Annotated in this window: 105 protein-coding genes, 4 tRNA genes and 1 other RNA gene (2 of these 110 only partly in view); 31 read left to right on the top strand and 79 right to left on the bottom strand. The window is 60.5% G+C overall.

Features of this window, described 5'->3' with window-relative positions:
* Both fadB and fadA read left to right on the top strand, forming a co-directional pair.
* Positions 1-1,651 carry the 3' portion of a fatty acid oxidation complex subunit alpha FadB gene (fadB, locus tag ACJ8M3_RS20785; protein WP_442514727.1) on the top strand. Its footprint begins 539 nt before the window's first position, so 1,651 of the gene's 2,190 nt are visible here — the last part of the coding sequence; the start codon falls outside the window, past its left edge; it ends in the stop codon at positions 1,649-1,651.
* Between the two features lie 10 nt (positions 1,652-1,661).
* A complete protein-coding gene (gene fadA, locus ACJ8M3_RS20780; protein WP_089197587.1) occupies positions 1,662-2,825 on the top strand; it encodes an acetyl-CoA C-acyltransferase FadA in 1,164 nt (387 codons plus the stop codon).
* A gap of 172 nt (positions 2,826-2,997) precedes the next feature.
* On the opposite strand, the gene fre is transcribed toward fadA, so the two are convergent.
* The 3 genes from fre to pepE form a co-directional block, all read right to left on the bottom strand.
* Positions 2,998-3,699: an NAD(P)H-flavin reductase gene (gene fre, locus ACJ8M3_RS20775; RefSeq protein ID WP_442514726.1), complete on the bottom strand. Its 702-nt coding sequence runs from the start codon at positions 3,697-3,699 to the stop codon at positions 2,998-3,000.
* 50 nt (positions 3,700-3,749) lie between these two features.
* Positions 3,750-5,270 (bottom strand): 4-hydroxy-3-polyprenylbenzoate decarboxylase, encoded by a 1,521-nt coding sequence (gene ubiD / locus ACJ8M3_RS20770; protein WP_033644963.1) that lies wholly within the window; start codon positions 5,268-5,270, stop codon positions 3,750-3,752.
* 62 nt (positions 5,271-5,332) lie between these two features.
* Positions 5,333-6,058: a dipeptidase PepE gene (pepE, locus tag ACJ8M3_RS20765; protein ID WP_033644964.1), complete on the bottom strand. Its 726-nt coding sequence runs from the start codon at positions 6,056-6,058 to the stop codon at positions 5,333-5,335.
* A 245-nt stretch (positions 6,059-6,303) separates the two neighbouring features.
* On the opposite strand from pepE, the gene rfaH reads away from it, so the two are divergent.
* Positions 6,304-6,792 (top strand): transcription/translation regulatory transformer protein RfaH, encoded by a 489-nt coding sequence (gene rfaH, locus ACJ8M3_RS20760; RefSeq protein ID WP_089197586.1) that lies wholly within the window; start codon positions 6,304-6,306, stop codon positions 6,790-6,792.
* 42 nt (positions 6,793-6,834) lie between these two features.
* Here rfaH and hemB read toward each other — a convergent pair whose 3' ends face one another.
* From hemB to udp, 12 genes are all read right to left on the bottom strand, one after another.
* The gene (gene hemB / locus ACJ8M3_RS20755) at positions 6,835-7,857 is read right to left on the bottom strand and encodes a porphobilinogen synthase (protein WP_042783470.1); all 1,023 of its coding nucleotides are present in this window, start codon (positions 7,855-7,857) and stop codon (positions 6,835-6,837) included.
* Positions 7,858-7,871: 14 nt separating this feature from the next.
* Complete coding sequence (tatD, locus tag ACJ8M3_RS20750; RefSeq protein WP_047575426.1) at positions 7,872-8,654, bottom strand: 3'-5' ssDNA/RNA exonuclease TatD; 783 nt, start codon at positions 8,652-8,654, stop codon at positions 7,872-7,874.
* 53 nt (positions 8,655-8,707) lie between these two features.
* Positions 8,708-9,478: a Sec-independent protein translocase subunit TatC gene (gene tatC, locus ACJ8M3_RS20745; protein WP_033644968.1), complete on the bottom strand. Its 771-nt coding sequence runs from the start codon at positions 9,476-9,478 to the stop codon at positions 8,708-8,710.
* 3 nt (positions 9,479-9,481) lie between these two features.
* Positions 9,482-10,039, bottom strand: a complete 558-nt coding sequence (gene tatB, locus ACJ8M3_RS20740) for a Sec-independent protein translocase protein TatB (RefSeq protein WP_033644970.1) — start codon at positions 10,037-10,039, stop codon at positions 9,482-9,484.
* 3 nt (positions 10,040-10,042) lie between these two features.
* The gene (gene tatA / locus ACJ8M3_RS20735) at positions 10,043-10,306 is read right to left on the bottom strand and encodes a Sec-independent protein translocase subunit TatA (protein WP_004934452.1); all 264 of its coding nucleotides are present in this window, start codon (positions 10,304-10,306) and stop codon (positions 10,043-10,045) included.
* Positions 10,307-10,386: 80 nt separating this feature from the next.
* Positions 10,387-12,018, bottom strand: coding sequence for a ubiquinone biosynthesis regulatory protein kinase UbiB (ubiB, locus tag ACJ8M3_RS20730; protein WP_033644971.1), 1,632 nt, complete (start codon positions 12,016-12,018; stop codon positions 10,387-10,389).
* Positions 12,015-12,623: a ubiquinone biosynthesis protein UbiJ gene (ubiJ, locus tag ACJ8M3_RS20725; RefSeq protein WP_033644973.1), complete on the bottom strand. Its 609-nt coding sequence runs from the start codon at positions 12,621-12,623 to the stop codon at positions 12,015-12,017. The genes ubiB and ubiJ overlap by 4 nt, the downstream gene beginning before the upstream one ends.
* A gap of 13 nt (positions 12,624-12,636) precedes the next feature.
* On the bottom strand, positions 12,637-13,392 hold the full coding sequence (gene ubiE / locus ACJ8M3_RS20720; RefSeq protein WP_004934443.1) for a bifunctional demethylmenaquinone methyltransferase/2-methoxy-6-polyprenyl-1,4-benzoquinol methylase UbiE: 756 nt from the start codon (positions 13,390-13,392) through the stop codon (positions 12,637-12,639).
* Positions 13,393-13,470: 78 nt separating this feature from the next.
* Positions 13,471-15,018 (bottom strand): DNA recombination protein RmuC, encoded by a 1,548-nt coding sequence (rmuC, locus tag ACJ8M3_RS20715; protein WP_089197585.1) that lies wholly within the window; start codon positions 15,016-15,018, stop codon positions 13,471-13,473.
* A gap of 140 nt (positions 15,019-15,158) precedes the next feature.
* On the bottom strand, positions 15,159-15,689 hold the full coding sequence (locus ACJ8M3_RS20710) for a DedA family protein (RefSeq protein WP_004934438.1): 531 nt from the start codon (positions 15,687-15,689) through the stop codon (positions 15,159-15,161).
* A 79-nt stretch (positions 15,690-15,768) separates the two neighbouring features.
* Complete coding sequence (locus ACJ8M3_RS20705) at positions 15,769-16,551, bottom strand: tyrosine-protein phosphatase (protein WP_033644975.1); 783 nt, start codon at positions 16,549-16,551, stop codon at positions 15,769-15,771.
* 294 nt (positions 16,552-16,845) lie between these two features.
* Entirely contained in the window at positions 16,846-17,607 is a 762-nt protein-coding gene (gene udp / locus ACJ8M3_RS20700) for a uridine phosphorylase (RefSeq protein ID WP_004934432.1), read from the bottom strand.
* A gap of 487 nt (positions 17,608-18,094) precedes the next feature.
* Between udp and ACJ8M3_RS20695 the strand changes: the two genes are divergently transcribed.
* On the top strand, positions 18,095-18,922 hold the full coding sequence (locus tag ACJ8M3_RS20695) for a dienelactone hydrolase family protein (RefSeq protein ID WP_033644976.1): 828 nt from the start codon (positions 18,095-18,097) through the stop codon (positions 18,920-18,922).
* 84 nt (positions 18,923-19,006) lie between these two features.
* Here ACJ8M3_RS20695 and metE read toward each other — a convergent pair whose 3' ends face one another.
* Positions 19,007-21,295, bottom strand: coding sequence for a 5-methyltetrahydropteroyltriglutamate--homocysteine S-methyltransferase (metE, locus tag ACJ8M3_RS20690; RefSeq protein WP_083223815.1), 2,289 nt, complete (start codon positions 21,293-21,295; stop codon positions 19,007-19,009).
* A gap of 90 nt (positions 21,296-21,385) precedes the next feature.
* Between metE and metR the strand changes: the two genes are divergently transcribed.
* Positions 21,386-22,330 carry an HTH-type transcriptional regulator MetR gene (gene metR / locus ACJ8M3_RS20685; RefSeq protein WP_016929455.1) on the top strand — a complete coding sequence of 315 codons (945 nt, stop codon included), beginning with the start codon at positions 21,386-21,388 and terminating at the stop codon, positions 22,328-22,330.
* Between the two features lie 36 nt (positions 22,331-22,366).
* Here metR and ACJ8M3_RS20680 read toward each other — a convergent pair whose 3' ends face one another.
* The gene (locus ACJ8M3_RS20680; protein ID WP_164107093.1) at positions 22,367-23,227 is read right to left on the bottom strand and encodes a carboxylate/amino acid/amine transporter; all 861 of its coding nucleotides are present in this window, start codon (positions 23,225-23,227) and stop codon (positions 22,367-22,369) included.
* A gap of 151 nt (positions 23,228-23,378) precedes the next feature.
* On the opposite strand from ACJ8M3_RS20680, the gene ACJ8M3_RS20675 reads away from it, so the two are divergent.
* Positions 23,379-23,708, top strand: coding sequence for a hypothetical protein (locus ACJ8M3_RS20675; protein ID WP_033652650.1), 330 nt, complete (start codon positions 23,379-23,381; stop codon positions 23,706-23,708).
* Here ACJ8M3_RS20675 and ACJ8M3_RS20670 read toward each other — a convergent pair.
* The 12 genes from ACJ8M3_RS20670 to ACJ8M3_RS20615 form a co-directional block, all read right to left on the bottom strand.
* Complete coding sequence (locus tag ACJ8M3_RS20670) at positions 23,689-24,645, bottom strand: AEC family transporter (RefSeq protein WP_046688061.1); 957 nt, start codon at positions 24,643-24,645, stop codon at positions 23,689-23,691. The two genes, ACJ8M3_RS20675 and ACJ8M3_RS20670, sit on opposite strands and share 20 nt — an antisense overlap.
* A gap of 60 nt (positions 24,646-24,705) precedes the next feature.
* The gene (gene ugpQ, locus ACJ8M3_RS20665) at positions 24,706-25,443 is read right to left on the bottom strand and encodes a glycerophosphodiester phosphodiesterase (protein ID WP_342177859.1); all 738 of its coding nucleotides are present in this window, start codon (positions 25,441-25,443) and stop codon (positions 24,706-24,708) included.
* Positions 25,443-26,513: a sn-glycerol-3-phosphate import ATP-binding protein UgpC gene (locus ACJ8M3_RS20660; RefSeq protein ID WP_033652647.1), complete on the bottom strand. Its 1,071-nt coding sequence runs from the start codon at positions 26,511-26,513 to the stop codon at positions 25,443-25,445. The genes ugpQ and ACJ8M3_RS20660 overlap by 1 nt, the downstream gene beginning before the upstream one ends.
* Positions 26,514-26,518: 5 nt before the next feature.
* On the bottom strand, positions 26,519-27,364 hold the full coding sequence (ugpE, locus tag ACJ8M3_RS20655) for a sn-glycerol-3-phosphate ABC transporter permease UgpE (protein WP_442514725.1): 846 nt from the start codon (positions 27,362-27,364) through the stop codon (positions 26,519-26,521).
* Positions 27,361-28,248: a sn-glycerol-3-phosphate ABC transporter permease UgpA gene (gene ugpA / locus ACJ8M3_RS20650; protein WP_099816946.1), complete on the bottom strand. Its 888-nt coding sequence runs from the start codon at positions 28,246-28,248 to the stop codon at positions 27,361-27,363. Before ugpA ends, ugpE begins: the two co-directional genes overlap by 4 nt.
* 78 nt (positions 28,249-28,326) lie before the next feature.
* Positions 28,327-29,646, bottom strand: a complete 1,320-nt coding sequence (gene ugpB, locus ACJ8M3_RS20645) for a sn-glycerol-3-phosphate ABC transporter substrate-binding protein UgpB (protein ID WP_033644983.1) — start codon at positions 29,644-29,646, stop codon at positions 28,327-28,329.
* Positions 29,647-29,833: 187 nt separating this feature from the next.
* Entirely contained in the window at positions 29,834-31,021 is a 1,188-nt protein-coding gene (locus tag ACJ8M3_RS20640; protein ID WP_033652643.1) for an aminotransferase-like domain-containing protein, read from the bottom strand.
* Between the two features lie 44 nt (positions 31,022-31,065).
* A complete protein-coding gene (gene livF / locus ACJ8M3_RS20635) occupies positions 31,066-31,767 on the bottom strand; it encodes a high-affinity branched-chain amino acid ABC transporter ATP-binding protein LivF (protein WP_015376292.1) in 702 nt (233 codons plus the stop codon).
* A 4-nt stretch (positions 31,768-31,771) separates the two neighbouring features.
* Positions 31,772-32,539 carry a high-affinity branched-chain amino acid ABC transporter ATP-binding protein LivG gene (gene livG, locus ACJ8M3_RS20630; protein ID WP_004934389.1) on the bottom strand — a complete coding sequence of 256 codons (768 nt, stop codon included), beginning with the start codon at positions 32,537-32,539 and terminating at the stop codon, positions 31,772-31,774.
* Positions 32,536-33,819 (bottom strand): high-affinity branched-chain amino acid ABC transporter permease LivM, encoded by a 1,284-nt coding sequence (locus tag ACJ8M3_RS20625; protein WP_042783462.1) that lies wholly within the window; start codon positions 33,817-33,819, stop codon positions 32,536-32,538. The genes livG and ACJ8M3_RS20625 overlap by 4 nt, the downstream gene beginning before the upstream one ends.
* Positions 33,816-34,742, bottom strand: coding sequence for a high-affinity branched-chain amino acid ABC transporter permease LivH (gene livH / locus ACJ8M3_RS20620; protein WP_038874154.1), 927 nt, complete (start codon positions 34,740-34,742; stop codon positions 33,816-33,818). Before livH ends, ACJ8M3_RS20625 begins: the two co-directional genes overlap by 4 nt.
* A gap of 117 nt (positions 34,743-34,859) precedes the next feature.
* The gene (locus tag ACJ8M3_RS20615; protein WP_025304902.1) at positions 34,860-35,975 is read right to left on the bottom strand and encodes a branched-chain amino acid ABC transporter substrate-binding protein; all 1,116 of its coding nucleotides are present in this window, start codon (positions 35,973-35,975) and stop codon (positions 34,860-34,862) included.
* Positions 35,976-36,380: 405 nt separating this feature from the next.
* On the opposite strand from ACJ8M3_RS20615, the gene panM reads away from it, so the two are divergent.
* Genes panM through ACJ8M3_RS20600 form a run of 3 tightly spaced genes read left to right on the top strand, consistent with a single transcriptional unit; the run spans position 36,381 to position 40,043 of the window.
* Positions 36,381-36,773: an aspartate 1-decarboxylase autocleavage activator PanM gene (gene panM, locus ACJ8M3_RS20610; protein ID WP_033644987.1), complete on the top strand. Its 393-nt coding sequence runs from the start codon at positions 36,381-36,383 to the stop codon at positions 36,771-36,773.
* A complete protein-coding gene (locus tag ACJ8M3_RS20605) occupies positions 36,770-37,987 on the top strand; it encodes a DUF3142 domain-containing protein (protein WP_442514724.1) in 1,218 nt (405 codons plus the stop codon). The genes panM and ACJ8M3_RS20605 overlap by 4 nt, the downstream gene beginning before the upstream one ends.
* Positions 37,988-38,030: 43 nt before the next feature.
* On the top strand, positions 38,031-40,043 hold the full coding sequence (locus tag ACJ8M3_RS20600; protein ID WP_407028794.1) for a hypothetical protein: 2,013 nt from the start codon (positions 38,031-38,033) through the stop codon (positions 40,041-40,043).
* Positions 40,044-40,107: 64 nt separating this feature from the next.
* Here the strand turns inward: ACJ8M3_RS20600 and rpoH are convergent, their stop codons facing one another.
* From rpoH to ftsY, 4 genes are all read right to left on the bottom strand, one after another.
* Positions 40,108-40,965: an RNA polymerase sigma factor RpoH gene (rpoH, locus tag ACJ8M3_RS20595; RefSeq protein WP_004934345.1), complete on the bottom strand. Its 858-nt coding sequence runs from the start codon at positions 40,963-40,965 to the stop codon at positions 40,108-40,110.
* Between the two features lie 317 nt (positions 40,966-41,282).
* Positions 41,283-42,236, bottom strand: a complete 954-nt coding sequence (ftsX, locus tag ACJ8M3_RS20590; RefSeq protein WP_033636680.1) for a permease-like cell division protein FtsX — start codon at positions 42,234-42,236, stop codon at positions 41,283-41,285.
* Positions 42,226-42,897: a cell division ATP-binding protein FtsE gene (ftsE, locus tag ACJ8M3_RS20585; protein WP_004934337.1), complete on the bottom strand. Its 672-nt coding sequence runs from the start codon at positions 42,895-42,897 to the stop codon at positions 42,226-42,228. Before ftsE ends, ftsX begins: the two co-directional genes overlap by 11 nt.
* Before the next feature lie 5 nt (positions 42,898-42,902).
* Positions 42,903-44,522 carry a signal recognition particle-docking protein FtsY gene (ftsY, locus tag ACJ8M3_RS20580; RefSeq protein ID WP_442514723.1) on the bottom strand — a complete coding sequence of 540 codons (1,620 nt, stop codon included), beginning with the start codon at positions 44,520-44,522 and terminating at the stop codon, positions 42,903-42,905.
* 242 nt (positions 44,523-44,764) lie between these two features.
* On the opposite strand from ftsY, the gene rsmD reads away from it, so the two are divergent.
* Together rsmD and ACJ8M3_RS20570 are read left to right on the top strand one after the other, a co-directional pair.
* Positions 44,765-45,385, top strand: a complete 621-nt coding sequence (gene rsmD / locus ACJ8M3_RS20575) for a 16S rRNA (guanine(966)-N(2))-methyltransferase (RefSeq protein ID WP_033644994.1) — start codon at positions 44,765-44,767, stop codon at positions 45,383-45,385.
* Positions 45,375-45,647, top strand: coding sequence for a DUF1145 family protein (locus tag ACJ8M3_RS20570; protein ID WP_004934327.1), 273 nt, complete (start codon positions 45,375-45,377; stop codon positions 45,645-45,647). The genes rsmD and ACJ8M3_RS20570 overlap by 11 nt, the downstream gene beginning before the upstream one ends.
* A gap of 3 nt (positions 45,648-45,650) precedes the next feature.
* On the opposite strand, the gene ACJ8M3_RS20565 is transcribed toward ACJ8M3_RS20570, so the two are convergent.
* Positions 45,651-46,007, bottom strand: coding sequence for a DUF2500 domain-containing protein (locus tag ACJ8M3_RS20565; RefSeq protein ID WP_033644996.1), 357 nt, complete (start codon positions 46,005-46,007; stop codon positions 45,651-45,653).
* 160 nt (positions 46,008-46,167) lie between these two features.
* Between ACJ8M3_RS20565 and ACJ8M3_RS20560 the strand changes: the two genes are divergently transcribed.
* Entirely contained in the window at positions 46,168-46,794 is a 627-nt protein-coding gene (locus ACJ8M3_RS20560) for a lysoplasmalogenase (protein WP_033644998.1), read from the top strand.
* Between the two features lie 40 nt (positions 46,795-46,834).
* Here ACJ8M3_RS20560 and ACJ8M3_RS20555 read toward each other — a convergent pair whose 3' ends face one another.
* Positions 46,835-47,212 carry an AprI/Inh family metalloprotease inhibitor gene (locus ACJ8M3_RS20555; protein WP_025304893.1) on the bottom strand — a complete coding sequence of 126 codons (378 nt, stop codon included), beginning with the start codon at positions 47,210-47,212 and terminating at the stop codon, positions 46,835-46,837.
* A 54-nt stretch (positions 47,213-47,266) separates the two neighbouring features.
* A complete protein-coding gene (locus ACJ8M3_RS20550) occupies positions 47,267-48,730 on the bottom strand; it encodes a serralysin family metalloprotease (RefSeq protein WP_033644999.1) in 1,464 nt (487 codons plus the stop codon).
* Positions 48,731-49,410: 680 nt separating this feature from the next.
* On the opposite strand from ACJ8M3_RS20550, the gene ACJ8M3_RS20545 reads away from it, so the two are divergent.
* Positions 49,411-51,729 (top strand): zinc/cadmium/mercury/lead-transporting ATPase, encoded by a 2,319-nt coding sequence (locus ACJ8M3_RS20545; protein ID WP_442514722.1) that lies wholly within the window; start codon positions 49,411-49,413, stop codon positions 51,727-51,729.
* A gap of 59 nt (positions 51,730-51,788) precedes the next feature.
* Here the strand turns inward: ACJ8M3_RS20545 and ACJ8M3_RS20540 are convergent, their stop codons facing one another.
* The 3 genes from ACJ8M3_RS20540 to tusA form a co-directional block, all read right to left on the bottom strand.
* Complete coding sequence (locus ACJ8M3_RS20540) at positions 51,789-52,064, bottom strand: type II toxin-antitoxin system RelE/ParE family toxin (protein ID WP_033645001.1); 276 nt, start codon at positions 52,062-52,064, stop codon at positions 51,789-51,791.
* Positions 52,064-52,264 (bottom strand): type II toxin-antitoxin system RelB family antitoxin, encoded by a 201-nt coding sequence (relB, locus tag ACJ8M3_RS20535; protein ID WP_223524348.1) that lies wholly within the window; start codon positions 52,262-52,264, stop codon positions 52,064-52,066. Before relB ends, ACJ8M3_RS20540 begins: the two co-directional genes overlap by 1 nt.
* Before the next feature lie 61 nt (positions 52,265-52,325).
* Complete coding sequence (tusA, locus tag ACJ8M3_RS20530) at positions 52,326-52,571, bottom strand: sulfurtransferase TusA (RefSeq protein ID WP_025304890.1); 246 nt, start codon at positions 52,569-52,571, stop codon at positions 52,326-52,328.
* A 221-nt stretch (positions 52,572-52,792) separates the two neighbouring features.
* On the opposite strand from tusA, the gene ACJ8M3_RS20525 reads away from it, so the two are divergent.
* From ACJ8M3_RS20525 to ACJ8M3_RS20515, 3 genes are all read left to right on the top strand, one after another.
* Positions 52,793-53,452 carry a 7-cyano-7-deazaguanine/7-aminomethyl-7-deazaguanine transporter gene (locus ACJ8M3_RS20525; protein ID WP_042783454.1) on the top strand — a complete coding sequence of 220 codons (660 nt, stop codon included), beginning with the start codon at positions 52,793-52,795 and terminating at the stop codon, positions 53,450-53,452.
* 41 nt (positions 53,453-53,493) lie between these two features.
* Entirely contained in the window at positions 53,494-53,928 is a 435-nt protein-coding gene (locus ACJ8M3_RS20520; RefSeq protein ID WP_033652424.1) for a GNAT family N-acetyltransferase, read from the top strand.
* Between the two features lie 80 nt (positions 53,929-54,008).
* Complete coding sequence (locus tag ACJ8M3_RS20515; RefSeq protein WP_025304887.1) at positions 54,009-54,572, top strand: DcrB family lipoprotein; 564 nt, start codon at positions 54,009-54,011, stop codon at positions 54,570-54,572.
* A 34-nt stretch (positions 54,573-54,606) separates the two neighbouring features.
* Here the strand turns inward: ACJ8M3_RS20515 and glpC are convergent, their stop codons facing one another.
* Genes glpC through glpA form a run of 3 tightly spaced genes read right to left on the bottom strand, consistent with a single transcriptional unit; the run spans position 54,607 to position 58,710 of the window.
* Positions 54,607-55,806 carry an anaerobic glycerol-3-phosphate dehydrogenase subunit GlpC gene (glpC, locus tag ACJ8M3_RS20510; protein ID WP_033652425.1) on the bottom strand — a complete coding sequence of 400 codons (1,200 nt, stop codon included), beginning with the start codon at positions 55,804-55,806 and terminating at the stop codon, positions 54,607-54,609.
* Positions 55,803-57,071 carry a glycerol-3-phosphate dehydrogenase subunit GlpB gene (gene glpB, locus ACJ8M3_RS20505; protein ID WP_089195354.1) on the bottom strand — a complete coding sequence of 423 codons (1,269 nt, stop codon included), beginning with the start codon at positions 57,069-57,071 and terminating at the stop codon, positions 55,803-55,805. Before glpB ends, glpC begins: the two co-directional genes overlap by 4 nt.
* A complete protein-coding gene (glpA, locus tag ACJ8M3_RS20500; protein WP_033645008.1) occupies positions 57,061-58,710 on the bottom strand; it encodes an anaerobic glycerol-3-phosphate dehydrogenase subunit A in 1,650 nt (549 codons plus the stop codon). The genes glpB and glpA overlap by 11 nt, the downstream gene beginning before the upstream one ends.
* Positions 58,711-59,074: 364 nt before the next feature.
* Between glpA and glpT the strand changes: the two genes are divergently transcribed.
* Together glpT and glpQ are read left to right on the top strand one after the other, a co-directional pair.
* The gene (gene glpT / locus ACJ8M3_RS20495; RefSeq protein WP_033645009.1) at positions 59,075-60,430 is read left to right on the top strand and encodes a glycerol-3-phosphate transporter; all 1,356 of its coding nucleotides are present in this window, start codon (positions 59,075-59,077) and stop codon (positions 60,428-60,430) included.
* A gap of 82 nt (positions 60,431-60,512) precedes the next feature.
* Positions 60,513-61,592, top strand: a complete 1,080-nt coding sequence (glpQ, locus tag ACJ8M3_RS20490) for a glycerophosphodiester phosphodiesterase (RefSeq protein WP_025304882.1) — start codon at positions 60,513-60,515, stop codon at positions 61,590-61,592.
* Between the two features lie 32 nt (positions 61,593-61,624).
* Here glpQ and yigL read toward each other — a convergent pair whose 3' ends face one another.
* Positions 61,625-62,422, bottom strand: coding sequence for a sugar/pyridoxal phosphate phosphatase YigL (gene yigL, locus ACJ8M3_RS20485; protein ID WP_033652427.1), 798 nt, complete (start codon positions 62,420-62,422; stop codon positions 61,625-61,627).
* A gap of 4 nt (positions 62,423-62,426) precedes the next feature.
* Positions 62,427-63,470, bottom strand: a complete 1,044-nt coding sequence (pldB, locus tag ACJ8M3_RS20480) for a lysophospholipase L2 (protein WP_038874116.1) — start codon at positions 63,468-63,470, stop codon at positions 62,427-62,429.
* 147 nt (positions 63,471-63,617) lie between these two features.
* On the opposite strand from pldB, the gene rhtB reads away from it, so the two are divergent.
* Complete coding sequence (gene rhtB / locus ACJ8M3_RS20475) at positions 63,618-64,238, top strand: homoserine/homoserine lactone efflux protein (RefSeq protein ID WP_033645013.1); 621 nt, start codon at positions 63,618-63,620, stop codon at positions 64,236-64,238.
* A gap of 48 nt (positions 64,239-64,286) precedes the next feature.
* Here rhtB and rhtC read toward each other — a convergent pair whose 3' ends face one another.
* Positions 64,287-64,907 carry a threonine export protein RhtC gene (rhtC, locus tag ACJ8M3_RS20470; protein WP_033645015.1) on the bottom strand — a complete coding sequence of 207 codons (621 nt, stop codon included), beginning with the start codon at positions 64,905-64,907 and terminating at the stop codon, positions 64,287-64,289.
* Positions 64,908-64,919: 12 nt separating this feature from the next.
* A complete protein-coding gene (recQ, locus tag ACJ8M3_RS20465) occupies positions 64,920-66,752 on the bottom strand; it encodes an ATP-dependent DNA helicase RecQ (RefSeq protein WP_046688049.1) in 1,833 nt (610 codons plus the stop codon).
* Between the two features lie 199 nt (positions 66,753-66,951).
* On the opposite strand from recQ, the gene ACJ8M3_RS20460 reads away from it, so the two are divergent.
* Entirely contained in the window at positions 66,952-67,422 is a 471-nt protein-coding gene (locus ACJ8M3_RS20460) for a thioesterase family protein (protein ID WP_033645017.1), read from the top strand.
* A gap of 66 nt (positions 67,423-67,488) precedes the next feature.
* The gene (rarD, locus tag ACJ8M3_RS20455; protein WP_033645018.1) at positions 67,489-68,376 is read left to right on the top strand and encodes an EamA family transporter RarD; all 888 of its coding nucleotides are present in this window, start codon (positions 67,489-67,491) and stop codon (positions 68,374-68,376) included.
* A gap of 16 nt (positions 68,377-68,392) precedes the next feature.
* Here the strand turns inward: rarD and corA are convergent, their stop codons facing one another.
* Positions 68,393-69,343, bottom strand: a complete 951-nt coding sequence (gene corA, locus ACJ8M3_RS20450; RefSeq protein WP_004934262.1) for a magnesium/cobalt transporter CorA — start codon at positions 69,341-69,343, stop codon at positions 68,393-68,395.
* A gap of 446 nt (positions 69,344-69,789) precedes the next feature.
* On the opposite strand from corA, the gene ACJ8M3_RS20445 reads away from it, so the two are divergent.
* The gene (locus ACJ8M3_RS20445) at positions 69,790-70,263 is read left to right on the top strand and encodes a WbuC family cupin fold metalloprotein (RefSeq protein ID WP_025160392.1); all 474 of its coding nucleotides are present in this window, start codon (positions 69,790-69,792) and stop codon (positions 70,261-70,263) included.
* Positions 70,264-70,306: 43 nt separating this feature from the next.
* Here ACJ8M3_RS20445 and uvrD read toward each other — a convergent pair whose 3' ends face one another.
* The 6 genes from uvrD to lptM form a co-directional block, all read right to left on the bottom strand.
* The gene (gene uvrD / locus ACJ8M3_RS20440; protein ID WP_089197581.1) at positions 70,307-72,469 is read right to left on the bottom strand and encodes a DNA helicase II; all 2,163 of its coding nucleotides are present in this window, start codon (positions 72,467-72,469) and stop codon (positions 70,307-70,309) included.
* Between the two features lie 78 nt (positions 72,470-72,547).
* Positions 72,548-73,264 carry a 5-amino-6-(5-phospho-D-ribitylamino)uracil phosphatase YigB gene (yigB, locus tag ACJ8M3_RS20435; RefSeq protein ID WP_033636653.1) on the bottom strand — a complete coding sequence of 239 codons (717 nt, stop codon included), beginning with the start codon at positions 73,262-73,264 and terminating at the stop codon, positions 72,548-72,550.
* On the bottom strand, positions 73,264-74,175 hold the full coding sequence (gene xerC, locus ACJ8M3_RS20430) for a tyrosine recombinase XerC (RefSeq protein WP_033645020.1): 912 nt from the start codon (positions 74,173-74,175) through the stop codon (positions 73,264-73,266). Before xerC ends, yigB begins: the two co-directional genes overlap by 1 nt.
* Positions 74,172-74,885, bottom strand: coding sequence for a DUF484 domain-containing protein (locus ACJ8M3_RS20425; protein ID WP_033645022.1), 714 nt, complete (start codon positions 74,883-74,885; stop codon positions 74,172-74,174). The genes xerC and ACJ8M3_RS20425 overlap by 4 nt, the downstream gene beginning before the upstream one ends.
* Entirely contained in the window at positions 74,882-75,706 is an 825-nt protein-coding gene (gene dapF / locus ACJ8M3_RS20420; RefSeq protein ID WP_004934244.1) for a diaminopimelate epimerase, read from the bottom strand. The genes ACJ8M3_RS20425 and dapF overlap by 4 nt, the downstream gene beginning before the upstream one ends.
* 71 nt (positions 75,707-75,777) lie before the next feature.
* Positions 75,778-75,984 (bottom strand): LPS translocon maturation chaperone LptM, encoded by a 207-nt coding sequence (lptM, locus tag ACJ8M3_RS20415; RefSeq protein WP_080273427.1) that lies wholly within the window; start codon positions 75,982-75,984, stop codon positions 75,778-75,780.
* 78 nt (positions 75,985-76,062) lie between these two features.
* Here lptM and cyaY point away from each other — a divergent pair, with 78 nt between their 5' ends.
* Complete coding sequence (cyaY, locus tag ACJ8M3_RS20410) at positions 76,063-76,383, top strand: iron donor protein CyaY (protein ID WP_033645025.1); 321 nt, start codon at positions 76,063-76,065, stop codon at positions 76,381-76,383.
* A 36-nt stretch (positions 76,384-76,419) separates the two neighbouring features.
* Here the strand turns inward: cyaY and ACJ8M3_RS20405 are convergent, their stop codons facing one another.
* Positions 76,420-78,972, bottom strand: a complete 2,553-nt coding sequence (locus ACJ8M3_RS20405) for a class I adenylate cyclase (RefSeq protein ID WP_019452546.1) — start codon at positions 78,970-78,972, stop codon at positions 76,420-76,422.
* 316 nt (positions 78,973-79,288) lie between these two features.
* On the opposite strand from ACJ8M3_RS20405, the gene hemC reads away from it, so the two are divergent.
* The 5 genes from hemC to ACJ8M3_RS20380 all read left to right on the top strand — a co-directional run bounded on the left by hemC (position 79,289) and on the right by ACJ8M3_RS20380 (position 83,878).
* Entirely contained in the window at positions 79,289-80,230 is a 942-nt protein-coding gene (gene hemC / locus ACJ8M3_RS20400) for a hydroxymethylbilane synthase (protein ID WP_033645026.1), read from the top strand.
* Positions 80,227-80,967, top strand: a complete 741-nt coding sequence (gene hemD / locus ACJ8M3_RS20395; protein ID WP_033645028.1) for a uroporphyrinogen-III synthase — start codon at positions 80,227-80,229, stop codon at positions 80,965-80,967. The genes hemC and hemD overlap by 4 nt, the downstream gene beginning before the upstream one ends.
* Positions 80,968-80,989: 22 nt before the next feature.
* On the top strand, positions 80,990-82,114 hold the full coding sequence (gene hemX, locus ACJ8M3_RS20390) for a uroporphyrinogen-III C-methyltransferase (protein WP_033645029.1): 1,125 nt from the start codon (positions 80,990-80,992) through the stop codon (positions 82,112-82,114).
* A gap of 3 nt (positions 82,115-82,117) precedes the next feature.
* Positions 82,118-83,314 carry a protoheme IX biogenesis protein HemY gene (gene hemY / locus ACJ8M3_RS20385; protein WP_033645031.1) on the top strand — a complete coding sequence of 399 codons (1,197 nt, stop codon included), beginning with the start codon at positions 82,118-82,120 and terminating at the stop codon, positions 83,312-83,314.
* A gap of 267 nt (positions 83,315-83,581) precedes the next feature.
* On the top strand, positions 83,582-83,878 hold the full coding sequence (locus ACJ8M3_RS20380; RefSeq protein WP_442514721.1) for a hypothetical protein: 297 nt from the start codon (positions 83,582-83,584) through the stop codon (positions 83,876-83,878).
* A gap of 143 nt (positions 83,879-84,021) precedes the next feature.
* On the opposite strand, the gene ACJ8M3_RS20375 is transcribed toward ACJ8M3_RS20380, so the two are convergent.
* The 20 genes from ACJ8M3_RS20375 to trxA all read right to left on the bottom strand — a co-directional run bounded on the left by ACJ8M3_RS20375 (position 84,022) and on the right by trxA (position 101,798).
* A non-coding RNA gene (locus ACJ8M3_RS20375) (RtT sRNA) lies at positions 84,022-84,150 on the bottom strand.
* A gap of 34 nt (positions 84,151-84,184) precedes the next feature.
* A tRNA-Pro gene (locus ACJ8M3_RS20370) sits at positions 84,185-84,261 on the bottom strand.
* A 74-nt stretch (positions 84,262-84,335) separates the two neighbouring features.
* Positions 84,336-84,422, bottom strand: a tRNA-Leu gene (locus ACJ8M3_RS20365).
* A gap of 42 nt (positions 84,423-84,464) precedes the next feature.
* Positions 84,465-84,540 (bottom strand) — tRNA-His (locus ACJ8M3_RS20360).
* 63 nt (positions 84,541-84,603) lie between these two features.
* Positions 84,604-84,680, bottom strand: a tRNA-Arg gene (locus tag ACJ8M3_RS20355).
* A 135-nt stretch (positions 84,681-84,815) separates the two neighbouring features.
* Positions 84,816-86,219 (bottom strand): bifunctional threonine/serine APC transporter ThrP, encoded by a 1,404-nt coding sequence (thrP, locus tag ACJ8M3_RS20350; RefSeq protein WP_004934226.1) that lies wholly within the window; start codon positions 86,217-86,219, stop codon positions 84,816-84,818.
* A 365-nt stretch (positions 86,220-86,584) separates the two neighbouring features.
* Entirely contained in the window at positions 86,585-87,325 is a 741-nt protein-coding gene (wecG, locus tag ACJ8M3_RS20345) for a lipopolysaccharide N-acetylmannosaminouronosyltransferase (RefSeq protein WP_089197580.1), read from the bottom strand.
* A gap of 14 nt (positions 87,326-87,339) precedes the next feature.
* Positions 87,340-88,707 (bottom strand): ECA oligosaccharide polymerase, encoded by a 1,368-nt coding sequence (wzyE, locus tag ACJ8M3_RS20340; RefSeq protein ID WP_033631481.1) that lies wholly within the window; start codon positions 88,705-88,707, stop codon positions 87,340-87,342.
* Positions 88,704-89,789, bottom strand: coding sequence for a TDP-N-acetylfucosamine:lipid II N-acetylfucosaminyltransferase (locus tag ACJ8M3_RS20335; protein WP_033645035.1), 1,086 nt, complete (start codon positions 89,787-89,789; stop codon positions 88,704-88,706). The genes wzyE and ACJ8M3_RS20335 overlap by 4 nt, the downstream gene beginning before the upstream one ends.
* Positions 89,786-91,036, bottom strand: coding sequence for a lipid III flippase WzxE (gene wzxE / locus ACJ8M3_RS20330; RefSeq protein WP_089197579.1), 1,251 nt, complete (start codon positions 91,034-91,036; stop codon positions 89,786-89,788). Before wzxE ends, ACJ8M3_RS20335 begins: the two co-directional genes overlap by 4 nt.
* A 1-nt stretch (position 91,037) precedes the next feature.
* On the bottom strand, positions 91,038-92,168 hold the full coding sequence (gene rffA, locus ACJ8M3_RS20325) for a dTDP-4-amino-4,6-dideoxygalactose transaminase (protein WP_033631478.1): 1,131 nt from the start codon (positions 92,166-92,168) through the stop codon (positions 91,038-91,040).
* Positions 92,155-92,886 (bottom strand): dTDP-4-amino-4,6-dideoxy-D-galactose acyltransferase, encoded by a 732-nt coding sequence (gene rffC / locus ACJ8M3_RS20320; protein ID WP_047025961.1) that lies wholly within the window; start codon positions 92,884-92,886, stop codon positions 92,155-92,157. The genes rffA and rffC overlap by 14 nt, the downstream gene beginning before the upstream one ends.
* A complete protein-coding gene (gene rfbA / locus ACJ8M3_RS20315; RefSeq protein ID WP_047025962.1) occupies positions 92,864-93,745 on the bottom strand; it encodes a glucose-1-phosphate thymidylyltransferase RfbA in 882 nt (293 codons plus the stop codon). Before rfbA ends, rffC begins: the two co-directional genes overlap by 23 nt.
* Positions 93,746-93,793: 48 nt before the next feature.
* Positions 93,794-94,867: a dTDP-glucose 4,6-dehydratase gene (gene rffG / locus ACJ8M3_RS20310; protein ID WP_197845387.1), complete on the bottom strand. Its 1,074-nt coding sequence runs from the start codon at positions 94,865-94,867 to the stop codon at positions 93,794-93,796.
* Positions 94,858-96,120 (bottom strand): UDP-N-acetyl-D-mannosamine dehydrogenase, encoded by a 1,263-nt coding sequence (wecC, locus tag ACJ8M3_RS20305; protein WP_089197578.1) that lies wholly within the window; start codon positions 96,118-96,120, stop codon positions 94,858-94,860. The genes rffG and wecC overlap by 10 nt, the downstream gene beginning before the upstream one ends.
* Positions 96,117-97,247 carry a non-hydrolyzing UDP-N-acetylglucosamine 2-epimerase gene (gene wecB / locus ACJ8M3_RS20300; RefSeq protein WP_004934198.1) on the bottom strand — a complete coding sequence of 377 codons (1,131 nt, stop codon included), beginning with the start codon at positions 97,245-97,247 and terminating at the stop codon, positions 96,117-96,119. Before wecB ends, wecC begins: the two co-directional genes overlap by 4 nt.
* A gap of 87 nt (positions 97,248-97,334) precedes the next feature.
* The gene (wzzE, locus tag ACJ8M3_RS20295; protein ID WP_089197577.1) at positions 97,335-98,390 is read right to left on the bottom strand and encodes an ECA polysaccharide chain length modulation protein; all 1,056 of its coding nucleotides are present in this window, start codon (positions 98,388-98,390) and stop codon (positions 97,335-97,337) included.
* A 27-nt stretch (positions 98,391-98,417) separates the two neighbouring features.
* The gene (wecA, locus tag ACJ8M3_RS20290; RefSeq protein WP_025160399.1) at positions 98,418-99,515 is read right to left on the bottom strand and encodes a UDP-N-acetylglucosamine--undecaprenyl-phosphate N-acetylglucosaminephosphotransferase; all 1,098 of its coding nucleotides are present in this window, start codon (positions 99,513-99,515) and stop codon (positions 98,418-98,420) included.
* Between the two features lie 296 nt (positions 99,516-99,811).
* A complete protein-coding gene (rho, locus tag ACJ8M3_RS20285) occupies positions 99,812-101,071 on the bottom strand; it encodes a transcription termination factor Rho (protein WP_004934188.1) in 1,260 nt (419 codons plus the stop codon).
* A gap of 400 nt (positions 101,072-101,471) precedes the next feature.
* Positions 101,472-101,798 carry a thioredoxin TrxA gene (trxA, locus tag ACJ8M3_RS20280; RefSeq protein WP_004934187.1) on the bottom strand — a complete coding sequence of 109 codons (327 nt, stop codon included), beginning with the start codon at positions 101,796-101,798 and terminating at the stop codon, positions 101,472-101,474.
* A 131-nt stretch (positions 101,799-101,929) separates the two neighbouring features.
* Here trxA and rhlB point away from each other — a divergent pair, with 131 nt between their 5' ends.
* Together rhlB and ppx are read left to right on the top strand one after the other, a co-directional pair.
* On the top strand, positions 101,930-103,216 hold the full coding sequence (gene rhlB / locus ACJ8M3_RS20275) for an ATP-dependent RNA helicase RhlB (RefSeq protein ID WP_033645045.1): 1,287 nt from the start codon (positions 101,930-101,932) through the stop codon (positions 103,214-103,216).
* A 5-nt stretch (positions 103,217-103,221) separates the two neighbouring features.
* A complete protein-coding gene (gene ppx, locus ACJ8M3_RS20270) occupies positions 103,222-104,718 on the top strand; it encodes an exopolyphosphatase (protein WP_033652440.1) in 1,497 nt (498 codons plus the stop codon).
* Positions 104,719-104,750: 32 nt separating this feature from the next.
* Here ppx and rep read toward each other — a convergent pair whose 3' ends face one another.
* Positions 104,751-106,775, bottom strand: a complete 2,025-nt coding sequence (gene rep, locus ACJ8M3_RS20265; protein WP_033645047.1) for a DNA helicase Rep — start codon at positions 106,773-106,775, stop codon at positions 104,751-104,753.
* 109 nt (positions 106,776-106,884) lie between these two features.
* Between rep and ppiC the strand changes: the two genes are divergently transcribed.
* The gene (gene ppiC / locus ACJ8M3_RS20260; protein WP_004934175.1) at positions 106,885-107,166 is read left to right on the top strand and encodes a peptidylprolyl isomerase PpiC; all 282 of its coding nucleotides are present in this window, start codon (positions 106,885-106,887) and stop codon (positions 107,164-107,166) included.
* Between the two features lie 25 nt (positions 107,167-107,191).
* Here the strand turns inward: ppiC and ACJ8M3_RS20255 are convergent, their stop codons facing one another.
* From ACJ8M3_RS20255 to bcsC, 4 genes are all read right to left on the bottom strand, one after another.
* Positions 107,192-108,697, bottom strand: a complete 1,506-nt coding sequence (locus ACJ8M3_RS20255; protein ID WP_089197576.1) for a M16 family metallopeptidase — start codon at positions 108,695-108,697, stop codon at positions 107,192-107,194.
* A 260-nt stretch (positions 108,698-108,957) separates the two neighbouring features.
* Positions 108,958-110,244 carry a dicarboxylate/amino acid:cation symporter gene (locus ACJ8M3_RS20250; RefSeq protein WP_033645049.1) on the bottom strand — a complete coding sequence of 429 codons (1,287 nt, stop codon included), beginning with the start codon at positions 110,242-110,244 and terminating at the stop codon, positions 108,958-108,960.
* 273 nt (positions 110,245-110,517) lie between these two features.
* A complete protein-coding gene (gene hmsP / locus ACJ8M3_RS20245; protein ID WP_042783438.1) occupies positions 110,518-112,524 on the bottom strand; it encodes a biofilm formation regulator HmsP in 2,007 nt (668 codons plus the stop codon).
* 230 nt (positions 112,525-112,754) lie between these two features.
* Positions 112,755-113,625: the final stretch of a cellulose synthase complex outer membrane protein BcsC gene (gene bcsC, locus ACJ8M3_RS20240; protein WP_089197575.1), read on the bottom strand. It continues 2,603 nt past the right edge of the window; only the last 871 of its 3,474 coding nucleotides appear in the window; its start codon lies off the right edge, out of view — the gene reads right to left on this strand; it ends in the stop codon at positions 112,755-112,757.

Genomic DNA, 113,625 nt, shown 5'->3' with positions numbered 1-113,625 from the left:
AGTCGGCCTGGTCGATGCGGTAGTGGCGCCGGAAAAACTGGCCGAAGCCGCGCTCAACATGCTGCAACAGGCGATCGACGGCAAGCTGAACTGGCGCGCCGCGCGTCAACCGAAGCTGGAGCCGCTGAAGCTCAGCCCGATCGAGGCGGCAATGAGCTTCACCACCGCCAAAGGCATGGTGCTGCAGACCGCCGGCAAACATTACCCGGCGCCGATGACAGCGGTGAAAACCATTGAAGCCGCCGCCAAGCTGGGCCGCGATGAAGCGCTGAAACTGGAAACCGCCAGCTTCGTGCCGTTGGCGCGCTCCAACGAAGCGCGTGCGCTGGTCGGCATCTTCCTTAACGATCAGTTCGTGAAGGGTCAGGCGAAAAAGCTGGCCAAGAATGTGGACGCGCCGAAACAGGCGGCGGTGTTGGGCGCCGGCATCATGGGCGGCGGCATCGCTTACCAATCGGCGTTGAAAGGCGTGCCGGTGATCATGAAGGACATCAGCGACAAATCGCTGACGTTGGGCATGAACGAAGCGGCCAAGCTGCTCAATAAGCAGTTGGAACGCGGCAAGCTGGATGGCCTGAAAATGGCGCAGGTGCTGTCGACCATTCAGCCGACGCTGGACTACGCCGGCATCGAGCGCGCGCAGGTGATCGTCGAAGCGGTCGTGGAGAACCCGAAGGTCAAAGCCGCCGTGCTGTCGGAAGTGGAAAACCTGATCGGCGAAGACACCGTTCTGGCGTCGAACACCTCGACCATTCCGATTAATCATCTGGCAAAATCGTTGAAGCGTCCGCAAAACTTCTGCGGCATGCACTTCTTTAACCCGGTACACCGTATGCCGCTGGTCGAAATCATCCGCGGCGAACAAACCAGCGACGAGACCATTGCCAAAGTGGTAGCCTACGCCAGCCGCATGGGCAAAACGCCGATCGTGGTGAACGACTGCCCGGGCTTCTTCGTCAACCGCGTGCTGTTCCCATACTTCGCCGGCTTCAGCCTGCTGCTGCGCGACGGCGCCGACTTCCGTCAGATCGATAAAGTGATGGAAAAACAGTTCGGTTGGCCGATGGGCCCGGCCTACCTGCTCGACGTGGTGGGCATCGACACCGCACACCACGCGCAAGCGGTAATGGCGGCCGGCTTCCCGGAGCGCATGAGCAAAGACTATCGCGACGCCATTGACGTGATGTTCGACAACCAGCGCTTCGGTCAGAAAAACCAGCTGGGCTTCTACCGCTACAGCCAGGACAACAAAGGTAAGCCGCGCAAGGACAACGACGAGCAGACCGATGCGCTGCTGGCCGAAGTGAGCCAACCGCGCCAGACCATCAGCGACGAAGAGATCGTTGCGCGCATGATGATCCCGATGATCAACGAAGTGGTGCGTTGCCTGGAAGAGAAGATCGTCGCCAGCCCGGCCGAAGCCGATATGGCGTTGGTCTACGGCATCGGTTTCCCTCCGTTCCACGGCGGTGCGTTCCGCTACCTGGATACGCTCGGCACCGCCAACTACGTGGAGCTGGCCCAGCGTTACGCACACCTCGGCGCCCTGTATCAGGTGCCGGCCGGTCTGCGCGCCAAGGCCGAGCGTAATGAAAGCTACTACCCGGTAGCGACACCGCTGTCCGACGTCGCTACCCGCCAACCGGCATGAGGTCATAAAGATGGAAAACGTAGTTATTGTTGATGCCGTACGCACGCCGATGGGCCGCTCCAAGGGCGGCGCCTTCCGCCAGGTACGCGCCGAAGATCTCTCCGCTCACCTGATGCGTGAAGTGCTGAGCCGCAACCCGGCGCTGAACGCCGCCGAGATCGATGACATTTACTGGGGCTGCGTGCAGCAGACGCTGGAGCAAGGCTTCAACATCGCCCGCAACGCCGCACTGCTGGCCGAGATCCCGCACCGCGTGCCGGCGGTGACCGTCAACCGCCTGTGCGGCTCTTCGATGCAGGCGCTGCACGACGCGGCACGCGCCATCATGGTTGGCGACGCACACGTCAGCCTGATCGGCGGCGTGGAACACATGGGCCATGTGCCGATGAACCACGGCGTGGATTTCCATCCGGGGCTGAGCCGCAGCGTGGCCAAAGCTGCCGGGATGATGGGGCTGACCGCCGAAATGCTGGCCAAGATGCACAACATCAGCCGCCAGATGCAGGATGAGTTTGCCGCCCGCTCCCACCAGCGCGCGCATGCGGCGACGCTGGCGGGTTACTTCAAAAACGAGATCATTCCGACCAACGGCCATGATGCCGACGGCGTGCTGACCCGTTACGATTTTGACGAAGTCATTCGCCCGGAAACCACCGTCGAAAGCCTGTCGGCCCTGCGTCCGGCGTTCGATCCGGTCAACGGCACCGTCACCGCCGGCAGTTCCTCCGCCCTGTCGGACGGCGCTTCCGCCATGCTGCTGATGAGCGAATCGCGGGCCAAAGCGCTCGGTTTGAAGGCCCGCGCCCGCATCCGCTCGATGGCGGTCGTCGGCTGCGATCCTTCCATCATGGGCTACGGCCCGGTGCCGGCCAGCAAGCTGGCGCTGAAACGCGCCGGTCTGAGCGTGCAGGACATCGATCTGTTCGAGCTGAACGAAGCGTTCGCCGCCCAGTCGCTGCCGTGCATCAAAGATCTGGGGCTGATGGACAGCATCGACGACAAGATTAACCTGAACGGCGGCGCCATCGCGCTCGGCCACCCGCTGGGCTGTTCCGGCTCCCGCATCTCGACCACCTTGTTGAACAACATGGAACGTCGCGACGCGCAGTTCGGCCTGGCGACCATGTGCATCGGCCTGGGCCAGGGTATCGCCACCGTGTTTGAACGCGTTTAGCTGTGTCTATCTTGGGATGACCGCGTCACCACTTCAAATCGCGGCATCCCGCCAAGTTTAGTTGCCGTTCTTCCCGCCTGTCAGGGGCGGGTTTTTTATGCCTGAAATTTGCCGACGCCCAAATAAAAACGGGGCGACCCTCGGCCACCCCGTTCACTGCGCATCGCCTCTGTCAGATAAACGAAAACGCGTCGCCAAACATATGCGCTTCCTGCGCGCCGCGCTCGGCGCAGAAACGCTCGCGGGCGATTTTCGCCATCTCGAAACGCCCGGCGATGTAGATGTCATGCTCCGCCAACGTGCCGAAATCCTGCAACACCGCGCTGAGCACGGTGCCGCTGCGGCCACGCCATTCCGCCTCCGGCTGCTCGACCACCGGGATCACCTTCAGGTTCGGGTGTTGCACCGACAGCGCTTCCAGCTCGCTCAGATCGTACAGGTGCTTCAGCTCACGCCCGCCCCAGTAGATGGAAATGTCGCGATCGGGCTGCTGCTCCAACGCGGTCAACAGGATTGAGCGCGCATAGGAGAAGCCGGTGCCGCCGGCGATCAGCACCAGCGGACGGCTACCCTCTTCCCGCAGCCAGGCGTCGCCGTGCGGCATATCGACGGTGATCGCCTGCTCTTTCAGAATGCGATCCATCACCGCCATGGCGTACAGATTCAGCTCCGAAGCACCGATATGCAGCTCGATATAATCTTGCTGCGTCGGGATTGATGCCAGCGAGAACGGACGTTTGTCGCGCTCGTCCATCACCACCATCAGATATTGCCCTGCCTTGAAAGAAAACGGCTGCTCGGGCACCAGACGTACCCGATAAACCGTATCGGTAATGGCCTCTACCGAGGTCACTTTACAGCTCAATATTGTCATGCGTTCCCTCTGTCGGGTCATCAATGCAAAGCTGAGAACAGGGCCTGACGCTATAACGTCGGTTCCCTGTCACTGAAAATTGCGAGCTCATCCCAGATTTCGTCGACGCGCGCACGTACCTTTTCATCCATCTGAATCGGACGGCCCCATTCGCGATCGGTTTCACCCGGCCATTTGTTGGTGGCGTCCAGCCCCATCTTCGAACCCAGTCCGGAAACCGGCGAGGCGAAGTCCAGATAGTCGATCGGCGTATTCTCCACCAGAACCGTATCCCTTGCCGGATCCATTCGTGTGGTAATCGCCCAAATCACGTCATTCCAGTCGCGCGCATTGACGTCATCGTCACAGACGATAACAAATTTGGTGTACATAAACTGCCGCAGGAACGACCAGACGCCCATCATCACGCGTTTCGCGTGGCCGGCGTACTGTTTTTTCATGGTCACCACCGCCAGGCGATACGAGCACCCTTCCGGCGGCAGATAAAAATCAACGATTTCCGGGAACTGTTTTTGCAGGATCGGCACGAACACTTCATTCAGCGCCACGCCCAGGATCGCCGGCTCATCCGGCGGCCGACCGGTGTAGGTCGAGTGGTAAATCGCGTTGCGACGCTGGGTGATGTGCGTGACGGTGAATACCGGGAACTGGTCGATTTCATTGTAGTAACCGGTGTGGTCACCGTAGGGGCCTTCCGGCGCCATTTCACCCGGCTCGATATAGCCCTCCAGCACGATTTCGGCACTGGCAGGCACTTCCAGATCGTTGGAAAGGCACTTGACCACTTCGGTTTTATTGCCGCGCAGCAGCCCGGCAAAGGCATATTCAGACAGGGTATCCGGCACCGGCGTCACCGCGCCGAGGATAGTGGCGGGATCGGCGCCCAGCGCCACCGCAACCGGGAAACGCTCGCCGGGGTGCGCCTGGCACCACTCCTGGTAATCCAGCGCGCCGCCGCGGTGCGACAGCCAGCGCATGATCACTTTATTCTTGCCCAGCACCTGCTGACGATAGATACCGAGGTTTTGCCGTTCCTTATGCGGGCCGCGGGTCACCGTCAGCCCCCAGGTGATCAGCGGCGCGGCGTCTTCCGGCCAGCAGTGCATCACCGGAATGCGGCCCAGATCGACATCATCGCCCTGCCATACCTGCTCCTGACAAGGCGCGGATCCCAGCACCTTGGTCGGCATGTTCAGCACCTGCTTGAACTTCGGTATTTTGTCGAACAGATCGCGGAAACCTTTCGGCGGCTCCGGCTCTTTGAGGAAAGCCAGCAGTTTGCCGACTTCGCGCAGCGCGCTGATGTCTTCCTGCCCCATGCCCATCGCCACGCGATTGGCGGTGCCGAACAGGTTGCACAGCACCGGCATGTCGTACCCTTTCGGGTTTTCAAACAGCAGTGCCGGGCCGCCCGCCCGCAGGGTGCGATCGGCAATTTCCGTCATTTCCAGGTAAGGATCGATCGGCTGGCTGATGCGTTTTAGTTCCCCTCTCTTCTCCAGCAACGAGAGGAAATCGCGTAAGTCACGGTATTTCATGCTGATCATTATAGCGGCCAGTGGGGAGGGCATTATAAGCCCTCTTCAAGGTTGTTGCTGCAATTTTGTTAACGCCGCCCGCTGCCGGGTGGCCCTCAGCCGCAGTTGAACGGCACCAGCGCAGCCAGTGCGCGCGTATCCTGATATTCGCGCGTCTCCTCGCCGTGGCGGAACACCTTAAAGCCCTGCCCGTTGGCGCTGAAATAACGCAGCGCATTGCCTTCAACGTGCAACAGACTGCCTTCACGCAACGCCACTACCGATTCGCTCGGGTTGATCGCACAGAACTCCGCGAGACGCTCGTCACGGGTTTCGCCCATGTGGCCGCTGATGTGCGCATCGATGTAATGCGGGTTAATCTGCACCGGGAACAACCCCAGCGCCGGCAACACCACGCTGCAGCGCACCGGCATGTCATTGGTGGTGCGAATACTCGGCGTCGCCACGTTGCAACCTGCGCTCCAGCCGACGTAAGGCACTTCACGCTCGCGCACCGCGCGCTGGATAGGCACGATCAGGCTTTGTTCGTGCAGCATCTGGTTCAGCAACCAGGTGTTGCCGCCGCTGACCAAAATGCATTCGGCCTGCGCGATCGCCGCCGCCGGTGAAGCGGCGTGGTGAATGCTGGTGACTTCAATGCCCAATGTTTGCGCCAGCTCCTGCGCGCGCCGATCGTAGTCGTAACGGATCAGCGCGTAAGGGATAAAGACGGCGGATTTGATGCCGCGGCGCGCAATCATCGCCAGCAGTTGGCTTTTGGCGTACCCCAGCAGCTCGGCTTCGCCAGACAGCTTGCCGTTGCTCAACAGAAACAGCTCCATTTTTCTCCCCTCGGTCAAAAACGATGAATAGCGTCACAGCCGGCGGCGCAACGCCTTGCCATACTGTGACGGTAACAAATTTTTAGCCCTCTGTTATACCAGCGCCGTATCGATAAGTGTGTGACCCCTCGCTAATAGCCGTAGATTCAGAAAGATAGGCGATGTTACATGCTGAAACTTGCATCACTATGTATCCGGAATAGCTTTTGATATGCTTACCGGCTGACAGAAAGGCATGTGAAATTATGGAATCCTGGTATCTACTTTATTGCAAACGCGGTCAGCTGTTGCGAGCGCAGGAACATCTGGAGCGGCAGCAGGTAAACTGCCTCAGCCCGATCATCACGCTGGAAAAAATCGTGCGTGGTAAGCGCATCGCGGTCAGCGAACCCCTGTTTCCCAATTATCTGTTTGTGGAATTCGACCCGGAGCGCATTCACACCACCACCATCAGCGCCACCCGCGGCGTCAGCCACTTCGTGCGTTTCGGCGCGCTGCCGAGCGTCATCCCGAGCAAGGTGATCGATGAACTGCGCGCGCACACCAGCGAGACCTACGTCGATCCGGAAACCCCGCAGCCGGGCGATACCGTTCTGATCGTCGATGGCGTATTCGAAGGGCTGCAGGCGATCTACACCGAGCCGGACGGCGAGGCCCGCTCGATGCTGTTGCTCAACCTGATCAACAAACAGGTCAGTCAAAGCATCGACAATCGGCAATTCCAGAAAATGTAATGCAAAAAGGCGCCCTCAGGCGCCTTTTTTACGGTATCGCGCTTAGCGGCGCAGCGCTTCTTCATGCAGCCATTGGGCGACACGCTTGGCGAAGTAGGTCAGCACGCCGTCGGCGCCGGCGCGTTTAAAGCACATCAACGACTCCATCACCGCAGGCTGCTCCTGCAGCCAGCCGTTCTGAATCGCCGCCATGTGCATGGCGTACTCACCGGACACCTGATAAGCGAAAGTCGGCACGCCGAAGGTATCCTTCACCCGGCGCACCACATCCAGATAAGGCATGCCCGGTTTCACCATCACCATGTCCGCGCCTTCCTGCAGATCCTGCGCAATCTCTTGCAGCGCTTCATCGCTGTTGGCCGGATCCATCTGATAGGTCTTTTTGTTGCCGCCTTTCAGGTTGCCGCTCGAACCCAGCGCATCGCGGAACGGACCGTAATAGCAGGAAGCGTACTTGGCGGAGTAGGCCATGATCTGGGTGTTCACCAGGCCCTGCAGTTCCAGACGATCGCGGATCGCCCCGATACGGCCGTCCATCATGTCGCTCGGCGCCACGATTTCCGCGCCCGCTTCGGCATGAGACAGCGCCTGACGCACCAGAATGTCTTTGGTCACGTCGTTAATCACGTAGCCCTGCTCATCGATCACCCCGTCCTGACCGTGGGTGGTGTAGGGATCGAGCGCTACGTCGGTCAGAATGCCCAACTCAGGCACCGCGTCTTTCAGCGCGCGCACCGTACGCTGCACCAGCCCTTCCGGGTTATAGGCTTCTTCCGCATGCAGCGACTTCAAGCCCGGTTCAATCACCGGGAACAGGGAGATCACCGGCACGCCGAGTTTGGCGATGGTTTCCGCTTCCTTGACCAGCAGATCGATCGTCATGCGCGATACGCCCGGCATCGAGGCCACTTCTTCCTGGCGGTTGCTGCCTTCCATGACGAACACCGGATAAATCAGGTCATTGACCGTCAGTTGGTTCTCGGCGACCAGACGGCGGCTGAAGTCATGACGGCGCACGCGGCGCATACGGCGACCAGGAAAGGTGCCCGGAAATGCATAGCTCATAGTTTTCTCCTAGCTCAAACCAGCCGGAATAGCCGGCGGGCGTTCTCATCGGTTTTTTGCCCCAGCCATTGCGGCTCTTCCTGCCGCCAGAGGGCGACCTGATGCACGAGGTGGGGCAGGAAACAGGGTTCGTTGCGGCGAGATGCGGGTTTAGGCTGTAAATCCCGGGGCAACAGATAAGGGGCGTCAGTTTCCAGCAGCAGACGCTCGGCCGGGATTTGCGGCAGCAGGGCGCGCAATTCCAGACCGCGCCGCTCGTCGCATACCCAACCGGTAATCCCGATCGACAGGCCCAGCGACAGGCAGCTTGCTAATTCTTCGGCGGTGCCGGTGAAGCAGTGCACCACGGCCGCGGGCAGTTTATCCAACCACGGCGTCAGTAGCTCGGCAAAACGTGCGTGTGCGTCGCGACAGTGAAGAAACACCGGCAGCGCCAACTCCGCCGCCAGCGCCAGTTGCGCGCTGAACGCCGCTTCCTGCTGCTCCGGCGTCGAGAAGTTGCGGTTGAAATCCAGACCGCATTCACCGATCGCCACCACTTCTGGGCCGGCGGCCAGGGCATAAATCTGCTCAGCGCTACGTTCATCCCAGCTGCCGGCGTTATGCGGATGCACACCGGCGGTGGACCAGCAATAGCCCGCATGCTGCTGCGCCAGCATGGCGGCCTCGCGGCTCTCAGGCAGATCGGTGCCGGTAATCAGCATCCCGGTAACGCCCGCCGCGCGGGCGCGCTCCACCACGGTCTCGCGGTCTTTGGCGAATTGGCTGCTGGTGAGGTTAACGCCGATATCAAACATGGTTTTTTCCAAAGCAAAAGCCGCCCTATGGGCGGCTTCGCAATCAATGTGGATCAGGGCGCTGGGGGTTCGTCACCCTCGTCGTCGTCTTCCGCCTGCGGACGGCGTTTGCCGGTATAGAAGCGAGCGAAGAATACCCCCACTTCAAACAGCAGATACATCGGTATCGCCAGCAGGGTTTGCGAGAACACGTCCGGCGGCGTCAACAACATGCCGACCACAAACGCGCCGACCAACACATACGGCCGTTTCTTCTTCAGGTCTTCCGGCGAAGTGACGCCGCTCCAGCACAGCAGAATGATGGCGACCGGCACTTCGAAGGCGACGCCAAACGCCATAAACAGCGCCATGACGAAATCGAGGTAGTTTTTAATGTCGGTCGCAATGGTCACCCCCATCGGCGCGGTCTTGGCGAAGAAGCCGAAGGCCAGCGGGAACACGATGAAGTAGGCGAAGGCCATGCCGAGGTAAAACAACAGGCTGCTGGACACCAGCAACGGCATCATCAGGCGGCGTTCATGCTTGTACAGCGCCGGCGCGATGAATGCCCACACCTGATACAGAATCATCGGCGCGGAGACGAACACCGAAACGATCATGGTCAGCTTGATCGGGGTGAAAAACGGTGACGCCACGTCGGTGGCGATCATGCTCGCGCCGGCCGGCAACTGCTTGAGCAGCGGCGCAGAAACCAGCTGGTAGATGTCGTTGGCGAAAAACACCAGCACCACGAACACCGCCAGTACGCAAATAATCGAGTTCAACAGCCGCTTGCGCAGCTCTATCAGATGACTGATAAGGGGTTGGGTATCTTCAACAGCCATGTATTAACGATCGCCACTAGGTTGGTGAGACGCTGGGGTTTTATCCGCAACAGGTTCGACAGGAGCAGGCGCTGTTTCCACCGGCGCTTTAGCCGGTTGCGCCGCCACTGGCGCAGCCACGACGGCTTCAGGTTCCACTGCCGGTTTTGGCACGGCGGCGGGCGCGCTGGCGCTGGTTGCCGCTTCCGCCGGCGTCACGCCGTCGTGCAAGGCTTCCGGATCGATGGCCTGCGGGTTATGGATGGTGTTCGCCAGCTCTTCTTTCTCGCCCCGGTAGGTGCGTTTCAAGGATTCCGCCGCGTCTTTCAGCTCATCCATCGACGCCTTCAACTCCGGCGTCAGGTTCTGCAGGCCGGCCTGTTCGGCTTTCTTCAGGCTGTCCTGCAGCTCCTGCAGCTTCAGCTCCTGAGACAGTTCGTGCTGCACCGAGGCCGCCAGCGAGCGCAGCGCGCGGATCCAGCCCGATACCGTTCTGACCGCAACCGGCAAGCGTTCCGGCCCCAGAACAACCAGGCCGATCACCAGCACCAGCAGCAGCTCACTAAACCCAATGTCAAACACGGTTTATACCTGCTCTTTGTTCTTCGACTCTTCCGGTTTCACTTCCGGCTGCTTATCGGTAATAGGCTTGGCCGAGAAATCAGCGTCATCCAGGCTGCTTTTTTCAGCCGTGTTGGGGGTCGACGGCGTATCGTCGCCGATCGCTTTTTTGAAGCCCTTGATCGAGGCGCCGAGATCGGAACCCAGCGTGCGCAGTTTTTTGGTGCCGAACAGCAGCACCACGATCACTGCGATGATCAACAATTGCGTAATACTAATACCGCCCATTTTAATTACCTCTAATTTTAAGGGGTCTTTTAAAGCCAGCCCGCATTATAGAGCCGACTTTACCAGAGTAACGAATTAAATCAGGTGGTTCGCTTCCAGCCAATCACCCAGCATACGATGCCGGCGGCCATCATCCAGGCGGGGAACACCTCGATTTGCCCCAGCAGCAACAGCGTGCCGCTTACCAACAGTGTAGCGCCAACGCCGAACAAATAACGTGACTGCCCCTGACGAACCCGCTGAGCCTGCATCTGGTTGGTCAGCTTATCAACGCTTTGTTGCAACAGTTTATGCTGCTGCAGGCTGTCGTAAAACAGCTCGGGCAGCTCGGGCAGTTTCTCCGCCCAGAACGGCGCCTTCTCTTTCAGCGCGCGCACCACGGCGGGAATGCCGACCTGATCGCGCAGCCAACTCTCGAGGAACGGCTTGGCGGTGGTCCACAGATCCAACTGCGGGTAAAGCTGACGCCCCAGCCCTTCAACATACAGCAAGGTCTTCTGCAATAACACCAGCTGCGGCTGCACTTCCATATTGAAGCGGCGCGCGGTGTTGAACAGGTTCAGCAGCACGTTGCCGAAGGAGATCTCCGCCAGCGGCTTCTCGAAAATCGGTTCGCACACGGTACGGATGGCGAATTCGAAGTCTTCCACGTTGGTGTCGCGCGGCACCCAGCCGGAGTCGACGTGCAGTTCCGCCACCTTGCGGTAATCGCGGTTGAAGAAGGCGATGAAGTTTTCCGCCAGATAGCGTTTGTCATCCTTGTTCAACGAACCGACGATGCCGCAGTCGATGCCGATGTAGCAAGGATCTTCCGGATGTTCGTAGCTGACGAAAATATTACCGGGATGCATGTCCGCATGGAAGAAGCTGTCGCGGAATACCTGGGTAAAGAACACCTGAACGCCGCGTTCCGCCAACAGTTTCATGTTGGTGCCCTGCTGCTCCAGCGTGGCGATGTCCGAGACCGGAATGCCGTAGATACGCTCCATCACCAACACGCTTTCGCGGCAGTAGTCGGAGTAAACTTCCGGCACGTACAGCATCGGGCTGCCGTCGAAATTGCGACGCAGCTGAATGGCGTTGGCCGCTTCGCGCAGCAGGTTCAATTCGTCCAGCAGGGTTTTTTCGTACTCGCGCACCACTTCGCGCGGACGCAGGCGGCGGCCGTCCGGCAACAGCTTCGGCACCCAGCCTGCCAGCCGGTACATCAAGCGCACGTCGGCTTTGATAATCGGCCCGATATCCGGCCGGATCACCTTCAGCACCACTTCCTGGCCGGTGGTTTTCAGCCGCGCGGTATGCACCTGCGCGATCGAGGCGGACGCCAGCGGCTGCTGCTCGAAGTCGTCGAACCAGGTTTCCAGCGGGCCGCCCATCGCCAGCTCGATATGCTTGCGCGCCAGCGCACCGTCGAAAGGCGCCACCCGATCCTGCAGCAGCGTCAGCTGATCGGCAATGTGCGGCGGGAACAGATCGCGGCGGGTCGACATCATCTGGCCGAACTTGATCCAGACCGGCCCCAATTCCTGCAGCGCCAGCCGCAGACGTTCGCCCAGCGGTTTGTCCTTGTGCCGATTAGGCATCCAGAACAGCAGCCGGCGGCCGAAGCGCAGCGGCAGCGTCAAACGCATTGTCGGGATCAGCTCGTCCAGCCCATAGCTGAGAAAAACGCGGACGATAAAATACAAACGGCGCAGTTCGCCTGGGGTCATCGCTTGCCCTCCAACTTATCCATGCGGGCAATCAGCGCTTCCGCGCTGCGGGCGAGCGCATCCACTTCTTCATTGAACCACACCACTTCCAGCGGCCCCGGTGCCAGACGCCACTCTTCCGTCAGCGCCTCAGCCATGTCTTGCTGCCGACGCATCAATCCGGCCTTGAGTAACGAAGCACCTTTGCCCAGCGCCTGCGTAATGCCTTGAGCGGCGATATCGCCGATATAGGGCGCCAGCCATTCCGCCGGATCCCACTCCGCCAGATCGAGCAGGCCAACCAGCTGTTGCACCACCTGAATATCCCCTTCCACCGTCAATTCGCCGCTGCGCATCAGCACCGGCAACTGCTGGCGATCGCGCAGCTTCAGTAAGGAGGGAATGCGGCTGCGCACCGTGCAATCGGCGCTGTCTTCAGACTGCCCCAGCACATCCACGCGCAGTTCGCTGAACACCAGCACCAGCGGTGAAGCCAACTCTTCCAGTTCGATGCGCAGCACCTTGCCCGCCAGGCGTTGGCGAGCGGCTTTCATGCTGCGATCGCGAAACAGCAGGTTATTCAGCGAGGTTTCCAGCGCACCGGTCAGCAGAGGGGTAAACAGCATCGGCATCTCCCTCTCAGAACTTGAAGCCGCGATGCAGGGCGACAATCCCACCGGTCAGGTTGAAATAGGTGACGTTTTCAAAACCGGCGTTGCCCATCATGCCCTTCAGGGTTTCCTGATCGGGGTGCATACGGATCGATTCCGCCAGATAGCGATAGCTGTCCGGATCTTTCACTACCAGCTCGCCGATCTTCGGCAGCACGTGGAAAGAGTATGCGTCGTAAGCTTTGCTCAGCGGCGCCAGCAGCGGTTTGGAGAACTCCAGCACCAACAGGCGGCCGCCCGGCTTCAGCACGCGGAACATCGAACGCAGCGCTTTGTCTTTGTCGGTGACGTTACGCAGGCCAAAGGAGATGGTGATGCAATCGAAGTAATTATCCGGGAACGGCAGCGCTTCGGCGTTGGCCTGCACGTAATTGATGTTGCCGACGATGCCGCGATCGCGCAGCTTCTCGCGCCCCATCTTCAGCATCGAATCGTTGATGTCCGCCAGCACCACCTGCCCCTGCTCGCCAACCATGCGGGAGAACTTGGCGGCCAGGTCGCCGGTGCCACCGGCCAGATCCAGCACGCGCTGCCCGCGGCGCACGCCGCTGCAGTCAATGGTGAAACGCTTCCAGATACGGTGGATGCCGAACGACATCAGGTCGTTCATCACGTCATACTTTGCCGCTACCGAATGAAAAACGTCCGCCACCATGGCCTGTTTTTCGTCTCTAGCGACGGTGCGAAAACCGAAATCGGTGGTTTCCTGCGATTGATCTGCCATTGTCCTGCCTGCTATTCAGTCAATTTTGTGTGGATGAGTGTACCAGAAGCCCGAGGAATACCCCACCTCGCCACGGCCTCAGCCGTGCGAAACGAAGCCCGGTTCCCCGGCGGTATCATCATCGTCGTTCGTCTGCGGCAGCGCGGCGACCTCGTCGTCGTTCGCCTCTTCCGCTTCATCGTGTTGCGCGCCGGCTTGCTGCGCCAGCAGCGGGTTGATCGGCCGCTTGACCTCAACCCCCAGCGCGCGGAAACCTTCAATTTGGCCGATAAGATTACCACGGCCTTCGCTCAGTTTGTTCATCGCATGACGATAACTGCCCTGCGCCTTGTCAAGGCTCTGCCCCAGCGCAGACATATCGTCCACGAACAGCCGCATCTTGTCATACAGTTTCGCCGCGCGCTCGGCGATGCGCTGGGCATTCTGGCTCTGATGCTCATAGCGCCACAGGTTGGTTATGGTACGCAGCGCCACCAGCAACGTGGTCGGGCTGACCAGCATGATGTTGTGCTTGAGCGCTTCGCTGATCAGCTCCGGCTCGCGATCGATAGCCAGCAGGAAGGCCGGCTCGACCGGAATGAACATCAGCACATAGTCCAGCGAACGCAGCCCCGGCAGCTGCTGGTAGTCCTTGCGGCCCAGCATGCGAATGTGGCCGCGCAGCGAAGCGATATGTTCGCTCAGCGCCGCTTCGCGCTCCGCCTCGTCTTCACCGTTGAAATAGCGCTCGTAGGCGATCAGCGACATCTTGGCGTCGATCACGACATCCTTGCCCTGCGGCAGGCGCACGATCACATCGGGCTGCATGCGGCTCTGATGATCTACCCGCACGTTGACCTGCGTTTCATACTCGTGCCCTTCGCGCAGGCCGGAGGCCTCCAGCACCCGGCTCAGCACCACTTCACCCCAGTTGCCCTGGGTCTTGTTGTCGCCTTTCAGCGCCTTGGTGAGGTTGATGGCCTCGCGCGCCATCTGCGCATTCAACTGCTGCAGATTGCGTATCTCGTGCGTCAGCGTATGGCGCTCACGCGCCTCCTGGCCAAAGCTGTCCTGCACCTGCCGGCGGAAACCGTCCAGTTGTTCGCGCAGCGGCAGCAGTAACCGATCCAAACTTTGCTTATTTTGCTCGTCCACCTTGCGGCCGCTGTGTTCAAAAATGCGGTTGGCGAGGTTTTCAAACTGGGTGGTGAGGCGCTGTTCGCTGTTGATCAGCAGACGCTGCTTCTCCTCCGCCGCCATGCGCGTCTCTTCCAGACGGATGGTGACTTCGCGCAGCTCGGCCTCCTGCGCGCTGTTCACCTCGCGCTGGGCGCGCAGCTCTTGGTTGAGCAGCTCGCATTCGTTGCGCCAATGGTTGAGCTGTTGCAGTTTTTCATGTCCGGCCGCCAGCTGGCTGTGCAGGTTGCGCAGCTCCAGCTCGTTCTGGCGCGACTGCTGTTCGTGGCGCTGCTGGGCCTCCTGCCGCACGGCCATCTCCTGCTGCGCCTGCTGCAACGCTTGCTCCAGCAACCGCAGTTCGGTTTCATGTTGCGCGTTCGTCTGCTGCACTCGCAGACTGGCGATCAGCCACCCTAACAGCATGCCGATCGCGACGCCGCCAATCCCATAAATCAGACTGGTATCCACCCTGCCTCCTGTTGCACCTTGCCGTTCCGGCGTTTCGCACGCCCATTGCCCGTCACGTTAAGGGGAGGCTGTATGGATGTCCAGCCTGATTTTGCCCGCCGCGCACAATATTGCGCGGCGCTGCGCAATTTAGCGAGAAATCAGCCCAGCCACTGGCTGAGCCACTTGATGCCGAACGCCCCCGGCGCCAGAATGCCGAACGCCCAGATCATCGCCGACGTGACGTTGGCCAACTGGAAGTAGCGCTGCGGCATGCCGCAAATGCCCCCCACCAGCGGCACCACGGCGCGCAGCGGGCCGAAGAAGCGGCCAATGAAAATGCCCAGCACGCCCCAGCGCTCAAAGAAGGCGTGGCCGCGCGCCAGCAGCTGCGGATTGCGCGACAGCGGCCACATATGGGCCACCCGATCCTGATAGTGGTAGCCGATCCAGTACGAGAGCCAGTCGCCGAAAAACGCCCCGGCGGCGGCGGCGGCCCAAATCGGCCAAAAGGCGATGCCGCTTTCGCCGATCAGCGCGCCCAGCGCCAGCAGGATCACCGTGGCCGGCAGCAGCAGCGACAAAAACGCCAGCGACTCGCCGAACGCCAGGAAGAAGATGATGGGAATGGCCCAGCCTTCGTGCTGACGCACGACGTCGCTGACCCAGTTAATAACGTCATTGAGGCTCAATGCGGGGCTCCTGATACGCGATGGTTCGCCGCCTAGGATAAGCCGGGGCGAGTTAAACCCCGGCTAAACACGCGGCAATTTACTCGAGGTAGAACGCCCGCAGCACTTCGCGCTGGGCCGCGCCCAGGCCGTATTCCGCTTCCAGCCAGCGGTCGGTGGAGCCGTATTGTTGGCGGATGCAGCCCAGCGCCGTCATCAGGAACTCCTCGCGCGCGCTGAGCACGTAGGCAAATTGCTCCAGCGCCGCCGCATTCAACTTGATAGACAGCTGATCCAGCATCTGCTCGCGGAAAGCGGCCAGCGTGGTTTCGGTCAGCAGATAGTCTTCCAGCACCGTCGCTTCGTCGGCCCCCAGCGCGAACAGCACCAGCGCCGAACCGACCCCGGTGCGATCCTTGCCGACCGCGCAGTGTTGCACGATTGCGCCGCCGCCGGGGTTGCTCAACAGCTGCGCCAACCGCTGATAGGCCGCATTGCCGAACGGCAGGCGGCGATACAGCTCCAGCATGAACGCCCGGGCGTCGAAAGCGGCCAGCGTTTCGTTGGTGAGCTTTTCCAGGTTGGCGTTGACTTCGCTGCTCAGCGGGTTGGCCGGCACGTGGTGATAGTCGGCGCCATTCCACAGAATATCCGGTTTGGCCTGCACTTCGTCGGCATCGCGGTAGTCCAGCACCGAACGCACCGGCACCCCAGCGAGGAAAGTGCAGTCGTTTTCCGTCAGCCGCTCGAGAGAACCGGAGCGGAACAGCAGGCCGCGTTTGATGCGGCGCCCGTCGGCCACGCCGTTGCCGCCGAAGTCACGGAAGTTAATGCCGCCGTCGAGCGGCGCAAGCGAAGGATGAAGCAGGATCTGGGCGGTCATAAACGTCCTCGTTGTTTTTGTTCTGACAACGCGCGGCAGCCATCGGCGCAGCGCTGAGGAGTATCACCGTAACAGATTAGCCGCGAATGGAAAAACGGACCGCGTCGGCGGCCCGTTCAGTCCGTTGACAAAGGAGGAAAAAACGCGGTTTTTCCTCCTTTGTGGTCATCAGCCGAAAATCAATGAATTGATTTTCCCTGTTTGTTATCCGCTGCTTTCTGCAAACCGGGCAATGGCATGAGGTTTGTCATCAATCTCAACGGACCGCGTCGGCGGCCCGTTGAGGGAAGGCGATTACAGCAGACGGCGGGCGGCGTCCACCACGATCTGCACCGCTTTGCTTTCGGTGTTTTTCATGGTCTCGGCGTTCGGGATCTCTTGCTGGGTGCGGTTGACGATCACCCCAGCCACCATGCCGGCGCGCAGGCCCTGGCTGGCGCACATGGTCAGCAGCGTGGCAGATTCCATTTCATAGTTCATCACGCCCATCGCCTGCCACTCTTCCATCGAGCCTTTGAAACGACTAACGACGCGGCCAGAGTAGGTATCGTAACGTTCCTGGCCCGGATAGAAGGTATCGGAAGAGGCGGTCACACCAATGTGCGTGGTAGCGCCGCTGGCCTTGGCCGCTTCCACCAGCGCGGTGGTGCAGGCGAAGTCCGCGACCGCCGGGAACTCCATCGGCGCAAAGTGCAGGCTGGCGCCGTCGAGGCGTACCGCTGCCGTAGTCACCAGTACGTCGCCGACGTTGATGTTCGCCTGAATGGCGCCGGTGGTGCCGATACGCAGGAAGGTGCGGATGCCCAGCTGCGCCAGCTCTTCCACCGCGATAGAGGTAGACGGGCCGCCGATGCCGGTGGAGCAGACGATCACCGCCTTGCCATCCAGCTCTGCGCGCCAGGTGGTGAATTCACGATGGGAGGCCAGATGCACCGGATTTTCCATCAGCTTGGCAATTTTCTCTACGCGCTGCGGATCGCCCGGCACGATGGCAAGCTGGGCCCCTTGTAAATCGTTCTTGGTGAGGCCGAGATGAAAAACATCAGACTGAGACATACGAGACTCCTCATGGATCATGTTTATTGGGAGGAACAAAAAAGCACTCTACTGAAAATCGCCGCTTAATTTCGTGACGATAGTCACTATGAAAAGAGAAACAAATTACATGCTACATATTTTTTGTGATTTTTATCACAAAAAAGCACTGCAAGGCATCCAGAACGTACCGCTAAACCTCAGTCTAGCCGACAAACCTTGCCGCTCCCTGCCTGTTGATTGCCGGCTGAAACTATTTAGCTCATCAATTCGAAATACCCCCATCTTATCGGTTGCTTAGGGACAAAAAAGCCCTCTAACGCACCTTATGGCACTTACGCGGGCCAAAACGCGTAATAACATGATAAAAAGCGCTTAAAAATGCCGTAAAGCCAGATAATTAGCCGTTTTTTATCGACTTGTCCGAAAGTGCGCCACGCGGCGCCAATAATGGGTAATCTTTCCTATAGTTAATCTCAGCGCTTTTTTCTATTGCACGGAGACCGCAATGAAAACCGAACATGTGATGACATTAGAACAGGCTCAGGGAGGATTCGCCCCGGCCGCCGCGCCGGTAGCCGCCTCCGCGATTATCACCGATGAACAGGGCATTCACGCCGGGCAAACGACTATTCCTTCCCAGGGAGACGCGCTGCCGGCCTACGTCGCCAAACCCGCCGACCACAACGGCCCCTTCCCCATCGTGCTGGTGGTGCAGGAAATCTTCGGCGTCCATGAACATATTCAGGATCTGTGCCGCCGTCTGGCCAAACAGGGCTATCTGGCGATTGCTCCCGAGCTCTATTTCCGCCAGGGCGACGCCAACGACTACACCGATATCGGCGAGCTGTTCCAGCAGCTGGTGACCAAGGTGCCGGATCGTCAGGTGCTGTCGGATCTGGATCACGCCGCGCACTGGGCTATCCGCCACGGCGGCGACGCCGGCAAGCTGGCGATCACCGGTTTTTGCTGGGGCGGCCGAATTACCTGGCTGTACGCGGCGCACAACCCGCAGTTAAAAGCGGCCGTCGCCTGGTACGGCAAACTGGTGGGTGAAAAAACGCTGAATTCGCCGAAGCATCCGGTCGATATCGCCACGCACTTGTCAACGCCAGTGCTGGGGCTGTATGGCGGGCAGGACAGCGGTATTCCGCTGGATACGGTGGAAAACATGCGTCAGGCGATCCGCGCCGCCAACGCCGATGCCGAAATCGTGGTGTATCCTGGCGTCGGGCACGCATTCAACGCCGACTATCGCCCCAGCTACAACGCCGAAGCGGCGGAAGACGGCTGGCAGCGCATGCTGGCGTGGTTCGCCCAGCACGGCGTCAAGTAATCCTCCTCGCATAAAAAAGGGCGCCGAAGCGCCCAATCATCACACCAGTAAATCTATCTGCGGCGGTTTACCCGCCGCGCGGCATCACGCGTGCTCGCGCAGGCGCTGCGCCGCCAATACCATGTTGGCTAGCGACTGCCGGGTTTCCGGCCAACCGCGAGTTTTCAGGCCGCAATCGGGGTTGACCCACAGGCGTTCCGCCGGGATGTTCTGCGCCGCTTTACGCAGCAGCGCTTCGATCCATTCCACGCTCGGCACGTTCGGCGAGTGGATATCGTAGACGCCCGGCCCGATTTCGTTCGGGTATTCGAACTCTTTGAAGGCTTCCAGCAGATCCATATCGGAACGCGAGGTCTCGATGGTGATCACGTCGGCGTCCAGCGCGGCGATGGAGTCCATAATGTCGTTGAACTCGCAGTAACACATGTGGGTGTGGATCTGGGTGTCATCCTGCGCCACGGCGGCGTTCAATTTGAAGGCGTCCACCGCCCAGTTCAGGTAGGCGGCCCAGTCGGATTGTCGCAGCGGCAGCCCCTCGCGCAGCGCAGGTTCGTCGATCTGAATGATGCCGATGCCGGCTTTTTCCAAATCCTCTACCTCGTCGCGCAGCGCCAGCGCAATCTGCTTGGCGATCACTTCGCGGGTCACGTCTTCACGCGGGAACGACCAGCACAGGATGGTCACCGGCCCGGTCAACATGCCTTTCACCGGCTTGTCGGTCAACGACTGGGCGAATTTGGCCCATTCGACGGTAATGGCTTCCGGGCGGCTGACGTCACCGATGATCACCGGCGGCTTCACGCAGCGGGAACCGTAGCTCTGCACCCAACCATTCTGGGTAAACACGAAGCCGTCGAGGTTCTCACCGAAATATTCCACCATGTCGTTGCGCTCGGCTTCACCGTGCACCAGTACGTCCAACCCGAGGCGCTCCTGCTCGACGATCGCCTGTTTGATGTGCTCACCGATGCTGGTGCGGTAGTTGCTGCCGTCCAAACGGCCCTGTTTGAAGTCCAGACGCAGGCCGCGGATTTCGGTGGTCTGTGGAAACGAACCGATGGTCGTCGTCGGCCAGGCCGGCAGCTTGAAACGCTCGCGCTGCGCCCTGGCGCGCTCGGCGTACGCGCTGCGGCGTTCGCAGTCCTGCGCGGTGATCGCGGCCAGACGGCGCTCAACCTGTGGGTTATGCACGCGGTTCGACTGGCGACGGGCGCGGATCGGCGCGCTGTAGGCGTCCAGCTCGGCCTGTTTCGTCGCGTCAGGCGCGTTCAGCGCCGAGCTCAACAGCGCCAGCTCGGCGCATTTTTGCAGGGCGAAGGCGAACCAGCTTTTCACTTCTTCGTCCAGACGGCTTTCCACGCTCAGATCGATCGGGCTGTGCAGCAGTGAACAGGAGGTGCCGATCCACAGCGGGCGCTGCCCCACCAGCGGCTGCAGACGTTCGAACCATCGGCTCAGATCGGCGCGCCAAACGTTGCGGCCGTTGATCACGCCCAGCGACAGCAGCCAGTCTTGCGGCAATGCGGCGCTCAGCGCGGCGATATCGTCATGGCCGGCGACCAGATCGACGTGCAGCCCCTGCACCGGCAGCGTGCGAATGGTGTCGAGGTTGTGGCCGACGCTGTCGAAATACGTGGTCAACAGCAACTTAACCTGCCCCTGCAACGCGTCATACGCCGGTTTGAAGGCGTCCAGCCAGGCTTGCGGCAGCTCCAGCACCAGCGCAGGTTCGTCGATTTGCACCCACTCGACGCCGCGCTTCGCCAGCTCCGCCAGCACCTGCTGGTAAACCGGCAGGATCTCTTTCAGCAGCGACAGGCGGTCGAACGGCTCGCCCTTCACTTTACCCAACCACAGATAAGTCACTGGGCCAAGCAACACCGGCTTGATGTGATGCCCCAGCGCCAGCGCTTCGTCCACTTCGTCCAGCAGTTGGGTCCAGCCCAGCTTGAACTGCTGGCCTTGCTGGAATTCGGGCACCATGTAGTGGTAGTTGGTATTGAACCATTTGGTCATTTCCGCCGCGGCCGCCGGCTCGCCGGTCGGTGCGCGGCCACGGCCGATGCGGAACAGCGTGTCCAGATCAATAGAGCCATCCGCATTCTGATGGCGCGCCGGCACGTTGCCCAGCAGCAGGCTGGTGGTCAACACATGATCGTACCAGGCGAAATCGCCGACCGGCACCAAATCCACCCCGGCCTGCCGTTGCTGCTGCCAATGACGAGCGCGCAGCTCGCGGCCAACCGCCAACAGCTCTTCCTGCGTTGAGTTGCCGGCCCAGTAGCTTTCCTGAGCTTTTTTCAGCTCACGTCGTAGCCCAACGCGAGGAAAACCCAGTGTGTGATTCAAAATTGCCATCGTCATATTCCCCATTTAGCCGTCCAGATGTTTACACATCCATAATCAGCAGGTACTGTATTAACCACAAGCGCAATTTATTCACTGTCAATGTGAAGGACTCTCATGATCGAACTGAAACATTTACGGACGCTGCAGGCTCTGCGCAACAGCGGTTCGTTGGCGGGGGCGGCGGCCCAACTTCATCAGACGCAGTCTGCCCTGTCGCACCAGTTCAGCGATCTTGAACAACGTCTGGGCTTCAAGCTGTTCGTGCGCAAGAGCCAGCCCCTGCGCTTCACCGCCCAGGGCGAGATCCTGCTGCAGCTGGCGGAACAGGTGCTGCCGCAGATCCAGCAGGCGCTGCAGGCCTGCCACGAGCCGCATCAAACCACGCTGCGCATCGCCATCGAATGCCACAGCTGCATTCAGTGGCTAACGCCGGCGCTGGACAACTTCCGCCAGCGTTTCCCGCAGGTGGTGATGGACTTCACCTCCGGCGTCACTTTCGATCCGCAGCCGGCCCTGCAACAGGGCGAGCTGGATCTGGTGATGACGTCGGATATCCTGCCGCGCAGCGGCCTGCACTATTCGCCGATGTTCGATTTTGAGGTGCGTCTGGTGCTGGCGCCGGATCATCCGCTCGCCGGCAAGCCGCACATCGAGCCGGAAGACTTGAGCGATGAAACGCTGTTGATTTACCCGGTGCAGCGCCAGCGGCTGGATATCTGGCGGCATTTCCTGCAGCCGGCGGGCGTCAACCCGGCGTTGAAGAACGTCGATAACACGCTGCTGCTGATCCAGATGGTCTCGGCGCGGATGGGGATTGCGGCGCTGCCGCATTGGGTGGTGGAGAGTTTCGAACGTCAGGGGCTGGTGGTGACCAAAACCCTGGGTGACGGCCTGTGGAGCCGCCTGTACGCCGCCGTGCGCGACGGCGAACAGCGCCAGGCGGTGACCGAAGCCTTTATCCGCTCGGCCCGCCAGCACGCCTGCGATCATCTGCCGTTTGTACGCGATGCCGCACGCCCCGGCGCGACCGGCGCCAAAGCATTGGCGGCCGGCGTATAAACATTCGGGCCCCCCGTTCCGGGGTGGCCCACTCGTTTAGCCAAGCTGTTTCGGCGCTACCCAGCGGCGATGCACCCACAGCGAAGCGACGATCACCGCCCCACCGATGATAAAGCTCGGCCAGTGCGGCTGCTGTTGCCAGATGGCCAGATTGACCAACAAACCGGCCGGCACATGCATATTGTTCATGATGCCGAGCGTGCCCGCATCGACCTGAGTCGCGCCATAGTTCCACATGAAATAGCCCAGCCCCGACGCCACCACGCCCAGCCAGATCAGCACGCCCCACTGCAGATTGGTGGTTGGCAGCTGCTGCGGATTGCCCCACAGGAACCAGGCCACCACCGCCACCGCCGCCGCCCCCAGGTAGAACCAGGAAAAGGCGGTGTGCTGCGGCAAGGGGTGCACTTCCATCAGGCGCTTATAGCCGACCATGCCGATGGCGAAGCTGATGTTCGCCGCCTGCACCAGCAACAGCCCCCACCAGAAGTGTTCGCTCAGTTGGTGATAGCGAATGATGGCCGCGCCCAGCACCGCCAGCAGCGCGCTGAAGGCGTAGCCCCAGCGCAGGCGCCGGCCGCTCAGCAAGTCGTAGATCAGCGTGATGTACAATGGCGTCAGCACGGTGAACAACAGGAACTCCGGCACCGTCAGATAGAGATAAGCGCGGAAGCTGATGAGGTACATGATGCCCAGCTGGAAGGCGCCCACCAGCATATACAGCAGGATCACCTTGAGTTTGATGTTGCGCCAGCGCAGGAACGGCAGGAACACCAGCGCCGCCAGCCCGATGCGCATCAGCACCGAGAACCAGCTGTCGACATGGCCCGCCAAATATTCGCCGATCAGGCTGAAAGAGAACGCCCACAGAATGGTGGTGATAACCAAGAGCAGCACGATGGGTTCATCCTAACAATTCATAAACCGCGATTGTAACGGAAGATGGACGCATAAGGGGATGAAAGGCGGTTTACATCTGAACAAAATACAAACTACCGGCAAAATTTCACCGCTGAGTTAGGCTTAATAAAAAGGCGAGGTAACCATCATGAAAACTTCTCACATTCTGTTCGCTCTGCTGTTGCTGCCTGGGTTGGCGGCGGCGGCCAACGGCGTAACCGACCTGCGCTCACAGCAGCAGTTACTCAACCAAAACAGCCAGCAGGCGCAACAACAGCGCTTGTTGAACAACCGGCAGATGGATCAACGCCGCCTGCAGCAGCAGCGACAGTTCGACAATCAACGGCAACAGCTGTTGCAAACCGCGCCGAACGGCGGGCAACTACTGCCTAACGGCAACCAGCCGCGCGATCCGTTCAATCGCACCGCGCCGGCGGTGCCGCAGGCGCCGATGCCGGCTACGCCCGCACGCCCATAACGGTGAGGATCAGCGGCGTGGTGATCGCCGCCAGCACGGTGGACATCACCAGGCTGGTGGCGGCCGGGCCGGTGAGCGTATTGAACTGGCGCGACATCAGGTAGACGTTCACCCCCACCGCCATTGAGCCCAACAGCACCACCACGCGGGTCTCCATCGGCGGCAGATCCATCATCCAGGCCAGCAGCCAAATCACCAACGGCTGCACCAGCAACTTCAGCACGCAGATGGCGCTGCTCAGCTGCCAGCCTTCGCTGATGCGATACTCCGCCAGGCCCATGCCGAGCACCACCAGCGACAGCGGTGCCGCCACCTGGCCGAGCATGCTGACCGGCCGATCGACGAAGGCCGGCAGCGGCAGGCCGGTCAGGCTGAACAGGGTGCCGGACAGGATGCCGACGATCAACGGGTTGGTCAGCACGCTGCGGGCGGTTTTGGCAAAGCCGCTCAGCGTCGGCGAGCCGTTGCGCGCCCATTCGATCGACACCGTCACCAGCGTCCACAGGATCAGGCCGTTGAACACCAGCACCAGCGCTACCGACGGGATCGCCGCCTGCCCCAGCATCACGCTGGCGATCGGTAAACCGAGCATCACGTTATTGGAGAAAATACCGCCCAGCGCAAACACCGAACCAGCGACCCCATCCAGCCGGAAGAGGTGCCGGGCGACCAGGCGGCCGAGCACGAACACCAGCAGGCAACTGCCGAAGAACGCGATCAGCAGCCGGGCGTCGACCGCCGGGCGCTGCGAGAAATCGCACATCATGCGAAACAGCATGGCGGGCAAAGCGAGGGAAAACACGAAGCGCGTCAGGCCATCGGTGATGCTGGAAGGCCATTTCCCCCAGCGAATCAGCCCATAACCCAACGCGATCAGGACGAACAGCGGTAAAGACAGCACGATCTGGTGCCACAGTGACAGGATAAAGCCAGGCATCGCATTCCTTCCGGTGGTGCGGCGGCAAGGCTTGTCGTCGCGGGATTCATCGGCGCCGGATTAAAAATCCGGGCCAATCAAATCTATCCGGTCGGTGCAAATGCAGTCAACGCCCCAATCGAGCAACAGGCGCGCGCGATCCGCTTGGTTGACGGTATACACCAGAATGCGCAGCCCGGCGTCTTTCAACGCTTTCACCCGCTCGGCGGTCAGCGCTTTGTGATCGATATGCAGCGAGACGCAATCCAGACGCTCCGTCAGCTCGCGCCAGTTGTCGTCCCAGTCCTCCAGCAGCAGGCCGCGCGGCAAGTCCGGCACGGTGCGCTGCGCCGCCGCCAGCGCTTCGACCGAGAAAGAAGAGAGCAGCGGGTCGGTCTGCCCTTGCCACAGCAGCCGCGCCGCCAGCGCCACCACCCGGCCGGTTTCATCGTCGCTGCCGGTGGTCGGTTTGATCTCGATATTGGCCATCAGGCCATGTTCCTGGCAGCGTTCCGCCACCTCCGACAACAGCGGCAGCCGCTCGCCCTTGAAGGCCGAGCTGTACCAGTTGCCGGCATCCAGCTGCACCAGTTTGTCCCACGGCAGCTCGCCCGCCACGCCCCAACCGTTGCTGGTGCGATCCAGCGTGTCGTCGTGCAGCAGGAAAATTTGCCCGTCCTGCGCCAGCTTGGCATCGAACTCGATCATCTTGTGGCCGTGGCGCGCGCCGACGTCGATCGCCGCCAGGGTGTTTTCCGGCGCCAGAGAACCGCCGCCGCGGTGGGCGACGATATGAGGGTAAGGCCAGGGTCTAGTCATCAATCCATCCGTAATCCGCTGTGGGTGTCAAAGAAGTGCAGCGCCTGAGCAGGCAGCTGCAAATATAGCGTACTGCCCGCCGCCGGCAAGGTTTCATGCGACAGCCGCGCGATCACCCCGTGCCCGCCCCACTGGCCGTGCGCCAGATTGTCGGCCCCCAGCAGTTCCAGCGTCTGCAGCTGCAGCGGCACGCCCTGGCCTTGCGCCACCAGCTGAATATGCTCCGGCCGAACGCCCAACGTCAACGACCGCCCCGCCCACTGCGGCTTGGCCGCCGGCAACGGCAGCGCCATGCCGTCCGCCAGCAGCAGCTGGCCGCCGTCGGCACTGAGGGTGCCGGGCAGCAGGTTCATCGCCGGCGATCCGATAAAGCCGGCGACAAACAGCGAAGCCGGCCGTTGGTACACTTCACTCGGGGTGCCGATCTGCTCCGCCACGCCCTTGTTCATTACGATCACCCGCTGCGCCAGCGTCATCGCCTCCACCTGATCGTGGGTGACGTACAGGCTGGTGGTTTTCAGACGACGATGCAGCTGTTGCAGCTCCAGGCGCATCTGCACCCGCAGCTTGGCGTCCAGGTTGGACAGCGGCTCATCGAACAGGAATACCGCCGGTTCGCGCACGATAGCGCGCCCCATCGCCACGCGCTGGCGCTGGCCGCCGGAAAGTTCGCGCGGTTTGCGTTTGAGCAGCGGCTCCAGCTCCAGGATGCGCGCCGCCTCCTCCACCCGCTGGCGGATATGCTCCTTGCCGAAACCGCGGATCTTGAGGCCGTAGGCCATGTTGTCGTACACGCTCATGTGCGGATAGAGCGCGTAGTTCTGGAACACCATCGCGATGCCGCGATCCTTGGGCTCCAGATCGGTCACGCGCCGGGTATCGATATAGATATCGCCGCTGGTGGTGCGTTCCAGCCCGGCCACCATCCGCAGCAGCGTGGATTTGCCGCAGCCGGACGGGCCGACCATCACGATGAATTCGCCGTCCGCCACATCGAGGTCGATCTGTTTGATCACCGGCGTTTTACCGTCGTAAGACTTGGTGACCGCCTGTAGTTTTAATCCTGCCATCGTCGTTATTTCTCGCTATCAACCAGACCGCGCACAAACCAGCGCTGCATCAGAAGCACCACCGCCAGCGGTGGCAATAAAGTCAGAATCATCGCCGCCATCACCTGGTTCCACTGGGTCGGCGCGCCGGAGGTGGAGATCATGCTCTTGATGCCCGCCACCGCGGTGCCCATCGAGGCGTCGCTGGTGATCAGGATCGGCCACAGGTATTGGTTCCAGCCGTAGATAAAGGTGATGACGAACAGCGCCGCCAGATTGGTTTTCGACAGCGGCAGCACGATGTCCCAGAAGAAACGCATCGGCCCGGCGCCGTCGATGCGCGCCGCCTCCAGCAGCTCATCCGGCAGCGTCATGAAGAACTGGCGCAGCAGGAAGGTCGCGGTGGCCGAGGCCATCAGCGGCAGCGTCAGGCCGGTGTAGCTGTCCAGCAGGTTGAGGTTGGAGATCACCTCCACCGTCGGGAAAATACGCACCTCCACCGGCAGCATCAGGGTGAGGAAAATCAGCCAGAAGAACAGGCTGCGCAGCGGAAAGCGGAAGTACACGATGGCGTAAGCCGACAGCACAGACACCGCGATCTTGCCGAAGGTGATCGCCAGCGCCATGATCACGCTGTTGAGCAGCAGCAGCGAGAACGGCACCTTGAGGTTGCCCACGCCGCCCTGCCAGATATTGCGGATGTTCTCCCACAGGTGACCGCCGGGCACCAGCGTCATCGGCACCTGAAACACCTGTTTGTCGTCCAGCGTGGCGGCGACAAAGGCCACGTACAGCGGGAACAGCACCACCAGCACGCCGATAATCAGCATCACATGGCTGAAGACATCCAGCCCGCGTCGATTCTCAATCATTGGTAGCGCACCTTACGTTCAACGAAGCGGAACTGGATCACCGTCAGGCCGATCACCAGCAACATCAGGATCACCGACTGCGCGGCGGAACTGGAGAGATCCAACCCTGCGAAGCCTTCGCGGTAGATCTTGTAGATCAACGTGGTGGTGGACTGCACCGGCCCGCCGCCGGTGGCGGCGTCGATCACCGGGAAAGTATCAAAGAAGGCGTACACCAGATTGACCACCAGCAGGAAGAAGCTCACCGGCGCGATCAGCGGCAGCACCAGATGGAAGAAACGCCGCACCGGGCCGGCGCCGTCGATGGCCGCCGCTTCCACCAGCGAACGCGGGATAGACTGCAGCGCCGCGAGGAAAAACAGGAAGTTATAGCTTATCTGCTGCCATACCGAGGCCAGCACCACCAGGAACATCGCCTGGCCGCTGTTTTGCGCATGGTTCCAGTTATAGCCCAGACCGTTGAGGAAATGGGTGATCAACCCCAGACCGGGGTTGAACAGAAAGATCCACAGCACCGCCGCCACCGCCGGCGCCACCGCGTAGGGCAGGATCATCAGCGTGCGATAGAGGCGGCTGCCGCGCAGCACGTAGTCCACCAGCGCAGCGAAGAACAGCGAAACCGCCAGCCCGATGCCGGCCACCAGGAAGCTGAAGATCAGCGTGGTGTAGAACGAGTCGAGGTAGTAAGGATCCTGGAACAGCTGCGTAAAGTTATCCAGCCCGACAAACTGGCTGGACAGGCCGAACGGATCGAGGCTCTGCACCGAATACCACAGCGCTTCGCCGGCGGGCCATAAAAAGAAGACGGCGGTAATCAGCAGCTGCGGCAGCACCAGCGCATAGGGCAACCAGCTGCAGCCGAAACCGGGACGGGAAGATGACATAGCAGTTAAACCATTAATCGGGTACGGAAGGATCGGCGTGAAGACGCGAGCCCGGTCTACCGGGCCCGCGACGCGGGGTTACTTGGTCGAAGCTTCGAAGCGGCGCAGCAGCACGTCACCGCGCTGCACGGCGGCGTCCAACGCCTGCTGAGGCGTTTTCTTGCCGGTCCACACGCCTTCCAGCTCCTCATCCACCACGCTGCGGATCTGCGGCATGTTGCCCAGGCGCAGGCCCTTGGTGAACGGCAACGGCGGCTTGTTCAGCATCTGGCGAGTGGCGACGTCAGCACCCGGGTTCTTGTCGTAGAAGCCCTGCTGCTTGGTCAGATCGTAAGCCGCGGTGGTGATCGGCAGATAGCCGGTCTTCTGGTGCCATTCGGCGGCGATTTCCGGCTGCGCCAGGTACTGCAGGAATTCGGCCACGCCCTTGTAGGTGGCGGCGTCTTTGCCGTTCATCACCCACAGGCTGGCCCCGCCGATGATGGCGTTTTGCGGCGCATTTTTCGCGTCGGCGTCGTACGGCATCATGCCGACGCCGTAGTTGAATTTGGCGTAGTGCTTGATGTCCGCCAACGAACCGGATGAGGCGGTGGTGATGGCGCAGTCGCCGTTATAAAACTTCTCGGTGGATTCGTCTTTGCGGCCGAAATAGGTGAAGTCGCCCTTCTTGTTCATCGCTTCGAGCAGCGCAATATGTTTGACCTGCAGCGGTTGGTTGAACTCCAGCTTGGCGCTGGTGCCGCCAAAGCCGTTGTTTTCACTGGCGAACGGCACGCCGTGCCAGGCGCTGAAGTTCTCCAGTTGGATCCAGCCCTGCCAGCCGCTGGCGTAACCGCACTTCATGCCGGCTTCGCGCAGTTTGGCGGTATCCGCCGCCAGTTCCTGCCAGGTTTTCGGCGGTTGTTCCGGGTTCAGGCCGGCCTTTTTGAAGGCGTCTTTGTTGTAGTACAGCACCGGCGTGGAGCTGTTGAACGGCTGCGACAGCAGATGGCCGCTCTTGTTGTCGGTGTAATAGCCGGCCACCGTCGGCACGAACACCGACTCGTCGAAGTTGATGCCGGCCTCTTTAAACACTTCATAGACCGGTTTGATGGCTTTGCTGGCCATCATGGTGGCGGTGCCCACCTCGTAAACCTGCAGGATCGCCGGCGCCTTGCCGGAGCGGTAAGCGGCGATGCCCGCCGCCAGGCTCTGTTCGTAGTTGCCTTTATAAACCGGCACAATCTTGACGTCGCTGTGCGACTGGTTGAAGCGATCCGCCAGAGAGTCCACTTCTTTACCCAGTTCGCCTTCCATCGAATGCCAGAACGGGATTTCTGTCGCCGCCAGCGCCTGTGCGCTGACCGCCAGGGTCAATGCGACGCACAGCGTGGTTTTGCGAATAGCGTAGGTGAGCATGCCTAACTCCTGAAAAAGCTGGTGTAAAAGCGCGTGAGCGAAAAGAATCAGTTTTTTGTTCGGAAGCTAACATGCCATGCGCGGATGACAGAAAAATAACCGTTAGATGACAGCCACATGACGGCAAAGTGAAGTGAAGATGGCGGTTTGATGTCGGCGGCGGGCATGGGCTCCGCCGCCGCGAGGATTACAGCGAACGGCGCAGGCGCGCGACCGCTTCTTGCATCTGCTGCTCGGTGGCGGTGGCGAACGACAGGCGGAAGGTCGAACGATCCGGGTTGTCGGAGAAGAAGTATTCCCCCGGCACGAACACCACGCCCTGCTGCAGCGTGGTGTTCAGCCATTCGGTGGCGTTGAACGGCTGGCGGAAACGCGCCCACAGGAACATGCCGCCCTTCGGTTTATCGAAGGTGATGTAGTCGCCCAGCTCCTGCTCCACCAAACCGGCCAGGATCTCGCCCTTGTGTTTATAGGCGGCGCGGATCTTGTCGATCTGCGCCGGCAGGCGATCCAGGCCAAGGTAGCATTCGACGATGCTCTGCGACAGGGCGCTGGCGTGCAGATCCGCCGCCTGTTTGATGATCGCCACTTTATGCAGCAGGAACGGCGGCAGGATCGCCCAGCCCAAACGCAGGCCCGGCGCCAGGATCTTGGAAAAGGTCGAGGTATAGATGATGTGGTCGGTGTTGCCCAGCACCTGCTGCGACACCTGATGCAGCGTCGGGTGGCGCTCTTCAGTGAAACGCAGCTCGCCGTACGGATCGTCTTCGATGATCAGGAAGTTATGTTCGGCGGCCAGCTTCACCAGCAGTTCGCGGCGCGCGGCGCTGAGGGTGATGCCGCTGGGGTTGCCGAAGTTCGGCACCACGTACACGCCCTTGATGCGCTGGGTTTTCAGCAGCTCGGCCAGCTCTTCCACCACCATGCCGTCGCTGTCGGACGAGACCGACATGATGTTGGCCTCCGCCAGTTCCAGCGTTTGCAGCGCCGCCAGGTAGGTCGGGCGCTCCACCACGAACACGTCGCCCGGGTTGACGATGGCGCGCATCACCAAATCCAGGGCCTGCTGAGAGCCGGCGGTGACCATCACCTCTTCTGCGCGCGCGGTGACGCCGCGCTCGGCGCACAGCGCGCAAATGCGCTCACGCAGCAGCGGGCTGCCCTCGGTCAGGCCATACTGGAATGCGCTTTTCGGCTGTTCGGTGATCGCCTGCTGGGTGGCGATGCTCAATCCTTCGAAATCGAACAGCGCATCAGAGGGGATGCCGCCCGCCAGCGAAATGACGTGTTCCATCTTGCTGTGCTTAAGCAATTCACGGATGGCCGAACTTTTTACGTTAACGATGCGCTGCGCGAGTAACCCTTCTGTCTTCATTTCTTCTTCTCGTACCTGATTATTTTAATTCGTAGGGGGGCGGATTAACCGCCCAGATACGCCGACCTCACTGCTTCGTTGGCTAACAATGCAGCCCCCGTATCTTCCAACACCACGCGGCCGTTTTCCAGCACATAACCGCGGTCCGCCAATTTCAGCGCCTGATTGGCGTTTTGCTCCACCAGGAAGATGGTCATGCCCTCTTCCCGCAGCTGCTGAATGATGTCGAAAATCTGCTGGATGATGATGGGCGCCAGCCCAAGCGAAGGTTCGTCGAGCAGCAGCAGCTTCGGCTGGCTCATCAGCGCGCGGCCGATGGCCAACATCTGCTGTTCGCCGCCGGACATGGTGCCGGCACGCTGGCTTCGGCGCTCCAGCAGGCGCGGGAACAGCGTGAACACCCGTTCGATGCGCTGCTGATATTGGTGACGATCGGCGAAGAAGCCGCCCATCGCCAGATTTTCTTCCACCGTCATGCGCGAGAAGACGCGCCGCCCTTCCGGCACGATCGCCACCGCTTCGCGCATGATGCGCGAGGTTTGCCACTGGGTGATGTCCTGCCCCTGGAAGACGATGCTGCCTTCGCTGGCGCGCGGTTCGCCGCACAGGGTGCCGAGCAGCGTGGTTTTACCGGCGCCGTTGGCGCCGATTAACGTCACGATTTCGCCCTGACTAATCGTGAGACTGACCTGATGCAGCGCCTGAATTTTGCCGTAATGGGCGGATACCTGATTGAATGACAACATATTATTATTCGCCCAAATAAGCCCGGATCACGTCCGGGTTGTTGCGGATCTCCGCCGGTGTGCCCTGCGCCAGCGGCGTGCCCTGATTCACCACGTAAATGCGATCGGAGATGCCCATCACCAGCTTCATGTCGTGCTCGATCAGCAACACCGAGACCTTATGCCGATCGCGCAGCTCGACGATCAGATGATCCAGCTCGTCGGTCTCTTTCGGGTTCAGACCGGCGGCCGGTTCGTCCAGCATCAGCAGCTCCGGCCGGGTCACCATGCAGCGGGCGATCTCCAGCCGACGCTGCTGCCCGTAGGCCAGGTTGCCCGCCGAACGGTTGGCCATCGATAGCAGGCCGACGCGCTCCAGCCACTCCGCCGCGCGCGCCAGCGCCTCGGCTTCGGCGCGGCGGAAGGCCGGGGTTTTCAGCAGCCCGGCGAACACGCCGCTTTTCAGGTGCTGATGCTGCGCCACCAACAGGTTCTCAATCACCGTCATTTCACGGAACAGCCGCACATGCTGGAAGGTGCGCACTACGCCCATACGGGCGATGGCCTGCCCCGCCAGCCCTTCCAGATGGCGATCGCGCAATTTGATGGTGCCGCCGCTCGGGCGGTAGAAACCGGTCAGGCAGTTAAACACCGTGGTTTTACCGGCGCCGTTGGGGCCGATCAGCGACACGATTTCGCCTTCATTGAGCGTCAACGCGACATTGTTGACCGCCAGCAGCCCGCCAAAACGCATTGACAGGCCTTCCACCTGCAGTAAAGGTTGAACGCTCATGCCTGTTCCCCCTTGCCCGCGTGAATGTCCGCCGCCTGCAGCTTCAGCTGCGGCCGTTTCATCGGCAACAGCCCCTGCGGCCGCCAAATCATCATCAGCACCATCAGCGCCCCCAGCAGCAGCATGCTATATTCATTCAGATCGCGCATCAGCTCGCGCGACACCACCAGCAGGATCGCCGCCAGAATGACCGCGAACTGCGAGCCCATGCCCCCCAGCACGACGATCGCCAGTACGAAGGCCGATTCGACGAAGGTGAAGGATTCCGGGCTGACGAACCCCTGGCGCGCGGCGAACAGCGTGCCGGCAAACCCGGCGAACGCGGCGCTGATGGTAAAGGCGGTCAGCTTGATGCGCGTCGGGCTGAGGCCCAGCGAGCGGCAGGCGATCTCGTCTTCGCGCAGCGCTTCCCAGGCGCGCCCGAGCGGCATGCGCAGCAGGCGGTTGATGACGAACAGCGTCAGCACCACCAGCAGCAGCGCCACCAGGTACAGAAATACGATGCGATCGCTCGGATCGTATTTCAGGCCGAAGACGTTATGGAAGGTATCCCAGCCGCCGTCGCGCACGCTGCGGTTAAACTCCAGGCCGAAGAAGGTCGGTTTCGGGATCTGGCTGATGCCGTTCGGCCCGCCGGTGATTTCGGTATTGTTCAGCAGCAGGATGCGCACGATCTCACCGAAGCCGAGCGTCACGATCGCCAGATAGTCGCCGCGCAGCCGCAGCACCGGGAAACCGAGCAGGAAGCCGAAGGCGGCGGTGACGATGCCCGCCAGCGGCAGGCTCTCCCAGAAGCCGAGGCCGTAATAATGATTCAGCAGCGCATAGGTGTAGGCGCCGATGGCGTAGAAACCGCCGTAGCCGAGCACCAGCAGACCGGACAGGCCCACCACCACGTTGAGGCCGAGGCCCAGCATCACGTAGATCAGCGTCAGGGTGGCGATATCCACCGTGCCGCGCGACACCAGGAACGGCCAGGCGACCGCCGCGACGAGCAGCAGAGCCGCCAGCAGCTTTTGCCGCGGCGTGGTGCCGTCGAAGCTCGGCAGCACGAACGCCGGGCCGGAGACTTTTTTCAATCCTTGCTGCAGCAGCGGGCGCAACAGCTGGAAGAAAAAGACGATGACGCAGCCGATGCCGATCCACATCCAGCGCACTTCCGCCGCGCCGTGCACCACCAGCTTGGTGCCGTCCAGGCTAAGCTGCATGCCCATCAGGAATGACGCCATCACGAACAGCACCGCCGTGGCGATCAGCGCATTGAGCAGATTGAGTTTCATACTTTCTCAACCTCCGGACGCCCGAGGATGCCGGTCGGCATGATCAGCAGCACCACGATCAGCAACGCGAACGACACCACGTCTTTATATTCAGTGCTGAGGTAGGCGGAGGTCAGCGCTTCCGCCACGCCCAGCACCAGGCCGCCGATCATCGCGCCGGGAATGCTGCCGATACCGCCCAGAACCGCGGCGGTGAAGGCTTTCATACCGGCCATAAAGCCGATGTAAGGGTTGATGACGCCGTAGAACTGGCCGAGCAATACCCCGGCCACCGCCGCCATCACCGCCCCGATGACGAAGGTCAGCGAGATCACCCGGTCGGTGTTGATGCCCAGCAGGCTGGCCATCTTCAGGTCTTCCGCACAGGCGCGACAGGCGCGGCCCATGCGCGAATAACGGATAAACAGCGTCAGCGCCAGCATCGCCAGGAAGGTCACGAGCCAGATGATCAGCTGCATGGTGCTGATGGTGGCGGCGAAGCCGTTGCTTTCCCCCAGCACCCACTGGCCGGTCACCAGGCTGGGCAGCGCCAGATCGCGTGAGCCCTGCGTCAGGCTGACGTAGTTTTGCAGGAATATCGACATGCCGATGGCCGAGATCAGCGCAATCAGGCGCTTGGAGTTGCGCACCGGCTTGTAGGCCACCCGCTCGATGCTCCAGCCGTAGGCGCTGGCGATGACGATCGAGACCAGGAACGCGGCGCCGATCAGCAACCAGCCGACGTCGATACCGAGCATCATCAGGGCGGCGATAACGATAAAGGAGACATAGCTGCCGATCATGTACACCTCGCCGTGGGCGAAGTTGATCATGCCGATGATGCCGTAAACCATGGTGTAACCGATGGCGATCAATGCATAGGTGCTGCCCAACGTTAAGCCGTTGAACATCTGCTGCAGAAAATAGAGGAGCTGCTCTGACATACTCTGAACCCTTGGCTGCGAAACCCGCCGGCGGAGAACCGGCGGGTAAAGGGAGACGGGGCCGACAAGCCGACCCGCTGGGCGCAGCAAACTGCGCCCCACCCTAATCATTATGGCTTATTTGATCGGTGTGGACGTGCCGTTGGCATGCCATTCGAACACGCCGAACTCGAAGCCTTTCAGATCGCCCTTGTCATCCCAGGTCAGCGGCCCCATCACGGTTTCCACCGGCTTACCGGTTTTCAGATCCTTGACGATGTCCGCCGGTTCCTGACTGCCGCTGCGCTCCATGCCGGTGGTCAGCGACTGCAGCGCGGCATAGGTGGTCCAGACGAACGGGCCGGTCGGATCCAGCTTCTTGGCTTTCAACGCATCGACGATCGGCTGGTTGGCAGGCACCTGATCGTAGCGTTTCGGCAGCGTCACCAGCATGCCTTCCGAAGCGGCGCCGGCGATGTTGGACAGTGAGGAGTTGCCCACGCCTTCCGGCCCCATGAAGCGGGTAGTCAACCCGGCCTGCTTGGCCTGACGCAGGATCTGGCCCATTTCCGGGTAGTAACCGCCGAAGTACACGAAGTCGATATTCTCTTTCTTCAGGCGCGCCACCAGGGTGGAGAAGTCTTTGTCGCCGGCGGTGATGCCTTCGAACATCGCCACTTCGGTGCCCTGTTTTTTCAGGCTGTCGCGCACCGAGCGCGCCAGGCCTTCGCCGTATTGCTGCTTGTCGTGCACCACGGCGATGCGCTTCGGCTTGATGTCGCTGAGAATGTATTTGGCGGCGGTCGGGCCCTGATCCGAATCCAGACCGGTGGTGCGCAGGATCATCTTGTAGCCGCGGGTGGTCAGATCGGCGTTGGTGGCCGCCGGGGTAATCATGATCACGCCTTCATCTTCATAGATATCGGACGCCGGCTGGGTGGATGAGGAGCACAGGTGGCCGATCACGTAGCGAATGCCGTCGTTGATCACCTTGTTGGCGACCGCAACCGCCTGTTTCGGGTCGCAGGCGTCGTCGTATTCCACGCCGACCAGCTTGTCGCCCTTGATGCCGCCCTTGGCGTTAATGTCGGCAATCGCCTGGCGCGCGCCGGTAAATTCCATGTCGCCATACTGCGCGACCGGGCCGGACATTGCCCCGACGATCGCCACCTTGATGTCTTTCGCCATGGCCGCCTGGCTCATGGCCATCGCAATACAACCCGCCAGCAGTGCCTTACCTGTTGTTAATTTCATCCGCAAATCCCCATCTGTCGTTGTGAACGTACCTGTTGTGTTTGCCTGCGCCCGATCGTTATTGACCGCTTTTGTTATAAGTAATAATGATTTAGGCGTTTTGTTGGCATTATTTTCTAATAAGACTTTATTTTTCATACCATTAAACAGGAATTTTCTGCTGCAAATCAACTTCATCCGACAGAAACAAGCGGTGTAAACAGGATAAAATTCGAATTAAATCTGCGCTGTTTACCTTGAGGCGTAGCGCGTTGTGCTGGTTAACAATCCGTTTACTAACTATTTACTCGGAAAATGCCCCGTGCAAAAAACATATTGCACAGTAATCGTACAGAAAAACTTACACAACGCTCTGCACAAGATCTATTACACTGTCGGCATCATTTAGCTGCGCGGAAATTCTGCATGAAACTGACCATCGAGCGCCTGACCGCGCTGTCCCCGCAAGACCTTATCGACCTCGGTAAAATTTGGCCGCACCAGCAGCCGGAACAGTGGCAGAGCTGGCTGAGCGGCGGCAAGGCGCTGTTCGCTGCCCGCTTCAACGAGCGTCTGCTGGGCGCGGTGAAAATTGCGCTGCAGGACGACCGCGCCGAACTGCTGGATCTGCTGGTACGCGAAGTGACGCGCCGCCGCGGCGTCGGTCTTTACCTGGTGCAAGATGCACAGCGTCAGCTGCCGCAGGTCGCCCATTGGCAGCTGTCGACCGCCGGTCTGGCGCCGCGCGAACGTGGGGAAGTCGATAACTTCATGCGCGCCTGCGGCTTCGCGCCGCAGGGCGATCTCTGGCAAAAATGAAACGCCGGCTGGCGGCGCTGGTCTTGATTGCGCTGGGGTTGGCGGCCTGGTTCGCCGGGCGTCAGCAGGCGCTGCGCCAGGCCTCAGGCGGGGATCAGCAGGTTTACGTTTGGCAGCGGGTTTGGACGCCGCAACACGCCGATGCGCTGGCGCGCAGCCGCGATCTGTTCGCCGGGCTGCGGGTGTTGGCGCTGCAGGTGCATCCACGCGAGGGCTGGCGGGAAATCCCGGCCGATCTCAGCCTGCTGAAGCGGGACGGCCGCCCGCTCTGGCTGGTAGCGCGCCTCGACGGCCAGCTGCCGCAGCTGGACCAAGAAGCCATTATCCAGCGTCTGCTGGCGATCACCGAGCGCTGGCAGGCGGCCGGGCTGCCCGTCACCGGCGTCGAGATCGATCATGACGCCGCCACGGCTCGCCTGCCGGATTACCAACGTTTTCTGCAGCGGCTGCGCCAACGGCTGCCCGCCGCTTTGCAACTCGGCATCACCGCCCTGCCGGCCTGGATCGGCTCGCCCAACTTGCCCGGCGTACTGCAACAGGCCGACAGTTCCGTTCTGCAAGTGCATGCGGTGCTCTCACCGCAGCAGGGGCTGTTTGACGGCCCGCTGGCGCTGCGCTGGGTGCGGCAGTACGCCGCCGTCACACCGAAACCGTTTCGCGTCGCGCTGCCGGCCTATGGCATGGCGCTGTTGGGGTTTGATGCGCAGGGCGCGCAGGTGGAGAGCGAATCCTCACTGCGCGTGGCCGGCAACGGCCGAGAACTGACGGTCGCGCCGCAGCAGATCGCCGATTTTCTGCAAACGCTGGCGCAGCAAACGCCGCCCCGGCTGCGCGGCGTGATTTGGTTCCGACTGCCGCTGGCGGACGATCGGCGCGCCTGGTCGCTCGCCACGCTACGAGCGGTGATCGAACGGCGGCCGCTGAATGTAGACTGGCAGGTAAAATTTAGGCCTCAGCCGCAGCAAAACGGGCTGTATGATCTGATAATTCATAACAACGGGCCGGTGGACGCCCCGCTGCCGCAAGAGGTGGTCATCCGCGCCGACGACTGCCTGGCGGCGGACGCGGTCGGCAACTACCGGCTGGAATCCGCACCGCAACGGCAACGCTTTATTCGCATCAGCAGCGACCAGCTGCGCGCCGGGCAATCCCGGCCACTGGGCTGGCTGCGCTGCCAACAACTGACGCCAGGAGGCACCCTTGTCACACCTTGATTCGCGCGCGGCACGGAACACCCGCCGCCTTCTTCCGCTGGCCATGCTGATCGGCGCCGCACTGCCGCTGGGCGGCTATGCCTGCGGCCCGGATTTTCCTAACCGGCTGCTGATCGATCGCAACGGCACCCTGCTGTATATGCCGGAGGGCAATTTCGCCTTCGAAGCCGGCCGGCTGGTGCCGACGGATAAACAGTTGCCGCACTGGCAAGCCCCGCCGCCGCCGATGCCGCCGAAACCGATGCCGCAATCGCCGGAAACGATAGCGATAGGCAAAATGCGCGCCGCCAAAACGGTGGAAGAGGCTGACGCCGTCAATACGCAGGGGTTGTCCAACGCCGCGCGTCTCTATCAACTGGGCGCCGTGGCTTTCGCCAGCCACGATCCGCGCGCCGCAGACTATTTCCAGCAGGTGCTGAAGCTACCGGCCGCCGAGCAGGGCGACTGGGGACTGCGGGCGCAGTATTCGCTTGGCCGCGTACTGATGGCTGACCACGGGACGCCGGTGAACGAATCCGGTGAAGCGGCCCCCGCCGCCGAGCACCCGCCAAAAGCCGCGCTTGAACAGGCGCTGACGGCATTCCAGCAGGTGATCGACCGGGTGAAAAGCGGCGCCGCCGATCCCGATCAGTTGGCGTTGAGCAGCCTTGGGCAGCAGGCGCGCATCCACCTGTGGCTGGGTGACGTCGCCCCCGCCGCCCATCTGTACGCGCAACAGGCGGCGCAGGGCGATCCGAGCGGCGGGCAGTCGCTGCAGTACGTCTCCAGCTTCCTGGTCAACCCCGACCATTTGGACACGCTGAAACGGATTATCGGCGATCCGTTGATCCAGCAGCTGGTGACCATTGAGCTGTTCGCCCGCAGCGGCAACCTGCAAATGGCGGATACCGACGGCAACGGCCGCTCCGCGCAAATCATCAACCAGATCCTGACGCTGCTGGACGGCTCAGTGAAAAGCGGCTTCGCCGGCAGCGATCGGCTGGCGGCGCTGGCTTACCGTTCGGGGCAGTACCCGATGGCGGCCAGCCTGCTGAAAAACGCCGGCGACAGCGGCCTGGCGTGGTGGCTGCGCGCCAAAATGGCGCTGCGCGACGGTGACGTGAAAGCCGCCACCGCCGCCTACGCCAAGGCGGCAAGTGCGTTCCCCGCCGACGAAAGCTGGGGTGAACAGCGCAACGCCGACTTCGTCGCGGAAACCATCGTGCCCGAGTGCCGGGTGGCCGGCGAACAGGCCATCCTGGCGCTGAACCGAGGCGACTATCTGCAGGCGATGGACCTGCTGTATCGCGGCAAAGCGCTCTACTGGGCCGACGTGGCCGACGTGGCGGAACGGGTGCTGACCGTCGATGAGTTGAAAGGCTTTGTCGATAAGCACGCCCCGGCGCCGGCGACGCCGCTCAAGCCGGTAAACCCGGACGACTACGGCGGCCAGCAGATCACGCCGGAAGTGCAGCTGCGCGAACTGCTGGCGCGGCGGCTGATGCGCGCCGGGCGAGCGCCGGAGGCGCTGGCCTATTTCGATATCCCCAACTACCGGCAAGCGGCGCAGCAGTATGCCGATGAGCTGAAGGCCGCCAAGGACAAATCCGCTGCGCCGCTGATGCGCGCGCAGGCTTACTATCGCGCCGCCAATCTGCTGCGCGCCCAGGGGCTGGAGTTTACCGGGTATGAGATGACGCCGGATTACGCCATCTATGGCGCCGGCTATTCCTATCTGGGGGATGCGTTCGATACTCGTGAGCTGAAGCATAAAAGCTGGATCGACAGCGCAGAAGCGGCGCGCGCCAAGGCGGCGTTGCCATCGGAAGACAACCGTTTCCTGCACTATCGCTGGCAGGCGGTGGGGCTGGCGCAACAGGCGGCCGATCTGCTGCCGCCGAAGAGCCAGGCCTATGCTGCCGTACTGTGTAACGCCGCCAGCTGGGTTATCAAGCGTGATGCCAAAACCGGCCGGGCGCTTTATCAGCGCTATATCAACACCGGCACCCGTTATCCGTGGGCCGCGAAATTCGGCTACGACTGCCCGGCGCCGGACTTCACCGCCGTGGCGCCATAACGCCGAATTTCAGGCACTAAAAAGCCCGGCTTGCCGGGCTTTTTTTATCGAATCTCGCATCGACTCAGGCTTCGATCGCCATTTTCAGTTTCTTCATGGCGTTCTTTTCCAGCTGACGAACGCGTTCGGCGGAAACGCCGTACTGATCGGCCAGCTCCTGCAGCGTCGATTTGTTGTCGTCATCCAGCCAACGGGCGCGGATGATATGCTGGCTGCGCTCGTCCAGACCTTCCAGCGCATAGGCCAGTTTGTCTGCGGCGTTGCTTTCCCAGTTATCTTCCTCGATGCCTTCGGCGAAGTCCGAGCTCTTGTCCTGCAGGTACAGCACCGGCGCCATCGACTGGCCATCGCGGGCCTCGTCGTCCGGAGTCGGATCGAACGTCATGTCCTGCGCCGCCATGCGCGATTCCATCTCGCGCACGTCTTTGCTGGTGACGCCCAGCTCACGGGCCACCAGTTCCACTTCGTCCTGGTTGAACCAGCCCAAACGCTGTTTGGTTTTGCGCAGGTTAAAGAACAGCTTGCGCTGCGCTTTGGTGGTCGCCACTTTCACGATGCGCCAGTTGCGCAATACGTACTCGTGGATTTCCGCCTTAATCCAATGCACCGCAAAGGAAACCAGACGCACGCCGACTTCCGGGTTGAAGCGGCGAACGGCTTTCATCAGGCCGATGTTGCCTTCCTGAATCAGATCCGCCTGCGGCAGACCATAGCCTGAATAGTTGCGGGCAATATGAGCGACAAAGCGCAGGTGAGACAGGATGAGCTGCTTAGCGGCATCCAGATCGCCCTGATAATGCAGCCGTTCAGCCAGCTCCCGCTCTTCCTCTGCCGTCAGCATCGGATAGGCGTTGGCTGCCCGGATATAGGCTTCCAAGCTACCTTGGGGTACTAAGGCTAAAGTTTGCATTTCTTTGGTCATTCAAACCCTCTCTATGAGAATACAAAATCATGCAGGTGATTATTACAGCGGGGAAATGATTGATTCTACGGCAGTTGCTGAAGCAAAAGCGGTTCCACACGCCGGGCACCTTAACATTTGCTGCAATTTTTGACCGTACTCCGCCCTAAAAGTTCACCCTTTTTTGCAAGCATTGTTGCTGACAATACGTGACGAGGGTGCAGGCCGATAGGGAATTTGTGCGCTAAGAAGAGAGGGATGGTGCTGACTTCGCTTGAGGTCACTCTTCTCCCGCAACGCGATCAAAAGCAGCAGGAGAAGAGTATACCAAAAAAATCTTACTGTGGTGTAAATCGGCGTAAATGTTGCACCGTCGCCAGCCAGGCGGCGATCCAGCCGATCATCGCGGAGATGATCAGCAACAGCAGCGCCTCATCCCAGCCCAGCCCGTGCAAGGTGAAGGTGGTGCCGAATACCTTGGCCACCCCGGCGACCACCGACTCCAGCTGCCACACCAGCGCGCCGGACAACACCAGCGACAGCAGCGCGCCGGCAAAACCCAGCATCGCCCCGCCGTTGAGGAACGGCCGCAGAATAAAGCCGTCGGTGGCACCGATCAGCTTCATCACGTTAATGGTGTCGCGGCGGCTGAAGATGCTCAGACGCACGCTGTTGCCGATCACCAGGAACACCGCCACGATCATCAGCACGCCGATGATCGCCGCGATCTGACCCGCCAGCCCGGTCAGCGCCGCCAGGCGGGCAAACCAGCTATCATCCATACGCACTTCTTCCACGCCCTGCACCGCCGCTACGCGATCGCGCAGGGTGTTGAGGGTATCCGAACTCTGGAAGCTCATCTTCGGCGTGACGATCGCCACCGCCGGCAGCGGGTTCTCTTCCAGCATGTCCAGCGCGCCGCCAAAGCCCGACCAGTTGCGGAACTCGCCGCGCGCTTCTTCACGCGACAGGTAATTGACCTTCTCCACGCCGGCTTCCGCCTTGATGGCGTCGAGCACTTTCAGCGCGGCGTCGTCATCGAGCGATTTATCCAGATAAACGGTCAGCTGCGGCGTTGGATACCACTGGCTGGCCGCGGTGCTGACGTTTTTCCACACGATGTAGCACACGCTCGGCAGCGTCAGGGAAATGGCGATCACCATCACCGTCAGCAGCGTCGCCAACGGCTGACGCAGCATGTCTTTGATGGCGTTCATCCAGGCGTAACGCCACTGTTCGCGCCAGCCGCCGCGCAGCGCCTTGCTCTTGGCGGTTTTTGCGTTATTGGCCATGGTGAGCGCCCCCTTGCATGCGGCCCTGGCTCAGCGTCAGGATGCGGTAATTGCGGCGGGCGATAAGCCCGGTGTCGTGCGTCGCCATCAGTACGGTCACGCCGACGCGGTTGAATTCTTCAAACAGGCGCAGAATGCCTTCCGACAGCGCATCATCCAGGTTACCGGTCGGTTCATCCGCCAGCAGCACCGCCGGCTTGTTCACCACCGCACGGGCGATGCCCACGCGCTGCTGCTCACCGCCGGACAGCTGAATCGGGAAGTTTTTCGCTTTATCCAGCAAACCGACCTTGTCCAGCGCGGCGGAAACGCGGCGGCGGATATCTTCGGTGCTGGCGCCGGCGATGATCAGCGGCATCGCCACGTTGTCATACACCGTGCGATCCAGCAGCAGGTGGTGATCCTGGAAGATCATGCCGATCTGCCGACGCAGGAACGGCACCTCGCGGTTTTTCAAGCGACTGATGTCGTGACCGCCAAACCAGATGTGGCCGGCGCTGGGCCGTTCGATACCGCAAATCAGTTTCAGCAGGGTACTTTTCCCCGCGCCGGAATGGCCGGTCAGAAACGCCATCTCCGCCGGGCGCAGATGGAAATCAACCCCCTGCAGCGCTTGCCGTCCGCCCAGATAAGCTTTACTGACCTGTTCAAAGCGAATCATCCGTATTAATCCTCTCGGGCAAAAAGTGCCTCAATAAAATCGTCAGCCTTAAACGGCCGCAAATCTTCGATGCCTTCCCCGACGCCGATATAGCGGATCGGGATACCGAACTGATCGGCGATGGCGAAGATCACCCCGCCCTTGGCGGTACCGTCCAGTTTAGTCAGCGTGATGCCGGTTAAGCCCACGGCCTCATTAAATAATTTCGCCTGACTGACCGCATTCTGGCCGGTGCTGGCATCGAGCGTCAGCATAACCTCATGGGGGGCCTGGTCGTCCAGTTTTTTCATGACGCGGACGATCTTCTTCAGCTCTTCCATCAGGTGCGATTTGTTCTGCAGACGGCCGGCGGTATCGGCGATCAACACATCGATGCCGCGCGCCTTGGCGGCCTGCACTGCATCGAAGATCACCGAAGCGGAATCCGCGCCGGTATGCTGCGCCACCACCGGAATGCGGTTGCGTTCACCCCACACCTGCAGCTGCTCCACCGCGGCGGCGCGGAAGGTATCCCCCGCCGCCAGCATCACCGACTTGCCTTCCGCCTGGAATTGACGCGCCAGCTTGCCGATGGTGGTGGTTTTACCCACGCCGTTCACCCCGACCATCAAGATGACATACGGGGTTTTCCCGCTGACATCCAGCGGCTGATCGACCTTGGCCAGAATTTCGGACATTTCCTCCTTCAGCTTGCCGTACAGCGCTTCGGCGTCTTTCAGCTGCTTGCGGCTGGCGTGCTGGGTCAGGGAGGTGATGATTTTGCGCGTGGTATCCACGCCGACGTCAGCGATCAGCAGCTGTTCTTCCAGCTCGTCGAACAGATCGTCGTCGATCTTTTTACCGCGGAACAGCCCCATAAAGCCGGAGCCGAGGTTTTGTTTGGTCTTCAGCAGGCTGCGTTTCAGGCGGGCGAAGAAGCCTTCTTTGGTCGGCCTTTCCTGTTCTTGCGCCGCGGCCGGCACCACCGGCTCAAGCGGTTCTTCTTCCACTTCCAGCACGGATTCAGGTTCAACGACCGACACAGGCTCGACGACCGGCTCAGGTTCAACGACCGGCTCAGGCTCGACGACCGGCTCGGGTTCAACCACCGGCTCAGGCTCGACGACCGGCTCAGGCTCAACGACCGGCTCAGGCTCAACGACCGGCTCAGGCTCGACGACCGGCTCAGGCTCGACGACCGGCTCAGGTTCAACGACCGGCTCAGGCTCGACGACCGGCACGGGTTCAACCACCGGCTCAGGCTCAACGACCGGCTCAGGTTCAACGACCGGCTCAGGCTCAACGACCGGTTGCTGTTGCGCCGCCACCTGTTCGGTGACGCTGACGATCTCTTCGGCCAGCGCTTGCGCCGCCGGCTGTTCAGCCGCCGCCGGCAAATTTTCCGCGATTTGCTCGCCGGCCTGACCGTTATCCCACTCTCCCGGGGTGTCGACGGAGGCGGCAGGTTCAGATTCCTGGGCGGGGAGCTTGTCGTCCAGCTTGGCGGCGGCCGGTGCAGCCAGCGTCTCCGCGGCCTGAGCTTCCGCCTGCTCTACCGGCTGCTCAGGTTGCTGTTGCTCTTCTTCCTTTTCCTTCTGGCCAAAGCCCAGCCAGGAGAAAAACCCACGTTTCTTATCTTTTGCCATGTTATGACTCTACTCCGTACCGAAGGCTCGCTTACCCTACATACCTGAAGGATATATGCTGACAATAATCCGCCGAGTCTATCACTTTCCCTCGCGCAGCAACACGCATCCGGCATGCTTTCCGGTGTGAAATCAGACAACAAAGTTTTACCGTTCCCCCCGACGCCCGTCACCGGTAGAATAGGGACAACTTTTCGTTAACCTCTGCGGCCCCGCGCCGCAAAAGAAATCAAACAACGCTTATGACAAGACTCTCGCCACGGGCGGCGGCCAAAAAACCGCCCCAGGCCGCAGCCGGACAGATCCGCATCATCGGCGGCCAATGGCGCGGCCGTAAGCTTCCGGTGCCGAACAGCCCGGGGCTGCGCCCCACCACCGATCGGGTACGCGAAACCCTGTTCAACTGGCTGGCGCCGGTGATTCAGGGCGCGCGCTGCCTGGACTGCTTCGCCGGCAGCGGCGCATTAGGGCTGGAAGCGCTGTCGCGCTATGCCGGCAGCGCCACGCTGTTGGAATTCGAGCGGCCGGTGGCGCAGCAGCTGGAAAAAAATCTGGCGCTGCTGCAGGGCAAAGGGGTGGTTATCAACACCAACGCGCTGAGCTGGCTGGCGGGCGACGGTCAACCGTTCGACGTGGTGTTCCTCGATCCGCCGTTTCGCAAAGGCCTGCTGGCGGAGACCGCCCTGCTGCTGGAGCAGCGGGGCTGGCTGGCCGACGAGGCCTGGATCTATGTAGAAGCCGAGGCGGAAAGCGCCGCGGCGGACGTGCCTGCCAGCTGGCAGTTGCACCGGGAGAAGGTCGCCGGCCAGGTGGCTTATCGCCTTTATCTTCGTTCGCAAGAGAAAACCGACCATGCTGATTAATCTGGGCCGCCTGCTGATGTTGTGCGTATGGGGCTTCCTGCTCTCTAACCTGTTCCATCCGTTTCCCAAGCCGCTGAAGTATTTCATCGACGTGGCGCTGTTCTTTATGGTGGTGATGCACGGCCTGCAGCTGGTGCTGTTGAAATCCACCCAGCCGAAGGATCAGCCGATCAGCTACTGGCAAGAGGCCAAGATCTTTATCTTTGGCGTGTTCGAGCTGCTGGCCTGGCAAAAGAAACAGCCGCCCATCAAGAAAAAGTGACCGCTACGGCTGAACGGTGAACGAGACGAAGCGCGTGCCCTGCATGTTTAACGTGCCCTGCGCGCCTTTTTCTATCGGGTTGTACTGCCATTGCTTCAGCCGCAGCGTAATGTTTTCACCACCCTGGTTAGGGCTGAACACCACCTCGTAATACATCGGCTCGTTGACCAACGGCTCGCGCTGCGGCGCACGGGTCTTGGCGACCGGGAAGCTCCGCTTGTCACTCACCGTCACCTGCAGACTGCGCATCGGCGCGCGATCGTTTTCCGCCTCCTGCTGGCGCTGTTTGAAGTAACGTTGCGTGGCCAGCACGGCGATCAACGCAATGACGGCGACAAAAAATAACGGTGGCTTACTCATCGGTTTCCCATTTCCTTCACGGTCAAATCGGCGTAAACATAGCATTCTCAAGAAAGCATTGTCGATCGTCGGCAGGCTACCTACACTGAAATGAAGAAGTGACATGGGTGACAGTTTGGAGCCGGTGGTTGCGGCTCCCTCCTACATAAGGAAGACATAAATGAGTTGGCCGTTCCTTGCCGTATTCTTTTCCGGTTGGCTGTTCGTCGACGCCTCTTACCGTGGGCCGCGCTGGCAGCGTTGGGTGTTCAAACCCGTCACGCTGCTGCTGCTGTTGCTGTTGGCCTGGCAGGCGCCGGTGCTCAGCGCCGCGGGCTATCTGATCGTACTCGGCCTGCTGGCAACGCTGATCGGCGATGCGCTGCTTCTGTTGCCGCGCGAGCGGGTGCTGTACGCCATCGGCGCCTTTTTCCTGTCCCACTTGCTGTACACCCTGAGTTTCGCTAGCCAGATGACGTTCAGTCTGTTCTGGCCGCTGCCGCTGGCGCTGCTGGCGATCGGCGCATTGCTGCTGGCCGCCCTTTGGACCCGGTTGGAAGAGATGCGTTGGCCGATCGTCACCTATGTGGCGATGACGCTGCTGATGGTCTGGCTGGCGGGCGAGCAATATTTCCTGCGCAGCACCGATTTCGGCTTCTCGCTGCTGACCGGCACCTCGCTGCTGCTGCTGGCCAACGTGGTTTGGCTGCTCAACCGCTACCGCTTCACCTTCCGCGCGGCGGACGCCATCGTGGCTTTCTGTTACTTCTCCGGCCACTTCCTGATCGTGCGTTCGCTCTACCTGTAGAGACCTGCCGCGGGTTCGGCGCGCCGAACCCGTTTCTTCATCAAGCCAGCGCTTTCAACGTCAGGGCATCACCCGCACCCAGCTGATTGCGGTACAGATCGCCGTCGCGCGAGAAGAACGCCAGCGTGCTGCCATCCGCCTGCAGCAGGGCGATGCCGTCCGGCGCCGGGCGCCAGCCCACCACCTCGGCCGCAAATACGCTTTGCAGACAACGCTGCCGATCCACCAGCTGGTAGCCGTTGGTCTCGCTTTGCTCATTGGCCAGAAACTCGATTTGGCATTGCCGTTCGCTGTCGGCTACCTGCCATTGCCCCGCCAGCGACTGCGCGGTCGGCAGCGCCAGACTGCCGGCCATCACCGCACTCGTCACCATCATGCCTCCCGCCGCCAGGGCGGCGCGCGTTAAAGTACCTTTCATACCGGCTCCCACATCACGCCCGGCCGAGACTGCGCCGGGCGCTCCGTTGCTGCGTTACACGATAAAGTCAGTGGCGACGTCTACCTGACCGACGATTTTCACCAGGAAGTCAGGCGCCTGATGACCACCGATGTTCACCGACAAATCGGTCACGTTGTTGGACGCGTTGTAGCTCAGCAGCGCTTCACCGGCCGCGCCGCTGAAGTGATCGACGAAGTGAATGAAATCGCTGCTTTGCGCTTCTTTGTTGAAGAACGAAAGATCAATCTTGTCGATCCCTTTCTGGAAGTCGCGGATCCAGTCTGAAGCGCCCGGCGCGGAATCGCTGGCGGCAGAGAACACGAAGATGTCTTTACCGGCACCGCCCCACAGCTCATCCGCCCCGCCGCCGCCGAACAGCACGTCGTTACCCGCGCCGCCTTTCAGCACGTTATTGGCCGCGTTGCCGACGATCACGTCGTTGCCGGAACCGCCAATGGCGTTCTCGATGGTCACACCGGCGGCGATCGAGACGTTGCCTTTCAGGCCGCCCACGTCGGAGAACGACTTCTCGTTCAGGTTGATGCGCTGGTTAGCGGTATAACCGGAGAAGTCGAAGGTATCGTTGCCGCCCGCATCCCAGGCCGCAAAGATCACTTTCTGCGAATTGCTGGTGGTGCTGAGGAAGTCACGACCGGTGTTGGAGTTAAAACCGTACACGGTGTCGCCGGTGCGGGTCGACAGGTTGGCGCCATACAGATGTTGAATGGCGGCAATGTCATCCAGCAGCGGAGCTGCGGCGTAATGACCGCCGTTATCACCACCGGTGTTGGTTTCGCTCCAGTAGCTCATCAGGCTGAACTGACGGGTGTCTTCCGCATAAGTGACGTCGCGATAGGTCGGGTTGCCTTCACCGGCGTTGTAATCGCCCGGATGGCTCAGACCCAGCGCATGGCCAATCTCATGGGTAAACGTCTGGCGGCCGTAGTCTTCGGTCGCCGGATGCTTCACGTTGGACTGGTTGACGTTGTACCAGGTCTGGCCCCCCAGATCCTGCCCCTGCCAAATGGTGTTCGGCAGGAAGGCGTAGGCCTGGGTGCCGTAATCATAGTGGCCGGGACGATCCTGGCTGTAGTTACCGAAGGTGATGTTGGCCTTTTGTCCGGCCGCCACTTCGGTAAAGGTGATATTGGCGACGTCGGCCCAGGACTGCAGCGACAGCTTAGCCTGCTGCTGCTGTTCCGCGCTGAACTTGCTCAGCCCGGTGTCGCCGGCGACGTTGGTGGAAGAGAACTTATAGTCCGGGAAGGAGAAGGTTAATTTGACCGGCTGGCCAAATACCTTGTAACCGTTCCAGGTTTGGTTCTCACGGGTAATAAACAGCCCAGCTTGCTCGTTAGAAAATGAATCCTTGCCATTAATCTGAATCCCGTTGCCCCGCTCATGATAATGCAACAGGTCGTCTACAGCATCGTAGCCGGTTGTGGCGGCCGCGAAGTTGGATTCAGTAATTTCAATTGCCTTTTTAGTAGATTGCATTGGTTCGATTCCACTCATTACCTGATTGATATCAATCAGACAGATAGACATAACCTCCCCGTAAGCCACGGTTAATGAACCTTAAGCTTGCTGGAAGGGGCTTATGCGCCGTTACCGGCAGTGTGTTTGGTAGAATTAATGCATATATATCAGCAAATAAGATCACCATTAAAAATGGTAATCGATTCCAATTATAGGCAGGACCGCAAAACTGCACATAAAATAATCAACCATTTATTATCGCAACGAAAGTTTGTTATGCTACTTTTTGCGCTTATTTACAAAACAAATGAAACTTAGAGAGGAGAAGTTGGCACCAAACTTCAATAGCAATGCGGCTTGCAGACACAAGCGAATCATGCTGGCTAATCAGGCGCCAAAAGATAAATTTTGCTAACGCGTTATAGATAAATAACTCTTTATTATTAGACCGGGCGACTTTTTAGTTTCTATAGGAATATTATTTTCTTATTTAAACTAACGGCGGCGAGACTTTTTCTCGAAATAGGTAATAAGAAAAAGCAATAGATTAAAATTCGCATTATTCATTATTGAATGAATCCCCCCATAACGCCTGAACGCCGTTAGCAATAATTCTCATCCGGCGCTTGACTCTGGAGTGGACTCCAGGGTGTAGAGTCAGCTGAGCAAAACCGGTTAACTGCCCGAAGGGGGACGTTATGCACAATCAGCAAAATCATAATCATCAGGAACATCACCACGCCGAAGGCGGATGCGGCTGCAACCACAGCCACAGCAAAACCCAGCATGGCTGCAGCAGCGAGCCGAAAAACGCCGCTGCGCAGACCGAACACGCCCATCACCATCACGATCATGGCGAGAGCGGCTGCTGCGCCGCCGCCCACGGCGATCCGGACGAGGAAAGCGACAGGCTGGCCGCCGCTCCCCCTTCCGGCAGCCAACGTTTCAGCTGGAAAGTCACCGGTATGGACTGCCCCAGCTGCGCCAAGAAAATCGAAAATGCCGTCACCGCGCTCCCCGGCGTTGACAGCGCACGCGTATTGTTCGCCACCGAAAAACTGGTGGTCGACGCACAGTCCGATATCAGCCTGCGGATCCAGGACGCGGTCGCCCAGGCCGGTTTTACCCTGCTCGGCGCTCAGACAGCCAAAGATGCCGTGCCAAAAGCCTCGCGCTTCGGCGAATTTGCGCCGCTGCTGTTGTTAACCACCCTGATGGTGGTCAGCTGGGTGCTGGATCGGATTAACCCGGAGCTGGGTCGCATCGCCTTTATCGCCACCACGCTGGTCGGGTTGGCGCCGGTCGCCGCGAAGGCGCTGCGTCTGATTCGCTCCGGCACGCCGTTCGCCATCGAAACGCTGATGAGCGTGGCGGCCATCGGCGCGCTGTTCATTGGCGCCACCGCCGAGGCGGCGATGGTGCTGCTGCTGTTTATGGTTGGCGAGCTGCTGGAATCCTACGCCGCCAACCGTGCGCGGCGCGGGGTGAAGGCGCTGATGGAGCTGGTGCCGGAAGATGCGCTGCTGCTGCAAGGCACGGAACGCAAACGCGTGCCGGTCGCCAGCCTGCGCCCCGGCGACGTGATTGAAATCGCGCCCGGCGGGCGTCTGCCGGCCGACGCCGAACTGCTCAATCCGTTCGCCAGCTTCGACGAAAGCGCCCTGACCGGCGAATCGGTGCCGGTCGAGCGTCAACGGGGGGAAAAAGTGGCCGCCGGCAGCCTGTCCGTCGATCAGGCGGCACAGATGAAGGTGATCTCAGAGCCCGGCAAAAACGCCATCGACCGCATTCTGCAATTGATTGAAGAGGCCGAAGAGCGCCGCGCGCCGATCGAACGCTTCCTCGATCGCTTCAGCCGCTACTACACCCCGGCCATTATGCTGCTGGCCGTCGCGGTGATCCTGGTGCCGCCGCTGCTGTTCTCGCAGCCGTGGGAGACCTGGATCTATCGCGGCCTGACGCTGCTGCTGATCGGCTGTCCATGCGCGCTGGTGATCTCGACACCGGCGGCCATCACATCTGGGCTGGCCGCCGCCACGCGGCGCGGCGCGCTGATTAAAGGCGGTGCGGCGCTGGAGCAACTGGGCCAGATTCAAACCATCGCCTTCGATAAAACCGGCACCCTGACCGAAGGCAAGCCGACGGTCACCGACGTGCTGCCCATCGGCGCGCTCACCGAACAACGGCTGTTGCAGCTTGCCGCCGCGGTAGAGGCCGGTTCACATCACCCGCTGGCGCAAGCGATCATTAACCGCGCCGCCGCCAGCGGTGCCGAGCTGCCGCTGGCGCAGGCGCGCCGCGCCCTGGCCGGGGTCGGTGTGGAAGGGATCGTGGACGGCAAGACCGTGCTGATCAGCGCGCCGGGCAAGCTGGCGCCGGGCCTGCTCGACACCCAATGGCAGAGCCAGGTAGACAAGCTGGAAAACGCCGGTAAAACGGCGGTGGTGGTGCTGGCAGACGGCGCGCCCATCGGCTTGCTGGCGCTGCGCGATACGCTGCGCAGCGACGCCAAACAGGCGATAGCCGAACTGAACGCGCTGGGTATTCGCGGCGTGATGCTGACCGGGGACAACCCGCGCGCCGCCGCGGCGATCGCCGGCGAGCTGGGCCTCGACTATCGCGCCGGTCTGTTGCCGGAAGATAAAGTCGCCGCGGTTACCGAGCTGAACGAACTGCGCCCGACGGCGATGATCGGCGACGGCATCAACGACGCCCCGGCGATGAAAGCCTCCAACATCGGCATCGCCATGGGCAGCGGCACCGATGTGGCGCTGGAGACCGCCGACGCCGCCCTGACCCACAACCGGCTGGTGGGCGTCGCGGAAATGATCCGCATCTCGCGCGCCACCCACGCCAATATCCGGCAAAACATCACCATCGCGCTGGGATTGAAAGGGGTCTTTCTGATCACCAGCCTGCTGGGGTTAACCGGGCTGTGGCTGGCAGTGCTGGCGGACTCCGGCGCCACCGCGCTGGTCACCGCCAACGCGCTGCGGCTGTTGAGAAAGCGCCAATAACGTGACGCCAGGCCGGGTTCCTCAATGGGAACCCGCCATTATCGATTGCAGCGAAGATACTAAGGATATTGTCGGCGCGTATGTAACACCCGCAACACCCGGATGTGAGTTTCCAGCACCTGGTAAATCAGGAGATAATGGGGATGCAAGGGGATTTCATGCGTGCCGTCCACTCTGCCACGCCGGAAAATTCGAGGATGCCTGGCGGCGGGAGTGACGGCCTCCATGATGAGAACCTTCATTTTTCTGGCTGCCAGAGGGTTATCGTTGGCGATGAATCCCACAATCTCCGCCAGATCCTGACGTGCGGCTCGAGTCCATTCGATGTTGAGCATTATGCCTGCTTCGCGTTGATCCTGGCTTCTGCAGCAGCGATAACAGCATCCATTTCAGCCATCACGTCATCATGAGGAATACCGGGCCACGGCTCATCCATGGCTTCCTGAACTCTTTCAAGAAACCAGCGCTCATAGCCCTGTGTGTGTTCCTCATTTTCCATCTTGGCAACCGTAGGCAGTAGTAAAATACTCATCATCGTTTGTCCCTTTCTAACGCTCCCCAATCGCAGGGAGCTTATCTTACGAGACGATTAAAAACTATACACCTTTCCGTAACAGATAACGGTATGGCGCCTGCTCGGTCTCCTGCGCCACCAGCGTGTGCTCCATAAAGCGGCAGAACCCCGGGATATCGCGGGTAGTGGCCGGATCGTCGGCGATAATCAGCAGCGTTTCGCCGTTGTCCATATGGCGCACGGTTTTGCGCACCATCATCACCGGTTCCGGGCAACGCAGCCCCAGCGCGTCGAGCGTCTGGTCTGCCTGGGCAAATAAGTCAGTCATGCAATTTTTCTCGTTCAAAAACGATCGGCGAACGCTCGCCGCATCTCATTAGCGCCTAGTTTACGCCGGTAGTTTTTCTGCGCAAGATGCGTTAACGTTTGCGTTAAATTTAACCATTGCATTGGTTGCGCAAACGCGTATCATGCCGCCGCGCAGCGTTTTTTGCTGTTTTGACAAGACACACTGGGTTCCCTCACCCCACTGCTAAAAAGGCTACAAGTATGTATTCGTTTACCGCACAGCAGCGCTTCACGGCGTTGGTCTGGCTTTCGCTGTTTCATATCGCCATCATTACCTCCAGCAACTACCTGGTGCAGCTGCCGATCAGCGTTTTCGGCTTCCATACCACCTGGGGCGCCTTTACCTTCCCGTTTATCTTCCTGGCGACCGATCTGACCGTGCGCATCTTCGGCGCGCCGCTGGCGCGGCGCATCATCCTGGCGGTGATGGTGCCGGCGCTGTTCATCTCCTACGTGATCTCCACCGTCACCTATCAGGGAGAATGGCAGGGCTTCGCCGCGCTGAGCAGTTTTAACCTGTTCGTGGCGCGCATCGCGGTGGCCAGCTTTATGGCCTATGTGCTCGGCCAGATCCTCGACGTACACGTCTTCAACCGCCTGCGTCAACGCAGCGCCTGGTGGGTGGCGCCGGCGGCGGCGATGTTCCTCGGCAACATCAGCGATACGCTGGCGTTCTTCTTCATCGCCTTCTATAAGAGCAGCGATCCCTTCATGGCCAACAACTGGGTGGAGATCGCGCTGGTGGATTACAGCTTCAAGGTGATGATCTGCCTGCTGTTCTTCCTGCCGATGTACGGCGTGTTGCTGAACATGCTGCTCAAACGCATCGCGGCGCGCAGCGGCAGCCTGCAGCCGAGCTGAGCCGTGCTATTCTGGGCGGCCTTATCCTTTGGAGGCCGCTCATGACCCCAATCGTCCGCACCGCCACGCTCGAAGAAATCCACCGCCTTTACCAACGCATCCCCGAATTCGGCGGCCTGCACAGCCTGGCCGATCTGCAGCAACGTATCGGCGCCGCCCCCGCCAGCCTGTTGATCGCCGAGATAGGCGGGCAGCCGGCCGGTTTCAAACTCGGTTATCAACGGCAGGAAACGGTGTTTTACAGCTGGCTGGGCGGCGTGCTGCCGGCATTCCGTCGCCACGGCGTGGCGCAGGCCTTGTTGGCCGAACAAGAGCGCTGGGCGCGGGCGCAGGGCTATCGCCAACTGACGGTCAAAACCCGTAACCGGTTCCGCGCCATGCTGACGATGCTGCTCGCCCATCACTATCAGATTGTTCATCTGGAAAAGAAAGGCGAAGTGGCTGATTATCGGCTATTACTGGAAAAAAACTTGTGACAACATCTGCCTTGCATTTCAACCTGGAATAGGTTGCGATACGACAGTGAATCCCTACCGGAAAGGAAGAAGGAAGCCCGATGCGTAAAGTAGCGAAATTGATGGGTATCAGCCTGCTGGCGCTTGGCCTCGCGGCCTGCGACGGCAACACCAAAGACACCAAGGCAGCGCCAGACGGCGCGGCGGCCAGCGCGCCGGCCGGGCAGCAGGTGAGCCTGCTGGACGGTAAACTGGCGTTCACCCTGCCGGTCGGCATGGCGGATCAGAGCGGCAAGCTGGGCAACCAGGCCAACAACATGCATGTTTACGCAGACAGCACCGGTCAGCGCGCAGTGATCGTCATCTTGGGCGACAAGACCGCCGACAGCCTGGAGACTCTGGCCAAGCGCCTGGAGAACACCCAGCGCGCGCGTGACGCCAACCTGCAGGTGATCACCAACAAAGCGCTCGACGTCAACGGTGTGCCGCTGCGTCAGCTGGACAGCATCATCACCAGCGGCGGCGAGAAAGCCTATTCTTCCGTCCTGATCGGTTCGCTGAACAACAACATGCTGACCATTCAGGTGACGCTGCCGGCGGACAACCAGCAGCAGGCGCAGACTGAGGCCGAAGGCATCATCTCCACCCTGAAGCTGAAGCAGTAATCCCGCAGGGGCCGGTTCGCCGGCCCCTGAGTCTTTATGCCAACGCCTGCGCCAGCAGGGTGATCGGGTGTTCGCAGCGTTTGCTGGTGGACATTTCGATCTGCCACTTGCAGGTCTCGCAGTCAGTCACCACCAGATCCACTCCGCTCTCTTCTATCTGCCGGAACAGCGGCGCGCCAATGCCTTGCGACGTGGCGTAGTTCTCCGATTTGAACCCGTAAGTGCCGGCGATGCCGCAGCACTGCGAATCCAGCACCACCAGCTCCAGCCCCGGTATCTGCCGCAGCAGCTCCAGGGTGTAGGCGGTCCAGCCCATCTTCTCCATATGGCAAGGCGTGTGATAAGCCACCCGCAGCGGCGTGCGCTTGAGCGGCAGGCTGCGCCCCTGATTGATCAGGCGATAGAGATAGCGCGTCGCCAGCTCCACCCGATCGCGCACCGCAGTGGTGTCTACGTCCAGCAGATGAGGGTATTCGTCACGCAGGGTGAAGGTGCAGCTCGATGAGGTCGCCACCACCGGAATGCCGCGCTCCAGCACCGTTTCATGCAGCGATTCGGCATTGACCCTGGCCTGCTTTTTAGCCTGGTCGATAAACCCGTTGGCGATCAGCGGCACGCCGCAGCATTTCTCGCGTTTCAGCAGTTGCACGCCGATATCCAGCGCGTTGAACACCCGGACCAAATCCTTGCCCAGCTGCGGGTGGTTATAGTTGACGAAGCAACCGTGGAAAAATGCCACCTGCTCGGCGTAACGCTGCTGAGCCTGCGCCTGTTGCCGGTACCAGCGGCGGAAGGTGCCGAAGGAATATTTCGGCAGTTCGCGCCGGTGGTCGATCTTCAGCGCCTTGTCCAGCAGTTTGCGCACCGGTTTCAACCCGGTGGCGGCGTTGACGATCGGCGCAAACGGCGTCGACAGCGATCCCATGATATCGGTATGGCTGAGGATGGCATCGCGCAGCGTCGGCTTGCTCTGGGCGAAGTCGGCGCGGGCGCGCTGAATGATGTCGCCGATTTTGACGTCGGACGGGCAGGCCACTTCACAACGCTTGCAGTTGGTGCAGTATTTCAGCGCTTCGTCGTACAGCGCCGGGTCTTTCAGCCGCAGCCGCTCACCGTCCGGCCCCGCCTGTTTCGGTCCCGGGTAAAGCGGGTTCACTTTGGCGACCGGGCAGTAAGTGGTGCAGACGGTGCATTTGATGCAGCTTTCAAAGCTGTGGTCCCGATGCAGGCTCATACGTTCTCCTCCGCGGCGATCTGCTGCGCGACGTGCAGCGCGCCGATCAATGACACGCCGGCGCCGCAGCCCTGCTGCAGCGGGTCGTAGCCGCCGGCGACCGCGCCGATGGCGTACAGGTTGTCGAACGGCACTCCCTGCTTCATCGCCCGCAACCTGCCGTCGGTACGCACGCCGAACTGCAGGTAAGGCTGCGGCGCGAACAGCTCGCGTCGGCTCCAGTCGGCGCGATCCGCCCGACTGTGTACGTCCAGCCCGAAGATCGGTTCGCGCACCCCGTCGAAATCGGCCACCAGTCCATTGCTGAAGAAGCTGCCGCTGGCCAGCACCACCTGCTGCGCCCGCAGCGGAATATCGCCGTGGTTGCGGGTGTACAAACCGGTGACGCGGCTGGCCTCGCTCTCGGCGCGCAGCACGCTGTCGCCCGGCATGAAAACGCCGCCCAACTGCTGGAAACGTCGCCGCAGCGCCTGATGCAAGCGCATACCGGGCACCGAAGGCGGCAACGTCGGCAGCAGTCGGATCGGCTTGCCGACCGCATCCTGCAGCACCGCCAGCGACGCGTCGTCCTCCAGGCCCAGACAGGCCGGCAGGAAGAGCGCCTCGGCCTCGCCCGCCAGCCGCCGCAGCTCTTCGGCCATCGGCGGCAGGCTTTCCATCAAATCCAGTACCCGGGCGATGTTCACCGCGCGGAACTCGCTGGGATTATTGCGCAATCTGTCCAGCGCCGGCATGTGCAGATAGGCCACGTCCGTCTGCACGCCGAGCTCGCGGCTCAGGGCGTCGGCGGCCATCTGCGGTTGGAAGTCGAGGAACCCTTCGATGCCGATCACCGCAATACGCCGCCACGGCAGTTGGCCGGTCAGCGGCAGCGTCGGGATCGCCTGCGGGCTGAGCCAGGTGGCGCGGCGCGTGCCGAGCGGCGTGATGCGCAGATGGTTGTTCACCCCCTCGCCCTGCAGATTCAGCCCGCAGCGTTCCAGCAGCCGCTGCGCGGCGGCGGACAGCGCCGCCACCCGGCCGGGCCCGATCAGGGCGTACGGATGCTGCGGCGCCTGTTGCGCCAGCTGCGGCAACGCCGCCAGCGGCATCTCGACCGGCGTGCCGTCCGGCAATCTCGCCAGCAGATCGAGCGAGCCGGAGGAGAAGTAGAGCGCGCTCTGGCCAGAACTAACCACCGCGCAGCGCTTGCCCTGTTCGGCCACGGCAATGGCGCAGCTCAGGCCCGCCAGACCACCGCCAATCACCACAACGTCAAATCGCATCATCCGCCTCCTGCTCCTGGTCGGCCTGGGCTTCAAGCCCGCATAATCCCTGGTAAACCCAACTGGTGAATTCGCTCTCGCGCAGCGCATCGCCCCAGGCGATCGGCCGTACGCCTTTCCAGCGTTCGTTGAGGAACTGCGACAGCTGCGCGATGGATTGCTGCGGCGTGCTGACGTTAAAGCGCGTCAACAGCCCGGCGGCGCGGCAGGCGCAGAGTTCGCCCTGGCAGGTGCCCATGCCGACACGGGTGCGGCGGCGCAGATCCACCAGATTATTGACGGTCAGCGAGTTGACCGCATAGCGCACTTCCCCGGCGGTCACCGCCTCGCATTCGCACACCAGGCTGGTGTCGAGCCGATCGGCCGCCGGCACCTGGCTGGCGCGATCGCCGTGCCGATAGATCGCCGAGCCGCGAATGCTGGCGGGCAGAGAAACCACGCTGCGCACCGTTTCCTCCGCCGACTGACGGGATCCGGGCAGCGCGTCCTGCGCGGTGGTGCACGGACTATTTACGCCGAGCTTTTCGCATACCTTGTCGGTGGCCCACTCCGCCATCAGGCGGTAGGTCATCAGCTTGCCGCCGGTGATGGTGATAAACCCTTCCAGCCCGTCGCGGGCGGCGTGATCGAGCAGCACGATGCCGCGGCTGACGTTGCGCCCGCTGGGATCGTCGTCGCTGGCCACCAGCGGCCGCACCCCGGCATAGGCGCGCAAAATGCGGGTCTGCGCCAGGGTGGGCGCCAACAGCGCCCCTTCGCGGATCAGAATGTCCACCTCCTGCGGGGTCACCAGCATGTTGTCAATTTGGTCGTAGTCGATATGGGTCGAGGTGGTGCCGATCAGCGAGATGGTGTCGCCCGGCACCAGGATGTCGGCGTCCGCCGGTTTGCGGCAGCGGTTGATCACCATGTTGTTGATGCGATGGCCGAGGATCAGCAGCGCTCCCTTGGCCGGGAACATGCGGATGCGCAAATCGGCGTATTCGGCGATCTGCTGGCCCCAGATACCGGCGGCGTTGACCACCACCGGCGCGTGCAGCTCATAGCGCCGCTGATTCTGATGGTCGTAAACGCGCACGCCCGTCACCCGATCGCCGCTGCGCAGCAACCCCACCACCTGATGGTAGGTCAGGATCTGCGCGCCGTGCTCGCGCGCGTCCAGCATGTTGGCGGCGGTCAGCCGGAAGGGATCGACGGTGCCGTCCGGCACCCGCACCGCGCCGATCAGCGCCGGGTTGGCCGCCGGCTCCAGGCGCAGCGCCAGCTGCGGGTCGATCGCTTCGGCGTCGATGTCGGCCTGGCGACAGGCGGCGATAAACTGTTGCTGATAGTCCAGCGAGTCCTGCGGCAAGGTGATGAACAGCCCATCGGTGCGCTCGATGCAGTGGTGGGCAATGCGTTTCAGGATGCGGTTCTCTTCGATACACTCGCGCGCCGACTCGCCGTCGGTCACCGCATAGCGCGCGCCGCTGTGCAGCAAACCGTGGTTGCGGCCGGTGGCGCCGGTGGCGATGTCGTGGCGCTCCAGCAAAATGCATCGCAAGCCGCGCCGCGCACAGTCGCGGGCAATGCCTGCGCCGGTGGCGCCGCCGCCGATGATGATCACATCCGTTTCGCCGCCGTCAAAATAGCTGCTCATGTCGCTCCCTCAGGATCGGTAGTTATGAGCCTATTGAGCCACGGTTATTAGGGTCTTTGTTTGATAAGGAACAATAACGAACATAAAACGAAATAAAAATGTCCACAAAAAACCATCAATGTGATCATAATCACGATTTTTGGACGTTTTTCTATTTCATAACGTTAACGAATCGCTCAAAATCCGCCGTGGTTTCATGAAAGTGTAACAATTGCGCCATTCGTCACAGCGACACCAGGCGTATTTGATGACAATGGCGCTCGTTATGGAACACAAAAACACCACATTCGATATCCGCTCAATCATCAAATGAACGTAAAAGGTCATATTGATGTGATAACAGATAAAGCCATCGGAGGCGCTCATGTTGAGTATTTTTAAGCCAGCCGCACACATCGCCCGTGTGCCGAGCGATAAGGTAGACCCGCTCTACCGTAAGCTGCGCTGGCAAATTTTCCTGGGGATCTTCTTCGGTTACGCCGCCTACTATCTGGTGCGTAAGAACTTCACCCTGGCCATGCCTTACCTGATCGAACAAGGCTTCAGCCGCGGTGACCTCGGCTTCGCGCTGTCGGGCATCTCCATCGCCTACGGCTTCTCCAAATTCATCATGGGTTCGGTCTCCGACCGTTCCAACCCGCGAGTGTTCCTGCCTGCCGGCCTGATCCTGGCGGCGGCGGTGATGTTGTTCATGGGCTTCGTGCCGTGGGCAACCTCCAGCATCGCCATCATGTTCGTCCTGCTGTTCCTGTGCGGCTGGTTCCAGGGCATGGGTTGGCCGCCGTGCGGCCGCACCATGGTGCACTGGTGGTCGCAGAAAGAACGCGGCGGCATCGTCTCCATCTGGAACTGCGCCCACAACGTGGGCGGCGGCCTGCCTCCGCTGCTGTTCCTGCTGGGCATGGCCTGGTTCAACGACTGGCACGCGGCGCTGTACATGCCGGCCTTCGGCGCCATCCTGGTGGCCCTGATCGCCTTCGGCCTGATGCGCGACACCCCGCAATCCTGCGGCCTGCCGCCGATTGAAGAGTACAAAAACGACTACCCGGACGACTACAGCGAAAAAGACGAAGAAGAGCTGACCGCCAAGCAGATCTTCATGCAGTACATCCTGCCGAACAAGCTGCTGTGGTACATCGCGGTCGCCAACGTGTTCGTCTACCTGCTGCGTTACGGCATTCTGGACTGGTCGCCGACCTACCTGAAAGAAGTGAAGCACTTCGCGCTGGACAAGTCTTCCTGGGCCTACTTCCTGTATGAATACGCCGGTATCCCGGGCACCCTGCTGTGCGGCTGGATGTCGGACAAAGTGTTCAAAGGCAACCGCGGCGCCACCGGCGTGTTCTTCATGACGCTGGTGACCATCGCCACCGTGGTGTTCTGGATGAACCCGGCCGGTAACCCGACCGTGGACATGATCTGTATGCTGGTCATCGGCTTCCTGATCTACGGTCCGGTGATGCTGATCGGCCTGCACGCGCTGGAGCTGGCGCCGAAGAAAGCCGCCGGCACCGCCGCGGGCTTCACCGGCCTGTTCGGCTACCTGGGCGGCTCGGTTGCGGCCAGCGCCATCGTCGGTTACACCGTAGACTTCTTCGGTTGGGACGGCGGCTTCATGGTGATGATCGGCGGCGGCGTGCTGGCGGTTATCCTGCTGCTGCTGACCATGCTGAACGAGAAGAAACACCACGCGGAAATCGCTGCCGGCAAGCGCGGCTAACCGTCACACGACTTTTGCATGATTTAAAGGCCGCCCTGCGGCCTTTTTACTACCCTGCCCCCAACAACACGGAGAAAACGGAATGCGGACTCAAGTCAAAGCCCTGCTGACAGGGATCATTCTCGCCACCTCAATGGTCAGCGCCGCGCAGGCGGCGGACAAAGTGGTGATCGCCCACCGCGGTGCCAGCGGCTACCTGCCGGAACACACCCTGCCGGCGAAGGCGATGGCCTACGCGCAAGGCGCCGATTACCTCGAGCAAGATCTGGTGATGACCAAGGACAACGAGCTGGTGGTGCTGCACGACCATTACCTCGATCGCGTCACCGACGTCGCCGAACGTTTCCCGAACCGCGCACGCAAAGACGGTCGTTATTACGCCATCGACTTTACGCTGGCGGAGATCAAATCGCTGAAGTTCACCGAAGGCTTTGACATCGAAAACGGCAAGAAGGTACAGGGCTACCCTGGCCGCTTCCCGATGGGCAAATCCGACTTCCGCGTCCACACCTTCCAGGAAGAGATCGAGTTCGTACAGGGTCTGAACCATTCGACCGGCAAAAACATCGGCATCTATCCTGAAATCAAAGCGCCTTGGTTCCACAAGCAGGAAGGCAAAGACATCTCCAGCAAAGTGCTGGCGGTGCTCAAGCAGTACGGTTACACCGGCAAGAACGACAACGTCTACCTGCAGTGCTTCGACGCCAACGAGCTCAAACGCATCAAGAACGAGCTGGAGCCGAAGCTGGGCATGGATCTGAAGCTGGTGCAGCTGATCGCCTACAACGACTGGCAGGAAACCTACGAGCAGAAAGCCGACGGCAAGTGGGTGGAATACGACTATGACTGGATGTTCAAACCGGGCGCGATGAAGAAAATCGCTCAGTATGCCGACGGCATCGGGCCGGACTACCACATGCTGGTGGTGGCGGATCAATCCAAACCGGGCCACATCGTGCTGACCGACATGGTGAAAGAAGCGCACGCCAGCAAACTGGCGGTGCACCCGTTCACCATCCGCGCCGATGCGCTGCCTAAGTACGTGACCGACGTAAACCAGCTGTATGACGTGATTTACAACCAGGCCGGCGTCGACGGCGTGTTCACCGACTTCCCGGACAAGGGCGTGCAGTTCCTGCAGAAGCAGGGCCAGCACAAGTAATAACAAGGGCGCTGCAAGGCGCCCTGATTATTTCAGAGGAACATCTTGCGCAGGTAGTGCGGCACCGCGTTATCGGCATTGGAACCGATCACCTCCAGCTCCGGCAGCATATCCTTCAGGCGCTGATGCGCATCGCGCATGATGCAGCCCTTGCCGGCCATCGACAGCATCTCCAGATCGTTCATGCCGTCGCCGAAGGCGATGCACTCTTGCAGCGTATAACCGATGATCTTGGCCACTTCTTCCAGCGCATGCCCTTTCGACACGCCGCCCGCCATCACTTCCAGGCAGGTCGGGAACGAGAAGCTGACGTTGACCCGATCGCCCCAGCGGGCGTTGATGGCGTCTTCCACCTGCAGCAACCGCTCGTGGTCTTCACAGGTGAAGTAAACCTTGCAGACGCCGTCGGTTTCCAGCAGGCCCGGCTCGAACAGCTGATATTTGAACACCGACTCCTGGAAGAACTCTTCCTGCTCCGGGCTTTCGCGGTTGGTAAACCAATCGTCGTTGCGGTAGACGTTGGTGGTGATCTGCGGATCGTCGTGCAGCATGCCGTACAGATCGCGGGCGATATCCCCGTCCAGGTTATGGCTGAAGATCAGCTCGCCGGCCGTGTTGTGCACCCGCGCGCCGTTGGAGGTGATCATAAAGGCGCTGATTTCCAGGCTGTCGCGGATCTGCGCCACGTCGATGTGGTGGCGGCCGGTGGCGAACACGAAATGCACGCCTCGCTGGGTCAGCAACTTCAGCGTTTCTTTGGCGTACGGCGACAGGGTATGGTCGGGAGACAGCAGCGTGCCATCTAAATCGGAAGCGACGACGTGATACATAGCGTTATGTTCTAACCTCTGATGGAGTTGTCGGCGGCAGCGCGCCGCCTAAGTGTTGAGCAAAGAAGCGCAGGATTGCGTTCAGTGCTTCGGCGCGCATCGCGTCCCGCTCGAACAGGATCTCATGGCGTGCGCCGTTGATAACCCACGGAAGCCCCCCTTCGCAAGGGCGCCCCGCGTCTGACAGAGCCTGACAAAAAGCCTGGTGCGAACGGTTGTCGACCACCCGTTCTTCACCGGCCTGCAAAAGCAACAGCGGCGTTGTGATGTTCCCGGCCTGCGCGATGATCTGCCGGCCAGCGCGGATGCTCTCACGCACCCAATGGTAAGTCGGCCCGCCCACCTGCAGCTCGGGATAGTCGGCGTAATAACGCAGGCTGCGCCGGTAGCGCTCGCGGCTGTGGGTCAACACGTTGACCACATAGGGCAGCGGACGCCACTGGCCGGTGCCCACCGCGTAATAATCACGGATCGCCGGGCGTGTCTCCACCCAGTCGAGAATGCGGTCGGCCAGCCAGCCCGGCATCGGCAGCTGGATGCCGAACATCGGCGCGCAAAACGCCGCCGCGTCGAACGCCTGCGGCCGGCGCTGCAGGAACTGCGCCAGGATCGCGCCGCCCATCGAATGCGCCAGCGCGAAACGCTGCCGGTAACCGCGCGACTCGACCTCGCGCAGCCACAGCTGCTCGAAATCGTCCACGTAGTCGGCAAAGTTTACCACATGACCGCGGTGCGTATCCGCCAGTAAACGCCCGGAGCGCCCCTGGCCGCGATGATCGACGATCACCACGTCGTAACCGCAGTGGAACAGGTCGTAGGCCACCTCAGGGTATTTCACGTAGCTTTCGATGCGGCCGGGGCTGACCACCACCACCCGCTGATGCCGCGCGGAACGGAAACGCACAAAGCGGATCGGCACGCCGTCCACGCCGCTGAACTCGCCTTCTTCGCGCTGCCGCCAGAAATCCAGCAGCGGCCCGGTGGCGAAGGCAGCGAACTGCGTTTCACGCGTTAACCAGTCATCGGAGCTGAGAGTGAACGAGGTCATCGAGAGCGTTTTCCCTGTGGAGCCGGCGGAAAATGTGACCGCTGGCACAAGAAATCATACTAGCGTATTGTGATTCAATTCTGACAAAAAACGGCGCCGCCTCGGCGCATTGTGGCACAAAACGACACTTTCAGGGAGCCGAGAACCATGACCTTGGACTGGTGGTTAACCTACCTGCTGACCACGCTTATCCTTAGCCTCTCCCCCGGATCCGGCGCCATCAACACCATGAGCACCGGCATCAGCCACGGCTATCGCGGCGCCGCCGCGTCAATCGCCGGGCTGCAGGTCGGGCTGAGCGCGCACATCGTGCTGGTGGGCATCGGCCTCGGCGCGCTGATATCGCAATCGCTGCTGGCGTTCGAGCTGCTGAAATGGCTGGGCGCCGCCTACCTGGTGTGGCTCGGCATCCAGCAATGGCGCGCCGCCGGCGCGCTGGATCTGCATGCGCTGGCGGGCAGCATGCCGCGCCGCCGCCTGTTCCGCCGTGCGGTGCTGGTCAACCTGACCAACCCGAAAAGCATCGTGTTCCTCGCCGCGCTGTTCCCGCAGTTCATCTTGCCCCATCAGCCGCAGGCCGAACAGTATCTGGTGCTCGGCGTCACCACCGTGGTGGTGGATATTCTGGTGATGATCGGTTACGCCACCCTGGCGACGCGCATCGCCGGCTGGCTGAAGACCCCGCGTCAAATGCAGCTGCTCAATCGGGTGTTCGGTTCGCTGTTTATTTTGGTGGCGGGGCTGCTGGCGACCGCCCGCAAAGCCTGACAAAAAAGGCCGGGCATCGCTGCTCGGCCTTGGGCATTTCACTGCCGGTTAGCGGGTAAAGATCAGGTGTAACCCGAAGCCGGTAAACAGCACGCCAGCCACCCCGTCTATCCACTTGGCCAACCGCTGATAACCGCGGCGCATCGCCGGCAGCGCGAACACCACCGCCACCAGGCTGAACCAGACGAAGGTCTCGGCGACGATCAGCAAGAACAGCCCCCAGCGCGCCCCGGCGCCGACGCTGTCGCCGACGAACAGCGAGAACACGCTGCCGAAATAGATCACCGCTTTCGGGTTGGACAGGTTGGTCAAGAAGCCGCGAATAAAGCTGCGCCCGGCCTTCGGCAACGCCACCTGGGCCTCTGCCGCGGGCGGAGCTTGCTGCGCCCGCGCGGAACGCAGCAGTTGCCACCCCATCCAGCACAGGTAAATGCCGCCGCCGACCATGATTATCTGATGCAGCCAGGCCATCTTCTGCAGGATCAGATGCAGCCCCATCAACGCCACGCCGGCCCATACCACGATGCCGAGCGAAATGCCGACCACGCCCATCATCGCCTCGCGGCGCGAGCGGCTGGCGGCGGTCTGCGACACGAAAAAGAAGTCCGGCCCCGGGCTCATCAGCGCAATCAGATGCACCAGCGCCACGGTGAGAAACAGCATCAGCATGATTTATCGCCCTCAGTCTTCGTCATTGTCGAGATGGTCGCGGATCATCGCCATAAAGGGCGCGCCGAAACGCTCCAGTTTGCGCTGCCCCACGCCGTTGACGCTCAGCAGATCGCCGGCCTTGATCGGCATCTGTTCGGCCATTTCCAGCAGCGTGGCGTCGTTGAACACCACGTAGGGTGGAATGTTTTCTTCGTCGGCGATCGACTTGCGCAGTTTGCGCAGCTTGGCGAACAGCTTGCGATCGTAATTGCCGCCGTAGGATTTCTGATTGGCGCTACTGCGCGACTTCAGGCTCTGAATGCGCGGCACCGCCAGCTGCAGCGCCACCTCGCCGCGCAACACCGGACGCGCCGCCTCGGTCAATTGCAGCGCCGAGTGCATGGCGATGTTCTGGGTGATAAAGCCCAGGTGGATCAGCTGACGCAGCACGCTGGTCCAGTGCTCCGTGGTTTGATCGCGGCCGATGCCGTACACCGGCAGCTTGTCGTGACCGTATTCGCGAATGCGCTGATTGTTGGAGCCGCGCAGCACTTCCACGATGTACCCGAGGCCGAAGCGCTGGCCGACGCGGTACACGCAAGACAGCGCCTTGCGCGCGTCCTCCAGCCCGTCGTAGCGCTTGGGCGGATCGAGGCAGATATCGCAGTTGCCGCAGTTTTCGTGCTTGCCTTCGCCGAAGTAGTTGAGCAGCACCAGGCGACGGCAGGTTTGCGCCTCGGCGAAAGCGCCCATGGCGTTCAGCTTGTGACGCTCGATGTCCAGCTGTTGCCCGGCGGGTTTCTCCTCCAGACAGCGGCGCAGCCAGGCCATGTCGGCCGGATCGTACAGCAGGATGGCTTCGGCCGGCAGGCCGTCGCGCCCGGCGCGGCCGGTCTCCTGATAATAGGATTCGATATTGCGCGGGATGTCGAAATGCACCACAAAACGCACGTTGGGTTTGTTAATGCCCATGCCGAAGGCGACGGTGGCCACCACCACCTGCAGATCGTCACGCTGGAACGCCTCCTGCACCTGGGCGCGGCGATCGTTGTCCAGCCCCGCGTGGTAAGCGCCGACGCTCAGCCCGCGGCTTTGCAGGCGCGCGGCGGTGTCTTCCACCTTGGCGCGGCTGTTGCAATAGATAATGCCGCTCTTGCCGCGCTGATCCTGCACGAAGCGCCACAGCTGGTCGAGCGGTTTGAATTTTTCCACCAGCGTGTAGCGGATGTTCGGTCGGTCGAAGCTGCTGACCTGCACCAGCGGATCCTGCAGCGACAGCAGACGCACGATATCGCCGCGCGTGGCTTCGTCGGCAGTGGCGGTCAACGCGATCACCGGCATCGACGGGAAGCGCTGTTTCAACTGCCCCAGCGCGCGGTATTCCGGCCGGAAGTCGTGGCCCCATTGGGAGATGCAGTGCGCCTCATCCACCGCCAGCATCGCCGGCGGGCAGTGATCGAGCAGGTTGAGGAAGCTTTCCATCATCAGCCGCTCCGGCGCGATGTACAGCATCTTGATGGTGCCGTTGCGGCAGCCGGCCATGACGTCCAGCTGCTCCTCGCGGGTTTGCGTCGAGTTGTAGCAGGCGGCGGAAACGCCGTAGGCCAACAGTTGGTCGACCTGATCCTTCATCAGCGAGATCAGCGGAGAAACGACCAGCGTCAGGCCGTCCATCACCAGCGCAGGGATTTGGTAACACAACGACTTGCCGCCGCCGGTCGGCATCACCACCAGGCAATCCTGCCCGCCGATCGCGGCATTGATAATCGTTTGCTGCCCCGGACGGAATTGCTGGTAGCCGAAGGTATCGCGCAATACCTGCTCGGCCAGCAACTCTCTGTTAATCACTGCTGCGGTTGACACACACTTCCCCATTTTTTCATCGGTACACACCCACCGGGTATGATTACACAATATCGTTCAGCATGACACCAACGCGCGCGTGACTCTTTTGCCTAAACGGGCTGGCAAGCAACAAAGGTTAAGCATAAAATCAACATTCCATTAACCTGGACTGACCAGTTAGCTCCCTTAAAACGCAAAAGAAAAACGGAAACCCGCTATGTCGACAACACCACTGACCCTGGAAGCCGCCCGCCGCAAGATCGGCGAAATTTTTGTCTACCACATGCCGTTCAACCGCGAGCTTGGCCTGGAGCTGCGCCGCTTCGACGATGACTACGTCGAGCTGAGCTTCACCAACCAGCGCAAGCTGGTCGGCAACGCCGCGCAGGAAATTCTGCATGGCGGCGTGATCGCCGCCGTGCTTGACGTCGCCGCCGGGCTGGCCTGCGCCGGCGGCGTGCTGACGCGCCTGGAGCCGCTGGTCGAAGAGGAGATCGCCGCCAAGCTGTCGCGCATGGGCACCATCGACCTGCGCGTCGACTACCTGCGCCCCGGCCGCGGCGAGCACTTCGTCGCCTCCGCCAGCGTGCTGCGCAGCGGCAACAAAGTCGCCGTCGCGCGCGTAGAACTGCATAACCACGACGGCCTGCATATCGCGACCGCCACCGCCACCTACCTGGTCGGCTGATGATTGTGTGCGGTGAGCGTCTTCAGTACACTCACCGCATCTTAAGTTCCCCACCAGAGTGACGTCATGGACGCAAAGCAAACGCGTCAGGGCATTTTCTTTGCCCTGGCCGCCTATTTTATGTGGGGCATCGCCCCGGCTTATTTCAAACTGATCCAGCAAGTGTCCGCGGATGAGATCCTCACCCACCGGATCATCTGGTCGTTTTTCTTCATGCTGGCGCTGATCACGCTGGGCCGCAACTGGCCTAAAGTGCGCGCCGCCTGCCAAAATCGCAAACGGCTGCTGTTGCTGGCGGTCACCGCGCTGTTGATCGGCGGCAACTGGCTGCTGTTCATCTGGGCGGTGAACAATCACCATATGCTGGAAGCCAGCCTGGGCTACTTCATCAACCCGCTGGTTAACGTGCTGTTGGGGATGCTGTTTCTCGGCGAACGTTTCCGCCGCATGCAGTGGGTAGCGGTGGCGCTGGCGTTCACCGGGGTGCTGGTGCAGCTCTGGCAGTTCGGGTCGTTGCCGATCATCGGTCTGGGGCTGGCGTTCAGCTTTGCCTTCTATGGCCTGCTGCGCAAGAAAATCGCCATCGACGCGCAGACCGGCATGCTGATTGAAACGCTGTGGCTGCTGCCGGTGGCGGCGGCCTATCTGTTCCTGTTCGCCGACAGCCCCACCAGCCACCTGAGCGCCAACCCGTGGTCGCTGAACCTGCTGCTGGTCGCCGCCGGCATCGTCACCACCGTGCCGCTGCTGTGCTTCACCGCGGCGGCTACCCGGCTGCGCCTATCGACGCTCGGTTTCTTCCAGTATCTCGGCCCGACGCTGATGTTCCTGCTGGCGGTCACCTTCTACGGCGAGACCGTCGGCCAGGACAAGCTGGTGACCTTCGGCTTTATCTGGGCGGCGCTGATCCTGTTCACCCTCGACGCGCTCTATACCCAGCGCAAGCTGCGCTGAGCCCGGCGCCGCCGGGTTACAGCCAGTTCTTGCGCTTGAAGTACAGGTAAGGGGCCAGGCCCGCCAGGATCATCAGCGTGATCGCGCCCGGGTAGCCGAACGACCATTTCAGTTCCGGCATGAATTCGAAGTTCATGCCGTAGCTGGAAGCCACCAGCGTAGGCGGCAGGAACACCACCGACACCACCGAGAAGATCTTGATAATACGGTTCTGTTCGATGTTGATGAAGCCCATCGCCGCCTGCATCAGGAAGTTCACCTTCTGGAACAGCGATTCGTTGTGCGGCAGCAGGGATTCGATGTCGCGCAGCACTTCACGCGCCTGCTCCAGCTGGCCGGTCGGCAGACGCGCCTTGCGCACCAGGAAGTTGAGCGCGCGCTGGGTATCCATCAGGCACAAACGCACCTTCCAGCCGATATCTTCCAGCTCCGCCAGCGTCGAGAGCGCGGCGTCGTATTCGTCGCCCTGATGCCCTTCCATGATCACCCGGCTGAGCTGTTCCAGATCGCTGTAGATATTCTCTATCTCGTCCGCCAGCTGTTCAATCTTGGTCTCGAACAGATCCAGCAGCAGTTCGTAAGCGTTGCCTTCGAGCATCGTCTGGTTGCGGGCGCGCATGCGGTACAGGCGGAACGCCGGCAGTTCACGCTCACGCAGGGTATACAGGCGGCCGTCGCGGATGGTGAACGCCACCGTGGAGTTGCCGGCGTGATCTTCCGCATCTTCAAAGTAGAAAAAGGAGTGGATATGCAGACCGTCTTCGTCTTCGAAGAAACGGGCGGAGGCTTCGATGTCGTCCAGTTCGGGACGCGTCGCCAGGCTTTGTCCCAGCTCATTCTGCACGCGCTCACGCTCGCCCTCTTCCGGCTCGACCAGATCAACCCACAGCGATGACGTGAGATCATCCGAGTCGTCCAGTTCCAGACGGGACAAGCGGCGGTTATCTAATTTAAAAGCGCTCAGCATGTGCCAAAACTCCGTGAAGGTAACGGGTGCGGACAACGCGTTGAAGCACAGAAACAGAGGGAGATGCGTATCACCGATTTGTTTCAGACCATGAAGAGATCTGACTCATAGCGACACTTTGCGGGGTCGCCGACAACCACGAAGGCTATCAGCAAAAACGGAGAGCCTTAGAAGTTATACCTGCGGCGCAGGTCAGTGAGCCAGTATCTACTGGGTGTGTCCAAGGCGTCTGTCCTCAATGATAATAGTGCGCGCATGTTACGCCGAGAAGAAAAAGCCTGTCAACACGTTAGGCGGGATAATTGCGCAACAAATCATCACGATGATCAATAGCAGAAATGGGGCTTAAACCGTACTGAAAAAGTCGCGGCGATCGCTTACCGCCACCAAGAATGTTGTTAAGATGACATCACCCTAATGGTACGACAAGCATGCGGATTTAAATGATGAAACAGATTACCGCCCATGAACTGACCGCGATGAGCGAACAGGCCGCCAGCGTGGCCCGCCTGCGCGCGCACCGCACTTTACACGAAGAGTTGAGCGACCCGGTGCAACGCCTGGCGATCGCCATGGAACCCGGCACCTATATCCGCCCGCACCGCCACCCGCAAACCTGGGAGCTGCTGACGCCGCTGCGCGGCCGCTTTGTGGTGCTGCAGTTCAACGATGACGGCGTCGTAACACAGCGCACCCTGCTTGGCGAAGAAACCAAAGTGCTGGAGATGCCGGCCTTTACCTGGCATGCGGTGCTGTCGGTCGATGCCGGCGGCGTAGTGTTCGAAGTGAAGCAGGGCCCGTATCAGGCGCTGACCGAAGAAGACTGCATGCAGTGGGCGCCGCAGGAAGGCGGTGAAGGCACCGAAGCGGTGATGCGTTGGTATGCCACCGCACAGGTCGGCGACCGGTACCCTCACTGATCGTGAAAGGTTGCAGGGGCTGGCCCCTGCAACGCCTCTCTCTTTATACCGTTTCCAAACGCGCGTAGGCCGCCACCAGCCATTTGATGCCCTCACCCGGGAAGGCGACCTGCAGCCGGCTGTGCTCGCCACTGCCCTCCAGATTGACGATGGTGCCTTCGCCAAACTTGGGATGACGCACGCGCTGGCCCAGCTTGTAACCGGTGTCGTTCTCGCTGATCGGCGTGCCCATGCGGCGGTGATTGACCGGGCGCGATACGCTGGCGCGCAGGCGCACTTCTTCCACGCACTCCTCCGGCAATTCGCCGATAAAGCGCGACGGCCGGTGATAAACCTCTTTGCCGTACAGACGGCGCGTTTCGGCATAGGTCAGCGTCAGTTTCTGCATGGCGCGCGTCACGCCCACATAGGCCAGACGGCGCTCCTCCTCCAGACGGCCGCCTTCGTCCAGCGACATCTGGCTCGGGAACATGCCTTCTTCCATGCCGACGATAAACACCAGCGGGAACTCCAACCCCTTGGCCGAGTGCAGGGTCATCAGCTGCACCGCGTCCTGATAGGCGTCGGCCTGGCCTTCGCCCGCTTCCAGCGCCGCATGCGACAGGAATGCCTGCAGCGGCATCAGATCCTGATCTTCTTCCTGATAGCTGAACTGGCGCGTCGCCGTCACCAGTTCCTCAAGGTTTTCGATGCGCGCCTGTCCCTTCTCGCCCTTTTCCTGCTCATACATGATGAACAGCCCGGAATCGCGGATCACCCGATCGGTCTGCACGTGCAGCGGCATATCGGCGGTTTCATGCGCCAGCGACTCCACCAGCTCGATGAAGCGCTGCAGCGCCGACGCGGCGCGGCCGGCCAGAACCTTGTCCTGCATCAGTTCGCGCGTCGCCTGCCACAGCGTCAGCTGGCGATCGCGCGCCGCCTGGCGCACTACGTCGAGGGTGCGATCGCCGATGCCGCGCGTCGGGGTGTTGACCACGCGCTCGAAGGCCGCGTCGTCGTTGCGGTTGGAGATCAGGCGCAGGTAAGCCAGCGCATCCTTGATTTCCTGACGTTCGAAGAACCGCTGGCCGCCGTAGATGCGGTACGGCATCGCCGTCTGCAGCAGCGCCTCTTCCAGCACGCGCGACTGGGCGTTGCTACGGTACAAAATGGCGCAGTCGTTCAGCGCGCCGCCGTTGTCTTGCCAGGTCTTGATGCGGTTGACCACGAAGCGCGCTTCGTCGAGTTCGTTGAAGGCGCAGTAGAGGGAAATCGGCTCGCCTTCGCCGCCTTCGGTCCACAGGTTTTTCCCCATGCGCCCGTCGTTGTTGGCGATCAGGGTGTTGGCCGCTTTCAGGATGTTGCTGGTGGAACGGTAGTTCTGCTCCAGGCGGATGGTTTCCGCGCCGGGGAAATCCTTCAGGAAGCGCTGGATGTTTTCCACCTGCGCGCCGCGCCAGCCGTAGATCGACTGGTCATCGTCGCCGACGATCATCACGTTGCTGTTGCCGCCCGCCAGCAGGCGGATCCAGGCGTACTGGATGCTGTTGGTATCCTGGAATTCGTCCACCAGCACGTTGGTGAAACGTTCGCGGTAGTGGTTGAGGATATGCGGCTTGTTCAGCCACAGCTCGTGCGCGCGCAGCAGCAGCTCGGCGAAATCCACCAGCCCCGCGCGATCGCAGGCTTCCTGATAGGCCTGGTAGATACGCAGCCAGGTGGCCTCTACCGGGTTGTTGTAGGTCTCGACGTGCTGCGGGCGCAGGCCTTCGTCTTTCTTGCCGTTGATGTACCACATCGCCTGACGCGGCGGCCACTGTTTCTCGTCGACGTTCAGCGCCTTGATGATGCGCTTGAGCAACCGCAACTGGTCGTCGCTGTCGAGGATCTGGAAATCCTGCGGCAGGTTGGCTTCCAGATGATGAGCGCGCAGCAGGCGGTGCGCCAGACCGTGGAAAGTGCCGATCCACATGCCGCCCTGGCTGGTGCCGATCAGATGTTCGATACGGTGGCGCATTTCCGCCGCCGCCTTGTTGGTGAAGGTCACCGCCATGATCGAATACGGTGAGCAGTTCTCCACCGACAGCAGCCAGGCGATGCGATGCACCAGCACCCGCGTCTTGCCGCTGCCCGCTCCGGCCAGAACCAACAGGTTGCTGCGCGGCGCCGCCACGGCTTCACGTTGTTTTTCATTCAGGCTGTCGAGCAGATCGGAGACGTCCATAGGCACCACTAATGGTTAAGGAAAAACCCGCCGGCGACGGGTTTTTCACTGGAAATTTATACAGAGTTCTGGCAGGGATTATAACAATGCTGTCAGCGATGCCAACTGCGAAATCTCAATATGCGGCAGCAGGCGGCTGTCGGCGGCCTGCATCAGGCTGCGTTGCCGATCGTTGATCCAACAGGCCTGCAGCCCCGCGCGCAGCGCGCCGGCCACGTCGGTGGTCAGATCGTCGCCCACGTGCAGGATCTGCTCGGGCGCCACACCCAGCCGCTCGACGGCCAGGTGATACATGTCCTGATACGGCTTGGCGCGCCCGTCCGGCCCGGAACGCAGCACAAACTGAAAGTAGCCGTCCAGGCCGCACTGCGCCGGATCGGCGTTGCCGTTGGTGATCGCCACCAGCGGGTAGCGCGCCGCCAGCGCCTTCAGCGTGGCATGGGTCGCTTCCGGCACCTCAATACGGCTGCGCCACAGCGCGAAATTCTGCATCGCCGCATCGGCCCCGATCGCCGCTTCGGCGTCGCGCAGCCCCTGCCGGCTCAACGCCAGATGAATGGCGCGCCAGCGCCACTGGGTGACGTCGTGGTAGATCTCCGGATCCTGCTCGCGCAGTTCCTGGCGCAGGCGGTGGAAATCCGCCGACTGGAAGCCGTTCAGGCCGGGATGGTAGCTCTGCAGGAAGGCCACCGACTGCTGCTCGGTTTGCCGGATCACCGGACGGTTGTCATACAGCGTGTCGTCCAGATCGAAAGTCAGCGCCGCCAGCGGGCGCAGCGGGCGATAAAAATGCATCAGGATTTCCCCCGTTTGGCGCGCGGGTGCGCGGCATCGTACACGTTCGCCAGATGTTGAAAGTCGAGGTGGGTATAAATTTGCGTGGTGGTCAGGTTGGCGTGGCCGAGCAGCTCCTGCACCGCGCGCAGATCGCCGCTGGACTCCAGCATATGGGTGGCGAAGGAGTGGCGCAGCTTGTGCGGATGGATATGGCTATTGACGCCCTGCTTCACGCCCCATTCGGCGAAGCGTTTTTGCACGTTGCGCGTCGAGATGCGTCGCCCCTGATTGGACAGGAACATGGCGTCGTCCTGCGGTCCAAACAGATCGCGCATCGCCAGCCAGTGTTCCAGCCAGGTGACGGCGGTGCGCCCAATCGGCAGTTTGCGTTCTTTGCTGCCTTTCCCCATCACCCACACCTCGCCGGCCGCCATATCGACATGGCGGCAATCCAGCCCCACCAGCTCGGAGAGGCGCAGGCCGGCGCCGTACATCACCTCCAGCATGGCGCGATCGCGCACCGCCAGCGGATCGTTGAGATCGATCTCCAGCAGCTGGTTCATTTCATCGACGTCGATGTTTTTCGGCAGATGGCGGCCGCTGCGCGGCGTGCGGATGCCCTTGGCGGGGTTGGCGTGCAGCACGCCCTGGCTGACCAGCCAATCGAGGAAGCTACGCAACGAAGAGAGCCGCAGCGCCAGGCTGGCGGACTGCAGACCGGCGCGTTTGCTGCGCGCCGCCAGCATGCGCACCCGGGCGGCGTCCAGCGTCGTCCAGTCGGTGACGCCGATCTCCTGCGCCAGGCGCATCAGCGCCGTCAGCTGGCGTGAATAGCTGAGCTGCGTCAGCGGGCTGAGTTGCCGTTCTACCTTGAGATAACGCAGAAAAGCGTCCACCGGCTGCTGCAGGCTGGGCGCAATCGGCGTCATGCGCGTTCGATCCAGCGTTCCAGCAGCGCCGGCAGCATGCGCGCCAGCTGATTGAGCATCACCGTGCCCATGCCCTGCTGATAATGTTGCGTATCGCGGCTGCTGAAGATCACCATGCCCAACTCGCCGTCGTCGCCCAACATCGACAGCGCCACCGAGCCAATTTGGCCAATCTGTTTGGCCTGCGGCAACAGCAGCAGCAGCTCGGGGCCGTTCAGGCTGCCGAGATAGTGTTGTTCGCTGCCCAGCCGCTGAATGCGGAACGGCTCGAACGCCGAACGCGTCAGCGCCAGGTGGGTGAAATCGGAAGGCGCGCCGATATTCCAGCGCTCGGCGAACAGCCGAACCGTGGCGCCGGCCAAACCGAAGCCGCGCGCCCAGCGCTGCAGCCGGTTTAGCATGTCCTGCAGGCTGTCGGCGGTGGCCAGATCGGCCTGCAGGTGCAGCAGCCTGGCGAACAGCCCTTCGTTGGCGCTGGCCTGCTCCATCAACAGCGTGATCTCTTCTTCCAGCCGTTCGATGTGATTGCGCTGACGAGCCAGATGCCATTCCACCAGCGAAACGGTGCCGCGCACCGGGTGAGGCACGCGCATCTGCTCAACCTGGCGCGCGTTGCGAATAAAGAAATCCGGGTTCTGCAGCAGGTACTGCATCACGGCGTCGTCATCCAGCGCCAGGCCGGCGACGCTCTGTTCTTCTACGCTTTTCATAGATGAATAAATCCGTCATAGACATGGGTTGCCGGACCGGTCATAAACAGCGGATTGCCCGGCCCTTTCCAGCGAATATGCAGGCTGCCGCCCGGCAGTTCTACATGCACCTCTTCTGACAGCAATTCCTGTTGGATCCCGACCGCCACCGCCGCACAGGCGCCGCTGCCGCAGGCCTGCGTTTCACCGGCGCCGCGCTCGTAAACGCGCAGCTTGATGTGATCGCGGCTGACCACTTGCATAAAGCCGATGTTGGCCCGTTCCGGGAAGCGCTCATGCCCTTCCAGCACCGGTCCAAGCAGCTCCACCTTGGCGGTTTTTACATCATCCACCTGCAAAACACAATGCGGGTTGCCCATCGACACCACGCCGCACAGCACGGTATGTTCCGCCGCGCGCATGATGTAGGTCTTTTCCGCCTTGGCGGCGCGGAACGGCACCGCCTGCGGATCGAAATTCGGCTCACCCATGTTGACGCACACCAGATCGTCGTCGGTGACGCTGAGCACCATGCGCCCGGTTTGGGTGCTAACGCGGATATCGCGCTTGTTGGTCAACCCTTTCAGCCGCACAAAGCGCGCGAAACAGCGCGCGCCGTTGCCGCACTGCGCCACTTCGCTGCCGTCGGCGTTAAAAATTCGGTAGTGAAAATCCAGCTCGGGATCGTAAGGCGGTTCTACCACCAGCATCTGGTCAAAGCCGACGCCCAGGTGCCGATCGGCCAGCCGGCGGATCAGCTCAGGTGAAAAATAGACATTCTGTGTAACGGCATCGACCACCATAAAGTCGTTGCCCAGACCGTGCATTTTGGAGAACTGCATATCATACTCCGCTATCTGGACGCGCTATCCGTCTTGATTTTGCGGCGGCGCTCGCCACCGCAAACCGGGTGTTACTGGGCAACCATCGACGGTTTTTGCTGAGAGCCAGACTGCTCCTGCTGGTTCTTTTGCACCTGATCGCCCGTTTGCACCGGCGGTTTGGCCGGTTTTTGGCCGGCGGAGTCGGCAGGTGGGAAGTAAAGCGGGCCTTTCAGACCACAGCCGGCGAGGCCGGTAACCAGAACGGCCATCAGCGCATAGCGTAGTTGTTTTTTCATTTGCATTAATGCCTGTAATTCATGCGTCCAAGGTCTCTATAATCGCAGGTGGATCATGAAAAGCAATAGGAATTGAATATGAACGACAGTGAGTTTCACCAGTTGGCCGACCAGCTGATGCTGAATATTGAAGAGACACTGGACGATTTTGACGGCGATGCGGATATCGATTACGAAACCAATGGCGGCGTGATGACGCTGAGCTTCGAAAACGGCACCAAAATCGTCATCAACCGCCAGGAGCCGCTGCACCAGGTGTGGCTCGCCACCAAGGCCGGCGGTTACCACTTCAACTACCGCGACGGCGTCTGGGTATGCGATCGCAGCGGGCAGCCGTTTTACCAACTGCTCAGCGAAGCGGCCAGCGCGCAGGCCGGCGAGGAACTGAGTTTTTCCTGAGGCTAAGCAGGGCTCGGCAACCGAGCCCTTGCGGCGTCAATGCAGCTGGAACTGCTGCTTCAGCGGCTGAGCGGCGCCGTCGGCCACCGTCACGCACAGGCTGGACAGCACGTTGCTGCGGAACGGGATCACCTGCGTGCGCCCGTCGAGCTGCACGATTTGATAGAACTGCGGCAGGTTGAAGTTGATGAAGCTGGAGCCGTAGGTAAAGCGGTCGTGCGACGAGGAATAGAAGCGGCTGACGTCGCGCACCAGCTCCTCTTTGCTGCCCTCGCAGTGGTGATACACCTCCACCCGATTCGACTCATCCAGAATATAGATGTTGAAGCCCTTGTCGTCTGAGGTGTCTTCGAAGAAGAACTGGATGATCCCCTCGCTGGCGAAGCCGTCCACCACCGGCGGCAGATGCACCTGATCGGTTTCCACCTTGATAGACAGGCCGTGCAGCTTGTTGTTGGAGATGGCGCCGTAAAACTCCACCGCGTTCTCCAGCTTCTGCACCGACACGCTCAGGCGCTCGAAGAACAGCCCCCAGGTTTGCCCGGCGACGCGCACCGCCTTGAAGCGGCCGGGTTCCAGCCGGGTGCTGGACAGGCGCAGCTCGATGCACTCAGACACCAGCTGCTGAATGCGGGTGCGAATAAGGCCGCGCAGGTGCTGACTGTAGCAGAACACTTCCACCGACTCCGGCGGTGCGGCGTCCTGGTGCATTTTGCCGAGAATGGTTTTCAATGCTTCCAGCACCGACTGCTCGCCGCTGAAATGCAGGGTGCGCACTTCGTTCCAGGAGTTGCGATACAGCAGATCGATGCTGCCCACCAAACACTGCTGCTGCTGGCCGAAGCTGAACACGTCCAGCTTGCGGAAATCGAAGTGCACCACCTGATTGCGGAAGGCGGCGGTCGGATCGTTTTCCAGATTGACGATGATTGCCAGATGGCGAATCTCGCACGGGCTGTACAGCGCTTTCGGCGTCGGCGCCGGCAGGCGCAGCGGGAAGTGATGGGAAACGTCGGCCACCAGCTCCTGCAGCTTGGCGGTGTCGCACAGGTTGCCGCTCTTGATGTGCAGGCGGGTCTGCGGCGTCAGCAGGCCGTTGAAATAGGCCCAGGCCACCAGCTTGTTCAGGTAGCGGTTATATTCCAGCGGCTGATGGCTGACGATCGAATCCATAGCCGGTGCCTGATTATACAGGTACCAGCCGGTGCGGTTGGCGCGGCCAACCGGCACATGAATAAAGGTTAAATCGTTTTCCGACAGGTCCGGCGAGATCTGCGGGTTCACCAGCGTCACCTTGCCGGGCAGCGCTTCGAACGCCGCATACAGTTTGCGGGTCAGCACGCCGATATCCTGCGGGCTGGCGCTGACGCTGAGGTTGTTGCGGCGGGCGAAACGGATCAGGTTGCGGTAGCTCTGCATCATCGCGTCGAGCAGTTCGTTGTGCGCTTCGCGCACTCGCTCGATCTTCCAGTTGGCGCGGTTGTCCAGCATCGCCAGACGCTCTTCGCTCCAGCCCCACTCGCTGACCAATTGGCTGAGGATCTCGCGCCGCCAGCCGACGCAGGCCTTGGCCAGCGACAGCTTTTCACACACTTTCAGGTAGAAACAGCGACGGGCCAAATCGAGGCGGGTGGTGTCGTTGATGTCGGTCAGGTAGCGGGTGACGCGCTCGAGCATCATGCAGTAGGCGTCGAGCCCGAAGCTGACGATCTCGCCCTGGTGCAGGCGATGTTTGATGTCCGTCGCCAGCAGTTGGGTATTGGGGTATTCCCAGGAATAGGCTTCCAGCAGCAGTGTTTTCAGCACCGCCTTGTAAGGCGAATCGATGCTTTTGTACAGCTGCCACAGGCTGGCGCCGAAGTACTCTTCCGCCGACAGCGAACTCAGGCCGCCGAGATCCAGCCACTCGTTCGGCGTCAGCGCGCCCTGCGCGTACAGCGACAGCACGTATTCATCGTAGTGCGCTTCTTCTTCGCCCGGCACCATGTTCCACAGGATGCGTTTGCCGGCCAGGCGCACCGCGGTGCGGTAGAACTCGTCCAGCAACAGGATGTGCTGCGTCGAGCCACAGTCTTCGCCGCCCAGGCTGCCGCTTTCATTATGGCGGAAGCGGTTTTCGTCGATCAGGAAGAAGCTGACTTCCACCCCCATCGACGCGGCCCACTTCTCAAGCAGGCTGCATTTTTGCTGCAGGCGGGTGCGTTCTTCGTTGTCCAGCCAGGACTGGTGGCAGACCCAGATGTCGAGATCCGAGCTGCAGCTTTGGCCGATAGACGAGGTGCTGCCCATCGAATAGACGCCGGTGATCGGCAGCTCGCCGCTGGCCGGTTTGTCAAACGGGCTACCCCATTTGTCTTCTAAATCGTTCAGGTAATCTTGTTGAGTTTCATCAGGCGTGTAGAGGCAAATGCCGTGGGGAACGTTACCGTTCAGGTAACCCGGCATCAGCGGGTGGTGGTGGTGCAGTAAGGTGGGCAGCAGACTGTATACCCGTTGAAACGCGGGCTTCATAGCCGCCAGGGCGCGATCGACGCGTAGCTGATTGATCGCATCCAGTCTCTGCTTCAATGTCTCGATGTAGAGGTACAAGACGTCTCGCCTGATTATCCCGGTGTTTAGAAAAAAACCCGTATTCCATAAGCGCCGTTAGTGTAAGAAGAATATTTGGCGACTTATTGCTGGAAACGTGATCAATTTAACACCTTGCTGATTGACCGTAAAGGAGGTAACGCTTCACAATTATTGTAGCGCTTCCCTAAACGATTTACCCGCAGTGTTAACTGCCCCAAAGCACATCACACGTCCCTTTGATTCCGTTGTCCTTTTTCCGCCTCCGGCTTCTTGCACTGACAGTATTGACTCTCAGTGGTAGGATGGATGGCGAAATATAAAAACGGTAACAAGCATGTTAGACAAAATTATTCGAATTGCCACCCGACAAAGCCCGCTTGCACTTTGGCAAGCACATTATGTGCAGCAACGTCTGATGGCCTGCCATCCCGGCCTGCAGGTCGAGTTGGTGCCGATGGTCACCCGCGGCGACGTTATTCTGGATACGCCGTTGGCGAAAGTCGGCGGTAAAGGCCTGTTTGTTAAAGAACTCGAGCTCGCGCTGCTGGAAGGCCGCGCCGACATCGCCGTGCATTCGATGAAAGACGTGCCGGTCGATTTCCCTGCCGGGCTCGGTTTGACCACCATTTGCGAACGCGAAGATCCGCGCGACGCTTTTGTTTCCAATCGTTTCGCCTCGCTCGATCAGCTGCCGCTGGGCAGCGTGGTCGGCACCTCCAGCCTGCGCCGTCAGTGCCAGCTGCGTGAACGCCGCCCGGATCTTGTCGTGCGTGACCTGCGCGGTAACGTCGGCACTCGCCTGGCCAAGCTGGACAATGGCGACTACGACGCGATTATCCTGGCGGTGGCCGGCCTGAAGCGTTTAGGCCTGGAGCAACGCATCCGCAGCCCGCTGAGCGCCGAAGAGTGCCTGCCGGCGGTCGGCCAGGGTGCAGTCGGCATTGAATGCCGTCTCGACGACAGCGTCACCCGCGCGCTGCTGGCGCCGCTGAACCATGCGGCCACCGAAACCCGCGTGCGCGCTGAGCGGGCGATGAATACCCGCCTGGAAGGCGGCTGCCAGGTGCCGATCGGCAGCTATGCCGAACTGGATGGCGACAGCCTGTGGCTGCGCGCCCTGGTCGGCGCGCCGGACGGCAGCCAGATGGTGCGCGGCGAACGCCGCGGCCCGGCCGCCGAGGCCGAACGGATGGGCATTGAGCTGGCGGAAGAGTTGCTGGCGCGCGGCGCGCGCGAGATCCTGCGCGAGGTTTATCAGGGAAATCCGCCGGCATGACGATCCTGGTAACCCGCCCATCGCCTTCGGGGGAGCTGTTAGTGAGCCGGCTGCGCGCACTCGGCCGGGTTGCCTATCATGCACCGCTGATCGACTTCGCGCCGGGCGGCGACCTGCCGAAGCTGCCGCAGGCGTTGCAGCAGCTTAGCGCCGGCGATCTGGTGTTCGTGCTGTCGCAACATTCGGTGAGTTATGCCGATTCGGTTATCGGCCGCGCCGGGCTGAGCTGGCCCGCTCACCTGGCCTATTACGCCATCGGCCGCACCACCGGGCTGGCGCTGCACCGCATCAGCAGTTTGCCGGTGGAATACCCGCGCGAACGCGAGATCAGCGAAACGCTGCTGTTGCTGCCGGCGCTGCAAAAATTGGCGGGCAAACGCGCGCTGATTTTACGCGGCAACGGCGGCCGCGAACTGTTAGGGTCGACGCTGAGCGAGCGCGGCGCCGACGTCAGCTATTATGAATGTTATCAACGCAGCCCGGTGCACTACGACGGCAGCGAGCAAAGCGCCCACTGGCAGCGCGCCGGTGTGGATACGCTGGTGGTGACCAGCGGTGAAATGTTACAACAGCTCTATACTTTAGTTCCTGATTACTATCGTTCTTCATGGCTGCTGCGTTGCCGCCTGGTAGTAGTGAGCGAACGCCTGGCTACCCTCGCCCGGGAATTGGGCTGGCGTACGATTCGGGTAGCTGACAACGCCGATAATGACGCGCTGATCCGCGCGCTACAATAATCTGACTATGGGATGTGCCACTATGACGGAACAAAATACCCCAGCCGCCCCGGTTGAAGAACCCACCACCGCGGTTGAGAGCTCCCAGCAGCCAGCCGCTGCCAGCCGCAAAGGCAAGAACACCGGCCCGGTGCTCGGCGCGATCGCTATCGTGCTGGTCATCGCCCTCGGCGCGGGCGGTTATTACCATACGCACAAGCAGGCACAACAGCTGATCGCCGCCAATCAGGCGCTGCAGCAGCAGCTTGACGGCGTGAAGCAGAGCCAGCAGCAGGAAAGAAATGCGCTGGAAGGCTTGTTGCAACAACAGGGTAAAACCCTGGACGCCGCCGATCGCGAGCAGGCAAACCTGGCGCGCCAACTGAGCGAGCTGCAGGAAAAAGTGGCGACCATCTCCGGCAGCGACGCCAAAACCTGGCTGCTGGCGCAGGCCGATTTCCTGGTGAAAATGGCCGGCCGCAAGCTATGGAGCGATCAGGACGTGACCAGCGCCGCCGCGCTGCTGAAAAGCGCCGACGCCAGCCTGGCGGACATGAACGATCCGAGCCTGCTGGACGTGCGCCGCGCCATTACCGAAGACATCAGCACGCTTTCTACGCTGACCCAGGTCGATTACGACGGCATCATCCTCAAGGTCAATCAGCTGTCCAATCAGGTAGATAACCTGCGCCTGGCTGATAACGACACCGACGAAGCGCCGATGGATCAAAACAGCAGCGAGCTCTCCGGCTCGATCGGCGAATGGCGGCAGAACCTGGCCAAGAGCTGGCGCAATTTCATGGCCGACTTCATCACCATCCGCCGTCGCGATACCAGCGCCGAACCGCTGCTGGCCCCGAATCAGGACATCTACCTGCGCGAAAACATCCGTTCGCGCCTGCTGGTGGCCGCACAGGCCATTCCGCGTCACCAGAACGAGACCTACAAGCAGTCGCTGGAAACCGTCTCCACCTGGGTGCGCGCCTATTTCGACACCACCGACCCGGCGACCAAGGCCTTCCTTGAAGAGCTGGACAGCCTGAGCCAACAGTCGATCTCGATGGACGTGCCGGATCAGCTGAAAAGCCAGCCGCTGCTCGAGAAAGTGATGCAGACCCGGGTGCGCAACCTGATGACCCAGTCCCCTGCCGCTCATCAGGAGGGTTAAGCCATGTTACGCGTGCTATTTCTGTTCCTGGTGGTGATCGCCAGCGTGGTGCTCGGGCCGATGTTGGCCGGGCATCAGGGCTATGTGCTGATCCAGACCGATAACTACAATATTGAAACCAGCGTCACCGGCCTGGTGATCATGTTGGTGCTGCTGTTCGTGGTGCTGCTGGCGATCGAGTGGATCCTGCGCCGCATCTTCCGTACCGGCGCCCGCACGCGCGGTTGGTTTATCGGCCGCAAGCGCACCCGCGCGCGTCAGCAAACCAAAGCCGCGCTGATCAAACTGGCGGAGGGCGACTACAAGCAGGTTGAAAAACTGATGACGCGCAACGCCGATCACGCTGAGCAACCGGTGGTGAACTATCTGCTGGCCGCCGAGGCTGCGCAGCAACGCGGCGATGACTTCCGTACCAATCAGTATCTGGAGCGGGCCGCCGAAGCCGCCGATACCGATCAGCTACCGGTGGATATCACCCGGGTTCGCATCCAGCTGGCGCAGGGCGAGAACCACGCCGCGCGCCACGGCGTCGATCGCCTGCTGAACCAGGCGCCGCGCCATCCGGAAGTGTTGCGCCTGGCGGAACAAGCCTATCTGCGCACCGGCGCCTATGCGTCGCTGCTGGAAGTGCTGCCGTCGATGCGTAAAATCGAACTGCACAGCGAAGAGCAACTGCAGGCGTTGCAGCAACAGGCTTACATCGGGCTGATGAATCAGGCGATGGCGGACGAAGGCAGCGAAGGCCTGAAACGCTGGTGGAAAGATCAGAGCCGCAAGACGCGTCACGAAGTGCCGCTGCAAATCGCGATGGTGGAGCACCTCATCGAATGCAACGACCACGAACTGGCGCAGGAGATTGTGCTCGACGGCCTGAAACGCCAATATGACGAGCGCCTGGTGCTGTTGCTGCCGCGGCTGAAGTCCGGCAACCCCGAGCAGCTTGAGAAAGCGCTGCGTCAGCAGATGAAGCAGCACGGCGCGACGCCGCTGTTGAACAGCACGCTGGGGCAGTTGCTGATGAAGCACGGCGAGTGGCAGCAGGCGGCCGACGCCTTCCGCGAAGCGCTGAAACAGCGTCCGGACGCCTACGATTACGCCTGGCTGGCCGATACGCTGGAGAAACTGCATCGTTCGGATGAAGCGGCGCAGATGCGGCGTGAAGGACTGATGTTGACGCTGAAACAGAACGGCGGCGAATAACGGCCCGCCCGGCAGAGAAAGCGTGGCCTCGGTGCCACGCTTTTTTTTGCCCGTTAGCTTGCTGAAGCGCAAAAAAAAAACACTTGCCGCATGGCAAGTGTATAAAGAAGCAATCAGGTCTAGGACAACAGGGGCGGTGCCTCACTCAACGTTTTGCCCTGAGCGTGATGACGGGTTAGTCATCGTTCTCGTGGGCGATAGGCACCCTAAATCGGCTCTGCGTCATTCCCAGGGTTTATGAAGCCTAAGGCGAACATAAGAAATGGAATGAGCATCTACGCTGTAGGTATTGCACTTGGCGTGCCAACTTTCAGATCCAGGAAAGTCTCTATAAAAAATAGCATTCAATTAATTGAAAATATTGAATTTTTATTTACGCCTAACTTTCTCTCAGCATGCCGTCCCCTGTCGTTCTTTACCCACGGCCGATCTGGCGCTGTCGCCGCAAAACGACGACTTAAGCCAAAGCCAATTTTAATGTTTAAAATCAATCAATTATGTGTCTCAAGCTGGCGACAACGTCGAACCACATTGTCGCTGAAAACCTACACACGTGCCGGTTGAGACAAAATGCCAATGTTCAGATACGCAAAAACCCGTGCAATGCTGCACGGGTTGGTCGCTATGCGTTTCGTCGCGGCGGGAAGGACTTACCCTCATAAACGGCGGACGTAAAAAAACCGACTTACGTCGGTTTCTTTGAAACTGGTCGGCGAGAGAAAGATGACGCGCGCCCCAGGATGTAACGCCCAGCGGGCCGTTGCTAAAGCAACGTTGTTTCGCTTCGCGAGGCTCGAACCTCCTGCGGAGGTGCTCATCCTCATAAACTGCAGGCGTAAAAAAACCGACTTGCGTCGGTTTCTTTGAAAGTGGTCGGCGAGAGAGGATTCGAACCTCCGACCCACTGGTCCCAAACCAGTTGCGCTACCAAGCTGCGCTACTCGCCGATTTGTGTTGCTCATACTACCCGATTTATCAGACCGTTGTCCATATAAATCTTATATTTATCAGATATTTTGCGTGGTGCGAAGAGAGGGACTTGAACCCTCACGTCCGTAAGAACACTAACACCTGAAGCTAGCGCGTCTACCAATTCCGCCACCTTCGCACTGTCACAAAATACTGCTAAATCTTCACTTCGCTTAGGAAGTGGGGTGGCTAATGGGACTCGAACCCACGACAACTGGAATCACAATCCAGGGCTCTACCAACTGAGCTATAGCCACCATTACTACTTCTTCTTACTCACGCGGTAATATTACCACCGCAGCTCCTGCGCACAAACTTAATGGCGCGCCCGACAGGATTCGAACCTGAGACCTCTGCCTCCGGAGGGCAGCGCTCTATCCAGCTGAGCTACGGGCGCGTAGCGCCGTTGCGGGAGGGGATACTACGGATTTACGCCAATCCTGTCTAGTGCTTTTTCGCAGAAATGTTGCGTTTGATTACGCTTTGCTCACTCCTGCGCAGGAAAGCGCACTCCGTAGCCCCTTTTCACCGTTTATTGCCGCGTTTCTACCCGATTTTCAGCCGGATGATGTTTCTTATGCATGCCGAAAGCGAAGTAGCACAGGCTGACGCCTGCTAAGAAAATCGCCCCGACCAGCAGGGAAATTCGCGTATCCGGGTTGATTCCCATGCCGACCAGCACGCAAACCAGAAAAGCGATGGTCAGATAGTTCACATACGGGAACATGATCGACTTAAAGCTGTGGTTTTTGATCGCTTCCTTGTGCGCGCGGCGGAAATAGAGCTGGCTTATCAGCACCACGAACCACGGCACCATGCCCGGCAACACGCTGGCGCTGTAGACATAGACGAACACCTGCTCCGGATTAGGGATGATGTAGTTCAGCGCGGAGCCCACCAACAGGCAGCCGATGGTGACGGCGATGCAGTTGACCGGCACGCCGCTGGCGGAAAGCTTGGTCAGCGCCGCCGGCAGTTGGCGATTCTTGGCCAGGGCGTACAGCATGCGGCCGCCGCTGTACATGCCGCTATTGCAACCGGAAAGCGCGGCGGTCAGTACCACAAAGTTAATGATGCCGGCAGCGGCGACGATGCCGATCTTGGCGAAGGTCAGCACGAACGGGCTGCCGGTAGTGCCGATGCCGTTCCAAGGGAAGATGGTCACGATGACGAAGATCGCGCCGACATAGAAGATCAGGATGCGCCACAGGATATTGTTGATCGCACGTTTCAGCGTCACCTGCGGGTTTTTGGCTTCCCCGGCGGTAATGCCCACCAGCTCAACCCCCTGATAGGACGCCACCACGATGCACAGCGCAAACAGGAAGCCCTTCCAGCCGCCGGCAAAGAAGCCGCCGTGCGCCGTCAGATTGGCGAAACCGATAGGTTCACCGCCGTTGCCGAAACCGAAGAAGATCACCCCCAGCCCCACCAGAATCATCACGATGATGGTGGTGACCTTGATCATGGCGAACCAGAACTCCAGCTCACCGTACAGGCGCACCGCCGCCAGGTTGGCCAGCGCCACCATCGCCACGGCGATCAGCGCGGGGACCCACTGCGGTATTTCCGGGAACCAGAACTGCACATACACCCCGATGGCGGTGATCTCGGAAATGCCGACGGCGATCCACATAAACCAGTACCCCCAGGCAGTCAGGTAGCCGAAATAGGGATTCATGTATTTATGCGCGTAAACGGCGAACGACCCGGCGACCGGCTCGAGGAACAGCATCTCCCCCATCGAACGCATAATGAAGAACACGAACAGCCCGGCGATGATGTAAGCCAGCAGTACCGACGGCCCGGCCCATTTCAGCGTACTGGCCGATCCCATAAACAGGCCGACACCAATGGTGCCCCCGAGAGCGATAAGCTCGATGTGCCGGGCCTCAAGGCCTCGGTGTAGCCCTTGCGGTTTCTCTTTGTGTGCCATAAATCCTCAATAATTTTTCTCGGGTTGTGTTTGCCTGCCGGCCGCTGCCGGTCGTTATTGTCATTATTAAAAGAATAAATCATCCCCTGCCGTTCGAGTTGGCATCAACGGGTAGTCGGAGCGAAGTTACCGTGAGAAGAACATCGTTCAGCGCTGTCGCATCAGGCTTCAGCGGCCAGGGATAATTTCCGGGCGGTATCGTTTCGCATTTCGTCGCTATAAGCAAACCGCAATTTAAAACTTTATGGAATAAATGCGGCGACGTTTAGGGCTGGGGGTTATAGATATGCGGGAGAAATAGGCAAAAGCAGATTATTGGTACAGCAGACCGGGGCGAACCGACACATTCCCCCCCGGATAAGCGATTACATTTTACCGCTGTAGTAGTAGCCGACAAACTTCAACAGCTTCAGCTGCCGGCCGATGCGGCTGGGCTGGCTGAGCAGGCGGTAAAGCCACTCCAGACCGAGTTTCTGCCATACCTTGGGCGCACGCTTCACATGGCCGGTAAAGACGTCGTAGGTGCCGCCCACGCCCATGTACAGCGCCTGCGGATGCACCTTGCGGCAGTCGCGCATCAGGATCTCCTGCTTCGGCGATCCCATCGCCACCGTCACGATGGCGGCGCCGCTGGCGCGAATACGCTCGAACAGCGCCTCTCGCTGATCCGGTTTGAAATAGCCGTCCTGGCTGCCCACCAGGTTGACATTCCACTGGCTGCGCAGCTTCCGTTCGGTTTCCGCCAGCACCTCCGGCTTGCCGCCGATCAGGAAGACCGGCGTGCCTGCACGGCCGGCGCGCTGCATCAAGGCTTCCCAAAGATCGGCGCCCGCGACGCGCGAAACGTCCGCCGCCGGGTATTTGCGGCGAATCGAGCGCACCATGCTGATGCCGTCGGCGTACTTGTACTCCGCTTCATCCAGCAACGCATGCAGCGCCGGGTCCTCTTCCGCCTTCAGGATCTTTTCCGCATTCATGGCCACCAACGTGCCCTGTTTGACTCGGCCGCCGTCGAACAGAAAGTCCATGCAGTGCGCCATATCGCGAAAGCCCCACAGGCTGAAACCGCGCAGCTCATACTGCGGCACCGAAATCTTTGTTTCCATCGTCGTCATTACCCTTACAAAAGACCGTCCGCCCTTGGGGGAGAGGCCAGCGCGCGGGCGCGCGTCACTCTGGCCTTGATGAGCCCGGCGGTATCGAACAGCCAATACAGCAACTTCGCCAGCACCAGACAGGCGCCGAAAATAATGCAGAAGAACACCACGCGCGAAACGAATGAGTCCACCCCTTCGCGCGCCAATACAATCATGTTGAACACCGCGCCGAAGCAGAATCCTTGCAGGATAGCCGCCTTATAGCGGTTCGGTTCGGTTTTGCCCAACTCATACAGCCAGTCGAACCACTTGATGATCATGCCCACCAGAATCGCGCCGAGCGGGATGAACAGCGCGCCGCCCATCACCACCAGCGAACCGATCAGCGTCGGGGATATCGCCAGCCCGGAGTGGTTGTTCAGCACTTCCCAGGTAAAATAGTTGGCCGAGTTCAGCACCACGTCCGGCCGGCCCGGCCATAGCCACGTTGGGATAAAGACGTAGAAATCACGCAGGATCGGCGCCAGGCCCTGGAAATCGATCTTGTCGTAATTTTGCAGCAGCAGCGCCAGATTTTCCCACGGCGAGAAAGTGTCTCGGGTCAGATAGAGGAAGGTATAAAACGCTTCCGCGCCGCTGACGTCCAGGCTGTAGCGCTTCAACGCCAGCCAGAACATGCCGACCACGCCGAATATGCCGGCCGCCGCCAACATCCACAGCGTGATCCAGCCGCGCACGATGCCGATAAACAGGAACAGCGCGAAGGCGATGATGATATTGGCGCGGGTGCCGCCGACGATGACGTAGGTCAAAATGCCGAACGCCACCGTCGCCACCAGGAACAAGAACCAGGCGCGCAGATCCTGCCGCAGGAAATAGACCACCAGCATCGCCGGAATGAAGAAGTAGAAGAACCGTTTGAGCGCCACGCCGGACACGTCGCTGGAGAAGATCTGGCTGTAGGAATTGAGCTTGAACAGCAGGAAGCCGTTCTGCATGAAGAAGATACCCACGGTCCCGATCGCCACCAGCGCCAGCAGCACCCAGGTCATATGGGTTTCCACCCGGTTCATGGTGAACAGCGCCGCGCGCGGCTGAGAGCGGCGCTTGCGCAGCCGGGTCTTGTAGGTGACGTAATAGATGGCGTAAAACGCCGTCGCCGACAGCAAGGCGTACAGCAGAAACTCCACCGGCACCACCTCGACGTCAAACTGAAACACCAGCAGACAGGTCAGCGGGAAGCCGAAATAAAACGTCAGCAAATACAGCAGCGAGAAGAAGACGTTGAAGTTAAAGCGCACGCGCCGAAACTCCTGGTAGGTCAGCGTCAGAATAAACGTCAGGCTGACCAGGTAGACGACGAACAGACCGCCGAATTGCGCCAACGTCATGAGTGCTCTCCCGCCGCCAGCGCCAGGGCTTGCTGCCAGCCATCGACATAGTTCGGATTAAAGAAGGCGATCGTCTGCTTATCCACCGCCGCCAGCTGACGCTGCGCTTCGCGCACCACCGCCTCGTCGAGCGAGTCGCCGTAGAACAGCACCGGCAGGTGCTGTTCCGCCAAATCCTGCCAGAACGGGTTCTGCCGGCTGAGCACGAAAGGCACGCCAAACTGAATCAGCAGACACAGGGTGCCTATCCCCTGCTGGCGATTGAAAATGAAATAACCCAGATCGCAGGCGCGCAGGATGTTGAGGTAGTCCTCAAACGCCACCTGCTGCGTGAGCAGCTGCAGGTTTTTCTCGCCGAACAGCGGCAACCCGGCGGCGCGCACCTGCTCGATGTAGGCGTCGTTATTGGCCGGATAGCCCATCGGCAGGATCACGCGCACGTCAGCGCCGAACTGCTGATGTATCGCCTGCAGCGCTTCGATATGCCGGTTGCTGCGATCGCCGGAGTTGCCCACCAGAATCGTCATCGGCCCGGCCAGATTTTTCTCGACGTGAACGTCGGTCAGCGCCGGATCCATCCGCGTCGGGAAGTACAACAACGAGGCCGGCACCCGCGCATGGCGCTGCTGATAGTGGATCACGTCGCCGCGGGTGGCGAACACGTTCCCCACTCGCCCCTGAGCAATGCGGCGCAGCAGGTAAAACAGCCGAAATTTCCAGCTGGTGGCGTCTTCGTACAGATCGGCACCCCAAATATGCCAACTGACCTGATGCGCCTTGATCTTGCCGCTCAGCAGCGCCAGCCACAGCCCCGGGTTAAACTGACCGTGCAGGAAGAAGCGCGCATCGCGATCGGCCTGGGCGCGGGCGATCACCGCCGCCGCCAGGCTCTTCTTGTCGGCGTAAGGCTCAATGTTCAGGGCGGGGAAATCCCCCAGTGCCGCCACATCCTTGGCCGCCACCATAAAATGCCGCGTCTGCTCAGCCGGCAAACGCGGCGCCAGCACGTCGTTGAAGAAGCGCAGCACCGTCTGGTTATGATGCGGGATATCGGATCCCAGAACGTGAATCAGTGTGGTCATACTCGTCTACGATAAATAAGAAACACGCAGCTACAGAGCGCGAAATACACGATGTAGGTTGCCATATAGGCCTGAGCCGCCCCCAGCGCGCCGCGCAGCGGGATCAGCCAGTGCGAGAACAGCGTCAGCAGCAGAAACTGGCTGACTTCCGTCAGGATATAAAAGCGCAGCGACGCTTTGGCGATCACCAAATAGCCAAACACATAGGCCCCGACTTTCAGCACGTCGCCCACCAGCTGCCAGGCAAACAGATCGCGCATGGCGACGAACTTGTCCGAGAACAGCAGCCAGATGGCGAAATCACGCAGCAACCACACCGTAAAGCTCGCCGCCGCTACCGCCGGCAGCACGAATTTCAGCGAGCGCACGATCTCCCGCGAGATGGCGCCCTTGTCCGTCAACCGCGACAGCGTCGGCAGCAGATAGACGGTAAACGAGGCGGTGATAAACTGCAGATAGGCATCGGAAATGCTGCTGACGCCTTGCCAGATCCCCACTTCATCCCAACCGTAATGCGCGGCCAACAGGTTACGCATCATCACGTAGGCCACCGGCAGCGTCACCGAGGTGATCAACGCCATGAGGGTGAATTTGCCGAGATTGCCGGCCACCCCTTTGTCCCAGCGCGGAGCCAGGTAGCGCAGCGGCAACGTTTTGCGCCGCCACAGCATCACCCCGGCCGGCAGCACCACCAACGCCGGCACCAACGCCAGCCCTGCCAGCGCGCCTTCATAGCCGCCCAGCTTGAAGCACAGATAATAAGCCACTACGCCGATCAGGCTACCGCCGATCACCGCCAGCGCGTTGCCCATCGCGTCGCGATAGCCTTTCAGCACCGCCATGAACAGGTTGGCGTAGGCGATGCCCATTTGAATGAAGGCGACGGCGCGCACCACGCCGACGTAATCGGCATGCCCGAACAGCCCGATGCTGATCGGCTCGGCGGCGAACAAAAACACCAGCGCCAGCAAGGTCGAAAAGCCCAGCACAATGCTCGACGCGGTGCCGACCGCCAGACGCAGACGCTGCGAGTCCTGGTGGTACTCCGCCACGTATTTGGTGATGCCGTTAAAAATGCCCGCGCCGGACAGCACGCCCAGCACGGTGATCAACTGGCGGAAGTTACCCGCCTGCCCCACGCCGCTGGGGCCAAACGCCACCGCCAGCAGTTTCACCACCAATAGCCCCACGCCAATTTTGATCAGCGTGGAGCCGGCGGTCCATATCGATGCTTTTGCCAACGACATATCAGGCGAAGAAGCTCAGAATGGTATTGATTACCGTACGCTGATTGACATCGGACATATTGTAGAACAGCGGCAAGCGCACCAGACGCGCACTTTCCTGCGTGGTGTAACGGTCTTCGCCGGCAAAGCGGCCAAACTGTTCGCCGGCCGGGCAGTCATGCAGCGGGATATAGTGGAACACGGCCATGATTTCGGCTTCCTTCAGGTAGTCGATAAAGGCCGTGCGCTCTTCGATATCGCGCAACTTGATATAGAACATGTGCGCGTTATGCACGCAGTCCGCCGGAATGCTCGGCAACTCGATACGGCCTGACCGAACCAACGGCAGGAAACTGTCGTAGTACTTCTGCCACAGCGACAGGCGGCGCTGGTTGATGCGCTCCGCCACTTCCAGCTGACCCCACAGGTAGGCGGCCTGCAGGTCAGACATCAAGTAGCTGGAGCCGATGTCGCGCCAAGTATATTTGTCGACCTGGCCACGGAAGAACTGGCTGCGGTTGGTGCCTTTCTCGCGGATGACTTCCGCCCGATCGATCAGGGCCGGATCGTTCACCAGCGTCGCACCGCCTTCGCCGCCGGCGGTATAGTTTTTGGTTTCATGGAAGCTGAAGCAGCCGATATGGCCGATGGTGCCCAATGCCTTGCCTTTATAGGTCGACATCACGCCCTGCGCGGCGTCTTCCACCACGAACAGGTTATATTTCTTCGCCAGCGCCATGATGGTATCCATCTCGCAGGCGACGCCAGCGTAGTGTACCGGCACGATCGCGCGAGTTTTATCGGTAATCGCCGCTTCGATTTTGGTTTCGTCGATGTTCATGGTGTCCGGACGCAGATCAACGAACACCACTTTGGCGCCGCGCAGCACAAAGGCGTTGGCGGTTGAAACGAAGGTAAAGCTCGGCATGATCACTTCGTCGCCCGGCTGAATATCCAGCAGGATGGCGGCCATTTCCAACGACGCGGTGCAGGAAGGCGTCAACAGCACTTTCGCGCTGCCGAAATGCTGTTCCATCCACTGCTGGCAGCGACGGGTAAAACCGCCGTCGCCGCACAACTTGCCGCTGCCCATGGCAGCCTGCATATATTCCAGTTCAGTGCCAACAACCGGTGGTGCGTTAAATGGAATCATGTCTACCTCTGTATAACCAGTACGCGGTGCTTTCAATCACGGCACCCTGTCGTTGATAGAGTCGTAATGCGGCGATATTGCCTATTTGGGTCGCGACCCGCAGGCGCTGCATCCCCTGACGCCGGGATTCGGCGATCGCCGCAGCCATCAGCCTGGAACCAATCCCCCGGCCGGATGCGCCGGGGAAAGCTGCCAACAGGCCGATGCGCGTTTCCCGTTCGCCCAAATTGCGCAGGCTGACGAATCCTTCTGGGTGCCCCTGTTCGTCCAGCGCCAACAGGCACTGATGATCGAAGGTGCCCAAAACGGCCTTTTCGATCCACAAAGCATAAAACCGGCCGCTGTCATCAGGTTGATACCAGGGCGCACGAAAGCGGCTGGCGGCGAATGCCTGAGCCGCCGCGCTACGCAATGCGGGGATATCGGCCTCGGTCGCGAAGCGTATCGCCTTTACGCGGTCACCAAATTCAAGCATCGGTCTGTTATCAAGCGCCAAAACCAGATCGACCTCGCCCTCAACCAGGCGGAAGCCTAAATCGGCCAAGCCATCCGCCAAGGCCAATTGCTGTGCGGAGACTTTGGCCTGCACCAGGGCATAAGCCGCCACGTCGGCCTCAGCCAGAACCGGGGCTGAGGAGGAGAAACTGAGTTTCGCGCTGTCTAGCGCGAAAAACTCACTTTCCCATGACAAAGGCTCAATAGTGGCGTGGACGTGCATGCAGCAGATCCAGCAAATACTTGCCGTAGCCCGTTTTGGACAACGAGGTGGCGGCGCGTTTCAGCCCCTTGTCATCCAGCCAACCGTTGCGCCAGGCGATCTCTTCCAGACAGGCGATTTTAAAGCCCTGACGTTTCTCGACCGTCTGCACGAAGCTGCTGGCTTCCAGCAGGCTGTCGTGAGTCCCGGTGTCCAACCAGGCAAAACCGCGCCCCAGCAGCTCGACGGTCAGATCACCGCGCTCCAGATACATCTGGTTGATGCTGGTAATTTCCAGCTCGCCGCGCTCGGAAGGCTTCACCTGCTTGGCAAACTCCACCACCTGGCTATCGTAGAAATACAGGCCGGTCACCGCCCAATCGGATTTCGGTTTCTTCGGTTTTTCTTCGATCGACAGCGCACGGAAGTTATCGTCAAACTCCACCACGCCAAAGCGTTCAGGATCCATGACCTGATAACCGAACACGGTGGCGCCCTCGGTACGAGCCGCGACGGTTTTTAATTTTGGACTGAAAGACTGGCCGAAGAAGATGTTATCTCCCAACACCAGGCAGCAAGAATCGCCGTTGATAAACTCCTCGCCGATCAGGAACGCCTGAGCCAAGCCTTCAGGCTTAGGCTGCGCAGCGTAGCTGAGATTGACGCCGAACTGTTCGCCGTTACCCAACAAACGCTCGAAAGACGGCAGATCTTCCGGGGTCGAGATGATCAAAATATCGCGGATCCCCGCCAGCATCAGCACCGACATCGGGTAATAGATCATCGGTTTGTCGTAAATCGGCAACAGCTGTTTCGAGACGCCGCGCGTGATCGGATGCAAACGCGTGCCGGAACCGCCGGCCAGAATAATACCTTTCATACTTACTCCAAAACCCGCCGCGCCACTTCAGGGCGGCGCGGCGTTAAATTAATCTGACAACCCCAAACGCTCGCCGGCATAAGACCCGTCTTGCACCCGGCGCCACCAGGTTTCGTTAGCCAGGTACCAGGCTACCGTCTTGCGAATGCCGCTTTCGAACGTTTCCTGCGGGCGCCAGCCCAGCTCGCGATCGATTTTGCCGGCGTCGATGGCGTAACGCATGTCGTGGCCCGGGCGATCCTTAACGTAAGTGATCAGATCGCGGTAGTGCGCCACGCCCTGCGGTTTGTTTGGCGCCAGTTCTTCCAGCAGGTCACAGATGGTCTGCACCACTTCGATATTCTTGCGCTCGTTATGGCCACCGATATTGTAAGTTTCGCCCACCACGCCTTCGGTCACCACCTGATAGAGCGCACGCGCGTGATCCTCGACATACAGCCAGTCGCGCACCTGCGCGCCGTTGCCGTATACCGGCAGCGGTTTACCGGCGACGGCATTCAGGATAACCAGCGGGATCAGCTTCTCCGGGAAGTGATAAGGGCCGTAGTTGTTCGAACAGTTAGTCACAAGGGTCGGCAAACCGTAGGTGCGCAACCAGGCACGCACCAGATGATCGCTCGAGGCCTTGGAGGCGGAATACGGACTGCTCGGCGCATAGGGCGTGGTTTCGGTGAACAGATCGTCGGTGCCGTGCAGGTCGCCGTACACTTCGTCGGTGGAGATATGATGGAAACGGAAAGCCTGCTTCTTCTCCGCCGCCAACGGCTGCCAGTAATGGCGCGCCGCTTCCAGCATCGTGTAAGTGCCAACCACGTTGGTCTCGATAAAGGCCGCCGGGCCGTCGATAGAGCGATCGACGTGGCTTTCCGCCGCCAGGTGCATCACCACGTCCGGTTGATACTGGGCGAATACCCGATCCAGTTCGGTACGATCGCAGATGTCGACCTGCTCAAAGGCATAACGATCGCTCTCAGCCACCACCGCCAGCGACTCGAGGTTACCGGCATAGGTCAGCTTATCCACCACCACCACGCTATCGCCGGTGGCCTCGATGATGTGCCGCACAACTGCGGAGCCAATGAAACCGGCACCACCGGTAACTAAAATACGTTTCAACGCCATACTCCTTTGGTATCAACAACCCATGTTTGTTTTACATCTTCCGGCCGGATGGCCTTGAACTGCTGGTGATCGACCAACATCACGATCACATCGGCCTGTTGCAACGCCTCCGCGATTGGCGTCAACGTCACATGGCCCGCCAGCGAAGTCGGCAACTGTTCGACGTTCGGTTCCACCGCCAGCGTTTCACCGACGTGCCATTCGGCGATCAGGTGGGCCACTTCCACCGCCGGGCTTTCGCGCAGATCGTCGATATTCGGCTTGAAGGCCAGACCGAAGCAGGCGATTTTCACCTCTGACGCCCGCTTGTCGGTGGCGGCCAGGCAATCGGCCACCGCCGCTTTCACCCGGTCGACCACCCACAACGGTTTGCCGTCGTTCACCAGACGTGCGGTATGGATCAAGCGCGCCTGCTGCGGGTTCTGCGCCACGATAAACCACGGATCGACGGCGATGCAGTGGCCGCCGACGCCTGGGCCAGGCTGCAGAATGTTCACCCGCGGGTGACGATTCGCCAGGCGAATCAGTTCCCAGACGTTGATCCCCTGTTCGGCGCAAATCAGCGACAGTTCGTTAGCAAAGGCGATGTTCACATCGCGGAAGCTGTTTTCCGTCAGCTTGCACATCTCGGCAGTGCGTGAGTTGGTGACCACGCATTCCCCCTCGAGGAAAATCTTGTACAGCTCGCTGGCGCGCGCGGAGCACTTCGGCGTCATGCCGCCGATCACGCGATCGTTTTGAATCAGCTCCACCATCACCTGCCCCGGCAACACGCGCTCCGGGCAATAGGCGATATTCACGTCCGCCGCTTCGCCCGCTTGTTGCGGGAAGCTGAGATCGCTGCGCGCCTGCGCCAACCATTCCGCCATCTGTTCAGTGGCGCCCACCGGCGAGGTGGACTCAAGGATCACCAGATCGCCTTTTTTCAGCACCGGCGCCAGCGATTTCGCCGCCGCCTCGACATAGGCCAGATCCGGCTCATGGTCGCCCTTGAACGGCGTAGGCACCGCGATCAGGAACGCATCGGCCGCCAGCGGTTTGGTCACCGCCTGCAGGAAACCGCCGTCGACGGCATCCTTGACCACTTTATCCAGATCCGGTTCGACGATGTGGATAGCACCGCGATTAATGGTATCTACCGCATGTTGGTTAACATCTACGCCCACCACTTTTTTCTTGCGGGAAGCAAACGCCGCCGCCGTTGGCAAGCCGATATAACCCAGGCCGATAACCGAAATAGTGTCAAAACTCATAGTGTCACCTGATGATTCTTTAAAGCTTCGAGGATACGCTGACAGGCATGCCCGTCGCCGTATGGGTTGTGCGCCCGGCTCATCGCGTGATATTCGCTTTCGTCCGTCAACAGCCGGGTCACCGCTTCAACAATTTTGGCCACATCGGTGCCGACCAGGCGCACCGTGCCCGCATCTACCGCCTCCGGGCGCTCGGTGGTGTCGCGCATCACCAGCACCGGCTTGCCTAACGAGGGCGCCTCTTCCTGAATGCCGCCGGAGTCGGTGAGGATCATGTAAGCGTGGGTCATCAGATAGACAAACGGCAAATAATCCTGCGGCTCGATCAGCATGACGTTGTCGATGCCTTTCAAAATGCGATTCACCGGCTCGCTGACATTCGGATTGAGATGCACCGGGTACACCACCTGCACTTCCGGGTGGCTGCGGGCGATCTCCGCCAGCGCGCTGCAAATCCGCTCAAAACCGCCGCCAAAGCTTTCCCGGCGATGGCCGGTGACCAGAATCAGTTTTTTGTCGGCATCGAGGAACGGGTAACGCTGCGCCAGGCTGGCGCGCAGCGCAGCATCGCTCATCACGCGATCGCGCACCCAGAACAACGCGTCGATCACCGTATTGCCGGTCACGAAAATGCGGTTGTCCGGCAGCAGCTCGCGCAGCAGATTTTGGCGTGAGTTCTCGGTCGGCGCGAAGTGGTACATCGCCAGATGGCCGGTCAGTTTGCGGTTGGCCTCTTCCGGCCAGGGAGAATACAGATTGCCGGTACGCAGCCCGGCTTCGACATGCCCAACGGGGATGCGTTGATAGAACGCCGCCAGACTGGTCGCCAGCGTGGTGGTGGTATCGCCGTGCACCAGCACCACGTCCGGTTTGAAGTCTTCCAACACCCCTTTCAGCCCTTCCAGGATGCGACAGGTGATTTCCGTTAGCCCCTGGCCGGGTTTCATGATGTTCAGGTCGTAATCCGGCGTGATCTCGAACAACCGCAATACCTGATCCAACATCTCACGATGCTGTGCCGTTACGCAGACTCTTGCTTCAAAGGCCTCATCCTGGGCCAGTGCATGTACCAGCGGCGCCATTTTAATGGCTTCAGGTCTGGTGCCGAAAACAGTCAACACTTTCACAGCGAATCTCTTTTGGTCGGTTAATCGCAGGCCCCGCCTGCGAATGGGGCGCTCACGCGCCCTGCATCAGATTATTATATTATTTTTTTAACTACGCGGCCGACGCGCCAAGGCCACACCGGCGCCAACCAACGCGCCCATCGCGCCCCACAAAATCAGCCAGAAGACCCGGCGTGGGCTGTCGCGTTTTACCGGCTCTTCCGGCGTGCGCAAATAGCGATAGGTCTGGAACTTCTCATCCAACGTCGGGCCAACGTTCAGCGTCGCCAGCATTGCGCGGTTCTGATCGTAATCCAGATCGTAGGTCGGGCCGGAGGCCTGCAGGCCTTCCAGACGCGCCTGCAGCATTGGCCGGCCCAGCAAGAACAGATCCGAATCCGGCAACTGTTCGGCCGGAGTGTCGGTTTGCGTACGGCTGATCCCCTGGCTCTCGGCAATTTTCAACGCCTGTTGCGTGGTGTTCAGCTCGCGCTTGTAAACCGACTCCGCGACCGCTTCCTGACGCTTGACCTGTGCCTTCATCGAGGTGGTGCGAGCGGCCCACGCGCCCTGGATCTCTTCGTTCAGGTGCAGGGCTGCGCGGTGGCTGGCGAAGGCCACGTATTGGCGCAGCAGGCGGTTGGCGTCCGCGGCGGTTTCCGCCGTCAGCTTCACGCCGTCGTTCGGGACTTTTTTGTCGTCGCGCGGCGTAAACAGGATGTTATTGATCAGCTCGTCGAGCAATGCCGCATCGGCACGGGCATCCCCTTCCTGACGCTGTTTGTAGTAATCGCTCTGCAGCCAGAAATCGCGACGCGTGTCGTAAGCCGCCAGCTGCATGATGAATTCATTGTACGCTTCATCCGCGATGCTCGGCTGATCGCCGGCCGCCGCCGCCGGCAGCGTGCGCACATCCAGATTGCGCAGGAACTGCTGCTGGGAGTAATAACCGCCCAGCACATTCACCGTCGGCCTGTCGGTGATCGCGGTGGCGCTCCACTCTTGCTTAACCAGGTAAGAAACGATCAGCGCGACCGCCGCGAACAGCACCGCAATGCCGATAATCCACGGTTTGCCGCGCCACAGGGTGCAGCACAGGCCGCGGATATCGAGTTCGTTATCCACCGCCGGGGTATGCTTGTCAGACGTTGTTTCTGGATTCATCACAGCCAAAAAGCCTCTGGTCTCTGGTTAAGGTACTTGCTTGTTATCGCCCGAACGCCGCAGCCGGCGCTTGATACGCTTAATGTACCGCGCAACCCGCCAGGCGCGCTTGATGCAGTAACCGTACAGGAAGAAGGCAAGCAAGAATAATGCCAACATAACCCACTCAGGGATAAAAGTCAGGCGTTCGCCGATCACGCCCACCGCAGCCAGCAACGCGGCCGCCAGGGTGATCAGCACGAAAGCCTGCCGCGGCGTAAAGCCGGCGCGCATGATCAGGTGGTGAATATGTTGACGATCGGGAGAGAAAGGGCTCATCCCCTTGCGTAAACGACGATACATGATTGCTATCATGTCCATCAGCGGAATAGCGATGATCCACAGCGCGGTCACCGGGTTGATCGAGTGCGCCTTTCCCTGTGAACTTTGCAGCAGCAGCCAAATGGCGGTAAAGCCGATCAGGGTGCTGCCGGCATCCCCCATAAACACCTTATAACGGCGGCCGAGGATGCCGAGATTGAGCAAAATATAGGGAACGATAGTGGCGATCATCGCAAAGCACCAGAACGCCAGCTCATGATGGCCGCTCAGGTACAGCAGCAGGCCCAGCGCCCCGAAGGAGACGCACGACAAACCGCCCAGCAGACCATCGATGCCGTCGACCATATTGAAAGCGTTGATCGCCGCCCATACCGCGAACAGCGTCACCAGATAGCCGAACGGCCCCAGCAGCATCTCCCAATCACCCAGCACATGGCCGAAGCTGCGCAGATACAGACCGGCGAACACCATCATGGCGATGCCGACCAGCGCCTGCACCAGGGCGCGAATTTTAACGCTGATATCGAAACGATCGTCGAGCGCCCCCACAAACACCAGAATACCGGCGCAGGTGAGATAAAGCTTGGCGTGTGCGATGGGTTGTTCAGAGATCCAAAACGCGAAGCACAACCCGGCATAAACGGAAATACCGCCGACCAGAGGAATCAGCCCCTGATGGCGTTTGCGATAATTGGGTTTATCTACCAGACCAATACGTTTTGCCGCCTTGCGGGCAACAAAGAGAAAAGCCAAAGAAAACAGGAAAACAAATAGAATTTCAGTACTCATAGTGAGTAAGTTCACAGTTAACAGATCTCTGTAGAAGATAAGGCAGCTTACCACGGGCTAAGGCTTGTGCCATCGGCCCCCGCTACCTTTCGGTCATTTCCTATGACAACGGTGATTCATGCCTATTTTCTTCGCATCGACTGACAAAATGACAGCAGCAAAGCCGACCGGCGCTAAACCGACCGACAAACAAGATGAATTCTCAATAAGTCGAGGAAACAACTTACTTTTCCATTACTGCTACTTATCGTATCCGCCAAAAGCGAAAAACGCCACGACTAGGCGTGGCGTTCAGCGAATTTTTTAACGAATTATGAGCGTTTCATCATATCGAAGAATTCATCGTTGGTTTTAGTCATCGCCAACTTATTAATGAGGAACTCCATCGCGTCGATTTCACCCATCGGATGAATGATTTTGCGCAGGATCCACATTTTTTGCAGCTCTTCAGAGGTGGTGAGCAGCTCTTCTTTACGGGTACCGGAGCGGTTGTAATCGATAGCCGGGAATACGCGTTTCTCGGCGATTTTACGCGCCAGATGCAATTCCATGTTGCCGGTACCTTTAAATTCTTCGTAGATCACTTCGTCCATCTTCGAACCGGTATCAACCAGCGCGGTCGCGATGATGGTCAGGCTGCCGCCCTCTTCCACGTTACGCGCCGCACCGAAGAAGCGCTTCGGACGATGCAGGGCGTTGGCGTCCACACCACCGGTCAACACCTTGCCCGAGGCCGGCACCACAGTGTTGTAGGCGCGCGCCAGACGGGTGATGGAGTCAAGCAGAATGATCACGTCTTTCTTGTGCTCAACCAGGCGCTTGGCCTTCTCGATCACCATTTCGGCCACTTGCACGTGACGCGAAGCCGGCTCGTCGAAGGTCGATGCGATCACTTCGCCTTTCACCAGGCGCTGCATCTCGGTCACTTCTTCCGGACGTTCGTCGATCAGCAGCACCATCAGCACGCAGTCTGGGTGATTGTAGGCGATGCTCTGCGCGATGTTCTGCAGCAGCATGGTTTTACCGGCTTTCGGCGGTGCCACGATCAGGCCACGCTGGCCGCGGCCAATTGGCGCCGCCAGATCCAGTACGCGCGCCGTCAAGTCTTCGGTCGAGCCGTTGCCGCGCTCCATCCGCAGACGGGAATTGGCGTGCAGCGGCGTCAAGTTCTCGAACAGGATCTTGCTGCGGGCGTTTTCCGGCTTGTCGTAGTTGACTTCGTTGACTTTCAGCAGGGCAAAATAGCGTTCGCCTTCTTTTGGCGGACGAATCTTACCGGAAATGGTGTCACCTGTGCGGAGGTTGAAGCGGCGGATTTGGCTAGGGGATACGTAGATGTCGTCGGGACCGGCGAGGTAGGAACTGTCTCCAGAGCGGAGGAAACCGAATCCATCCTGCAATATCTCGAGCACGCCGTCGCCGAAGATATCTTCTCCGCTTTTCGCATGTTGCTTCAGAATGGAGAAGATGATGTCCTGCTTGCGCATGCGGGCAAGGTTTTCCAGCCCCATATTTTCGCCGAGAGTAATCAGCTCAGAAACCGGCGTATTCTTTAATTCGGTAAGATTCATAGTGGTGGGTTCTTAAACTCGGGGTATGTCTCGAACTTGTATCGTGAATGGTATGGCAGCGAGATGCGTGCCTGTTTACTGGACGTTCGATCACCGGGCGCAGAGCCGTCGCGGTAAGAAATGGCTTACATCGGGCGCACGCATTGACGGTTGAAGATCGAAGGTACCTTAAAAATGATTTTTGCAAAACCGTTTGATTGCCAAAACACGGGTTGAGTTCAGTTTACTTTCAACGCCGGTGGTTCGACACAGAGTATAGCTTTAGATTCAAACTCTTTAGATTTAAAACTTCGGGCAAGTTCTATATGCAGTGTGGTTAAACTTAACACGCTTCTTGGCAGGCGTCTAGCGGTGAATTGAACATCACCGCCAGGCGCCTGATACTGGGCTTCCCGCCCGATTACAGATTCGCGTTCAGGAAATCTTTGAGCTGACCTTTGGACAACGCGCCAACCTTGGTCGCGGCCACTTCACCGTTCTTGAACAGCAACAGCGTAGGGATGCCACGGATACCGTACTTAGGCGCGGTAGCCGGGTTCTGATCGATATTCAGCTTGGTGATGGTCAGTTTGCCTTCGAACTCTTCGGCAATCTCATCCAGAATCGGAGCAATCATCTTGCACGGCCCACACCATTCAGCCCAGAAATCGACCAGGATCGGCCCTTCCGCTTTCAGCACGTCAGCTTCGAAGCTGCTGTCAGTCAGGTGAATAATTTTATCGCTCATGTTCTACTCCACAGGATTATGTCTACCTTGTTGGTGTAGCATTAACCAACTCAAGGTGATTTTATTGCACCGCGTTTATTTCAACGGATGTGCTTTCGTAAAGCAATAGTTAGCTGATATTCTACCACACTATGAGCAAAACACACTTGACCGAACAGAAGTTTTCCGACTTCGCCCTGCACCCGTTAGTCCTTGAAGCCCTTGAGAAAAAAGGGTTTCACAATTGCACGCCCATCCAGGCGTTAGCATTGCCGCTCACGCTCTCCGGGCGTGACGTTGCAGGTCAGGCGCAAACCGGTACCGGAAAGACGCTGGCGTTTTTGGCGTCTACTTTTCACTATTTGCTGACCCACCCGGCGAAACAGGATCGCCAGACCAATCAGCCGCGCGCCTTGATCATGGCGCCTACGCGTGAACTGGCGGTGCAAATCCACTCCGATGCGGAAGCCCTCTCCCAGAGCACCGGCCTGAAGCTGGGCCTGGCCTACGGCGGCGACGGCTACGACAAACAGCTGAAAGTGCTGGAAAGCGGCGTGGACATTCTGATTGGCACCACCGGCCGTTTAATCGATTACACCAAGCAGAACTATGTCGATCTCGGCGCGATGCAGGTTGTCGTGCTGGATGAAGCCGATCGCATGTACGATCTCGGCTTTATCAAAGACATCCGCTGGCTGTTCCGCCGCATGCCTGCGGCCGATCAACGCCTGAACATGCTGTTCTCCGCCACGCTGTCCTATCGCGTACGCGAACTGGCCTTCGAGCAGATGAACAACGCCGAATATGTTGAAGTGGAACCGGAACAGAAAACCGGCCACCGCATTAAAGAAGAGCTGTTCTACCCGTCCAACGAAGAAAAAATGCGTCTGCTGCAGACGCTGATCGAAGAAGAGTGGCCGGATCGCGCCATCATCTTCGCCAACACCAAGCACCGCTGCGAAGACATCTGGGGCCACCTGGCCGCCGACGGTCACCGCGTCGGCCTGCTGACCGGCGACGTGGCGCAGAAAAAACGCCTGCGCATCCTCGACGACTTCACCAAGGGCAATCTGGATATCCTGGTCGCCACCGACGTCGCCGCGCGCGGTCTGCACATTCCCGCCGTCACGCACGTCTTCAACTACGATCTGCCTGACGACTGCGAAGACTACGTGCACCGCATCGGTCGTACCGGCCGAGCAGGCGCCAGCGGCCACTCCATCAGCCTGGCTTGTGAAGAGTACGCGCTCAACCTGCCGGCGATCGAGACCTATATCGATCACAGCATTCCGGTGAGCAAGTACAACAGCGATGCGCTGCTGACCGATCTGCCGGCACCGAAGCGCCTGTCGCGTCCGCGCGGCGGCAACGGCCCACGTCGCAACTCCGCGCCACGTCGCGGCGGCGCGCCGCGCAGCAACCGTAAACGCTCGAGCTGATCGCCATGCTCAGCTCCAGCACGCTTTATGCTGCCATCGATCTCGGCTCCAACAGCTTCCATATGTTGGTGGTGCGCGAGGTGGCCGGCAGCATTCAGACTCTGGCGCGGATAAAGCGCAAGGTGCGCCTGGCGGCCGGGCTGGATCAGCACAATCACCTGTCGCATGAGGCCATGCAACGCGGCTGGCAGTGCCTGCGGCTGTTCTCCGAACGCCTGCAGGACATCCCGCGCGAGCAGATCCGCGTCGTCGCCACCGCCACGTTGCGCCTGGCGTCCAACGCCGATGAGTTCCTGCAAGCCGCCGAGCAAATCCTCGGCTGCCCGGTGCAGGTCATCAGCGGCGAAGAAGAAGCGCGGCTGATTTATCATGGCGTCGCGCACACCACCGGCGGGCCGGATCGGCGGCTGGTCGTCGATATCGGCGGCGGCAGCACCGAACTGGTCACCGGCACCGGCGCACAGGCATCGCAGCTGTACAGCCTGTCGATGGGCTGCGTCACCTGGCTGGAGCGCTACTTCAGCGATCGCAACCTCGGGAAAGAAAACTTCGAGCGCGCCGAACAGGCCGCGCGCGAAATGGTGCGGCCGATCGCGCCGCAGCTGCGCCAGCACGGTTGGCAAATCTGCGTCGGCGCTTCCGGCACCGTACAAGCGCTGCAGGAAATCATGGTGGCGCAAGGCATGGATGAACGCATCACCCTGCCCAAGCTGCGCCAATTGAAACAGCGGGCCATTCAGTGCGGCAAGCTGGAAGAGCTGGAGATCGAAGGGTTGACGCTGGAACGCGCGCTGGTCTTCCCGAGCGGCCTGTCCATTCTGCTGGCCATCTTCCAGGAGCTGGGCATCGAAAGCATGATGCTGGCCGGCGGGGCGCTGCGTGAAGGCCTGGTTTACGGCATGCTGCATCTGCCGGTGGAGCAGGATATTCGCATCCGCACCATCCGCAACCTGCAGCGTCGCTACCTGATCGACACCGAGCAGGCCGAGCGCGTCAGCCAGCTCGCCGCCAACTTCTCGCAGCAGGTCGCCAACGAGTGGCAGTTGGATGCGCGATGTCGCGAGCTGTTGCACAGCGCCAGCCTGATCCACGAACTCGGCCTCAGCGTCGATTTCAAGCAGGCGCCGCAACACGCCGCCTACCTGATCCGCCACCTGGACTTACCCGGCTTTACCCCCGCGCAGAAAAAACTGCTGGCCACCCTGCTGCAAAACCAGAGTAACACCCTCGACCTGTCGCTGTTGAACCAGCAAAATGCCCTGCCGCCGCGCACCGCGCAGCGTCTGTGCCGCATTTTGCGCCTGGCGATCATCTTCGCCAGCCGCCGCCGCGACGACACGCTGCCGGCGGTGCGTTTACGCGCCAATCAGGACGATGAACTGACGGTGATCTTGCCGCCGGGTTGGCTGGAGCAGCATCCGCTGCGCGCCGAGGCGCTGGAGCAGGAAAGCCACTGGCAGAGCTACGTCCACTGGACGCTGCGATTGGAAGAACAACGTTGAAATAGCAAGGGCGCGATGAGCGCCCTTTCTTTTTAATTCCCGCCTTTGGCCTTGGCCAGCTGGGCGCGGATATTGGCCAGATGGCTCTGCCCCTTCTGCATCCGCTCCTGCGGGCTCACCACTTTGCGCTCGGTTTCCCACGCCAAATCGTCCTGCGGCAGCTCCAGCAGGAATCGGCTCGGCTCCGGCCGCACCAACTCACCGTACTGACGGCGTTCGCGGCACAGGGTGAAGATCAGCTCTTTTTGCGCGCGGGTGATCCCCACATAGGCCAGACGCCGCTCTTCATCGACATTGTCTTCGTCGATGCTGCTCTGGTGCGGCAGCAGCCCCTCTTCCATGCCCACCAGGAACACGTAGGGGAACTCCAACCCTTTGGAAGCGTGCAGCGTCATCAGCTGCACCTGATCCAGCTCCTCTTCGCTTTCACCGCGCTCCATCATGTCGCGCAGGGTGAAGCGCGTCACGACCTGGGTCAGCGTCATCGGCTCGTCCAAATCGTTGCCTTCCAGCATCTCCGTCATCCAACCGAACAGCGTATTGACGTTCTTCATCCGCATTTCGGCGGCCTTCGGGCTGGTCGAGGTTTCAAACAGCCAGCTTTCATAATCCACGCCGCGGATCAGATCGCGCACCGCCGCCACCGGCTCACGCTCCGCCTGTTGGGCGATGCCGCCCAGCCAGTGGGTGAAGCGCTGGAGCGATTCCAGCCCGCGCCCGGTCAAGTGCTGGCTCAGCCCCAGATCGAAACTGGCGTGGAATAAACTCTTGTTGCGCTGGTTGGCCCATTCGCCGAGCTTCTGCAGCGTCGCCGGACCGATCTCGCGCTTGGGGGTATTGACGATGCGCAGGAAGGCGCTGTCGTCGTCCGGGTTGGTCAGCACGCGCAGGTAGGCCAGCAGATCCTTGATCTCGGGGCGAGAGAAGAACGACGTGCCGCCGGAAATCTTGTACGGGATGCGGTTCTGCATCAGCATCTTTTCAAACACCCGCGACTGGTGGTTGCCACGGTAGAGAATCGCATAGTCGCCGTAGTTGGTTTTTTTCACGAAGTGGTGGGCGATCAGTTCCCCCACCACGCGCTCGGCTTCGTGATCCTCGTTGTTGGCGGTCACCACCTTCAGCTCTTCGCCATACCCCAGCTCGGAAAACAGCCTTTTTTCAAACACGTGCGGGTTATTGGCGATCAGGATATTGGCCGCCTTTAAAATGCGCTCGCTGGAACGGTAGTTTTGCTCCAGCTTGATCACCTGCAGCGCCGGGAAATCTTCCTTCAGCAGCACCAGGTTCTGCGGCCGCGCGCCGCGCCAGGAGTAAATCGACTGGTCGTCGTCGCCCACCACGGTAAAGCGCGCGCGATGGCCCACCAGCAGCTTCACCAGCTCGTATTGGCTGGTGTTGGTATCCTGATACTCATCCACCAGCAGATAGCGGATGCGCTGCTGCCAGCGTTCACGCACCTCTTCGTTGCGTTGCAGCAGCAGCGTCGGCAACAGGATCAAATCGTCGAAGTCCAGTACGTTACACGCCCGCATATGGGCGTGGTAAAGACCGTAGCAATGGGCGAACAGCTTGTCGCGCTCCGAGCGCGCCAACTCTGCCGCCCGCTGGGGATCGATCAGGTCGTTTTTCCAGTTGGAGATGGTCGAAATCAGCTGCGCCACCAGCGTCTTATCGCTTTCCAACCACTTTTCGGTCAGCTCTTTCAGCAATGCCAGCTGATCCTGGTCGTCGAACAGCGAGAAGTTGGACTTCATGCCCAGCGCCACATATTCCCGCTTGATGATCTCCAGCCCCAGGGTGTGGAAGGTGGAAATCATCAGCCCACGCGCCTCTTTGCGTCCCAGGGTTTGCGACACGCGCTCTTTCATCTCGCGCGCGGCTTTGTTGGTAAAAGTCACGGCGGCGATGTGCCGCGCCTGATAGCCGCAGTGGTGGATCAGGTGGGCTATCTTATTAGTGATAACGCGCGTCTTGCCGGAGCCGGCACCGGCCAACACCAGGCAGGGCCCGGTAACGAATTCGACGGCTTGTTGTTGGCTGGGGTTTAATCGCATGGCGCTGACTTGCTCGACTGTAAAACGTGGAAGGGAATTGTAGCAGAAAGCGCCGATGAGATTTAGCGGGTATAATCAGCGCAATTTTCGCATCGACAAAGGCAATACCATGGCAAAAACGGCGTGCGCCCTGCACATTCTGGTAGACAATGAAAAGCTGGCCAACGAGCTGCTGGCCAAGCTGAAGCGCGGCGTCAGCTTCGACACGCTGGCGCGCAAATATTCGAGCTGCCCGTCAAAACGCAACGGCGGCTCGCTGGGCGAATTCAACAAGGGCGCGATGGTGCCTGCGTTCGATAAAGCGGTGTTCAGCATCCCGCTGCTCAAACCTTACGGCCCGGTCAAAACCCAGTTCGGTTACCATATCATCAAGGTGCTGTACCGCAACTGAGGGGGCCTGAGCCCCCTGCCACGAATTACTGCGCGCCAGCGGCGTCCGTCGCCGGCGAAGCGACTGCGGTGTCCGCCGGTTTGGCTTCTTCCGTCACCACCGCCGGCGGCGGCATCATGATGCCGTTATAGGTATCCTGCAGCTGCTTCATGCTCATTTCCGGCTCGCCCTTCGGCTGCATCAGCACCAACGTCGCGTCCTGAGACAACTGCAGCTTCAGCGCCTGATTCAGCGTCTCCAGCGTCAGGCTGGACAGGAACTCCTGGCGCAACTTCTGGTACAGCTCCGGCGCGATATCCACCACCCCGCTCTGCTGCGACCGCAGACGCTGGCTCATCAGCACGTCGGTGTCGGTACGGGCGTAGGTCGCGAACAGCTTGCTCAGCTGATCGTTTTTCTGCGCCAGCAGCGCATCGAATTCCTCTTTCGACAGGCCGTTGTCCCGCACGTTGGCCAGTTCGCGGGCAATGAAGCCCAGGCTGCCGTTCAGGTTGTTGTTCGGCGTATCCAGGTGGATGGCGCACTGCCCGCGCTGGTACTGCACGCGGCAGTCAAAGCCCAAATGCAGGTTTTTCTGGCCGCTTTTTTCCAGCGTCTGCTGGAGGTGCCAGAACAACGCCTCGCGGGCGAGATCGCCACGCCAGTAGCGCAGCAGGCTTTGCGAATCGCGAATCGGGTGCCACGGCGAATCCCACATGATCGACAGCGTATCCTGCTTCACCTGCTCGCTGATCAGGCTCACCGGCTGCTGCGGCAGCGGCGTCAGGGTCGGCATCGGAGCCGGGGTTTCACGTTTGCCCTGCAGCGGCGAGAAAGCCTTGTTGATCTGCTCGCCCAGGCTGCGGCTGTCAACCTTGCCGACCACGAACAGCGTCATGGCGTCCGGTGTGTACCACTGCTGATAGAATTTCTTCAACTGCTCAAGGTTGACCGGCCGTTTCGCCGGCTGCGCCGGATCGTGCGCCAGCAGCGTCGAGCCTTTCAGGCGGTAACGCCACCAGGCGTCTTTGGTATTGGGTGGGAAAGTGCCGACCGGATTGATGCTGGAATTCATCACCGCGTGCACCGTGTGCTCGTCGATCGCCAGTTTGCCGGTCGTGTCCGCCAGCCAGGCCAGCGCTTCTTTCAGCAGATCGGGCCGGTTGTTCGGCAAGCTGAGGTTATACATGGTGAAATCGTACGAGATGATAGCCGGCGGCAGCGGCCGCTCGTTATCTACGCTCTGCTGCCACAGCGCCCGCAGCTGCGGCGCCGTGAAGCTTTCGCTGCGCGTCAACGCCAGCCGCGGCAGCAGGTGGGCAAAGCCGGTCTGCTGCGAAGACTCCACCAAAGAGCCGGTATTGACGATCAGCCGCAGTTCCACGCGGTCGCTCGGCCGCTGCGGCGTATCGAGAATCTGCCATGAAAACCCGTTGGCCAGCGCCCCCTGCTGCCAGGCAGGATCGGGTTGTAGTGCTTCAGCCTGCACGCTGCCACTGGCTGCCGCCAGTAGCAGCCCACCAACTATAAGATGAATTCTGGTGCCCTGCATGTGAACCCCTACTTAATGACTATCCAATTTCTTATGCAAATGCGTGTATTCCATTCAATGGAATCATAAAAATACGCCCTGAGTTTCACGGTGGGGCGGAAAGCAGAAAGTGTACCATCGTGTTAGACCGCGCGCCTTTGCGGATGTCACTCATTAGAGTGAAAAATAATAGATTGCGGGGTTTTTAATGCAAAAAATCGTTACGAGGCAGGGGAAGAAGCTCACCGGCCGCGGATGCGGCCGGTGATTTACCGCCGAAATCAGGCGGAAGGCAGCGTTTTGTCCGCGCCGGTATTTTTGTTGTTCAGGGTGTCTTTCAGCTGCTTCTCATCCAGCTGATTACACCATTTGGCCACGACCACGGTCGCCACGCCATTGCCCACCAGGTTGGTCAGCGCGCGAGCTTCCGACATAAAGCGGTCGATGCCGAGGATCAGCGCCAGGCCGGCCAGCGGCAGGTGGCCCACGGCGGAGATGGTGGCGGCCAACACGATAAAGCCGCTGCCGGTCACGCCCGCCGCCCCTTTGGAGGAGAGCAGCAACACCACCAGCAGGGTAATCTGATGCATGATATCCATGTGGGTGTTGGTCGCCTGAGCGATAAACACCGCGGCCATGGTCAGGTAGATAGAGGTGCCGTCCAGGTTGAAGGAGTATCCGGTCGGGATCACCAGACCCACCACCGATTTCTTGCAGCCCAACTTCTCCATTTTATCCAGCATGCGCGGCAGCGCGGATTCAGACGACGAGGTCCCCAGCACGATCAGCAGCTCTTCTTTGATGTAGTTGACAAATTTGAAGATGCTGAAGCCGTTGGCGCGGGCGATGCTGCCCAACACCACCACCACGAACAGGATGCAGGTGATATAGAAGCACACGATCAGCTGGCCGAGTTGCACCAGCGTGCCGACGCCGTATTTACCGATGGTAAACGCCATGGCGCCGAAGGCCCCCAGCGGCGCCAGGCGCATGATCATGTTGATGATGCCGAAAATCACCCGCGAGAAGCTGTCGATCACGTTGTAGATCAGCTGCCCTTTGTCGCCCAGACGATGCAGGGCGAAGCCGAACAGCACCGCGAACAGCAGCACCTGAAGAATGTTGCCGCTGGCGAACGCGCCGATCACGCTGCCGGGGATGATGTCCAGCAGGAACGGAATGATGCCCTGCTGCTGCGCTTGCTCGGCGTAGATCGCCACCGCTTTGGCGTCCAGCGTACCGGGATCGACGTTCATGCCGGCGCCCGGTTGCACCAGGTTGACGATCACCAGGCCGATAATCAGCGCGAGGGTGCTGACGATTTCAAAATACAGCAGCGCGATGGCGCCGGTGCGCCCCACCGCCTTCATGCTTTCCATGCCGGCGATGCCGGTCACCACGGTGCAGAAAATCACCGGGGCGATAATCATCTTGATCAGCTTGACGAAGCCATCGCCCAAGGGTTTCATCTGAGCGCCGAGGTCAGGGTAGAAGTGGCCAAGCAGGATACCCAGCGTGATCGCCGTCAGCACCTGAAAATAGAGGCTCTTAAAAATTGTTGTTTTCATATGAACATCCTATGGGGGGAAGACACGCACCAGGCGGCAGTCTAAAAATCCAGCCTGTTCATTGCTTGCGCGGAAAATAACACCCACTTAACAACATGGAAATAATTTGTTGCACCCACCCCTCAGGGTTGATGTGAATTTAAGAGCTGAAACGCGTCAGTCCGGGTGCAAAGCTGAAAATTGCGTAAGCCTTTGTTTGCACTAACGCAAAAGAGGTATGAGTGGAATAGCGATTTTCGGACGGGGAAAAGTACCGGAAAGGTAACGCGGCGCTCACGGCGCCGCGCGGCAAAACTCGGTTTCGAACGCTTCACGCGGCAGCGGCCGGGCGAACAGGAACCCTTGCCCGCTGCGAATGCCGTGCTTCAGCAGCCAGTCGCGCTGCTCGGCGTTTTCCACGCCTTCGGCCATCACCGGCAACGCCAGCACTTCAGAGATTGAACTGACGATGCGCACCATCGCATCGTCGGCCGGCAGCCCCTGAATGAAACTGCGGTCGATTTTAATCAAATCGATCGGCAGGGATTTCAACCGGTTCAGGTACTCCAGGCTGGAGTAGCCCATGCCGAAGTCGTCCAACGCGATCGACAGCCCCAGATCGTGCAGCTCGCGCAGCAGCGCCAGCGCGCGGTCGAGATCATCGATGCGTACCGTCTCGGTGATCTCCAGCAGCAGCTTGCGCGGATCGATTCGATACTGCGCCAGCAGATTTTTCAGATGCGGAACAAACGCCTCGTCCTGCATCTGAATGCCGGAAACGTTAACCGCCAGCGGCAGCGCAATGCCGCGCTGCTGCCAGTCCGCCAGGATACGGCAGGACTCTTCCAGCACCCAGTTGCCGAGCGGCACAATCACGCCCAGCTCTTCCGCGAGCGGAATGACGTCGGCCGGCAGGGTATAGCTGCCGTCGTACTGCTGCCAGCGCAGCAACGCTTCTGCGCCAATCACCTCGTTGGACTGCATGTCGATCTGTGGCTGCAGGAACAGCGTGAAATGCCGCTGCTCAATACCGTGCAGGATCTCGCTCTCCTGCGTCAATCGCTTCTGCGTGCGCTCCGTCAGGCTGGGTTCGAAGAACAGGATCTGATTTTTCCCTTCGCGATGTGCGGACATCATCGCCGAGGTGGCGCTGCGCAGCAGCTGTTCCGCGCTCTCCCCCTGATTGAGGTAGTGGGCGATGCCGATGCTGGCGTTGGGCCGCAGCGCCAGTCCTTCCAGCGTCAACGGCGCGTTGATCTCCGCCATGATGCGCCGCGCCAGCTGCATGGCGTGGAACGGCCGCTCGATGCCCTTGGCCAGGATGGCGAATTCGGTATTGCTCAGCTGTGCCAGCACGCCGTTTTCGTCGATGCAGCCGCGCAGCTTCTTCGCCAGCGCCAACAGCAATGCCTCGCGCATCGCCGGGCTCATCACGCCCGACGCTTCATGCAGCGTCTCGATGCCGATCACCAGCAGGTTAAAACGCTCGGGGCGCAGGCTGGAGGCGATATGCTGTTCCAGCAACGCGTTCAGCAAGGCCGGGTTGGGCAGTTCGGTCACCGGGTGGCGGGTGCTCAGGCGGCTCATGTCGGCATGCGCCTTGGCCAGCGTCTGTTGATTGCGGTTGTAATTGCGCACCAGCAGGCCGAGCTCATCATCCTGGTGCAGCGCCGGCAGCATCAGTTGATGATAGGGCGCTTCGTCCTGCGAGATGTTCTCCAGCTCTTTGGCCATCGCGCGCAGCGGATGCACCATCAGCCGGTTCATGCACCAGGTGATGGACACCGACAGGATCAGCGCCAGCAGCAGGTAGGTCGACAGCATGGTCGACAAAATGCTGAGGATAAACTGGTACATGCGGAACGAATCGGCCTGCAGCACCAGGTAGGCCAGCGGCTGCTGGTTGGCCGGCACCCGTTCCAGCGAATAGAGCGGCACGGAAATTTGGATAGGCAGCTCAAACAGCCGGGCGATCAACGTCGGCACCGGCCGCTCCGGCGGGAAATTGGCGTGCAGCGCCTGAAACTCGTTCGGCAAGACGATATCCGCCCGGCTGAGAATGCCGACCGGCAACAGCGTATTCAGCACCTTTTTGGCTTCCGGCACGTCCATGCGCAGCACCGCTTCCGCCAGCGGCTGGCGTACGGAGTGAGCGATATTCTCCAGTTGCTGGGCGTAGTCATCCCTGCGCTGCTGCACAAAGTGGAATAACTGGATCACGATAAATATGCAGATCGTAACCAGCGCCACGCCGGACACTGTCGCCATCTGCTTAATCGTTAACGAACGCCTGACCCGCAAACCTGCTCTCCGTGAAATCGGGCTGAAACAAAAAAGGGGGCTGACTCTCACCCGCCCCCTCGAACCGGGCTGAGTATACTCGATCATCGGCTGTTTTTATCTGGCTATGCCGCAGGCAAAACCAAGAAAATCGCGGGTTTCAGTCTTTTCCTAAAGCGAACAAACGCGACCCGCACACAGGGTAACAAAACTCCCCGGCGTCCGACACTCCGAATCTTTCCCCCTTCCGGCTACTTGAAGTCGGCGTAAGGCGTCAGCGGCTGCGGCGGCAAATCGAGATCCCCTTGCCAGCCGGCCAGGGAATAACGCAGATAAATCAACGCGTGGCTCGGCGTATAGTCCTTCGCCTGTTGAATGTCGATGCCGGCGCCGAGCGTCCAGTGCGAACTGAGACGGCGTTCGACGATCGCCCGCAGGGTATAACCGACGCCGCTCGAGGAGCTGCCGTCCTCGACGGCGAACTTATCGGGCAACGAATCCGGGATCAGTCCCTGCAGCGGATAGCGGCGCTGGCTGTCGGTTTTCGAATGCGACAGCGAAACCGAACCGCCCAGCTCCCACGACCAGTTCTCGGTGCGCTGACGATAGTTGACCGGCAGCGACAGCGACAGATATTGCTGCGGGCTGTAATAGCCGCCCTGTCCCAGCGAATAGCCGCTCAAGTCTTTCTGGTAGTGCCACAGCATGGTATTGAGCCCAACGCTCAGGCGGCGATTATCTTCGTTGATCACCTTGTAGTAATAGCCGGCCATCAACCGCTGCCGCTGGTTGTCCGCCACGTTCTTGCCGGTGAGCTGGTGCGCGCTGAGATCGGCCCACACGCCGTTCGCCTCGCCGCGATCGTAGCTGGCGCTCAGGCTGACGCCGGTGGCGCGCACGCCGCCCCAGGTAGTGCCGGTATTCGGATCCTTGGCGCCGCCAAACGCCAGCAGCGAGCTGGAGATCGGCCGCCGCGAGGCCGCCAGCGTCCAGCCGATGTGGTTCCAGTCGCCGCTGTAGGCCAGGCCGCCGCTCCAGTCGACCACCTCGAAGCCCATCGGCGTCGTGCCGATATCGGCGGCCCAGCGATCGTTTTTCCAACCGGCCGCCACGCTGGTGCCG

This window comes from Serratia sp. CY55921, from assembly GCF_052167655.1.
In the GTDB taxonomy this organism is placed as follows: Bacteria; Pseudomonadota; Gammaproteobacteria; order Enterobacterales; family Enterobacteriaceae; genus Serratia; species Serratia ureilytica.
The sequence above is the reverse complement of the archived record's forward strand: the minus strand, read 5'-3'. Positions and strand labels throughout refer to the sequence as shown.

Bases quoted from the DNA above. Each gene is read 5' to 3' on its own strand.
- fadA (WP_089197587.1), top strand. From the start codon at position 1,662: ATGGAAAACGTAGTTATTGTTGATGCCGTACGCACGCCGATGGGCCGC.
- fre (WP_442514726.1), bottom strand. From the start codon at position 3,699: ATGACAATATTGAGCTGTAAAGTGACCTCGGTAGAGGCCATTACCGAT.
- ubiD (WP_033644963.1), bottom strand. From the start codon at position 5,270: ATGCCCTCCCCACTGGCCGCTATAATGATCAGCATGAAATACCGTGAC.
- pepE (WP_033644964.1), bottom strand. From the start codon at position 6,058: ATGGAGCTGTTTCTGTTGAGCAACGGCAAGCTGTCTGGCGAAGCCGAG.
- rfaH (WP_089197586.1), top strand. From the start codon at position 6,304: ATGGAATCCTGGTATCTACTTTATTGCAAACGCGGTCAGCTGTTGCGA.
- hemB (WP_042783470.1), bottom strand. From the start codon at position 7,857: ATGAGCTATGCATTTCCGGGCACCTTTCCTGGTCGCCGTATGCGCCGC.
- tatD (WP_047575426.1), bottom strand. From the start codon at position 8,654: ATGTTTGATATCGGCGTTAACCTCACCAGCAGCCAATTCGCCAAAGAC.
- tatC (WP_033644968.1), bottom strand. From the start codon at position 9,478: ATGGCTGTTGAAGATACCCAACCCCTTATCAGTCATCTGATAGAGCTG.
- tatA (WP_004934452.1), bottom strand. From the start codon at position 10,306: ATGGGCGGTATTAGTATTACGCAATTGTTGATCATCGCAGTGATCGTG.
- ubiB (WP_033644971.1), bottom strand. From the start codon at position 12,018: ATGACCCCAGGCGAACTGCGCCGTTTGTATTTTATCGTCCGCGTTTTT.
- ubiJ (WP_033644973.1), bottom strand. From the start codon at position 12,623: ATGCTGTTTACCCCTCTGCTGACCGGTGCGCTGGAAACCTCGCTGAAT.
- ubiE (WP_004934443.1), bottom strand. From the start codon at position 13,392: ATGGCAGATCAATCGCAGGAAACCACCGATTTCGGTTTTCGCACCGTC.
- ACJ8M3_RS20705 (WP_033644975.1), bottom strand. From the start codon at position 16,551: ATGACCGCCCAGATCCTGCTTCATCCTTCGCTTGCGCCGCTCGACGGC.
- udp (WP_004934432.1), bottom strand. From the start codon at position 17,607: ATGTCTCAGTCTGATGTTTTTCATCTCGGCCTCACCAAGAACGATTTA.
- ACJ8M3_RS20695 (WP_033644976.1), top strand. From the start codon at position 18,095: ATGAAAACCGAACATGTGATGACATTAGAACAGGCTCAGGGAGGATTC.
- metE (WP_083223815.1), bottom strand. From the start codon at position 21,295: ATGGGGAATATGACGATGGCAATTTTGAATCACACACTGGGTTTTCCT.
- metR (WP_016929455.1), top strand. From the start codon at position 21,386: ATGATCGAACTGAAACATTTACGGACGCTGCAGGCTCTGCGCAACAGC.
- ACJ8M3_RS20675 (WP_033652650.1), top strand. From the start codon at position 23,379: ATGAAAACTTCTCACATTCTGTTCGCTCTGCTGTTGCTGCCTGGGTTG.
- ACJ8M3_RS20670 (WP_046688061.1), bottom strand. From the start codon at position 24,645: ATGCCTGGCTTTATCCTGTCACTGTGGCACCAGATCGTGCTGTCTTTA.
- ugpQ (WP_342177859.1), bottom strand. From the start codon at position 25,443: ATGACTAGACCCTGGCCTTACCCTCATATCGTCGCCCACCGCGGCGGC.
- ACJ8M3_RS20660 (WP_033652647.1), bottom strand. From the start codon at position 26,513: ATGGCAGGATTAAAACTACAGGCGGTCACCAAGTCTTACGACGGTAAA.
- ugpE (WP_442514725.1), bottom strand. From the start codon at position 27,364: ATGATTGAGAATCGACGCGGGCTGGATGTCTTCAGCCATGTGATGCTG.
- ugpA (WP_099816946.1), bottom strand. From the start codon at position 28,248: ATGTCATCTTCCCGTCCCGGTTTCGGCTGCAGCTGGTTGCCCTATGCG.
- ugpB (WP_033644983.1), bottom strand. From the start codon at position 29,646: ATGCTCACCTACGCTATTCGCAAAACCACGCTGTGCGTCGCATTGACC.
- ACJ8M3_RS20640 (WP_033652643.1), bottom strand. From the start codon at position 31,021: ATGAAGACAGAAGGGTTACTCGCGCAGCGCATCGTTAACGTAAAAAGT.
- livF (WP_015376292.1), bottom strand. From the start codon at position 31,767: ATGTTGTCATTCAATCAGGTATCCGCCCATTACGGCAAAATTCAGGCG.
- livG (WP_004934389.1), bottom strand. From the start codon at position 32,539: ATGAGCGTTCAACCTTTACTGCAGGTGGAAGGCCTGTCAATGCGTTTT.
- ACJ8M3_RS20625 (WP_042783462.1), bottom strand. From the start codon at position 33,819: ATGAAACTCAATCTGCTCAATGCGCTGATCGCCACGGCGGTGCTGTTC.
- livH (WP_038874154.1), bottom strand. From the start codon at position 34,742: ATGTCAGAGCAGCTCCTCTATTTTCTGCAGCAGATGTTCAACGGCTTA.
- ACJ8M3_RS20615 (WP_025304902.1), bottom strand. From the start codon at position 35,975: ATGAAATTAACAACAGGTAAGGCACTGCTGGCGGGTTGTATTGCGATG.
- panM (WP_033644987.1), top strand. From the start codon at position 36,381: ATGAAACTGACCATCGAGCGCCTGACCGCGCTGTCCCCGCAAGACCTT.
- ACJ8M3_RS20605 (WP_442514724.1), top strand. From the start codon at position 36,770: ATGAAACGCCGGCTGGCGGCGCTGGTCTTGATTGCGCTGGGGTTGGCG.
- ACJ8M3_RS20600 (WP_407028794.1), top strand. From the start codon at position 38,031: ATGCTGATCGGCGCCGCACTGCCGCTGGGCGGCTATGCCTGCGGCCCG.
- rpoH (WP_004934345.1), bottom strand. From the start codon at position 40,965: ATGACCAAAGAAATGCAAACTTTAGCCTTAGTACCCCAAGGTAGCTTG.
- ftsX (WP_033636680.1), bottom strand. From the start codon at position 42,236: ATGGCCAATAACGCAAAAACCGCCAAGAGCAAGGCGCTGCGCGGCGGC.
- ftsE (WP_004934337.1), bottom strand. From the start codon at position 42,897: ATGATTCGCTTTGAACAGGTCAGTAAAGCTTATCTGGGCGGACGGCAA.
- ftsY (WP_442514723.1), bottom strand. From the start codon at position 44,522: ATGGCAAAAGATAAGAAACGTGGGTTTTTCTCCTGGCTGGGCTTTGGC.
- rsmD (WP_033644994.1), top strand. From the start codon at position 44,765: ATGACAAGACTCTCGCCACGGGCGGCGGCCAAAAAACCGCCCCAGGCC.
- ACJ8M3_RS20570 (WP_004934327.1), top strand. From the start codon at position 45,375: ATGCTGATTAATCTGGGCCGCCTGCTGATGTTGTGCGTATGGGGCTTC.
- ACJ8M3_RS20565 (WP_033644996.1), bottom strand. From the start codon at position 46,007: ATGAGTAAGCCACCGTTATTTTTTGTCGCCGTCATTGCGTTGATCGCC.
- ACJ8M3_RS20560 (WP_033644998.1), top strand. From the start codon at position 46,168: ATGAGTTGGCCGTTCCTTGCCGTATTCTTTTCCGGTTGGCTGTTCGTC.
- ACJ8M3_RS20555 (WP_025304893.1), bottom strand. From the start codon at position 47,212: ATGAAAGGTACTTTAACGCGCGCCGCCCTGGCGGCGGGAGGCATGATG.
- ACJ8M3_RS20550 (WP_033644999.1), bottom strand. From the start codon at position 48,730: ATGCAATCTACTAAAAAGGCAATTGAAATTACTGAATCCAACTTCGCG.
- ACJ8M3_RS20545 (WP_442514722.1), top strand. From the start codon at position 49,411: ATGCACAATCAGCAAAATCATAATCATCAGGAACATCACCACGCCGAA.
- ACJ8M3_RS20540 (WP_033645001.1), bottom strand. From the start codon at position 52,064: ATGCTCAACATCGAATGGACTCGAGCCGCACGTCAGGATCTGGCGGAG.
- relB (WP_223524348.1), bottom strand. From the start codon at position 52,264: ATGATGAGTATTTTACTACTGCCTACGGTTGCCAAGATGGAAAATGAG.
- tusA (WP_025304890.1), bottom strand. From the start codon at position 52,571: ATGACTGACTTATTTGCCCAGGCAGACCAGACGCTCGACGCGCTGGGG.
- ACJ8M3_RS20525 (WP_042783454.1), top strand. From the start codon at position 52,793: ATGTATTCGTTTACCGCACAGCAGCGCTTCACGGCGTTGGTCTGGCTT.
- ACJ8M3_RS20520 (WP_033652424.1), top strand. From the start codon at position 53,494: ATGACCCCAATCGTCCGCACCGCCACGCTCGAAGAAATCCACCGCCTT.
- ACJ8M3_RS20515 (WP_025304887.1), top strand. From the start codon at position 54,009: ATGCGTAAAGTAGCGAAATTGATGGGTATCAGCCTGCTGGCGCTTGGC.
- glpC (WP_033652425.1), bottom strand. From the start codon at position 55,806: ATGAGCCTGCATCGGGACCACAGCTTTGAAAGCTGCATCAAATGCACC.
- glpB (WP_089195354.1), bottom strand. From the start codon at position 57,071: ATGCGATTTGACGTTGTGGTGATTGGCGGTGGTCTGGCGGGCCTGAGC.
- glpA (WP_033645008.1), bottom strand. From the start codon at position 58,710: ATGAGCAGCTATTTTGACGGCGGCGAAACGGATGTGATCATCATCGGC.
- glpT (WP_033645009.1), top strand. From the start codon at position 59,075: ATGTTGAGTATTTTTAAGCCAGCCGCACACATCGCCCGTGTGCCGAGC.
- glpQ (WP_025304882.1), top strand. From the start codon at position 60,513: ATGCGGACTCAAGTCAAAGCCCTGCTGACAGGGATCATTCTCGCCACC.
- yigL (WP_033652427.1), bottom strand. From the start codon at position 62,422: ATGTATCACGTCGTCGCTTCCGATTTAGATGGCACGCTGCTGTCTCCC.
- pldB (WP_038874116.1), bottom strand. From the start codon at position 63,470: ATGACCTCGTTCACTCTCAGCTCCGATGACTGGTTAACGCGTGAAACG.
- rhtB (WP_033645013.1), top strand. From the start codon at position 63,618: ATGACCTTGGACTGGTGGTTAACCTACCTGCTGACCACGCTTATCCTT.
- rhtC (WP_033645015.1), bottom strand. From the start codon at position 64,907: ATGCTGATGCTGTTTCTCACCGTGGCGCTGGTGCATCTGATTGCGCTG.
- ACJ8M3_RS20460 (WP_033645017.1), top strand. From the start codon at position 66,952: ATGTCGACAACACCACTGACCCTGGAAGCCGCCCGCCGCAAGATCGGC.
- rarD (WP_033645018.1), top strand. From the start codon at position 67,489: ATGGACGCAAAGCAAACGCGTCAGGGCATTTTCTTTGCCCTGGCCGCC.
- corA (WP_004934262.1), bottom strand. From the start codon at position 69,343: ATGCTGAGCGCTTTTAAATTAGATAACCGCCGCTTGTCCCGTCTGGAA.
- ACJ8M3_RS20445 (WP_025160392.1), top strand. From the start codon at position 69,790: ATGAAACAGATTACCGCCCATGAACTGACCGCGATGAGCGAACAGGCC.
- uvrD (WP_089197581.1), bottom strand. From the start codon at position 72,469: ATGGACGTCTCCGATCTGCTCGACAGCCTGAATGAAAAACAACGTGAA.
- yigB (WP_033636653.1), bottom strand. From the start codon at position 73,264: ATGCATTTTTATCGCCCGCTGCGCCCGCTGGCGGCGCTGACTTTCGAT.
- xerC (WP_033645020.1), bottom strand. From the start codon at position 74,175: ATGACGCCGATTGCGCCCAGCCTGCAGCAGCCGGTGGACGCTTTTCTG.
- ACJ8M3_RS20425 (WP_033645022.1), bottom strand. From the start codon at position 74,885: ATGAAAAGCGTAGAAGAACAGAGCGTCGCCGGCCTGGCGCTGGATGAC.
- dapF (WP_004934244.1), bottom strand. From the start codon at position 75,706: ATGCAGTTCTCCAAAATGCACGGTCTGGGCAACGACTTTATGGTGGTC.
- lptM (WP_080273427.1), bottom strand. From the start codon at position 75,984: ATGAAAAAACAACTACGCTATGCGCTGATGGCCGTTCTGGTTACCGGC.
- cyaY (WP_033645025.1), top strand. From the start codon at position 76,063: ATGAACGACAGTGAGTTTCACCAGTTGGCCGACCAGCTGATGCTGAAT.
- hemC (WP_033645026.1), top strand. From the start codon at position 79,289: ATGTTAGACAAAATTATTCGAATTGCCACCCGACAAAGCCCGCTTGCA.
- hemD (WP_033645028.1), top strand. From the start codon at position 80,227: ATGACGATCCTGGTAACCCGCCCATCGCCTTCGGGGGAGCTGTTAGTG.
- hemX (WP_033645029.1), top strand. From the start codon at position 80,990: ATGACGGAACAAAATACCCCAGCCGCCCCGGTTGAAGAACCCACCACC.
- hemY (WP_033645031.1), top strand. From the start codon at position 82,118: ATGTTACGCGTGCTATTTCTGTTCCTGGTGGTGATCGCCAGCGTGGTG.
- ACJ8M3_RS20380 (WP_442514721.1), top strand. From the start codon at position 83,582: ATGAGCATCTACGCTGTAGGTATTGCACTTGGCGTGCCAACTTTCAGA.
- thrP (WP_004934226.1), bottom strand. From the start codon at position 86,219: ATGGCACACAAAGAGAAACCGCAAGGGCTACACCGAGGCCTTGAGGCC.
- wecG (WP_089197580.1), bottom strand. From the start codon at position 87,325: ATGGAAACAAAGATTTCGGTGCCGCAGTATGAGCTGCGCGGTTTCAGC.
- wzyE (WP_033631481.1), bottom strand. From the start codon at position 88,707: ATGACGTTGGCGCAATTCGGCGGTCTGTTCGTCGTCTACCTGGTCAGC.
- ACJ8M3_RS20335 (WP_033645035.1), bottom strand. From the start codon at position 89,789: ATGACCACACTGATTCACGTTCTGGGATCCGATATCCCGCATCATAAC.
- wzxE (WP_089197579.1), bottom strand. From the start codon at position 91,036: ATGTCGTTGGCAAAAGCATCGATATGGACCGCCGGCTCCACGCTGATC.
- rffA (WP_033631478.1), bottom strand. From the start codon at position 92,168: ATGATTCCATTTAACGCACCACCGGTTGTTGGCACTGAACTGGAATAT.
- rffC (WP_047025961.1), bottom strand. From the start codon at position 92,886: ATGCACGTCCACGCCACTATTGAGCCTTTGTCATGGGAAAGTGAGTTT.
- rfbA (WP_047025962.1), bottom strand. From the start codon at position 93,745: ATGAAAGGTATTATTCTGGCCGGCGGTTCCGGCACGCGTTTGCATCCG.
- rffG (WP_197845387.1), bottom strand. From the start codon at position 94,867: ATGGCGTTGAAACGTATTTTAGTTACCGGTGGTGCCGGTTTCATTGGC.
- wecC (WP_089197578.1), bottom strand. From the start codon at position 96,120: ATGAGTTTTGACACTATTTCGGTTATCGGCCTGGGTTATATCGGCTTG.
- wzzE (WP_089197577.1), bottom strand. From the start codon at position 98,390: ATGAATCCAGAAACAACGTCTGACAAGCATACCCCGGCGGTGGATAAC.
- rho (WP_004934188.1), bottom strand. From the start codon at position 101,071: ATGAATCTTACCGAATTAAAGAATACGCCGGTTTCTGAGCTGATTACT.
- trxA (WP_004934187.1), bottom strand. From the start codon at position 101,798: ATGAGCGATAAAATTATTCACCTGACTGACAGCAGCTTCGAAGCTGAC.
- rhlB (WP_033645045.1), top strand. From the start codon at position 101,930: ATGAGCAAAACACACTTGACCGAACAGAAGTTTTCCGACTTCGCCCTG.
- ppx (WP_033652440.1), top strand. From the start codon at position 103,222: ATGCTCAGCTCCAGCACGCTTTATGCTGCCATCGATCTCGGCTCCAAC.
- rep (WP_033645047.1), bottom strand. From the start codon at position 106,775: ATGCGATTAAACCCCAGCCAACAACAAGCCGTCGAATTCGTTACCGGG.
- ppiC (WP_004934175.1), top strand. From the start codon at position 106,885: ATGGCAAAAACGGCGTGCGCCCTGCACATTCTGGTAGACAATGAAAAG.
- ACJ8M3_RS20255 (WP_089197576.1), bottom strand. From the start codon at position 108,697: ATGCAGGGCACCAGAATTCATCTTATAGTTGGTGGGCTGCTACTGGCG.
- ACJ8M3_RS20250 (WP_033645049.1), bottom strand. From the start codon at position 110,244: ATGAAAACAACAATTTTTAAGAGCCTCTATTTTCAGGTGCTGACGGCG.